We start from the raw sequence: 112,511 nt of genomic DNA, 5'->3' as shown, positions 1-112,511 counted from the left end.
CCGTGTGGGCGTCAGTGGAGCGCCGTGCCGTCGATGCGGGCATATCCTTCACCGGTGTCACGACGGAGGGAGAGCTCCAAGACGTGACCGTCGACGTCGACGGTCACGCGGTCGTGTTGCGCCGGGCCGTGAAACCGGGACAGGTCGTCCGTCCCGGTGATACGGCCGGTGAGGTCTCCGGCGTTGTCTACGTGTTCCTCGGCGCTCCCCTGGCTCTCTACCGCGACCTCACCGAAGGCGACCGAAGCGAGGATGTCGCATCCCTGCAGCGGGCGCTCACGCAGGCGGGACACGATGTACCGGTCGACGGCGTCCTCGGTGCCTCCACCGCCGATGCCCTGCGCACGCTCTTCTCAGACGCGGACGCTCCCCTCCCTGCAGAGCGCCCGGTCACCGTGGGCTGGCGCCAGTTCGTTCCCATCCCTCCGGAAGGGGCCGGCGTGGTGGACTCTGCAGCGTACGGAGCCACCCTGGATGAGGAAAATCCGCTGGTGCGGCTGCGGACTGCTCCTCCCACAGTCGAATTCATCGCCGACGTCACGCAGGTCGAGGACCTGAAGGCTGGGGACACCGCGCGCATCGACTCCAGCGCAGGCCAGATCGAAGGCACGATCTCCGCAATCGGCCAGTTCCAGGCGGGCACCGAGGGCGCACGCTCCGGGCACCCGGTGACTGTGGCCTTCGCATCCGACGATCCTGCCGCACCACCGGTCGGTCAGTCCGTGACTGTCTCCACCGCACCCGCGGACAGCACCGCCGAAACCCTGGCGGTCCCGCAGACCGCCGTGCGCGCCGATGTCACCGGCAGCTATGTGGTGGTTCGGGACTCCAGGCAGGACTCCGAGGCCGGGGCGTCGTCAGCCCCCTCTGCCGCAGTGTCTGAGCCCACCCCCGCAGAGCGTCGTGTACCCATCACAGTGATCCGCACCGGAGGTGGCTGGGCCTCCGTCACGGGCGACCTGGAGGCCGGCGACCAGGTGAAGGTCTCATGAGCCGCACAGTGCCGGGAGAGGCAGGCGTAGCCCCACTGCTTGAGCTACGCGGGGTGCACAAGGCGTTCCCGGGGGCCGTCCGCCCCGTCCTCGACCGCGTGAACCTCACCGTCCACGCAGGCGAGTTCGTGGCGATCATCGGCCCCTCCGGTTCCGGGAAGTCCACTCTGCTCAACGTCTTAGGACTGCTCGACCGTCCGGATTCCGGCGAATACCGAGTGCTAGGCCAGGACACCACCGCCATGAGTGAGGCCGAGCGGGATCGGCTGCGCTCTGAGATGTTCGGGTTCGTGTTCCAGTCCAGCCACGTCCTCGGCGAGGAGTCCGTGTCCGTCAACGCGGCTCTGGGGCTGCGTGTGCAGCGTGTTCCCGTCGCCGAGCGGGATGAGCGAGCCGGTGCCGCGCTGCAGATGCTCGGTCTCAGCCACCGGCTGGCGGCCCGCGCCAAGCACCTCTCCGGTGGTGAGCGGCAGCGCCTGGCGATCGCGCGCGCCGTGGCCGCCCGGCCACGCGTGGTGCTCGCCGACGAACCCACCGGCAACCTCGACTCGCAGAACAGCCGGCTCGTGGTGGACCATCTGCGCCGACTCCATGCCCACGGCACCACCATCCTGCTGATCACCCACGATCCCACCGTGGCTGCCGCGGCCGCCCGGCAGGTACAGATCACCGACGGCTCCCTCACGGAGTTCGCCACGGTGGCGGCTGCACCGAGCGTCGCGGACGACGCGGACTGTTCTCCTGCGCAATCGCCTCAGGCACCCGCTCGCCGAGCATCGGCCCTGGCCGACGACACGGTCGATGCCGTCTCCTCCCTCTCCACACGCTTTCTGCGCACTCTGCTGCTCATGGCGGCGTTCGCTGTCGGGATCGGCGGCCTGATCGCGGCACTCGGGCTCACACAGACCGCTGCTTCCCAGGTCACCGCACGGCTCACCGCAGCCGCACTGGACGAGGTGGTGGTGACCGTCCCGCAGTCCGAGGGGCTGCTGGACCCTTCGGACCGACGCCTGGCGGAGTGGACGGCGTCGCTGGCGGCCCTGCCGCACGTGCTCGAGGCCGGACATGTGGTGCAGGTGGCTCCTGCCGACGTCACGCTCACACGTTCGCCTGAACAGCCCGAGCCATCGGCGGCCATCACCCTGGTCGGAGCCTCGGCCTCCTACACGCGCCTGGCCGGCATCACCCCGCCCTCGGAGGCGTCCCGTGCCCTGCTGGACGACCCTGGTGCGCGACTGGCGTGGCTCACGCCCGAAGCTGCCCGCGCCTTGGAAATCCCCGTCCCGGCCGGCGGCGTGCTGTCACCGGGGTACCGCGTGCACATCACCGGACAGGCCGTGGACGTCGCCGGGATCGTCACCGTCTCCGAGCGCACCCCGCAGCTCCGCACCGCCGTGCTGGTCACCCCGGCCGTACTCAGCGGCATCGACCAGGCAGATCCGGAGATCGTGGTGCGAACCGAGACCGGATTCCCCTACCCCGTGGCCCAGGCCGCCCCGCTGGCGGTCGCTCCCCATGCCCCGGGCAGCGTCACCACACGCACCGTGGCAGATCTTCGGGATCTGCGTACCGGCGTCACCGACGACCTCTCCGCGTTCGTGGGCGTACTCTCAGCGGTGCTGCTGCTCTTGGCGGTGATCAGCGCGGCCACCGCGATGTACCTCTCCGTGCAGGCTCGCACCGCAGAGATCGCCCTTCGCCGAGCCATCGGATCGCCGCGGGGCCTGATCGCCCGGCTGTTCCTGCTCGAGGGAACGCTGATCGGTGCAGTCGGCGGAGCGGTGGGGGCCGCCGTCGGCTCGGCCGCTGTCCTGGCCGTGTCCGCCTCCCGCGGCTGGACCGCCGTGCTCCCGCCGACCGCTGTCCCCGCGGCGCTGGCGCTAGGGGTAGCCGCGGGCATCGTCAGCGCCCTGTACCCGGCGTGGGTGGCCAGCCGTCAGCGCCCGGCCGACGCCCTGCGCAGCTGAGCGGCACCGCCCCTCCTCCCGGTCCCGACGGCGGCCGCTCACGTCGGCCTGGCGGCCGCCCGATCCTCGTTAGACTTGCCTGCATGACCTCCACTGACGGCCACACCCCCGCCCGGTCGACCTATGCCATGCGGCGCGCCCCGCGCCTGGGCGTCTTCCTGGCCCTCGGTGTGCTGGTGGGTGCGATCGTCGGCGGCGTGGTGGCTGCCGTCGTGCACAGCGGGGACACCCCGCCGACCGACCCGTTCACCGGGGTGCCGCTGGAGTTCGGCTCCACCATGGGCATCGGCGTGATCGTGTTCGGTCTGGTCGGAGCACTGCTCGCATCCCTCGTCTGGCTCCTGATGGACCGCCGTTCCCGCAAGACGACCGCCACGTACGTGCTCGAGTCCACCGACGACCCCGCTGCCGCCGACGTGCGCCTGCACCGCGGAGAGGTCCAGGAGTACAACGAGCGGTGGGGCATCTCCTCCGCCACCGCCGACACCGAGTCCACCGCCCCCGAGGACGGCCTGCAGGCCGCGGCCCCGGACACCCGAAAGGACACCGTGCAGTGAGCATGACCTCCCTGCCCATCCCCCGTCCCCGCCGCGGAGACGGCCTGCTGACCGCCGCCCTCGACCCCCAGGACCAAGGCCCCCAGGACCACTGCGGCGTCTTCGGCGTGTGGGCTCCGGGCGAAGAGGTGGCCAAGCTGGCCTACTACGGCCTGTACGCGTTGCAGCACCGGGGCCAGGAGTCCGCGGGCATCGCGGTCTCCAACGGCCAGCGCCTGGCCGTCTACAAGGACATCGGCCTGGTCTCCCAGGTGTTCGACGAGTCCACCCTGAACTCCCTGACCGGCCACATGGCCGTGGGTCACTGCCGCTACTCCACCACCGGCGCCAACAAGTGGGCCAACGCGCAGCCCACCCTCGGCTCCACCGCGGATGGCGCCACGGTGGCCCTGGCCCACAACGGCAACCTCGTGAACTCCGCCGAGCTCTACCGCCGCGTGCAGCAAATGCCCGAACGCCTGCGCTCCGGCGAGCTGAAGCAGGGCAACACCACGGACACCGCCCTGGTGACCTCCCTGCTGCACGGCGAGGAGGGCCGCAGCGTCGAGGACACCGCCCTGGACCTGCTGCCCACCATCCGCGGCGCCTTCTGCTTCGTGTTCATGGACGAGCACACCCTCTACGCCGCCCGCGATCCGCAGGGGGTGCGCCCGCTCGTGCTCGGCCGTCTGCAGCGCGGCTGGGTGGTCGCCTCCGAGCAGTCCGCACTGGCGACCGTGGGCGCCTCCTTCATCCGCGAGGTCGAGCCCGGCGAGTTCATCGCCATCGACGAGGACGGCGTCCGCTCCCGCCGCTTCGCCGAGGCCCGGCCGGCCGGCTGCGTGTTCGAATACGTCTACCTCGCCCGCCCGGACGCCGCCATCAACGGCCGGTCCGTCTACGAGTCCCGTGTGGAGATGGGCCGCCAGCTCGCCAAGGAGCAGCCGGTGGAGGCGGACATCGTCATCCCCGTCCCCGAGTCCGGCACGCCCGCGGCCGTCGGCTACGCCGAAGGCTCCGGCATCCCCTTCGGCCAGGGCTTCGTGAAGAACGCCTACGTGGGCCGCACCTTCATCCAGCCCTCGGACACCCTCCGCCAGCTGGGCCTGCGCCTGAAGCTCAACGTGCAGCAGCACGTGGTGGCCGGCAAGCGCGTGGTCGTGGTGGACGACTCGATCGTCCGCGGCAACACCCAGCGCGCCATCGTCCGCATGCTCAAGGAGGCCGGCGCCGCCGAGGTGCATGTGAAGATCTCCTCCCCGCCCGTGAAGTGGCCGTGCTTCTACGGCATCGACTTCGCCACCCGCGCCGAGCTCATCGCCAACGGCGCCGTGGAGGAGGAGATCGCTGCCTCCATCGGTGCGGACTCGCTGGCCTACATCAGCGAGGACGGCATGATCGCCGCCACCGGGCAGCAGCGTGAGCGACTCTGCACCGCGTGCTTCACCGGGCAGTACCCCATCGAGCTTCCGGACGAGTCCGAGCGCGGCAAGTCCCTGTTGGAGGGCGGGAGCACGACCCCGGCGAGCGAGCCGACCGACGCGAGTGCCGTCGTCGGGAAGACCGGGTGCGAGCCCGGGCCGGACGCCGAGATGGAAGCCATGACCACCGAGACGGACAGGACCGCGCTGTGACCGAGCAGAACACCCCGCACACCGACGCCCCCATCACCTACGCCACCGCCGGCGTGGACGTGGAGGCCGGGGACCGCGCCGTGGAGCTGATGAAGGACGCCGTGAAGGCCACCCACACCCCCGAGGTCCTCGGCGGCATCGGCGGGTTCGCCGGCATGTGGGACGCTTCCGCGCTGCTGCAGTACCGCAAGCCGCTGCTGACCACCTCCACGGACGGCGTGGGCACCAAGGTGGCGATCGCGCAGACCCTGGACAAGCACGACACCATCGGCCAGGACCTGGTCGGCATGGTCGTGGACGACATCGTGGTGGTCGGCGCCAAGCCCCTGTTCATGACCGACTACATCGCCTGCGGCAAGGTGGTCCCGGAGCGCATCGCGGACATCGTGCGCGGTGTGGCCGAGGGCTGCCGCATGGCCGGCACCGCCCTGATCGGCGGAGAGACCGCCGAGCACCCGGGCCTGCTGGGCGTGGACGAGTACGACGTGGCCGGGGCGGCGACGGGGGTGGTCGAGGCGGACATGGTCCTCGGCGCCGAACGCGTGCGGCCCGGGGACGTGGTGATCGGCATGTCCTCCTCCGGCATCCACTCCAACGGCTACTCCCTGGTCCGCCGCGTGGTGAACGCCGCCGGCTGGAACCTGGACCGCCACGTGGACGAGCTCGGCCGCACCCTCGGCGAGGAGCTGCTCGAGCCCACCCGCATCTACACCGGCGCCTGCCTGGAGCTGGTGGAGTCCCTGAACGGGAAGGCCGGCGGCGAGGACCTGCCGGTCCGCGGCTTCTCCCACGTGACCGGCGGCGGCCTGGCCGCGAACCTGGCCCGTGTGCTGCCGCAGGGCCTGATGGCCACCGTGGACCGCGGCACCTGGTCCCTGCCCGCGATCTTCCGGCTGGTCGGGGACCTGGGCCGCGTGCCGCAGGCCGACCTGGAGCGCACCCTGAACCTCGGCGTCGGCATGGTGGCCGTGGTGGCCCCGGAGGCCGCGGAGACGGCGATCACCCAGCTCTCCGGTGCCGGCATGGACGCCTGGGCCATGGGCAGCGTCGGCGAGGTCACCGACGCCGCCGCCGGCGCCGGCGAGGACTTCGTCCAGGGCGCCAAGGGCGTGGACGGCGGGGCGGTGCTGCTGACCGGCGACTACGCCGACTGAGTCCCCGGATCACTTTCGTTCGGGAAACCGTCGAGTCCCGGGACGCTTTCGTTCGGGAAACGGTCGGGTCCCGGGACTCGTCGTGTCTGCGGCCGGAGCTGGGCCCGGCCGCGGGCCCGGGCACGTGGGGCCCGGGCGCATGGACCCGGGCACATGGGGCCCGGGCACGTGGGGCGGCCCCAGGCCGCCGACAGGCCGCCGTCCGCCCCCTGGAGGAGCCTCACTCCACGGCGAACTCGCGCCCGCGCAAGCCGTCCCGATGCGCCCTGATCTCGGCGACGACCCGCTGGTAGTCGTCCCGGCCGTCGTCGAGACCCGCCCAGATCTGAGCCCAGCCCGCACGGGCCCACCCCTCATTGCGCCACTGGTCCCGCTGCCGCTGGGCGGGGTCATCATGGTGGCCGCCGTCGTAGTGCAGCACCAGCCGCCAGCGCCGGTATCCCATGTCCGCGTCCGGGCTGACGGGCAGGCGCGGATCCAGGACCAGCTGCAACTCCGGCTCCGGCAGACCTGCGTGGACGATCGCCAGCCGCATCTGCGTCTCCGGCGGCGAATCCGCACCGACGCGGATCAGCTCCAGTGCCTCACGCGCCGCCCGCACACCCTTGAACCGTCCCGCCCGACGAAGGGCGTCCCGCAGCCGCGCCACCGTGGTCCGCGGCTCCGTCCTCCCCCCGGGCGACCACGGCCGCCTCACCGCCGCGTCCCCTGCCACCACCAGAGGATCGACCATCCCGGTCGGCAACAGCGACGCCAAGTCCGCCCACGTCCGCTCCAGGGACGTCACGGGGACGCCGTGGACCAGCACGACGTCCTCGGGCGGCACCGTGCGTGCGTGGGAGGCGACCCCGCGCCGCACCGCCGCACCCTTCCGATGGGGTCGGGACACGTGGAGCCGCCCGTCGTCCCGCAACCACGGCGGCACCGGCAGCCCGTGGAGTCGGAGTGCGCTCAGGTGCGAGGCCACCGCCCGCGCCCGCTTCACGACGACGGCTGCCTCCTCCGGCGGGTAGGGCACCGGCGGCTCTGGGTAGCCCAGGGCGGACCATGCGGTGACGGGATCGTGACGGCTCCGGTGGGCGCCGTGGGTGACGCTGCGCAGGTCTGATCGGCGCAGGCGCTGGTCGGAGAGGCCGTGGTCGCGCAGGTCCTGGGGTGTCAGGATGCGGCCCTGCAGCAGCGGCGGCAGCGGAGCGGGGTTCGGTCCGGGGCGGAGCAGCGAGTCCATGCATCGAGCCTGGGGTGTCCGCGGTGTTCACGGGGCGGATCCTGGTGAATGTGGGGGAAAGGACAGGCTGTGCAGGAGAGGACGGCACCGGGCGGAGACCTCGGACGGAGAGGGCGGACCGAGGACGCTGAGCGCGAGAAGAGACGGGATCGAGAGCCGGCCTGACTCGACCGTTTCCCGAACGAAAGCGTCCCGGGACCCGACGGTTTCCCGAACGAAAGCGTCAGGGGGTCAGAGGCGTTCGTCCAGCCACGTCAGCGCCTCGGCCACGGGAGCGCGCCAGCGCCACTGCGCCTTGGGGTCGGCGCGGGTGGGGCCGAGGTTCACCAGCCCCACGGGCAGACCGCGGCGCTCGGCCATCAGCACGAACTTGAAGCCGCTCATCACCGCCAGAGAGGAGCCGACCGCCAGCACGGAGCCGGCGTCCTCGAGCAGCGCCTCTGCCGCTTCGCGGCGCTCACGCGGGATGTTCTCGCCGAAGTAGACGACGTCCGGCTTCAACTTGTCCGAGCCGCAGGACAGGCAGCCGACCATGCGGAACCGCTCCACCCAGTGGTCGTCCAGGGTGACGTCGCCGTCCGGGTTCACGGCGTCAGGGTCGATGGCCACGGCCTCGAGGTAGCCGGGGTTGGCGGCCTCGAGCCGTGCATCCATGGCGCGGCGGTCCTCCAGGGCGCCGCAGCGCAGGCACACCACGCGCGCCAGGTCTCCGTGCAGCGTGATCAGCCGCTCCGGCGGCAGGCCGACCTCGGCCCCGGCGGCGGCATGGAGCCCGTCCACGTTCTGGGTGACGATCCCGGCGGTGAGCCCGCGGGCCGTCCACTCCCCCAGGATCCGATGCGCCGGGTTCGGCTTCGCGCCGTCCATCTCGCGCCACCCCACATAGGAGCGCGCCCAGTAGCGGTGACGGGCCACAGGATCGCCGGAGAACTCCTGGTAGGTCATCGGCCGGTGCCGGCGCAGGGAGCCTGCAGGGCCGCGGTAGTCCGGGATGCCGGAGTCCGTGGAGACGCCGGCACCGGTGATGATCAGCGGCCGGCGCTCCCGCAGCAACGCCAGAAGACCCCGGGAGGCTTCCCCAGGGTCTTGCAGCGGTGCGGTCTCATCGACCACGCGGGCGATCGAGCGCAGTGCGGCCCGGTGCCCGTCGAGTCCGGGATGCGCGGAGGACATCAGCGAGCGTCGTCGCCGTCCTCGTCATCCTCGTCGTCGTACAGGTCCGCGTACGGATCCTCGTACTCCATCTCATCCGTGTCAGCGTGATGACGCTTGCCGGTAAGCTCTCGCTCCAGTGCGGAGAGGTCTGTCCCAGGCGAGAAGTACTTCATCTCTCGCGCCTGCTTCGTGGCCTTTGCCTTCTGACGGCCGCGCCCCATGAGCGTGACCCCCTTCGCATCTCTCTGCCCTCGGGACTGATGGCACAACAGGGGCCCGCCGAGGTTCTCACTGGTCAAAATGGTTCGTGCGGACCAGGGTACCAGGAACAGCCCTGGCCTGCGGCCTGTCAGCCACGGGCGGACGGGCCGGACCGCCCGCCACGACGGGATGTCGAACATCGTCCGACCGTCCGCCGCCTCCCGCCGCCTTCCACTCTCCGCGCCCGGCTCCGCGCCCCGCCTTCCACGCCCCGGCTCCGCGCCCGGGCGCCGCCTCCCGCCCTCACGCCCCGGCTCCGCGCACCGAGCGTGAGGCACCCGTCCGGCGGGCCCTTCCGGCCCGGACGGCGAGCGGCCCCGCATCTTCCCTCGGAAGATGCGGGGCCGTCGTCGTGGTCCAGTGGCGCCGAGCCAGAAGATCCGGCCCTTTCAGATCACCCTGAAGGGGCCGAAGTCTCTGGCTCGGCGCAGCGTCGGCTGCCGTACCTCAGATCCAGCCCTCCTCCCAGGCGCGCTGCGAGGCCTCCTGGCGGGTGCGGACGCCGAGCTTGGCCATGGCGTTGGAGAGGTGGTTGCGCACCGTCCCGGGTGCCAGGTGCAGCGCCTGTGCGATCTCCTCCACCCGGTGGGCGGTCCGGCCGACGCGCAGCACGTCCAGCTCCCGCTCGGTCAGGGGCGACTGCTCACCGGTCAGGGCCGACGCTGCGATCTCCGGATCCACGTAGCGCCTTCCGGAGGCCACCTGCCGCAGCACGTCCGCGAGCTCCTCGGCGGGCGTGGACTTCGGCACGAACCCGGAGACCTTCTCCGCCAGCGCTCGGCGCAGCACACCGGGGCGGGCGTGCCGGGTGAAGATCACGACCTTCGTGGGGACAGACCGCAGGATCTGCTGGGCCGCCTCCACACCGTCCAGGCCGGGCATCTCCAGGTCCAGCAGGCAGACGTCTGGACGGTGCTCCTGCGCAGCGGCCACGGCCGCGGTGCCGTCGGAGACGCCCGGGAGCACCTCCACGTCCTCCTCCAGGGCCAGCAGCGCCTCGACGGCACCGCGGATGAGCACCTCGTCGTCGGCGACGAGCACACGGATCGGAGCGGTCGGGCCGGTCATGCGGTCTCCTCTTCGGCAGAGCGGGGAACGGTGAGTGTGAGGGTGAACATCTCACCCTCGTGGACGGCGGACAGGGTGCCGCCGGCGGCCTCGGCACGCTCGGCCAGGCCCGCCAGCCCGGTGCCCCACCCGCGGCGTCCGTCGGCCGCGGCGGACGACGACGGCCGCTCACCCGGCCGGGGCGACGTCGCCGGATCGATGGGGTCGCCGGCCCCGACGGCAGGAGCGCCGTCGTTGGTCACGACCAGGCGGAGGCGGAAGGCGTCCGTGGGGACGGCCGTGAGCTCGAGGCGGGCGTGCTCGGCGTGGGCGTGACGCAGGATGTTCGTGGTGGCTTCACGGGCGGCCAGGCCGACCAGGCGCCCGGCGGCCGGACCGAGCGGCCCGAGGGACGGGTCCACGTGGACGTCGGCGTGGGTGCCGGCGGCGGTGAGCACGTCCCGGGCGTTGGCGAGCTCGCGTTCGGCGGAGACCTCGCGCAGGTCACGGACGAGGGCGCGGGTCTCGGCCAGGGCTTCACGGGCCTGTTCGCGGACCTCGTGCAGCTGGGCGCCCGCGTCCTCCGTGCGCCCCTTGGCCAGCAGCCGCTCGGCGAGCTCGGCCTTGAGGGCGATGACCTGCAGGTGGTGGCCCTGCACGTCGTGGAGGTCGGAGGCGAAGCGCAGCCGCTCCCGGGTGACGGCGAGGTCCGCTGCCTGCAGGCGGGCATGCTCGAGGCGCTGCATGACGCGCCAGAACCAGACCGCGGGAACGATCATCACGCCGGTGAGCACAGCCCAGAGCAGGAAGCCGCCGGCCGTGTCGATCGGTCCCGCGGGGTCCTGGAGGACCGCCGCAGCGCCGAGGATGAGCGAGGCAGCAAGGCCGCCCCAGAAGACAGGGCGACGCCGGCGCGGGTGCACCAGCAGGGACAGCAGCAGGCAGGACAGCCACAGAGGCAGCGCCCACCACGTGCCCAACTCCCTGAGCCCGAGCGCCGGCAGGACCGCGCCGGCGAGCGCGAGCGGGACGGTGGGGCCGAACAGCCAGGCAAGATCCCGCTGACCGACCACCGGCCCCTCCGCGTCCCCGGGCGGCGGGGCCTGGAAGAGCCGGGCCACATGCAGCTGGCCGACCACCCCGAGGACGTGGAGCAGCAACAGGACCGCCAGCACGACCGCCTGCCCTGTGCGCCCGGCATCCATGTGCCCCTGCAGGCGGGTCAGCGGTCCGAACGCGGAATAGCCCGCGATCACCAGGACGCCGAACAGCAGGCCCGTCCAGGTGTACCACCACGCACCGGCGAGGTCCCCCGTGAGGGGGCCGAAGCCCGAGGCCCCGGGGCCCGCGGCGGACGCCGTGGGCACGGCGCCGGTGGGGCGGCGCCCCGGTGCGGCGGCAGGCGGGGCCGAGCGGCCGTCGTCGTGGTTCCCCTCGATCCTCATGGACCTCACCCTACGGGCGTGACAACTGTCATGACCCGCCGTGCGGAAGTGCCCGGCAGGAGGTGACCGCACCGCACTTCTGGGTTCCGACGGGGGCCGGAAGGCTGGAGTCAGAGCTCGGGAACCCGACCGGATCCCGAACGAAGACGCCGGGGAACTCGACGGTTTCCCGAACGAAAGCACTGGAGAGGAACGTGGTCACGATGGATCTGATGGGCACCGCACGCGAGTTCGTGATGGGACTGCCGGAGGCGCTGCAGGGCGTGGGGGTCTTCCTCGTCTCCTTCATCCCGTTCGTGGAGGGCGAGGGCGCGGCGATCATCGGCGTGCTCGCCGGAATCAGCCCGTGGCTCGCCGTCCCGGTGGGCATCGTCGGGAACTTCTTGGTGGTGGCGCTGCTCGTCTATGCGGCCCACGGAGCCCGCGGCGCGCTCATGGGCCGCCGTGCCGCCCGACGCGGCGACCGGGCCCCCGCCACGGCCGACGGCGGCTGGACGCCGGAGTCGGCCGGCCGCGACCGGGCCCCCGAGTCGGCCGGCCGCGCCCTGCTGCGTGAGCGTTTCGAGCGCTGGGGCGTGCCGGGGCTGTCCCTGATCGGCCCGTGGGTGTTCGTCCCCGGTCACGTCGCGGCTCCGGCCATGGTGTCCTTCGGCGCCAGCCGCGGCTACGTGATGGTCTGGCAGACCGTGGCGATCGTGCTCTACACCACGGTCGGCGGCCTGCTCACCCACGGGATCCTGACACGCATGGGCGTGGTGGGCTAACCCGGACCATCGCCGAGCCGGACCATCGCCGAACCAGAAGATCTGGCGAGCCGGACCATCGCCGAACCAGAAGAATCGGCCCCTTCAGACCACCCTGAAGGGGCCGAAGTCTCTGGTTCGGCGCACAGCGCCGGCCCGGGTCAGCCCTTCCGGGCCACGGTGAGGCCGTCCTCGCCGTCCACACGGTCCACGGACACGGTGTCCCCGTCCGCGATCTCCCCGGCGAGGATGCCGCGGGCCAGGCGGTCGCCGATCTCACGCTGCACCAGGCGGCGCAGCGGGCGGGCGCCGTAGGCCGGGTCGAAGCCGGTCTCTGCCAGCCACTGCTCGGCGGCCTCGGACACCTCGAGGGTGAGGCGGCGCTCGGCCAGCCGGGACTGCATCTCCGCCACCTGCAGGTCCACGATTCTCGTCAGCTCGTCCAGCGTCAGGGCCTCGAACTGGACCACCTCGTCCAGGCGGTTCAGGAACTCGGGCTTGAACGCCGCCCGCACCACGGACATCACGGACTCGTGCTTGGCGGCCTCGTCCAGGGTCGGGTCCACCAGGAACTGGCTGCCCAAGTTCGAGGTGAGGATGAGGATGACGTTGCGGAAGTCCACGGTGCGTCCCTGGCCGTCGGTGAGCCGGCCGTCGTCGAGCACCTGCAGCAGGATGTCGAAGACCTCCGGGTGGGCCTTCTCCACCTCGTCCAGCAGCACCACCGAGTACGGACGGCGTCGCACGGCCTCGGTCAGCTGACCGCCCTCGTCGTAGCCGACATAGCCCGGAGGGGCGCCGACCAGACGGGAGACGGAGTGCTTCTCCGCGTACTCGGACATGTCGATGCGGACCATGGCGCGGTCGTCGTCGAACAGGAAGTCCGCCAAGGACTTCGCCAGCTCGGTCTTGCCCACGCCCGTGGGGCCGAGGAACAGGAAGGAGCCGGTGGGCCGGTTCGGGTCGGACACCCCGGCACGGGCGCGGCGCACCGCGTCCGAGACGGCGGTGACCGCCGCAGACTGCCCGATCAGCCGCTGCCCGAGGTGGTCCTCCATGGTGAGCAGCTTCTCGGACTCGGAGGCCATCATGCGCCCGGCGGGGATACCGGTCCAGGCGGAGATGACCTCGGCGATGTCGTCCGCGGTGACGTTCTCGGAGACCATCAGGTGCTCGTCGTCCACGGCCTTCTCCGCCTCGTCCGCGGCGGCCAGCTCCTTCTCCAGGGCCGGGATCTCGCCGTAGAGCAGGCGGGAGGCCTCGGCGAGGTCGCCCTCGCGCTGGGCCTTCTCGGCCTGCGAGCGCAGCTCGTCGAGCTTCACGCGCAGGTCACCGGCCTCGTTCAGCGAGGCCTTCTCCTGCTCCCACCGCGCGGTGAGGGCGCGGAGCTCCTCCTCCTTGTCCGCCTTCTCGGCCCGCAGGCCGGCCAGGCGCTCCACCGAGGCGGGGTCGGTCTCACCCTCCAGGGCCAGCTCCTCCATGGTGATGCGGTCCACCTGGCGGCGCAGCACGTCGATCTCCTCCGGGGCGGAGTCGATCTCCATGCGCAGCCGCGAGGCGGCCTCGTCCACGAGGTCGATGGCCTTGTCCGGCAGCTGACGGCCGGTGATGTACCGGTCGGACAGCGCGGCGGCCGCCACCAGCGCCGAGTCCGCGATCTCCACCTTGTGGTGCGCCTCGTAGCGCTCCTTCAGGCCGCGGAGGATCGCAATGGTGTCGTCCACGGAGGGCTCGCCCACGTAGACCTGCTGGAAGCGGCGCTCCAGGGCCGGGTCCTTCTCGATGTTCTCGCGGTACTCGTCCAGGGTGGTCGCACCGATCAGGCGCAGCTCGCCGCGGGCCAGCATGGGCTTGAGCATGTTGCCTGCGTCCATGGCGCCCTCGGAGGCGCCGGCGCCGACCACGGTGTGGATCTCGTCGATGAACGTGACGATCTGCCCGTCGGCCGCCTTGATCTCCTCGAGCACGGCCTTCAGGCGCTCCTCGAACTCCCCGCGGTACTTCGCGCCGGCGATCATCGCCCCCAAATCCAGGCTGATCAGGGTCTTGCCGCGCAGGGACTCCGGAACGTCCCCGGCCACCATGCGCTGGGCCAGGCCCTCCACCACGGCGGTCTTGCCGACGCCCGGCTCGCCGATGAGCACCGGATTGTTCTTGGTGCGGCGAGACAGCACCTGGACCACGCGGCGGATCTCCGCATCGCGGCCGATGACCGGGTCCAGCTTGCCGGAGCGCGCCACGGCGGTGAGATCGGTGCCGAACTTCTCCAGGGACTGGAAGGTGGCCTCCGGGTCCGGGGTGGTCACCTTCGAGTCGCCGCGCACCTGGGTGAAGGCGGCGCGCAGGGCCTCCACGGTGGCGCCGGCGTTGCGCAGCGCGGCGCCGGCCTCGCCGGTGTCCGCAGCCAGTCCGAGGAGCAGGTGCTCGGTGGAGACGTAGGTGTCCCCGAAGCCGGAGGCCTGCTGCTGGGCGGCACGCACGACGTTGCCGGCGGCCGGGGACAGCTTCGCCTCGGCGACGGCCGCACCGGACACCTTGGGCAGCGCGTAGATGGCCGAGGACGCGGCGGAGGACACCACGTCCGGGTCCACGCCGGCAGCCTTCAGCACGCCGACCGCCACGGAGTCGCGCTGGTCCATCAGGGCCTTGAGCAGGTGGGCCGGCTCGATGGTCGGGTTGTTCGCCGTGGACGCGTTCATGGCCGCGGCCGAGAGCGCCTCCTGGCTCTTGGTGGTGAACTGCGGGGTCTGGTTCATGGGTGGCCTCCTCTGCCGACCGGGAAACTTGAGTCTGTTCAGCTCAACTCTGCGGGGTGCGGTTCTATTCCGGGTCCGGGGCTTGACGACGACGGCCGCCCGCCTCCGCCTCTCGGCGTCCCTGGCGCCGTGCTCGTGGGGGCTCGGCGGTCCCGAGCGAGGTCCGGCCGGGACGGCCTCAGGCGGCGAGGGCACCGTGGCAGGCGGTGCTCATCGGCGCCTGCATGCGACCAGCCTGCCACCGCAGGGCCGTGGTGGCACTACCGTGGAGACCGTGACCGGATCCCAGCGCCGCAGCCGTCGTGTGCGCCCGCGCCGCACCTACCAGCGGCCGCGGGTGAGCCTGCTGTACGTGCTGCGCCGGACCGGCTACAAGCTGCTGGAGATCCAGGTGTGGGACGTGGCCGCCGCGATGACGTTCTTCGCGGCGCTCGCCCTGCTCCCCACCATGGTGGCCCTGGTGTCCACCGTGTCCCTGCTCGGCCTGCAGGACGAGACCATCGCCACCGCCGCCGGGCTCATCACCGAGATCTGGCCCGCCCTGTCCGTCGGCGCCGTGGAGTCCACGATCCTCGCCCTCGGGGGCCAGGCCACGGGCACCACCGCCGTCGTGCTCGGCACGCTCGGCGCCCTGTTCTCCGCCTCGGGTGCGGTGGGCGCGTTCCACCGGGCGATGCACCGTATCCACGACACCCGCGAGGGACGCAGGTTCCCCGCCTTCCGCCTGGCCGTCTTCGTGGAGACCCTCGCGCTCACGGCCGGGACCGTCGTCGTGCTCCTGCTGGTGGTGCTGGGCGGCGACCTGTCCGCACGGATCGGGCGCAAGGTCGGCCTGACGCAGGAGGCCGTGGACCTGTGGAACCTGGCCAAGTGGCCGGTGATCCTGGCGATCATCATGGTCGTGGTGTCCGCGGCCTACCAGCTCGGCCCCAACGTGCGGCAGCCGCGCTACCGGGCCTTCTCGCACGGTGCCGTGGCCTCCGTGCTGCTGCTGTTCGGAGCCACGGCGCTGCTCGGCTGGGTGACGGCCAACCTGTCCCAGACGCAGCTGGTCGGATGGATCACCTCTGCCATCGGCATCCTCATGCTCGCCTGGGTCACGGTGATCGTCCTGCTCGCCGGCGCCGCCTTCGACGCGGAGATGCTGCGCGCCCGCCAACTCGCCGTGGGGTTGGATGCGGCGGACGAGATCCAGCTGGCCAGCCGCCACACCGCGGTCCTGAAGGACCTCGAGCAGATGGAGCAGCGTCAGCAGCGCGTCGGCCGGATCGTCTCCAAGTCCGCCCGCACCGGGGAGCCCGCCGTGGTGCCCCGCACCCGGCTGCTCACCGAGTCCGGTTCCCTCTTCGCCGTGGAGCCGCGGGCCGGCAGGACGGCCGCCGACCTGTCCACCGGCCGCCCCTTCCACGCTCAGCTCGATCCGGACGACGTCCCGGATCCGGAGACCCCGTCCTCCGACCCGGCCGGCACCCCGTCCTCCGACTCGGCCGGCGGAGAGGCCGTCGGCCCACGCCGGCCCTGACCCGGTGCACGAGGGCCCCGACACCGTCGTGGTGTCGGGGCCCTCGTTCTGAGACGGCACCGGGGATCAGTCGTCCAGGAGGTCCTTCGGCTTGACCTCGGCGTGACGCAGGGCGGCCTCGAGGGCGGGCAGGGCCTGTGCCTCGGCCTCGGCCTGGACCTGCCCGAGGCGACCGGCCAGCCAGCCGTAGGTGTACGAGGACTCCCCCGCCGCGACGGCGGCGTCACGGACGTGACGGAGGGCGGGCAGCACGACCTCGAGGTCCTGGACCGCCCCCAGGGCCTCGGTGACCTGCTCCCAGTCGGCGGCACGGGCGGCTGCGGTCTCACCGAACGCCGGAGCCGTCGCCTCGAACGCGTAGCGGACCGCCTTGGCCCGCTTGCGGGTCTCATGGAGCAGCGTCAGGCGCTCCTGCGCGGTCTCCGCGTCCCGCGCCTGCTGCGCGGTCTCGGCCGTCAGCGCGACGGCGTCGGCCACCATCTGCGGCAGGACCTTCTTGCCCTTGCGTCCGTGCTCGCCGACCAGCGGCGGGGCGGCCACGAACTCGGTGAGGGTGTCCATCAGGCGGGCGTAGCGCGGCGAGGCCTGCGCCTTCACCAGCTGGGCGTGCGCCTGAGCGTGGCGGCGGCCGAGCTCCTCGGCGGCCCGGGTCTTCACCGGGCCGTCGGAGTCGGCGCGGGGGACGGTGTCCAAGTCGGCCAGGATGCGGGCCGAGACCACCTCCGCGTCGCGCGGATCGCCCAGGCGGCGGGCGTACCAGCCGAGCTCCTTGCGCAGGGCCTCGGCCTGCTCGCCGTCGAAGAGGGCACCGAAGGTGCGCAGGGTGCTGCGCAGGCGGCGGATGGCCACACGGGACTTGTGCACGGCCTCCGGGGCGTCGGCGGCCACGCCGGCCTCGCGGGCGCGGATCACGGCGGCCTGCTCGGCCACATAGGCCATCACCAGGGTGCCTGCCGGGTCCTTCTTCTTCGGGCCCTTGCCCTTGGCCTGTCGCTTGAGCGACTTCTCCAGGGCACGGCCGAGCTTGGACGGCGAGCCCGCCGGCTCCACGCCCTGCGCGGCCAGGTGCATGACGGTCAGGTCCAGCAGCTCCGGGGCGGCGCCCGGCATCAGCTCCACCTCGAGCTCCCGCCAGGCACGGCCGGACGGGGACGCCTCCACGCGGTCGTCGCAGAGGGTCGCGACGACGGCGCCCGAGGCGTCCAGCAGGTCCACCTCAGTGCGCTGCGTGGACAGCACGGCCACCGGCATGAGACCGCGCTCGGCCTCCGGCACGGAGTGCCAGTCGGCACCGAGATGTTCGGCGAGCGCCTGCAGGTGCGTCTCCGGGACGGCCCAGCGGCCGGCGCCGGAACCGAGGCCGGTGCGGACCTCGAGACGGTCGGCGTCGGCCGGCAGCTTCAGGTGCCAGCCGTCGTCCGTGCCGCCCTCGCGGCGGCGCAGGGTGACCTGGTTGCGCAGCAGCAGCAGGTCGGCGGTGTCCAGGTAGACGGCGCGCAGGGCCTGCTCGCGGACCTCGCCCTGGTCGAACACGGCGGACAGGTCCGGCAGCTGCGCATCCGCAGCGAGCACGAAGGTCACCTCGGCCTCGAGCGCCACGGCGGCGTCCTCACCGCCGTCCTGACCGGCGGCGATCACGTCGCCGTCGTGGAACGAGGTCGCGGCCTCGCCCACCGGGCCGGTCGCGGCCGGGTCGGCCGGCCGGGTGCCCACATCCTCGACGACCTCGCCCTCGGGCTTCTTCACGTGCTTCCGGGACTTCTTCGCGTCCGACGTCGTGGAGGTCTTCTTCTTCGTCATACCGGCTCGTCTCCGCCTTCCTCAACGGGGTCGATGGTCGTGGATCCAGCCTAGTTCCGGCCCACCGCGGCCGGACAGTGCGCAGGAGCGAACCCACGGCGCCCCGTTCGGCTCACTCGGCCGCGCGGAACGCCTCCACCTGGGCTCGCAGCATCTGCGCGGCGGCCTCGGGCTCCACCTGCACGAACGTCGCGGACAGGTGCCGGTGGCCGGCCGAGGCACCGCCCAGGGTGACGACCGATTCGCCGCGGGGCCCGGAGGACCGGACGAGCACGGCGCCGGGTACGCCGTCCACGGCGGAGAACTCCACCTCAGTGCCATCGGAGCCGGTGAGAGTCCCGCAGGTCTGGGGCAGGGCTCCGTACGCTCCCACCAGATCCGTGGTGGAGGGCGTGTAGACGAGGAACGACGCCACGGAGGCCTCGGGCCCGAGCACCCCGGCCGCTCCCGGGTCCACCTCGTAGCCGGTGTGCAGCAGGACCGTGTGCGGCACCGTGGCCTCGTCGATGCGTCGGACGAGGTCCCCGCACTCGCCTGTCGGCTCCACACCCTCCAGCGGCAGCGGCTGGCTGAAGGGCACGTCCGGCATCTCCTGGATGCGCTCGGCGGTCACCAGCCCGCCCGGCAGGTCGGCGGCGGGCACCACGGCGGCACGCATGCCCGGCAGCACGCGCTCGGCCTCGCCAGGCGCCAGCGTGGTGGAGTCCGTGCCGCGGTAGTTGCCCGGCACCGTGGCCACGATGTCGTCCGGGGCCTGAGGCGTCTGCTGCTCCTCCGCAGTGCTGGCGTCTGCGCTGGCCTCCTTCTGCACCGGCGAGGGGCCCGCCCCCTCGGTGGCGTCCTCGGCGCCGCAGGCCGTCACCCCGAGCAGCACGGCGACCGCCAGGGCCGTCAGGGAGGACCGGGCGCGGAGACCTGCCGTGGCAGGTCCAGCGCTGCGGCCAGCCGCGGTGTGCGGTCCGGCGGTGATCATGGCAAGTCCTCCTCAGCGATACGGATGCGAGGCCAGACGGGACGGCGGCCTGCGGGGCGTCGTCACCGCTTCCGCTCCTCGAAGGCGGCGACCTGCTCGCGCAGCATCTGCTCGGCGAGCTCCGTCTCGATGTTGACATATCCGGTGTAGACGTGCTCGTCCCCGTCCGAGGCCCCGCCCATGAGCAGCTCGATGCGCTCACCACCGGACTCCATGACCAGCCGGCTGGCCCCGGGCAGGCCCTCGACCGGCTCGAACACCGCCGTGGCGTTCGGCCCGCTCAGCTCGCCGCAGACCTCCGGCAGCTGCCCGAACATACCCATGACGTCCTCCTCGTCCGGGGTGATCACGGCCGCGGCGAACGCCTCCGGCTCCCCGATCGCCCCTTCGGCGTCCGGGTCCACCTCGTACTGGGAGAACCCGACCGCAGAGCCCGGCCGGGAGAACGTGTCGATCCGGGTGATCAGCCGCCGGCACTCACCCTGGGCCTCCACGCCGCGCACGGTCATGTTCAGCTCGAACTGCGAGTCCACGGAGGCCCGGCGCTGCTCGCCCACGAGCACGTCTCCGGGAAGGTCCTCGGCCAGCAGGACGCTCGGGGCCATCTCCTCCAGGCGGGACTGCTGTTCGCGCCCCGCGGCGCTCAGCGTCGACGAGGACGACGGGGAGGAGGGCGTCCCGTCGAGGCTGGGACCGGCTTCCAGTGAGGGCCCGTCGTGACCGCCCGAAGGACTCGGCTCGTCCTCCTCGTCCGACGGCGAGGTCGCCGAAGCGTCCGTCCCTTCCGGCGAACGGTCCGCGGAGGTTTCCCCGCCCGACCCGGCCGACGTCGACGTCTCGGGCGACTCCCCTGCAGACTCGGACGTCGTCGCCCCCTCGGGGTCCCCCGTGCCTCCGCCGGCCTCCTCGTCCGGGTCGGGCATCCCAGAGGAGCAGGCGGCCAGGGTCACGGCGGCGGCCGCCAGAAGGCCGGCCAGGTGCACTGAGGTCTTCATGGTTCCTCTCCAGGACGTCTTCCCGTGTCCTGGCCCACTATCCTCGGCTCAGGGGCGCGAGTCCAGGGCATCGGGGCTCTGCCTCGAGGGCGAGACCTGCGCCGGCCGAGCCTGCCCGCGACCTCTACGTCCCCCTACGCGACATGTGACATGCGCAACATCTATGATGTGGCGATCAAGGGGCGTCGTCCTCCCTGCGGGGAGCCCGCGGCGCCCGGCACACCACGACCCGACGGACTCCGGTCCCGTCGCGATGAAGGCAGTCCCATGTCACGCACGCACCACCGTGTCGTCGCCGCCGCCTCCCTGTGCACCGGCGCGCTCGCCCTCTCGGGCTGCGCCGTCATCGGAGGCACGTCCTCCTCCAAGGCGGTCGGCTCCGATGAGCACCTGTCCTCCTCCTACCAGCTGGTGGAGCCCGGCACCCTCACCGTGTGCTCGGACATCCCGTACCCGCCGTTCGAGTTCGAACAGGACGGCAAGATCACCGGCTACGACATCGAGCTCGTGCACGCCGTCGCCGAGAAACTCGAGCTGGACGTCGACGTCATCGACTCGTCCTTCGAGGCGATCGAGTCCGGCGCCTCGCTCACCGGCTGCGACCTCAACGCCTCCTCGATCTCCATCACCGAGGCCCGTCAGCGCGTCATGGCCTTCACCAGCCCCTACCTCGACGACGACCTCGTGCTCATCGCCCGCAAGGACAGGGGCTTCACGTCCGTCGAGGACCTGGAGGACGCACGCGTCGGCGTGCAGACCGCCACCACCGGCGCCGAGTACGCCACGGAGCAGGGTCTGAACGTCGTCCAGTACGAGGACGGCGGCATGCAGGTGCAGGCCCTGAAGGCCGGCAACGTGGACGCCACCCTCGGGAACCAGTCCGTGCTCCTGTACGAGCTGAAGGACGACGACCGCTTCGAGATCGTCGAGGAGTTGCCCACCGGCGAACAGCTCGGGATGGCGGTCGGCGCCGAGAAGGCCCAGCTGCTCTCCGCCGTGGACCGCGCACTGCAGGAGCTGCGCACCGAGGGCAAGGTCGCTGAGCTGCAGGACAAGTGGTTCGGACACGTGCAGGAGGCCTACAGATGAGCACCGCAGAGCAGACCCCCACGCCCCAACGCGCCCAGGAGCAGACGCCGAAGCCGGGCGCGGCCCGCCGTCGCAAGACCATCTCGCTGGCGATCCAGGCCGGCGTGTTCGTCCTGGCGATCGTGCTCCTTGCCGTCCTGGTCGACTGGACGGCCCTCGGGGAGAACGTCTTCAACTTCGGCGCCGTGGGCGCGATGTTCCCGGACATCATCCTCGTCGGCCTCGGCAACACGCTCTTCTACACGGTCACGTCGTTCGTCCTGGGTCTTCTCGGCGGCATGGTCCTCGCGCTGATGCGCATGAGCGCCTTCCCCCCGTACCGCTGGATCGCCACCGCCTACGTGGAGTTCTTCCGCGGCGTCCCGGCGCTGCTCGTATTCCTGGCCCTCGGCTACGGCGTGCCCTTCGCCTTCGGCGTGAGCTGGCCCATCCCGCTGGTCGTCTGCCTCGCCCTGGGCCTGGTGGCGTCGGCCTACATCGCCGAGACCCTCCGTGCGGGCCTGCAGGCGGTGCCGAAGGGCCAGACGGAAGCCGCCCGCTCCCTCGGCATGCCTGCCTGGCGCGCCATGGTGACCATCGTGATCCCACAGGCGTTCCGCATCGTGCTGCCGCCGCTGACCAACGAGGTCATCCTGCTGACCAAGGACTCGTCTCTGGTCTACGTGCTCGGCCTCGCGGTCTTCCAGTACGACCTCACGAAGTTCGGCCGCGACGGCATCTCCTCGCTCGGCGCAGGCATGACCCCGATCGTGGTCGCCGGTGTGCTGTACCTGGTGATCACCGTGCCGCTGTCCCTGCTGGCCCGCCGCTTCGAGTCCACGTCCGCCCGGAAGAAGGTCTGAGATGTCCGAGAACACCGCACACACCCCGGGCACGGACCCGCACCCGCCCACCACCGGCTCCCTGCGTCAGGTCCAGGCCGCCCGCGTGACCATCAAGGACCTGAACAAGTCCTACGGATCGAACCACGTGCTCAAGGGCATCGACCTGGACGTCGCCCCCGGCGAGGTCGTCTGCCTCATCGGCCCTTCCGGCTCGGGCAAGTCCACGCTGCTGCGCTGCGTGAACCTGCTGGAGACCCCGAACAGCGGCACGGTGGAGGTCGGCGAGTTCACCGTGACCGACCCGGACGTGGACATCGACACCATGCGCCGCCACGTCGGCATGGTGTTCCAGCAGTTCAACCTGTTCCCTCATCTGACCGTGATGGAGAACTGCACGGTCGCCCAGATCAAGGTTCTCAAACGGGGGAAGGCCGAAGCACAGAAGGTGGCCCGGCGTCAGCTGCGGCGTGTGGGCCTCGGCGAGCTCGCGGACCGCTATCCGGACCAGCTCTCCGGCGGACAGCAGCAGCGTGTGGCGATCGCCCGCGCCCTGTCCATGGCCCCGCAGCTCATGCTCTTCGATGAGCCCACCTCCGCCCTCGACCCGGAGACGGTCGGCGAAGTGCTCGCCATCATGCGCCAGCTGGCCAGGGACGGCATGACCATGCTCGTGGTGACCCATGAAATGGGCTTCGCCCGCGAGGTGGCGGACCGCGTGGTCTTCATGGACGGCGGCATCGTGGTGGAGGAAGGCCGTGCCGCGGACGTCATCACCGACCCGCAGCAGCCGCGTACGCAGGACTTCCTGCGCCGCGTCCTCAACCCCACCGAGGTGGACATCTGACCGGCCGGGACGGCATGACGGCTGACGCAACGGGGCCCGCACCGGATGATCCGGTGCGGGCCCCGTCGTGCAGTGGCGTCAGGCTCAGGCGGCCTTGCGCAGCTTCTTCAGCTCCTCGCGGGCCTCGCGCAGGGCAGCGGTCTGCTCGTCGCGGGCGGCGTGGATGGCGTCCACCTTGTCGGCCTTGGCGGCGGCGATGGCCTCCACCTTGGCGTCACGGGCAGCGTCGATGCGGGCGGCGCGCTTCTTGGCGGCCTTGCGGCGCTTGCCCGGGCGGTTGGCCACGGAGTCGGCCATGATGCCCACGCCCGCGCCGACGAGGAACAGGTCCTTGGCCACCGCGGTGCCCTCCTGGGACGGGCGCACGCCGTCGGCCTGGGTCATCTCCGGGGTGTTCAGGTACATGGACATCAGGCCGCCGGAGAAGGCGGTCAGAGCGGCGCCGGCGAGCCATCCCGGGACCACCGGGAGCAGCAGGGCCGCGCCGGTGCCGATCTCGGAGGCGACGAGGAAGTTCTTGAACTGGGCCGGGGTCAGCTTCGACAGCTGCGGCACGCCCTTGACGGCCATCTGCTGGAGGCCGGCGGCCTGCTCGTCGGACAGCTTCCGCTTGTTGAGGCCCGAGTTGAGGATGAACGCGCCGGAGGTGAGGCGCAGGGGAATCTGGACGATGCTCATGGATCGCTTCCTTCCAGTCATTCCCGCGGCACACTCTGGTGCGCGAGAGGACGTCTGTAGTCGTCAGGGTCTACAGCAGGCCACACTACCGAAGTCCGCGCCCCGATGCGTCCTGGGCACCCCGGAAGTCGTCCCCTGACCGGCGTGGCCCCGACCCCGCCCGGGCCGAGGTGAGCAATCCCTCACGTCATGCCCTCTCTCCCCGCGTGCGCGCGTGCGCAAGAATGTCAGGCATGCACCTCACCCCTGGCGCCCTCTCCACGCTCGCGGCCGCCGAGTCCGCTGACTACGGCTGGCTCGGCAATGCGGTCGTCGCGATCATGGAGGCCGTCGGCCCCGTCGGCGTCGCCCTCGCCGTCTTCGCCGAGAACCTCTTCCCGCCGATCCCCTCCGAGCTGATCCTGCCGCTGGCCGGCTTCACCGCCGCGAACGGCGCCTTCTCCCCTCTCGCTGCCACCGCGTGGGCCACGGTCGGCTCCGTGGTCGGCGCACTCGCCCTGTACGGGGTCGGTGCAGCCCTCGGCCGTCGCCGCATGTACCGGATCGCGGACCGGCTCCCCCTGGTGGACATCGACGACGTCGAGGCCACCGAGCGCTGGTTCGCTCGCTACGGCACGTGGAGCGTGCTGCTGGGCCGCCTGATCCCGGTGTTCCGGTCCCTCATCTCCATCCCGGCAGGCATCGAGCGCATGCACCTGGGCCTGTTCGTCCTCTACTCCACGATCGGCTCGGCCGTGTGGAACACCGTCCTCGTCTACGGCGGCTACCTGCTGGGCGCGAACTTCCATCTCGTGTCGGACTATGCTGACCTGTTCTCCAACGTGGTCGTGGTCCTCGTCATCACGGTCCTGGCCGTCTGGGTGGTCCTGCGCGTGCTGCGGAACCGCCGACGCCGCCGAGACCCCGACTTCCGCCCCCGCACCGCGGACGAGGCGGCCGCCAAGATCGACGCCCTGCTCACCTCCCACGACCCGCGAAAGTGAACCCATGCCCTCCCCCGCTTCCCGACGTCGCTCCCGCGCTCTCCTCTCCGTCGTCGCCGTCGCGGTGTTCGCACTGACGGCCTGTGGTCCGAAGGACGACGCGGCCGATGATTCCTCCCCGTCGCCGTCGTCCTCCGCCACCGAGGCGACGACGCTGCCCCCGATGGACCTGGCCCCGTTCACCATGGACGTGCCGACGCACGACCTGGACATGCTGCCGGGAGCGACCCTGCGCGCGATCAAGGGCACCGACCCGGACTACGACGGCGCCTGGTTCGCCGTCCCGCACGCGGACACCTGGACGAAGGCCATGGAGGAGGCCGTGCTGGCCCGCGTGGACGCCTTCTCCCGTGACGCGACGGACCAGGATGTGCGCCTGGACGTGCAGCCGCTGCTCGCCGTGGTGGGTCCGACGGTCGCCGCGGCCCGCATCGTCTCCACCCAGAAGCGCGAGGACACCGCCGTCGCCGCATCGCGCGTGCTCTGGTACGACGCACAGCAGGGCAGGGTCCTCGACCCCGAGGACCTGTTCAGCGAGAGCGGCTGGAGCGCCCTGCGCCGCGAGATCGCCTCCCGCCTGCAGGAGGACCCGGACGTGAACGAAGACCGCCTCGACGCCGCCGTCCGCGAGCCGGACGCCGCGGAGAACCGACGGGTCTGGGACGGCATCGTGTTCCTGGAGGACGGCAGCCTGCTGCTCGAGGTGGACCAGGGCTCCCTGGCCCCGGAGGGCGCCGGCGTGCTCACCGCCCGCGTCTCCGCGGACATGCTCGGCCCCTGGCTCTCGGATGCCGGCCGTCGTGGACAGCAGGCGGCGCGCAACCCGCAGCCGCTGGTGCTGCAGCCGCCGCAGACCGCGGCACCGCGGACCTCCCAGGCACCCACCTCCGCTCCGCAGACGTCCCAGGCGCCGACCTCGAGCGGCGCCCCGTCCTCGTCCTCCCGTCCCACCGGCTCGGAGCCGGCCGAGCCGAGTGCGTCGGAGTCGTCCGCGACGCCGTCGCGCTCGACGTCCCCGACGCCCAGCACCTCGCCGACGCAGTCCGCATCGCCGACGTCCCCGAGCCCGTCGCGGACAGAGACCGAGTCGCCGACGCCCTCCCCGGACCCCTCGCCGACCGAGACCGACTCGCCGACCTCCCCGAGCCCCTCGCCGACCGAGTCCGAGTCGCCGACCCCGTCCTCGAGCGCATCGACGTCCCCGGACCCCTCGCCGACCGAATCCGAGTCGCCGAGCCCCTCGCCGACCGAATCCGAATCACCGACCTCCCCGAGCCCCTCGCCGACCGAGACCGAGTCGCCGACCCCGTCCGCGAGCGCATCGACGTCCCCGAAGCCCTCGGGGTCTCCGAGCCCGTCCGCGAGCGCATCGACGTCTCCGGGTTCCTCGAGGTCCCCGAACCCTTCCTCCACCGAGGGGACGCAGTCCGCAGAGCCCTCGCCCAGCGGGACCGTCGAGGCCTCCGCCACGGACACGGAGGCCACTGCGCCGCGTCTCGGGTGAGCAACCCCGGGTGGCCGCTGTCGGATGACCGGGCCAGGCGGGTCGGCATTCGGTCACGATGTGGCATCGTTCCGGCATCGATCCGGCCGGAGCCACGTCATCCGGCCGGTGAGGACCTCCGGCGAACGTACGCTGTGGTCCTTGGATGCCGCGCCTGTCCCCTGCCTATGGATCCATTCCGGACCCAGGACTGAGCGTGGCTCCCTCCCGTCCTACGTGCCCCGTCAGGGGCCTGTCGTCACGTGCTCCTGGAAGAGGTCCTCGTGTCCGCCCGTCCCCGCCCGCTCCGCCGTCTCACCGTCTCCGCCCTCCTGGCCGGCCTCGTGCTGACCGGCTGCGGGGCAGACCCCTCGGAGTCGGCAGTGCCCACCGGCGCCCGGGAGGCCTCCCGGACCTCCTCCCCTTCGGAGTCGTCCTCCTCTCCCTCCTCCACCGAAAGCGCGACGACGGCCCCCTCCTCCACTGCCTTGTCGTCCTCTTCCGCCCCGGCCACGGCGGCACCGAGCACGTCCGCGTCCGCCCCGGCGTCGCCGACGCGTTCCCCCTCGAGCACGGCCGCGCCCACCACGGACGCCCCGACTCCGACGCCCACGTGGTCCCCGTCGGCCCCACCGGTGCCTTCGACCACCGCTCCGGCGACACCAAGCCCCTCGCCGTCGCCGACCACCTCCGCACCGACGCCCACGCTGACGCCGGCGCCGACCCCCACTCCCACGCCGACCACCTCCTCTCCGGCTCCGACGCCGTCGCCGACCACCTCCGCACCGACGACCCCGCGCCCCACACCGACACCATCCGCCCCAGCCCCCACGCCGACCACCTCCGCACCGACCCCCACCCCCACACCCACGCCCACACCCACTCCGACGCCGACCTCGGGCCCGGTGGACTGCTCGGCCGTGCCCTGCGTGGCCCTGACCTTCGACGACGGCCCGGGCGCCCACACCTCGCGTCTGCTGGACATCCTGGCCGCCCACGACGTGAAGGCGACCTTCTACACGGTCGGCCGTCAGATCGAGCAGCGTCCCGGCGTCATCCGGAAGATGGCGGCCGCCGGCCACCAGATCGGCAACCACAGCTATGACCACCCGCAGCTGACTGCCGTCTCCGCGGACGCGGCGCGCCGGCAGATCGCCACCACAGACGCGCTGCTGCGCGCCCAGGGCGTCACCCCGTCCACGGTGCGGCCGCCGTACGGCTCCTACAACACCTCCGTCCTGCAGGTGCTGGGCTCGCTGGGCCACGGCGCCGTGAACTGGAACGTGGACCCCCGCGACTGGCAGGACAAGGACTCCCCGACCGTCGTCCAGCGCGTGACCTCCGCGGCCCGGCCGGGCGCGATCCTGCTGATGCACGACGTGCACTCCACCTCCGTGGACGCCGTGCCGCAGATCATCACGACTCTGAAGGCGCGCGGCTACCACTTCGTCACGGTGGACCAGATCACCGGGGGCGTCGCCCCGGGCTCCGCGGTGCACAGCGGCATGCACCCCTGAGGGGACTCCGGTTGGCGGCACCGTGCCCGCACCGGGGAGAATCGGCCCATGACCGAGCAGAACCCCGTGCCCGCCGAGGACCGCGCCCACGTCCATGACCACAACCGGGACAAGGACCCGGAGCTGTTCCGCCGCGAGCCGGTGTCCTTCGTACGTCGCGGCTCCCGCCTGAACCGCTCGCGGCAGGCGGTGTGGGAGCGCATGGCGGACGAGGTCCTCGTGGAGGTCCCCCGATTCCGCGCGGTCACCTCCGTGGCGCGGGACGCTCAGGTGGACTGGGACGCACAGTTCGGCCGCAGCGCCCCGCTGCTCGTGGACATCGGCTCCGGCCAGGGCGAGTCCACTGCGCAGGGGGCGAAGGACCGACCGGACTGGAACGTGCTGGCCGTGGAGGTGTATATTCCGGGCCTCGCCGGGCTGATGGGGCTCGTGGAGCGCGAGGGCCTGACCAACGTGCGCGCGGTGGAGGCCAACGCCCCGGAGCTGCTGGACCACACCATGGAGCCCGGTTCCGTGGACGAGGTCTGGATCTTCTTCCCGGACCCGTGGCACAAGGCCCGCCACCACAAGCGACGACTGGTCTCCACCGCCCTGGCCGAGCGTCTGGCGCGGGTGCTGCGCCCGGGCGGGGTGCTGCGCCTGGCCACGGACTGGTCCGGCTACGCCGTGCACATGCGGGCGGTCATGGACGCCGCCGCCGACTTCGAGAACCCCCATGCCGGCGAGCGCGCGGGCGAGGACTCGCCGCTCACACGCGTCCGGCGCGAGGGCCGTGAGCTCGAGGTGGGAGCGCAGCCCCTGCCCGCCGGCTGGGACGACGCCGAGGCCGGGCAGCGTCCGGCCCGCGCGGGCCTGGGCGAGGCCGTGGTCGCCTCCGAGGCGCAGGACCCGGTGGACCACGTCGGCGGCTGGGCTCCGCGCTTCGAGGGCCGCCCCCTCACACAGTTCGAGAACAAGGCCCTCAAGGCCGGCCGCCTCGTCTTCGACCTCACCTACGTGCGCCGCTGAGCCTTTCCCGACGCCGGCCGCCCGCCTCAGGCGCGCGGCAGCGGCAGGCCGGTGGTGACGCGGGCCGTGGCCGCAAGGGTGATGGTTCCCGGGTCGCGGTAGCCGCGCGGGGCGTCCTCCCCGGCCTGCGGGCTCCATCGGGAGGTGTCGTGCCCTCGCACGGCGACTCCGTCCAGGGTGCTGCCGTCGGCGGTCCGCTCCACGGCACCGCGGGCTCGGCCCTGCGCACCGGCCGCCGGAGGCTCCACGGGCAGGGTGTGCACGCCGGACCAGGGAAGGCGTCGGCCGCTGAACCGGCCGATCTGCGCCAGCCGGTCCTGCGGTGCCGACGCCTCGTAGACACGGAGCGGGTCCATCCCCATGAGCGCCGGTTCCCGGGCGAGCCGACGCGGCAGGCCGATGGCCCCGGCGAGCACCAGCACGTCCACCGAGGGCACGGCGTCCCCGGCCTGGCGGCGCTGCTGTAGCAGCTCGAGCGCATACGCGGCCACGACCGTCCCGTAGGAGTGTGCCTCCAGCCCGAGGTGCACCTGCGGCACAGCTCCGGGCTGGGCACGGCGCAGCTGGTCCTGGCAGCGCATCAGGTGGTCGGCCAGCGCGCGGGCACCGGTGCGGGCCGGCGAGTCGAACAGGGTGGCCAGGGCGTTCGGGGACCGGTAGCCCAACCAGGCGATCGTCGCCGGACGCGGCGCCCCGGCGGCCCGCTGGGCGGCCCAGAGGTTCCCGGCCTCGTTGACGGCGCCCCACATGGCGGTCTCGGGGCGGATGCCCATGCCGGAGACCATCCAGGTCACGTGCGTGGCGGTGAAGGGGTCGCCCACGGCCACCACCGCCACGGGGCCGGTCTTCGGGTCCAGGCTGTACTCGAGCAGCACCCGGTCCGGCAGACAGCGGTCCAGCCCGTCCGGCTTCAGGGCGTGCACCACGCCGTCCAGAGCTCGCCGGGCGCGGCGGCCCAGCTCGGGCCGGCGGCGCATGTCGGCGCGCAGCCGATCGCGGAGGGCCGCGAGCCGCTCCGGGGAGAACGGGCCCTGCTCCGGCGAGGCCGAGGCGGAGGCGACGGCCGCACCGGTGGTGCCGGCGCCGTCGTCGGGAAGGGACAGGGGCCCGGCCACGGTCAGTCCTGCGGCGGGGTCCAGGTGAGCACTCGGCGGGTGCGGGAGTAGCCGGTGGGCAGGGCGCGGACCACCGCACCGCGCTGGCGCGGGGTGCCCGTAGTGGGCGCGGGGACGGCGGTGCGGCCGGTGCGACGCTCTCGGGTGCGCGTCTCGGAGTCGCCGTAGCGGGTGGAGACGTCGCCGCCGGCGCCCACGGTGAAGACGCGGGCCAGACGGGAGGCCTGGTGCAGGCGGTCCACCTGTCCGGCCAGGTCTGCGACGGTGTCCTGGAGCTGCTCCACTTCCCGCTGCAGGTCCACGATCCGGCGGATCCCCTCGAGGGACACGCCTTCGCGGGACAGCGCCTGCACGGTGCGCAGCCGGTCCACATCGGCACGGGAGTAGCGGCGCTGGCGGCCGCCCTGGCGCTGCGGAACCACCAGGCCGAGGCGGTCGTACTGGCGCAGGGTCTGCGGGTGCATGTCCGTCATCTCCGCGGCGGCGGAGATCACGAACACCGGTGCGGTCCAGTCCGCGCCGCGGTGCGCCGCCGCCCGGGCCGCACTCGCGGTGCGGTCCCGGGCGTCGTCACGGTCGGCTGCGCTCACCAGGAGGCCCTCGTCGCCAGGTCGGCGCGCACGTCGGTGCCCTCGGTGGCCCGGGCGAAGGCCTCCACGGCCTCACGCGCCTCGTCCGAGAGGTCGGTGGGCACCGCCACCTGCAGCTCCACGAACAGGTCGCCGGTCCTCTTCTTCGCCGGCACGCCGCGGCCCTTCAGGCGCAGCACCTTGCCGGAGCCGGAGCCGGCGGGGACCTTCACACGGACCTCGCCGTCCAGGGTGGGCACGGCCACGGTCGCCCCCAGGGCCGCCTCCGCGAAGGTGACGGGCACGGTGATGCGCAGGTCGTCGCCGTCGCGGTGGAAGAACGGGTGCTCGCGCACCTGCACGGTGACCATCAGGTCGCCGCGGCCGGCGGCGCCGGGTGAGCCCTTGCCGCGGACACGGACCTTCTGGCCGTCCCGGATGCCTGCCGGGATGCGCACGTCCACGACCTCCCCGTCCGCGGCACGCAGGGACACGGTGGTGCCCTTCATGGCGCCGCGGAAGGAGATGGTGGTGGTGGCGGTGCGGTCCGCGCCCTTGGACGGGGACGGCTGGCCGAAGCCGCCGAACCCGCCGCCCGGGGAGCCGCCGAAGCCGCCCGCGCCGCCGCCGGTGAAGGCGCCGAACAGGTCGGACAGGTCCGGGCCGCCCCCGCCTCCGGTGGAGAAGCGGGTGCCGCCGCGGCCGGCGTTGAACAGGTCGCCGAACACGTCCTCGAAGCCGCCGGTCCCGCCGCCGCCCGGGGCGGTGAAGCGGGCACCGCCGCCCATGGCGCGCAGGGCGTCGTACTCCTGGCGCTGCTGGGGGTCGGAGAGCACCGTGTTCGCCTCGGTGATCTCCTTGAACTTGCGCTCGGCCTCCGCATCTCCGGGGTTCTGGTCCGGGTGGTGCTTGCGGGCGAGCTTGCGGTAGGCCTTCTTGATGTCCGACTCGGAGGCGTCCTTGGACACCCCGAGGATCGCGTAGAAGTCCTTGTCGATCCAGTCCTGCGAGGCCATCGCCGCCTCCTCTCTGTCAGGTGTGGTGGTTCATCTGCGCCACGCCCGCCGCCGGGCGTCGCCGGTGCCGTGGGCGTCACGGGTGCCGTGGGCGTCGCGGCCGGTGCTGCCGGCCGCGACGTCCACGGCGCAGGTCACTCCGCGCCGGCGGAGACCATGACCTGGGCGGCGCGCAGCACGCGGCCGTTGCGCACATAGCCGTTGCGGAAGACCTGGACGATGTGCTCGGCCGGGACCTCGTCGTTCGGTTGGCGCAGCACGGCCTCGTGCACGGCCGGGTCGAACTCGGTGCCGGCCAGGGACTCCTGGTCGTGGCGCTCGAGGCCGAGGCCGTTCAGCACGGTGTCCAGCTTCGCGGCGATCGCGGCCATCGGGCCGTCGGCGAGCTCGCCGGCGGCACGGGCGGCGTCCAGATCGTCCAGGACCGGAAGGAGGGACGTCACGGCCTTCAGGACGCCCTGGTCCTTGGCGACGTCGCGGTCGCGGTCCACGCGGCGCTTGTAGTTCACGTATTCGGCCTGCACACGGCGCAGGTCCTCCTCCAGCTCGGCCTCGCGGTCCGAGCCGGCGGGCGCGGCCTCGGCGCCGTCGGCGTCCGCGCCGGCTTCCCGGAGGATCTGCTCGGCCTGGGACAGGGCGTCGCCGTCGGCCTGCTCGCCGTCCACCTCCTGCGCTGCGGCGGCCTCCTGCTCGGCGGTCTGCTCTGCGGCGCGGTCGGCGGCCTCGGCGGCCTGTCCGTCCTGCCGGACGTCCTCGGGCTGGGTGTTCTCGTCGGGCTGCTTGTCCTGGCTCATGCCGGGCTCCTCTCATGCGGCCGCGTCCGGTGCGGCCGGAAGTCTGCGTGCCCCTGGTGGGGCGGGGACGACGACGGCGGGTCGGCTCCGCAGCGTCGGGCTGCGGTCTGCCGGCCCGCCGTCGTCGGATGAAGGTCACCGGTCCCGGCCGGCCGTCGGCATCAGGTGCCGCCGGCCGGCCCGCGCCGGATCAGTCCTTCTTCTCGTCGTCCTCGTCGACCACCTCGGCGTCGACGACGTCCTCGTCGGCGCCGTCGGCCTGGTCCGCGCCCGGCTGCTCGCCGGCGGCGGCGCCGTCGGCCTGCTGCTGGGCGTAGAGGGCCTCGCCGATCTTGACCTGGGACGCCTGGAGCTTCTCGAACGCGGCCTTGACCTCGTCGTCGTTGTCCTGCTTCTCCAGAGCGGCCTTGAGGGCGTCGACGTCGGCCTGGACCTCGGTCTTCACCTCATCCGAGAGCTTCTCGCCGTTCTCCTTGAGGAGCTTGTCCACGGCGTAGGCCGACTGCTCGGCCTGGTTGCGCTGCTCGGCGGCCTCGCGGCGCTTCTTGTCCTCCTCCGCGTGGGCCTCGGCGTCCTTGACCATGCGGTCGATGTCCTCCTGGGAGAGCGAGGAGCCGCCGGTGATGGTCATGGACTGCTCGGTGCCGGTGCCCTTGTCCTTGGCGGACACGTGGACGATGCCGTTGGCGTCGATGTCGAAGGTGACCTCGATCTGCGGCATGCCGCGCGGGGCCGGCGCGATGCCGGTCAGCTCGAACGTGCCGAGGTTCTTGTTGTCCCGGGTGAACTCGCGCTCGCCCTGGAACACCTGGATGGACACGGACGGCTGGTTGTCCTCGGCGGTGGTGAAGGTCTCCGAGCGCTTGGTCGGGATGGCGGTGTTGCGCTCGATGAGCTTGGCCATCACGCCGCCCTTGGTCTCGATGCCCAGCGACAGCGGGGTCACGTCGATCAGCAGGACGTCCTTGCGCTCACCGGCAAGCACGCCGGCCTGCAGGGAGGCGCCGATGGCGACGACCTCGTCCGGGTTCACGCCCTTGTTCGGCTCCTTGCCGCCGGTGAGCTCCTTGACGAGCTCGGTGACGGCCGGCATGCGGGTGGAGCCGCCCACCAGGACCACGTGGTCGATGTCGCCGACCTTCACGCCGGCCTCGGCGATCACGTCGTCGAACGGCTTGCGGGTGCGCTCCAGCAGGTCCGCGGTGAGGTCCTGGAACTTCGCACGGGAGAGGTGCTCGTCCAGGTGCACCGGGCCCTCCGGGGTCACGGAGAGGTACTGCAGGGAGATGTTGGTGCTGGTCGCGGAGGACAGCTCCTTCTTCGCCTGCTCGGCGGCCTCCTTGAGGCGCTGGAGGGCGATCTTGTCCTTGGACAGGTCGGCGCCCTTGGCCTTGGCCTGCTGCAGCAGCCAGTCCACCACCCGCTGGTCCCAGTCGTCGCCGCCGAGGCGGTTGTCGCCGGAGGTCGCGCGGACCTGGATGGTGGAGAAGTCGTCCTCGTCCTTGCCCACCTCGAGGAGGGACACGTCGAAGGTGCCGCCGCCGAGGTCGAAGACGAGGATGAGCTCGTCCTCCTTGCCCTTCTCGAGGCCGTAGGCCAGGGCGGCCGCGGTCGGCTCGTTGATGATGCGGGACACGTTCAGGCCCGCGATCTCGCCGGCCTCCTTGGTGGCCTGGCGCTCGGCGTCGTTGAAGTAGGCCGGGACGGTGATCACCGCGTCGGTGACCTTCTCGCCCAGGTACTCCTCGGCGTCGTGCTTCAGCTTCATCAGGGTGCGCGCGGAGATCTCCTGCGCCGTGTACTTCTTGCCGTCCACCTCGGTGGTCCAGTCGGTGCCCATGTGGCGCTTGACCGAGGCCAGGGTGCGGTCCGGGTTGTTGACGGCCTGGCGCTTGGCGACCTCGCCGACCAGCACCTCGCCGGACTTGGAGAAGGCGACCACCGACGGGGTGGTGCGTGCGCCCTCGGCGTTCGCGATGACGACCGGGTCGCCACCCTCGAGGACGGCGACCACGGAGTTGGTGGTGCCCAGGTCGATACCCACTGCTCGCGACATCATGTGTCCTTTCGTCGACTGCTGCTCGAGGTGACCGCGGCCGACCGGTGCCGGCCGCCCTTGAGCGTTCTGGACTCAACCTGCCACCGGAGCGGAAGGCCTGTCAAGAAACCTGAGTCACCTCGACTCATGTTCTGGTGTCGTGCAGTACAACCCCGCCCCCGGGGACTTCATTCCCGGCGCCTGGTGATCCTCGTCACATCCCTGCCGGACCCGCTCTCGGGCATCTCGCGGGCGCCCTCCCGGGCTTCCCGCGGAAGCGCTCGCGGCGCCCGCGCGGAGCCCTGCCGCGCCCATCGCAGTGCCGGCGCACAGGTGCTGACTAGACTTCTGAAGATCGGACCCGCAACCCAGGAGTGACACGTGCTCATCCTCTCGAGTCGCATGCGACCCACAGAGCAGTTCGAGGGATACGCCTTCGTCGGCACGGACTACGTGCACGGGCCCGCGGGCATGGCCGCGTATCGCGCACGCACCGGCCGCACCGTCGGCCCCGGCGAGGACGGCTGCTACGTGGTCGCACGCCGGGCGGGCAGGCTCTTCGGCCGCCGCTTCGAGGTGGGCACGGACGCCAGCGGTCTGGGCCGTCTCTTCCTCTACCGCAGCGGCGACGAATGGGCGCTCGGCTCCTCCTACAGCGGGCTGGTGGAGCACCTGCGCGCCGAGGGCATGACGCTCACGCCCCGGCTCGGCAGGCTCCGTCCGTTCGCCCTCCGCCAGACGCTGACCATGCAGCTGTCCACCTTCCAGACGCCGTTCGACGAGATCCGACTCCTGCCGGTCGGCACCGTCGCGGTGATCCGCGGGGGCGTCCTCGTGCTCGAGCGCGCCCCCGAGCTCGAGCCGCTCGAGTACGAGGCGGCGCTCCAGCAGTACCTCGACGTCTGGCGCGGGCGCACCCGCGCCCTGCTCGCGGACCCGCGGGTCACCTTCACCGCGGACCTCAGCGGCGGCGTGGACTCCCGCACGGTGTTCGCGTTCCTCCTCGAGTCCGGCCTGTTCCGCACGGACTCGGACCGGTTCTGGCTGCACTCGGGCGTCAACCAGAAGGAGGACCTGGCCGTCGCGAAGGGGATCGCCGAGGCCCACGGCCTGACGGTGAACGGCCCCAAGCCGCCCTCCCGCACCCTGATCTCCGGGTCCCGCGCCTACCGCCACTGGCGGGAGAACAGCCTCGGCGTGTACACCCCGGTCTACATGTCCTCGACGTTCCAGAACCCGTTCGAGGTGCATGCACACGGCGGCGGTGGCGGCACCATCAAGCAGTACTACCGGCATGCCGAGCCGCTGCGCCTGCTGGAGCCGCTCGAGGGGAAGATGCCCGCCGCCGACTTCGCCCTCTGGCAGGAGGAGATGGCCACCACGCAGGAGCAGCTGAAGCAGATCGCCCCGGGCGTCGTGCCGAGCATCCAGCACTACCTCGAGTTCCGGAACCGCTTCCACTTCGGCCACATCCCGAAGGCCCGCCCGCTGTTCATGCCGCTCAACTCGAAGTACGCCATCCGGGCGCTGACCGCCCTCCCGCAGGACGTGCGCCGCCGCTTCTACTTCGACGTCATGGAGTCCCTGGTCCCCGGGCTCAAGGACGTGGACTACGACAGCGCCCGCAAGGCACCCACCGCGCAGGAGCTCGAGAGCCTGGTCGTCCTGCCCGCCTCGGACCGGCTCGCCGCCGGCACGGCCTACGGCGACGACACGGTCGAGGCAGCCGACCCGGACGATCCCCTGTCCGCCGGCTTCCAGCGCTGGCTGCAGGACATCGACCGGGCCGCCGCCCGCCCGGAGGTGCGTCGCTTCATCATGGGCCGTGCCATGGCGCGCACAGACCGCACAGTGGAGGCCCTGCGCGCGCTGGGCAAGCCCTTCCACTCCCACTCCGGTCACTCCGTGGCGCTGTCCCACCTGCTGATGGTGGACTTCACCCTCGGCGACTGACCGACGCCCCACGCCCGCCGTGGCGGGACGACGACGGCCCGCACCCTCTCCGCGGTGGGCGCGGGCCGTCGTCGGAAAGGGCCCGGCAGGACCCGGGTCAGGCGGCCTCGGCCGGCCACCAGACCTTCGGGCCGATGTCACGCACGAGCGCGGGGATCAGCAGGGTGCGGACCACGAGGGTGTCCAGCAGCACGCCGAAGGCCACGATGAACCCGAGCTGCACCATGAACATCAGCGGGATCACGGCCAGCGCCGCGAACGTCGCCGCGAGCACCACGCCGGCGGAGGTGATGACGCCACCGGTGACCGTGAGCGCCTTGAGGACTCCGGCCCGGGTGCCGACCACGCCCGCCTCCTCGCGCGTGCGAGTCATGAGGAAGATCGTGTAGTCCACGCCGAGCGCCACGAGGAACACGAAGCCGTACAGCGGCACGGTCGGGTCCGCCCCCGGATACTCGAAGACGTGGTTGAACACGAGCGCCGAGACTCCCATCGCGGTGCCGAAGCTGATGACGGTGGCCGCCACCAGCAGGACGGCTGCCAGCACGGAGCGGAGCAGCACCATCAGGATGAGCAGCACCACCACCAGTACCAGCGGGATGATGACCACGAGGTCGCGCTGGGCGGTGTCGTTGGTGTCCAGCGCCTCAGCCGCGGTGCCGCCCACGAGGGTGTCGCCCGGGATGCCCTGCAGCTCGGTGCGGATCGTCTCGATGGTCTGCTGCGCGTCGAGGGACTCGGCCGGGTCGGCCAGGGTCACGGAGAACAGCACGTGGCCGTCCACCTCGAGCGGCGGCAGGTCCCTCGGCGGGGTCTCCGCCGGGGCGCCGCCCTCAGCCTCGAGCTGGACCTCGGCGACGCCGTCGGTGCCCTCGAGGATCTCCTGTACGCGGTCGCGCTCGTCCACCGGCACCACGATGTTCGCCGGGGAACCGGAGCCGGCGGCGAAGTGCTCCGAGAGCACGGCCTGGCCGGCCTTCGCGTCGGACTCGCCGAGGATCACGTCGGTCTGGGAGACGCCCGAGGCGTTGAGCTGGGTGATGCCGGCGGCCACGGCGAGCAGCACGGCGGCGGTGACGATCCAGACCGCGCGGGCATGGCGGGCCACGAAGGCGGCCGAGCGCGTCCAGATCCCATGGTCGTTCTCGAGGCCGGCGATCGGACGGCCCTCGGCGTCCTCCGGCTGGCGGTAGGACCTGGCCTCGGCGGCCAGCCTCTCCCTGCGGGCGCGGGCGTTCGCCGGTGACGGGATGTTCGGCCAGAAGGCGACACGGCCGAGCAGCTGGAGGATCCCCGGAAGCATGGTGAGCGCGGCGAGCCAGGCGAAGAGGATGCCGGAGGCGGCGATCGGGCCGAGCGAGCGGTTCGAGTTCAGGTCGGAGAACAGCAGGCAGAGCAGGGCGATCGCCACGGTGGACGCCGAGGCGGTGATGGCGCCGAAGGTGCCGCGGACCGCCGCCACGAGGGCGTCGAACACGTGCTCGCGGACCAGCAGCTCCTCGCGGTGGCGGGCCACCAGGAGCAGGCAGTAGTCCGTGGAGGCGCCGATCACGAGGATCGAGAGGATGCCCTGGGACTGGCCGTTGAGCTGGATCCAGTCCCAGCGGGCCATCCAGTACACGGCCACGATCGCGGCGCACAACGCACCCATGGCGGTCAGCAGCACGACGATCGGCAGCAGCACCGAGCGGTACACGACCACGAGGATCACGAACACCACCGTCAGTGCGACGGCGAGCAGGATGCCGTCGATGCCGGCGAACGCGCCGCCCAGGTCCGAGGCCAGGCCGGCCGGGCCGGTCACGTGCCACTGCGTGTCCGCCAGCGAGGAGTCCTGCACGGCGGGGTCGTCCGCGGTGGTCTGGGCCAGCACGGCGCGCAGCTGATCCACCACGGAGTCGAGCTCGGGGGCCCCGTCCGAGGTGTCCACGAGGGCGATGAGCTGGAGCGCCCCGCCGTCCTCGCTCGGGAACGGGCCCACGACCTCCTGCACACCCTCGACGTCCTTCAGGGCGCCGGTGGGCGCTTCGACGGCGGGGGCGTCCACTTGGGGATCGACATCCGCCTCGCCCGCGACGACTGCCGGCACGGCCTCGCCCTGACGGAACTTCGCGGCCTCCTCGGAGGCGAGCGTGGACTCGGCGCTCGCCGGCAGGAAGGTCGCCTGGTCGTTGGAGGAGACCTCGGAGATCGCGCCGAACGTCGGGCCGCCGAAGCCCATCGCCGCGAACCACAGGACGGACAGGATCACGGCCAGGCCGGTGCGCAGGCCTGCTGACGGGCGCTTCGCACCTGTCAGCGGGGCGGGCGCGCCGGGCTCGGCGCCCGCGTGCCGGCCGTCCGCGGCCGGGTCGTCTGCGGGGGCTGTCCCCCGGCGTCCGGCACGGGCCGGCGGAGAACGGTACTCGTCGAGAGGTGAGGCAGCGGAGGCGTCCGAACCGGGCGCGCGTGAAGGCATGGGACAACCCTACGGTGGTTCGACCGTCAAACCAACTGGATGTGGGCGAGTAGACTCCAGGACTGTGAACTCCGCGCCCGACCCTCACGGCCCCCTGCATGCGGTGACGACCGCCCTGCGGGACTTCGGGGAGAGCGCGGACCGGATGGTGGACCTGGCCGGACGCGCCGTCGGGCTCTACCGCACGGACCTGCGCGCCCTGAGCATCCTCATGCGCCGCGCCTCTGCCGGTCTAGAGACCAGCGCCTCGGACCTCGGCGGCCACCTGCGCCTCACCAAGCCCGCGACGACCGCTGTGGTGGACCGGCTCGTCGAGTCCGGCCACGCCACCCGCGCACGTTCCCAGCAGGACCGCCGCCGCGTGCTGGTCCACCACACCGATTCCGCCGTCCGCGACGGCATGGCGGCCTTCGCCCCCATGGGCGGCGCGCTGCGCGCCGCCCTCGCGGACTTCACCGACGAGGAGCTGCGGACGGCCCTGCAGGTCATCCGCACCGCGACCGCCTCGCTCACCGAGCTCGAGTCGACCCTCCCCGCACAGGACTCCGCCGCGGAGCCCCGGGAAGACGCCCGAGAGGCCTCGTGAACGTGAGCAGGACACCTGACTCGGACGGCCGCGCCGCCTTGTCCCACGGCCCCGTCCTGGTCGGCGTGGACGGCCGCTCCGGCTCCGGGAAGACCACCCTCGCGGCCGCACTCGTCGACCGGCTCTCGCCGTTCGCCGAGGTCCGCCTGCTCGCCCTCGAGCAGATGTACCCCGGCTGGGACGGCCTGGCGGCCGTCACCGACGACGACGGGCCCTACGTGGCTGCGCTGCGTCGCCTGGCGGCGGGGGCGCCTGCCGACGTGCCCACCTGGGACTGGCACGAGGGCCGACCCGGCCCACGGCGGACCGTGGCGCCGGCCGACGTGGTGGTCTGCGAGGGGGTCGGCGCGCTCTGCCGCGGCGCCCGCAGCCTGCTGACCCTCGGCGTCTGGGTGGATGCCGACGACGCCGACCGGCGCACCCTCGCCCTCGCCCGCGACGGCGAGGTCTATGCCCCGCACTGGGACCGCTGGGCGGCGCAGGAGGAGCGTTACCTGACGGACCACTCCCCCGCGCACGCCGCCGGCCTGCGGGTGCGCCTGCACTGAGCCGAGACCATCCCTGGACGGGATCTGATCTGGGACGATGTGGGCGAAGTCACCTGATGCGCCACACCATTAGCGGAGCACAGCGCTCCGCTTACGGATATAGTGTCAGCGGCGAATTGTCCGCCGCCTCGCGCCTGACACACGTCTCGTCACGGAAGGCCTCCCCTCCTCATGGCAAAGCTCCTGTACCGCCTCGGCATCGCCTCGGCGCGGCGCCCGTTCGTCGCGATCGTCGCCTGGCTCGTGGCCCTCGCCCTCGCCGTCGGCTCCTTCCTCGCCTTCGGCGGCACCCTGTCCTCCTCCGTGGACATCCCGAACACGCGCACAGCGCAGCTGACGGACCGCCTCGAGCGCGAGTTCCCGGACGCGGCGAAGGGCTCGGGCAGCGTCGTCTTCGCCACCGAGGACGGCTCTGCGTTCACCCGGTCCCAGCGCCAGGAGATCGCCAAGCTGATGAAGGAGGTCGAGGGCGTCGACGTCGTGGACGAGACGCAGAACCCGTTCGCCCTCCAGAAGGAGCTGGACGACGCGAAGACCCAGGTCACCGACGGCAGGCAGGAGCTGGAGAAGGGCGAGAAGCGGGTCTCCGACGGCAAGGAGCAGATCGCCGACGGCAAGACCCAGCTGGCCGAGGGCGAGAAGCAGATCGAGGACAACCAGGCCCAGCTCGACGACGCGAAGACCCAGCTCGACGAGGCCGAGCCGCAGATCACCTCCGGCAAGGCCGAGCTGGACGCCGCCAAGGAGCAGCTGGACGCCGGCAAGGCCGAGCTCGACGCCGCCAAGGAGCAGCTGGACGCCGGCCGTGCCGACCTCGACTCCTCCAAGCAGCAGCTCGACGCCGGCCAGGCCGAGCTCGACTCCAAGGCGCAAGAGCTCGAGCAGGCCGAACAGCAGCTGGAGGCCGGGCAGGCCGAGCTCGAGGCCCGGCAGGCCGAGCTCGACTCCTCCAAGCAGCAGCTGGACGCTGCGAAGGCCGAGCTCGACTCCTCGAAGCAGCAGCTCGACGCCGGCCAGGCCGAGCTGGACGCCGCCAAGGAACAGGCGATCGCCCAGGGCATGACCGAGAAGCAGGCCGAGCAGCAGTTCGCTGACCAGCAGGCCGAGCTGGACGCCGGCCGGCAGCAGTACGAGCAGGGCCTCGCCCGGTGGGAGGCCGGCCAGGCCGAGTACGAGCAGGGTGCCCGGCGCATCGAGGCCGGCCGCGCCGAGCTCGAGCAGTCCCGCACCCAGCTCGAGCAGGGCAGCGCCCAGCTGGAGCAGGGCCGTGCCGAGCTCGAGGCCGGCCGCCAGCAGTACGAGCAGGGCGAGGCCGAGTGGCAGGCCGGCAAGGCCGAGTACGACTCCGGCCGCGCCCAGTGGCAGCAGGGGCAGGAGCAGCTCGACGCCGGCAAGGCCGAGCTCAAGTCCAAGAAGGAGCAGCTCGCCCAGGCCGAGCAGGACCTCGCCGAGGGCGAGCGCCGGATCGAACAGAACCGCCCGCAGCTCGAGCGCGGCGAACGCACCCTCGCCCTCACCGAGGACTTCCGTGCGGTCTCCGAGAAGGGCGACGTGGCCATGGGCCGCGTGGTCTTCGGCATGCCGACCATGGACCTGGAGACCGAGCAGAAGGAGGAGGTCACCTCCCTGCTGACCGACGCGGACATCGAGGGCGTGGACATCTACCCGGACCAGCAGCTCAACGCCCTTCCGCAGGTGATGGGCCCGGCCGAGGTGGTCGGCCTGATCGTCGCCGCCATCGTGCTGGTGATCATGCTCGGCACGCTGGCCGCGGCCGGCCTGCCCCTGCTCAACGCCCTGATCGGCGTGGGTGTGGGCGTCGCCGGCGCCCTGGCCTTCTCCGGCGTCGTGGAGATGATGTCCGTGACCCCGGTGCTGGGCATCATGCTCGGTCTTGCCGTGGGCATCGACTACGCGCTGTTCATCGTCAACCGTCACCGGCAGCAGCTGAAGGCCGGCATGCCCGTGCACGAGTCCATCGGCCTGGCCAACGGCACCTCCGGCAACGCGGTGGTGTTCGCGGGCCTGACCGTGATCATCGCCCTGGCCGCGCTGAACGTCACCGGCATCCCGTTCCTGGGCCTGATGGGCACGGTGGCCGCGGCCTGCGTGGCGATCGCCGTGCTGGTCGCCGTGACCCTGACCCCGGCTCTGCTGGCCCTGATCGGGCCGAAGGCGCTGAGCAAGAAGGAGCGCGCCCGCGTGGAGGCCGGGGAGCTGCAGCCGCTGCACGGTGACAAGCCGACCCGCGGCGGAGCCAAGCGCACCCGGATGTCCACCGGATCCGCGGTCGTGACCTCGCTCGCGGCGATCGTGGCCCTGGTGGTGATCGCCCTTCCGTTCGGCTCCATGCGCCTGGGCCTGCCCGACGGCGGCTCCGAGCCGGTCGGTTCCAGCTCCGAGCGCGCCTACACGCTCACCGGCGAGGCCTTCGGCGACGGCTACAACGGCCCGCTCGTGGTGACCGCGGACCTGCCGAAGGGCCTGTCCGGGGACGAGGCCACGGATCTGCAGCTCACGGTCGCCGAGCAGGTGGCGCAGATGGACCACGTGAAGGCGGCGGTGCCCGCGGCCCTGAACGGGGACCGCTCGCTGGCCATGATCCAGGTCATCCCGGAGGAGGGTCCGAACGCGATCTCCACCGAGGAGCTCGTGCAGACCCTGCGCTCCACCGAGGCGGCGGGCGAGGCCACCGGCCTCGACGTGGCCGGCGTGACCAGCGGATTCATCGACGTCTCTGCGAAGCTCTCCGAGGCCCTGCCGCTGTACCTCACCCTGGTGCTGGGCCTGTCCCTGGTCATCATGGTGCTGGTGTTCCGGTCCCTGCTGGTCCCGCTGATCGCCACCGGCGGCTTCATCCTCTCGGTGTTCGCCGCGATGGGCGCGGTCGTGGCCATCTACCAGTGGGGCTGGCTCAGCTCGATCTTCGGCGTGCACTCCCCGGGCCCGGTGCTCAGCTTCCTGCCGACCATCATGATCGGCGTGCTGTTCGGCCTGGCCATGGACTACCAGCTGTTCATCGCCTCCGGCATGCGCGAGGCCTACGCCCACGGCAAGCCCGCCCGCGAGGCCGTGCTCTCCGGTCTGCGCGCCGGCCGCTCCGTGGTGATCGCCGCCGCGATCATCATGGTCTCGGTGTTCGGCGGCTTCATCTTCGCCCACGACGCGATGATCCGCCCGATCGGCTTCGGCCTCACCGTGGGCGTGCTCTTCGACGCCTTCGTGGTGCGCCTGCTGCTGATGCCGGCGGTCATGCACCTGCTGGGACCGGCGGCCTGGTGGCTGCCGGGCTGGCTGGACCGCATCCTGCCGGACGTGGACGTCGAGGGTGCCAAGCTCGAGGGCGACCACGAGGCCCCGGCCGGGGACCGCACGGTCACCGGTGAGATCCCGCAGGTCCAGACCCCGCCCACGCACTGATCCTCCCGCCGCCGCCCGGCCCCGCAACAGGCCGCCGGGCACGCGGCACCGACCGACGCCGTCGGACACGTCGCCGCCTGGCCCGGGCACTACCCTGGGGGCCATGAGCACCGTGTCCGGCGGCGTCGCCGCCTCCCGTGAAGTCCTCGTCCTGCTGCGTCCCTCCGGGGTCGCCGGGCTCGTCCCCGAGCTCGCGGACCCCTCGGCCCCGCACCTCACCGTGAAGGACCAGGGCGTGTCCCGCGGCGACGGCCTGTTCGAGACCGCCCTCGCGGTCCCGGGCGATCACGGTGCGCTGACTGTCCGCAAGCTCGGCGCGCACCTGGGCCGCCTGGGAGGCTCCGCGGAGATCCTCGACCTGCCGGTGCCCTCCCCCGCCCAGTGGCGCCAGGCGATCGACATGGGCCTCGCGGAGTTCGCCCGCTCCTGCCCTGGCACCGCCGCCACCGTGAAGCTCACCGTGACCCGCGGCCCGGAGACGGCCGCAGGCCTCGCCCCGCAGCCCACCGCCTGGGTGCTGCTCACCGCCACGGCCCTGCCGGACCCGTCCGTGCGTCCGGCCGGCCTGCGCGTGCTCCTGCTGAACCGCGGCCTGGACTCACGGGTGGCAGACAAGGCCCCGTGGCTGCTTGCCGGCGCCAAGACGCTGTCCTACGCGGTGAACATGGCCGCTCTGCGTCACGCCAAGGCCAACGGCGCGGACGACGTCCTGTTCGTGTCCTCGGACGGCCAGCTCCTCGAGGGGCCGACGTCCACAGCGCTGCTCGTCCGCCGCGACGCCGAGGGCCGCCGCGAGCTCGTCACCCCGCTGCGTCAGCAGGGCATCCTCGCCGGCACCTCCCAGGCCGTGGTGTTCGCCGCCGCCGAGCGGGAGGGCTGGCCGCTGGGCTACGGACCGCTGACTCCGGCCGACCTGGAGGGCATCGAGGGCCTGTGGCTGGCCTCCTCCGTGCGCGGGGTGGCCCCGGTGCTCAGCGTGGACGGTGAGCCGATCCCTGTGGACGACGAGCTGACCGACCGGCTGAACGCGTGGCTCCGCGAGGACCGGGACCCGGGCGCGCACGCCGTCACCGTGGACTGAGCGGCGTCCGCCGGAGCCCTGCGGCCCGCCGCGGCCGACGGGGCGCGTCGCGTGCCGTGCCTGCGCGCGGGCCCCGCCGGTAGGCTGGGGCGCAGACATCCGCCGAACCGACCGTTCCGGCCCCTCGCCCCGAAGGAGAACCCCCTCCATGAACACCGTCCTGCAGAAGCTCATCGCCACCGGCATCACCATCGCCGGAGGCATGGTCGGCTCGCAGCTGGTCACGACCGGCTGGCGCCTCGCCACCGGCCACGAAGCCCCGCGCGACGCCACCGACGACGAGCTGCCCCTGGTGGAGGCCCTGTCCTTCGCCTTCATCTCGGCCGGCATCTCGGCCCTGATCAAGGTCGCCGGCCAGCGCGGCGCCGGCACCGCCATGCGGCGCTTCGAGGCGAAGACCGCCAAGAGCATCGACAACGAGGTCTGACCCTCACCGAGCCGCTCCTCGGCTCCCGCAGGGAGCCGGAGTGCTCCCACCCGCTGCACGATGACGGCGCGGCACCCTGACCGGGTGCCGCGCCGTCCTCGTGGTGTCAGGAGGCGGCGGAGGACGTCAGCGGGTCCCGCCGTCCTTCCGGCTCACCGGGGTGTCGACAGGCTTCGGGGCGGAGCCGTCCGGGGAGACCACCGGCTGGGGCGCGGTGTCCGCGGGATGCTCGCTGTGCCGTCCCCGGCGGACGACGTCGGCGAGCTCGTCCCGGTCCAGCAGGTCGCGCTTGACGTGACGGGTGCGGTAGCCGGCACGTGCCACCAGATGGGCGGCCACGGGCGCGGTGATCATCTGCAGCAGCCACGCGAAGAACAGGATGGGCAGCCAGACCCACGACCGCCACACGACGGCCAGGCCGGCGAGCATGAGCAGCAGGCCGAGGACCTGGGGCTTGGCGGCGGCGTGGATGCGGGTGAGCAGGTCCGGGAGCACCGTCAGGCCCACGCCGGCCACGAGCGAGAGGGACGCACCGAGGATCAGCAGCACGGCGGCGACCGTGTCCCAGAGCAGTGCAGTGTCAGCCACGGGACTCCTCCTTCACAGCCGAGGGCGTGCGCGGCGCGTGGTCCGCGGTGGAGGGGTCCGGGCGCATCTGTGCGCCGGCCTCCTGGGCATGGTCCGGACGGTTGTCCTCCACGAAGCGGGCCAGGGTCACCGAGCCCACGAATCCGACCATCGAGGCGAGCACGACCAGCACGATGGTGTTGGTGTGCCGGTTGACGGCCATCTCCAGGACCAGGGCGCCGGACAGGACCACGAGCAGCACGTCGGACCCGATGGCCCGGTCCAGCAGGGAGGGGCCACGGACGATGCGGAAGATCGCGCCGACCGCGCCGACCGCCAGCAGCAGGCCGGCCACGACGGCGGCGACGAACAGGGGCGTGCTCATCGGCGCTCTGCCTCCTCGGCGTCGGCGAAGGGACGGTGGATGTGCGGCGGATGGCGGCGGTACTCGTCCATGTCCTCGTACGGCGGGGCACTGTCCGGGTACCGGCGCACCAGCTCGAGGTCCGCGGCGGAGCCGACGGCCCGGATGATGCGGGCCTCCACGCGCAGGGCGTTGCGCCGGATGCGGTCGATGCGCTCCTCGCCGGCGGCGTCCAGGCAGTGCAGGTACAGGGTGGCGGTGGCGCGGTCCACGTCCGGGACGATCGAGCCGGGCACGAGGGCCAGAGCGTGGCTGGTCAGTGTGATGATCAGGTCGTCGTGGCTGCGCAGGCGGACCTCCACGACGGAGTGCCGGGAGCTGCGGGGCCGGAGGAGGACCACCATGGAGACGGCGATGGACGCCGCCACCACGTCCTTGAGGAAGGTCAGCGTGAACACCAGGATCCCCCAGGGATGGAAGCGCCCGGGGAACTGCACCGGCGGCAGCGGCAGCAGCCGCTTCAGCAGCAGGGCGAACAGCAGGCCCACGAGCATGACGCCCGGGGTGAAGTCCTGCCACAGGGCGCACCAGAGCAGGACCATGACAACCACCACCGGCCACTGCGTGAGCTGGGCGCGCAGACCGGTGGGGCGGGTCCGTGCGGTCGTGTCAGCGTCCGTCATGGCCCTCCTCCGTCGGGTCGTCCGCCAGGTCCTCCGCGGCCTCCTCGGCGGCGGCCTCCCCCAGCACGGCGGTGATGTACGGGGTGCGGTCCATCATGTCCTGGGCCGCCTGGTCCGAAAGGTCGTAGAGCGGGCCGGCGAAGACGGTGAACGCCACGCTCAGCGCGACCAGGCCGGCGGTCGGCAGGACCAGGCCCATGCTCAGCGGCTTGGGTCGGCGGCCAGAGGCCTTGGCCCGTTGGTAGGCGGAGACCAGCTGCGCCGGCGGGTGCTCGACGTCGTCGATGCGGCGCCAGAAGGCACGCGCCCAGGCGCGGACCACCACGAGCAGCGTCAAGAGGGACACGATCACGGAGACCGCGACGAGCACCCAGGCCAGCGGGGTGGCCTGCTCGACGCCGCCCGCCAGCAGGCCGATCTTGCCGAAGAAGCCGGAGAACGGCGGGATGCCGGCCAGGTTCATGGCGGGGATGAAGAACAGGACGGCCACCAGGGGCGAGACGAAGGCCAGCGAGCCGAGCCGGTCGATGTTCGCCGTGCCCGCCCGGTTCTCGATGAGGCCGGTGACCAGGAACATGCCGGTCTGCACGGTGATGTGGTGGGCCACGTAGAAGACCGTGGCCGCCAGGCCGAGCTCGGAGGCCAGGCCCAGGCCGAAGATCATGTAGCCGATGTGCGAGACGAGCGTGAAGGACAGGATTCGCTTCAGGTCCGACTGGGCGAGGGCGCCCAGGATGCCCACCACCATGGTCAGCGCCGCCACGACCATCAGGAGTGTGTTGACGTGCTCTCCCGGGAACAGCAGCGTCTCGGTCCGGATCAGCGCGTAGACGCCGACCTTCGTCAGCAGGCCCGCGAAGACCGCGGTGACGGGGGCGGGGGCGGTCGGGTAGGAGTCGGGCAGCCAGAAGGACAGCGGGAACACCGCCGCCTTGATCGCGAAGCCCACGAGCAGCATCACGTGCAGGACCATCTGGACGTCCGTGGGCAGGTCGCCGAGCTTGCCTGCCAGGTCCGCCATGTTCACGGTGCCGGTGGCCGCGTAGATCATGGCGATCGCCACGAGGAACACCATGGAGGAGATCACGGACACCACCACATAGGTGATGCCGGCGCGGATGCGCTGGCCGGTGCCGCCCAGGGTGAGCAGCACATAGGAGGCGGTCAGCAGGATCTCGAAGCCCACGTAGAGGTTGAAGAGGTCACCGGCGAGGAAGGCGTTGGACACGCCCGCCACGAGGATCAGGTAGGTGGGGTGGAAGATCGAGACGGGCCCGCCCTCGTCTTCGTCCACCACGCCCTGCGCAGTGGCGTAGAGCAGCACCGCAAGGGTGATGAGCGAGGAGATCACGAGCATCAGCGCGGACAGGCGGTCCACCACGAGGGAGATGCCGATCGGGGGGACCCAGCCGCCGATGTTCACCGCGGCGGCACCCGTCTCCCAGACGACGGCCAGCAGGCCGACGTTGAGCACGAGCGTCAGAGCGAGGGTCAGGATCGTGAGGGTGATCTGCGCGCGCGGACGGCGCACGAGCGTGAAGGTCAGAGCCGCGCCGAGCACGGGCAGCAGGACGGCCAGCGGGGCCAGGTCCGTCAGCGGAGTCGAGCCGAGCATGATCACGGGCGCTCACGCTCCTCACGGGCGGTGCCGGCCGGGCGGGACCCGCCGGTGACTGTGTGGTCCGCGGACGTGTCCCGGGACCTGCCTGCGGGGTGGCCGCGGCGGGCGGACACCTCGCGGACGGCCTTGCGCTCCTCGGAGGTGTGCTCGTAGTCCGCGTTGGGATCGCAGGAGTCGTCCAGGAACTCTGAGGTCTCCTCCTCGAGCTCGGAGTCCTCCTCCGCGTCGAAGGCCTCCTGGGAGGCCACCTTGACGTCCTCGGGGTCCACGGCCACGACGTCCTCGCGGCTGAGCAGCCAGGAGCGGTAGATCATGGCGACCAGGAACGCGGTGACGGCGAAGCCGATGACGATGGCGGTCAGCATGAGCGCCTGCGGCAGCGGGTCGGAGTAGGTCGTGGGGTCCTTGCCCTCGATGCGGATCGGGGCGTCGCCGGACCGGCCCCCGGTGATCAGCAGCAGCATGATCGTGGCGTTGGTGATCAGCATGATCCCGAACAGGATGCGGGTCAGGGTGCGCTCGAGCAGCATGTAGATGCCACCGGCGTACATCACGCCCATGGCGACCAGCAGGGCGAGGTCGATGCTCATCATCGTCCGGCCTCCTCGGCGGTCGTCGGGGCGGTGGTCGGGGTGCCGTTGCCGGCGGGGCCCTGCACAGGGGGGCGGCTGCGACCGGCCACGGCACCGGAGGCGCCGGCGCGGTGGTGGCGGCGCCGCCGGTGCATCCGGGCCTTCTCGCGAGCCATGCGGGCCTCGTCGCCGCGACGGTCGATCTCGGAGCCCAGGGAGCGGAGCACGTCCAGGACGAGGCCGATCACCACGAGGTACACGCCGATGTCGAACACGGTGGCGGTGACGAGCTTGACGTCCCCGAGCAGGAACAGGTCGTGGAACTCGACGTGCGCGGACTGCAGGACCTGCCCGCCGAAGAACAGCGGGAACAGGCCGGTCAGGGAGGCCAGGGCCAGGCCCGCGCCGAGGAGTACACCCGAGGGGACCCGGATCGCGTTCTGCAGCTCGTAGCGGCCACCGGCAAGGTAGCGCAGGGTGAGCGCCAGGCCGGCCAGCAGGCCGCCGGCGAAGCCGCCGCCGGGGGTGTTGTGCCCGGCCAGGAGCAGGTACAGGGAGAACAGCACCATCGGGTGGAACATCAGTCGGGTGATGACCTCGAACACGATGGACCGGCGCTCCGGAGCCAGGGTGCGGCCTCCCTCGAGCCAGAAGGAGGAGTCGTTCACCGCGAAGCGGCGCACGGTGGAGAGCACGGCGGTGCCCATGGCGGACTCGGAGGTGATGCGGCCGACCGAGCCGGTCTTCACGTCGGCGAGGGCACGGCCACGACGGTCGCGGTGCTGGAGGAACACCAGGGAGACCACGCCGGTGGCGGCCGCCGCCAGCACCGTGATCTCGCCCCAGGTGTCCCAGGCACGGATGTCCACGAGGGTCACGTTGACCACGTTGCTTCCGTAGCCGTCCGCGTAGGCCAGCTCCGGCATGTCCACGGAGATCGGGGCGGCGGTGCGGGCGGCCAGCGCGGTCGCGGCCACCCACATCATCACCAGGGCGAAGGACACGGCGATCAACACCCGGGGCCAGCGGCGGCCGTGGCCCGAGGCGCGCCGGTCCCAGCTGGCCGGCAGGGAGCGCAGGCCGAGCACGAGGGTGACGAGGACGATCGTCTCCACGAGCACCTGGGTGATGGCGAGGTCCGGGGCGCCGCGGAAGGCGAAGATGGCGGCGGCGCCGTAGCCGGTGATGGCCACCAGCAGCGCGGCCATGAAGCGCCGGTGCGCTTTCACCGCGGCCACGGTGCCGACCACGATGGCCAGGACGACGAAGGCCTGCGCCGCGTCCTCGGCCACGACGATCTCCGCCTGCCTCCAGAGGGTCGCCAGAGGCCTCTCATGGCCGCCCGCGGGGAAGACCATGAAGTACAGCGGCAGCCCCAGGGCCACGGTGAGGATGATGCCCAGGTAGGTGCTCAGCGAGCCGGTCTGCGTGCGGCCGGTGACCCACACGGCGAGCGCGTCCAGCTGGTAGATGATCCACTGGTAGGCCTTGGACGCGTCCCAGGGGAACTGGACATGCTCCTGGGCCTGCTCCACGCGGGTGCGCTGCCACGCCAGCAGCAGGCCGAGCCCGATGATCGCGGCGGACAGCGCGAGGATCGGCGTCAGTCCGTGCCAGAGGGCGAGGTGGGCCGGTTCCTCGGCGCCGTCGAGCGGGTCCAGGGCACCGGTGTGGGCGGTGATGACCTTCTCGATCGGCCCCGGAACGAACGCCATCGCCACGCAGAGTGCGGTGAGCACCATGGACGGGCTGATCTCCAGGGCGGTGACCGAGGTGCGGAACGCGGTGGCAGGCACGGGGCGGAGCGTGCCGGCGTCGTCCTTCTCGTGCTTGGTGGCGAAGGCACCCCAGAGGAAGCGGCAGGTGTAGGCCACGGTGAGCACGGAGCCGAGCGAGAGGACCACGAGGGGCACCCAGGCCCACACGGTCCCGTGGTGCTCGGCGGTGTGCTGGGCCGCTTCCAGCACGGACTCCTTGGCCACGAAGCCGAACAGCGGGGGCAGACCGGCCATGGAGGCGGCGGCCACGGCGCTCATGCCGGCCAGCACCGGGTGGCCGCGGCCGATCCCGGAGAGCGTCCGGACGTCACGGGTGCCGGTCTCATGGTCGATGATGCCGACCACCATGAACAGCGGCGCCTTGAACAGGGTGTGGGCGATCAGCATCGCCAGGCCGGCCATGGCGGCGTCCCTGGTGCCGAAGCCGTTGGCGACCATCAGGAAGCCGAGCTGGGAGACGGTGCCGTAGGCCAGGACGAGCTTGATGTCCGTCTGACGCAGGGCCCGGTAGCCGCCGACCAGCAGGGTGGCCAGGCCGACGCCGGTCACGAGCACCTGCCAGCTCATCAGACCGGCGTACGCCGGCGCGAGGCGCGCGACGAGGAAGACGCCGGCCTTCACCATCGCCGCGGCGTGCAGGTAGGCGGAGACCGGGGTGGGCGCGGCCATCGCCGCCGGCAGCCAGAAGTGGAACGGGATCTGCGCGGACTTGGTCAGCGCGCCGATGAGCACGAGCGCCACCGCCCATTCGGCGTAGCCGCGCAGGGCCGGGTCCGCCAGAAGCTCCGGGGCCGCGGCGAGCACACCGGAGACCTTCCAGGAGCCGGCCTGGACGCCGAGCATCAGCAGGCCGACGAGCATGGCCAGGCCGCCGAAGGTGGTGACGATCAGCGCCTGGATGGCGGAGCGACGGGCGAAGATGCGCTGCCCTGCGTAGCCGATGAGCAGGAAGGACAGGACCGAGGTGATCTCCCAGAAGGTGTAGAGCACCATCAGGTCGTCCGTGGTGACCAGGCCGAACATCGCTCCGGCGAAGGCCAGCAGCTGGCCGCCGAACACGGCGTCCTTCGCCTCGTGCTCCCGGAAGTAGCGGGCGCAGTAGGCCAGTACGATCGCGCCGACGCCCAGCACGATCAGGGACATGAAGGCGGAGAGCGCGTCCATGCGGAAGCTGAGGGAGATGTCCAGGAACGGAACCCAGGGAATCTCCCGGACGAGGCCGTCCGCCTGCGCCGAGGCGTCCGCTCCCGCGTCGATCGCCGACTGGAGCGCGAAGACGTCCGGCATGCGCGTCAGCAGCCAGACGAAACCGGCGGCCGGGACGGCGGCGAGGACATAGAACCCCTCACGTCCGGTGAAGCGGAAGATCCAGGGCGCCACCATGGCGACCGCAAACAGGGCGATCAGGGTGACGAGCATGGGGTCCCTTCGGCATCAGCGGGCGAGGGTACCGTCCATACTACCGGCGCGGTTCCACCTCTTTGACCGGACGGTGGGGGGTGTTCACACTGAGCAACAAGACTCCGCCGGCCAGGATGACCAGCACGATGGTCGGGATGATCCAGCGCTGGTCACCGGTGATCGCCAGGGCCACAGAGGACAGAGCCGGGGTGATGAAGCCGACCGCACGGCCGGTGGTGGCGTAGAGGCCGAACAGCTCGCCCGCGGTCTGCGGGGTGGTGAGCCGGCCGAGGAACGCGCGGGAGGCCGACTGCACCGGCCCCACGAACAGGCAGAGGATCAGACCTCCGATCCAGAACGCGCGCGGCCCCTCGGAGAAGAACAGGCCCACGGCCGTGGCGCACATGGCCGCGATCGATCCGAGGATCACTGCGCGCGGACCGAACCGGTCATCCAGCCAGCCGCCGGCGAAGGCGCCCGCGGCGGCCACCACGTTCGCCACGATCGCGAAGACGATCACGTCGCCGTCGGCGATCCCGAAGACCGTGGTGCCGAGGGCCCCGCCGTAGAGGAAGACCGCGCCGACGCCGTCGCGGAAGACGGCGGAGGCGATGAGGAACTTCAGGGTGTTGCGGTCCTCCCGCCACAGGCGGCACAGTCGCTCCCAGAGCGCCCGGTAGGAGCCCAGCACGGTCTCGGCCGGCGCGCCGGTGCCCTCCTGTTGGGCCGCCGTCGGGCTGGGCACGGCGAACAGGACCGGGAGGGAGAAGACCAGGAACCAGACGGCGGCCACCACGGCCACGGCGCGGATGTTGAGGGACTGCTCGTGCGGGATGCCGAACCAGGCGGCGTCGCCGGAGACGAAGCCGACGTAGACGATAAGCAGCAGCACGATGCCGCCGAGGTAGCCGGCGCCCCAGCCGATGCCGGAGATCCGTCCGACGGTCTGCGGGGTGGAGATCTGCACGAGGATCGCGTTGATCTGCACCTCGGCGAATTCGAAGAAGACGGTGCCGATGCTCAGCAGCACCACGCCGAGCAGCAGGTGCTGCTCGTGCGGGGCCACGAAGAAGCTCAGGCCCGTCACCGCGATCACCACCGCCGTGTTCAGTGCCAGCCACAGCTTGCGGCGCCCGCCCTGGTCCGCGCGGCGGCCCAGCACCGGCGCGGTGAGCGCGACGACGATCCCGGCCACCGCCATGCCGGCGGAGAGCCACTCGGTGCCGCGGGCGTCCGCCCCGAAGGCCTCGGAGGACAGGTAGGTGCCGAAGACGAAGGTGACCATCACCGCGTTGAACGAGGCCGAGCCCCAGTCCCACGCGGCCCAGGCGGCCACCTGGCGCTTGCTCACCGCGGCCACGGTCTCAGCCCTCGATGACGGTGCGGTGGAAGTTCAGGTGCGCGCGCGAGGCCGTCGGGCCGCGCTGGCCCTGGTAGCGGTTGAGGTACGGGCCGGAGCCGTACGGGTGCTCGGCCGCCGAGGAGAGCCGGAAGAAGCAGAGCTGGCCGACCTTCATGCCCGGCCACAGCTTGATCGGCAGCGTCGCGGTGTTGGACAGCTCCAGGGTCACGTGGCCAGAGAACCCGGGGTCGATGAAGCCGGCGGTCGAATGCGTCAGCAGGCCGAGCCGGCCGAGGGAGGACTTGCCCTCCAGGCGCGCGGCGATGTCGTCCGGGAGGGTGACCTTCTCGTAGGTGGCGCCGAGGACGAACTCGCCTGGGTGCAGCACGAAGGCCTCCTCCGGGTCCACCTCCACGAGGCGGGTCAGCTCCGGCTGCTCCACCGAGGGGTCGATGTGTGCGTACCGGTGGTTGTCGAAGAGCCGGAAGAAGCGGTCCAGGCGCACGTCGATGGACGCAGGCTGGACGAACGCCGGGTCGTAGGGCTCGAGGGCCACGCGGCCGGCGTCGATCTCGGCACGGAAGTCACGGTCGGAGAGCAGCACGGGTTCACCGTAGCGCAGGAACAGCGCGGATGTGATCCCCATCATGGGACGTGCCCGGGCAGAGGCGCACCGGCCGACCGGCCGCGCGGTGTACAGTGGGGAGGCGTCTGCGGGCGTAGCTCAATGGTAGAGCGCTTGCTTCCCAAGCAAGATACGCGGGTTCGATTCCCGTCGCCCGCTCTCCGAACCGTTCGGCCCCGGAACCCCACGTGGGTCCGGGGCCGAACGCATGTCCGCCTCTGACGTCGAGGAGGTCCCCATGGCCGAGGTGCTCTCCGGGTTCACCGTCATCTGGGTGATCATCGGCGTCGGATTCCTCACCGGACGCACCGGCGTGCTGGGCGCCGAGGGGCGGACGGTGCTGTCCCGCACCTCGTTCTTCATCGGCTCCCCCGCCCTGCTGTTCACGACCCTGTCCCAGGCGGACGTGACCGCGGTGCTGGGGCCGCAGCTGTGGGTGGCCGCCGCCTCGGCGCTGGTGTGTGCCGCGGTGTTCATGCTCGTGGCGCGGTTCGTGCTGCCGTCCCGGACCGGCTCGGAGCGGGTGATCGCGGCCCTGGGCTCGTCCATGGTGAACTCGGCGAACCTGGGCCTGCCGATCGCCGCCTACGTCCTGGGGGACGCCGCCCTGGCCGCCCCGGTGATCCTCTTCCAGCTGGCGATCTACACGCCGCTGTACATCACCGTCCTGGAGGCCGCGCTGGCCGCGGAGTCCCGCCGTTCCGCGCTTGCCGACGACGGCCGCTCACCGTCTGTACGCCGCTCCCCCTCCGCCTACGGCCGGTTCCGCCGGGTGGTGAGCCAGCTGGGGCAGACCGCGCGCAACCCGATGATCATCGGCTCGGCCCTCGGCCTGCTGTTCTCCGCCACGGGCTGGTCCCTGCCGGCACCGCTGTGGGACTCGGTGGAACTGATCGGCGGGTTGTCCATCCCCGCGATGCTCATCGCGTTCGGCATGTCCCTGGCCGACTCCCGGCCGTTGCGGAAGGCGGACGGCCGCATCGGGGACGCCGTGCTGGCCTCGGCCATGAAGCTGGTGGCGCATCCGGTGATCGCGTGGCTGATCGGCGCGTTCGCGGTGGGCCTGGGCAGCCGGGAGCTGATGATCGCGGTGGTGCTGGCGTCCCTGCCCACCGCCCAGAACGTGTTCGTGGCGGCCGTGCGCTACGAGACCGGCGTGGTGGTCGCGAAGGACACCGTCCTGGTGACCACGGTGCTGGCGATCCCGGCCATGATGGTCGTCGCCCTGCTCTTCGCCTGAGGCCGGCGCCGGCGGGCATGCTGCACCGGGCCCCACACCGCGTGCTGAACCGCGGCTTGGGGGCAGGACACGGGGTTCAGATGCGATCTCAACACCGTGTTTGCCCCTCACTTTCCTGGGGCGGCCGCGGAGAACGCCCTCGGCGCCTCACGCGAGCCGGCTCCGGTCAGCGGGCCCCGTGCTGGACCAGTGCGGAGGCGTGGGCCTCGATGGCCTTCCAGTCGCGGAAGTCGCCGTACTCACCCTTGGCCAGCTTGATCTTCAGCTTGTCCAGGAAGCCGAGGCGCTCCTCGGTGACCGCGCCGCGGAAGTACTCCACCGACCGCGGGCGGTAGGCCTCCAGCTGGATGCGCAGCGCGTCGTCCAGCTGGGGAGATCCGCCGGAGACCACGATGTTCAACGGCTTGTCGGCCAACTCCGCGCGGCGCGAGTCCAGGAAGCGCTTGGCGTCGGCGGCCAGCTTGCCGGCATACACCGGGGCGCAGACCACGACGGCATATGCGGTGTCCAGCCACGCCGCGGCGCCGGCGACGTCCTCGACGACGGTCTCCACGGCCTGCTTGGTGCGCAGGACCTGAGCCATGCGCTCGGCGATCTCCCGGGTGGACCCGTGCAAGGACGAGGTGACGAAGAGAGTGGTCATGGGTTCAGGAAGCCTTCGGTGTCAGGGGGCGTTTCTCCGGCGGCCCTGCGCGCAGGACTCGGCCTTCCCGCTCAGTGTATCCCGCGCAGGTCCAGGTCCAGGCGGGTTTCCGCCCCCTCCGGCGCGGCCTCGGCCGCATGGACGGTCACCGGGATGCCCCAGTCCTGCTGATACAGGTGGCAGGCGGCATGGTCCGGGATCGGCTGCCCCTTCTCCCCGTCGCAGGCGGCGGCGCGGGCCGTGATGTGCAGGACGCCCTCGGCCACGTCCGGGTTCAGGCGCAGCGTGCGGGTCAGACCGGTGGAGGTGCCGGCGCCGTCCAGCAGCAGCTCCTCCGGAGAGGAGGACACCTTCAGCTGAGTCGGATCGCCCCAGCGATCGTCGAGCTTCTGCCCGGACGGGGCCTCGAAGCCGACGGCCAGGCCGAACTCGCCGGCCACCACGGGGGTGCGCGGGCGCTGGGTCTGGCGGGCGCCCTCGTCCACGGTGAGGTACTCGTCCGGCACGGCGATCCGCTCCAGGCGGTGGGCGTTGGTCTCCACCACCACGATCGACGCCGCCTTGCCCTCGGCGTCCACCTCCACGAGCACATCGGAGGGCTCGGCCAGGCCGCGGGCCACGGTGGACAGCGCCGCCTGGGTCTCGCGCCCGGCGGCGTCCGTGCCGGCCGGGGTGAAGCGTCGGACGGCGCCGTTGTAGGTGTCCGCGACCAGCACGGAGCCGTCCGGCAGCGCGGTCACGCCGAGCGGGTGCTGCAGGCGCGCCTGCTCCGCCGGGCCGTCCACGTAGCCGAAGTCGAACAGGCCGGTGCCCACCGCCGTGGACACGGTCCGCTCCCCCGTCCCGCCGGTGACCGTGCGCAGCGCTGAGGTCTCGGAGTCGGCCGCCCAGAGGGTGCCGGCGGCGTCCACGGCCAGGCCGGAGGTCTGGGCGAACCAGGAGCGCTCGGCCGGGCCGTCGGTCAGTCCCTCCAGGCCGGTGCCGGCGAACAGGGACAGCTCGTCGGCCACCGGGTCGTAGGCGTGCAGCTGATGGGTGCCCGCCATCGCGATCACCACGTGGCCGGCCGCCTCGTCCCACACCACGTCCCACGGGGAGGAGAGGGACACCCCGGTCGGCTTGCCCTCCAGCGGGCCCAGCACGACGACGGCACCCTCCTCGTCCGCGGGCACCGCACCCTGCTGCTGGGCCGGGTCGGCCGCCTCGGCGGCCTTCGCCGCCGCGGCGACGCGCTCGCCGTCGATGAGGGCCTGCACGCCGTTGCCGGCGAGCGTCCGGACCTCGCCGGTGGCCAGGCTGAGGCCGCGGAGGCGGTGGTTCACGGTGTCGGCCACGACCACGTCGTAGCCGACCTGCGCGGCCACCTCGGCCGGCAGCAGGGCCAGGCCGTTGGGCTCGTTGAACAGTGCCTGCTCCGGGCCGCCGTCGGTGTGGCCGCGGGTGGCAGGGGTCGGGAAGGCCAGGTGCGCGGCCTCGTCGGGGGCGTCGGCGGGGTCGCCGCCGCCGATGGCGCGGATCGGGGTGCTGAGGTCCGCGTCCAGCTCGACGAGGCGGTGGTGGCCGGTGTCCGCCACGAGGAAGGTGCCGGGGCGGGAGCCGCGGTCGGCCAGGGAGATCGCCTTGCCCGGGAAGCGCAGGTCGCGGGCGACCGGCTCCGGGGCGACATAGGGGCCGTCCCCGCGGTGCAGGGTGCCCTTGGCCTCGTGCTCGGCGACGAGCTCGGCCACCAGGGAGCGCAGGCCGGCCACGTGGCCCTCGCCGGAGAGGTGGGCGGCGATGTAGCCCTCCGGGTCGACCACCACGAGGGTCGGCCAGGCGCGGGCCGAGTAGGCCTGCCAGGTGGTCAGCTCCGGGTCGTCCAGCACCGGGTGGGCGATCTCGTAGCGCTCCACGGCGGCGGCCAGGGCGTCCGGGTCGGCCTCGTGCTCGAACTTCGGGGAGTGCACGCCGACCGTCACGAGGACGTCGTGGTAGTCCTCCTCCAGCGGGCGCAGCTCGTCCAGCACGTGCAGGCAGTTGATGCAGCAGAACGTCCAGAAGTCGAGGATCGTGATCTTGCCGCGCAGGTCCTCGAGCGTGAGCTCCTTGCCGCCGGTGTTCAGCCAGCCGCGGCCGACGAGCTCGGAGGCGCGGACGCGGGGGCCGGGACGAGAGATGCCAGTCATGCCCCCATTGTCCCGCGCGCTCGGGCCCGAGCCGCAAGTTCGCGGACACATTCGGACGGCCGGGCCCCCGCCACAGCACGGCGGGAGCCGACGGGACGCCGGTCCGCCCCTCGGTCCGCCGGCTCAGCCCGCGCGCTCGGCGGCGGCCACGATCTCCTCGGCCATGATGGTGAACTCCTTGTCTCCGGCGGCCTGCTGGCCCACGAAGGACACCATGACCACCGAGTCGGCGGTGGTGGCGGTGAGCACCTGCGCGGTGAGCGTGTTCTCCTCGTCGCTCGCGGGGTGACGGGTCCAGGTGATCGCGGACTGCGCCGGGGTGCCGTCGGACAGGTCGGGCTTCTCGGTGGTCAGCACGTAGTCCACGGTGCTGTCCCCCTCGGTGACCGTCATGGTCATCTCGGAGCAGTCGGTCAGCAGGGTGTTCACGGTCTGCAGGTGCTTCTCCACACGCTGGCGGGCGGGGCCGTCCAGCCTCGCCACCTCCACGGTGCCGGTGCCGGTGAACGAACCGGCGCCCACGTCCACGCGGGAGACCTCCTCCTGGTCCAGCAGGATCGGCGAGAAGTCCAGAGCGTTCAGCGGTGCCTTGCACTCGCTCGGCTCCACGGTGGTGCGGGAGGCGTCGCGCAGGCGCGCGGCGTTGTCCTCGCGGGTCGTGGAGATCTCCTCGTCCGTGGCGGCACGCTGGCGGACGAAGCCGAAGGATGCGGCGCGCTCGGCCGCCGCGGCGGCCATCCGCTGGTCCTGGCGGTCGCCCAGGTCCAGCTGGTCCACCACGTCCGCGGCCTCCTGCTCGGAGGCCGGCTCCGGCTTCGCGTCGTCTGCCGAGGCGTCCCCGTCCTGGCCGGCCGAGGCGGAGGCGCCGTCCGGGGCGGAGGTGCCGGCGCCGTCGTCGTCCCCTGGGGCGCAGCCGGTGAGGGCGAGCAGCGCCGCCAGGGCCAGGCCGGCGCAGCGGCGGGCGGCGCGGCGGGCGGGCAGGCGGTCGGCGGTGTCAGCGGCGGCCATGGCGGTCCTCCTGGTCGGCGAGGTTCGAGTACATCTGGTTCCAGGCGGCGAGCTCGGCGTCTCCGTCGCGCTCGGCCTTGCGGTCGTAGCGCTCGGCGACCTTGCGGTCGTCGAGCGCCCACAGGACGGCCACGGTCACGGCCATCGCCACGGTCGGGAACTCGCCGATGCCCCACATCACCGCACCGCCGATCTGCTGGTCGGCCAGCGCGTCCGGACCCCAGGGACGGCCCATGTTGCCGAACCAGTCGGCCTGCATCAGTCCCGTGGAGGAGGTCATGGCCACGCCGATGAACGCGTGGAACACCATGGTGGCCAGCAGCACGACCAGGCGGATCGGATACGGCGGGCGGTTCGGCAGCGGATCCGCGCCCACCATCACCAGCGCGAACACGAAGCCCGTGAGCAGGAAGTGCACGTTCATGAACTCGTGGCCCACGTGGTATTCCAGCGCGAACCGGAAGAAGTCCGTGTAGTAGAAGACCAGGATCGAGCCGGCGAAGTTGGCGCCCGCCACGATCGGGTGGGTGATGAACGCCCCCCACCGGGAGTGCACGATCCACAGGATCCATTCGCGCGGGCCGCGCGTGTCGTCCGTGCGCACCGGCAACGAGCGCAGGGCCAGCGTGATCGGTGCGCCGAGCGCCAGGAACAGCGGCGCGATCATCGTCAACGTCATGTGCCCGACCATGTGGGCGGAGAACAGCACACGGCCGTAGACGGCCGGGGCGCCGGAGGTGGCCCAGGTCAGCACCACCAGCCCGAGGATCCAGCAGATCGTGCGCAGCACGGGCCAGGAGTCCCCGCGGCGGTGCAGCTGCACCGTGGACCGCACGTACCAGATCGCCAGGAACACGCACACGGCCACCCACAGCCAGTCCCAGCGCCACAGGTCGAACCAGCGGGCGCCGGTGAGCTCCGGGGGCAGCTCGTAGCCGGTGAGGATGCGGGCCGGGCTGGCGCCGTCCGGCAGCTCCTCCGGCTTCGGCGGCGCAGTGCGGCTGAGGACGGCGGAGACGCCCATGACGGCGGACATCACCACGGCCTCCACGGCGATCAGCTGCCACAGCAGACGGCGGGCCGGACGCGGGGCCTCGGCTGCGGCGTCCTCGCCGGCGCCGCCACGCAGCTGCGGAATGATCCAACGGCGGTGGGCCAGGCCGATCAGGCCCAGGAGCACCACCGCCAGGAACTTCACGGCCACCAGGCCTCCGTACGGGGCGAGAAGCTGATGCAGGTGCTCCACCCGCAGGGCGGCGTTGACCACGCCGGACAGGGCCACGGTGAACAGGCCGAGTCCGGCGAGCACCGAGTAGCGGGACAGCACGGTGTGCACGAGCGGGGCGGCTCCCTGCCGGCGGTAGGTGGTGCGGCCGGTGCCGCCGTCCGGGCCGACCAGCGTGGGGGCGATCAGGGCGAGCACCAGCAGGCCGCCGACCCACACCACCACGCCGAGCAGGTGCAGACCGATGGAGTTCACGGCCGCCATGTGGTCGTCGCCGCCGGCGGCGTGGCCGATCAGTGCGAGCGGCACGAGGGCGATCATCGCGAGGATGCCCACCCAGAACAGGCCGCTGTGGGAGCGCACGGCCACCGCCAGTGAGGTCACCACGGCGGCGATGACGGTCACCCAGAACCAGGCCTGCCCCACCGAGATGGACACGAAGTAGGCGACGAGCCCGTCCGAGAAGGCAGCGCCGGCGCCGAGCGGGATGCCGGCCAGGTCCGAGTAGGACAGGATGCCCACGGCCAGCGCGCACAGGGTCCACACGCCGGCGGCCACGGAGGCCACCAGCATGGTCCGGGTGAACGCGGGGTGCTCCGGCAGGCGCTCGGCCGGCGGGTCGTCCTTGCGGCGGCGCGGGGCCCGGCCGCCGGTGTGCGGCGGCAGGATGGCGGCGGCGAAGATCAGGGCGCCGATGGTCACGGACATCGCCATGTTGGAGCCGTACTCGACGATCGGCACGCCCCAGCGGGTCAGGGCGCCGGGGTCGGACAGCTCGCGAGCGGCGGAGACGCCGGTGAACCAGGCGGCCAACACCAGGGCCAGGGCACCGGCGGCGGCCACCGCCGGCCAGGTCCAGACCGGGAGGGCGCGCTCGGCGCCGCCGGGGACGGTGGTGTTCCCGGCGGGCCGGGAGCCGTCGCGGGCGGCGCGGTCCCCGTGGCGGGGTGCGGTCTCGGTGGAGGGCATGGGTCCTGTCTTCTCGCGGTGGTGGTCGATCGGTGGCCGGGCCGGCGGCGCCGCACGGAGCGGCGGCCGACCCGGCGTGTGGGGCCGGCGGTCAGGAGAACAGCACGTCTCCCACGAATCCGCCCTCGGCGCAGCCGGGAGGCACGGCGAACACGGCGGAGCCCACGGGGGTGGTCCACATGTTCAGGTGGTCGGACTCGGCCAGGCTCTGCTGGACGGGGACGAACTGCCGTTCCAGGTCGGTCTGGAACGCCACGAAGATCAGCCCGGACTCGCCGTCCGCGCCGTCATAGTTGTAGCCGCGGCGGAGCATGCCGTGCTCGGGCCCGTCGCCGATCCGGGCGCGGCGCACATGGGCGGTGTCGGAGATGACGGGGAAGCCGGCGGGTCCGGTGGCCTCGAAGTCGATCGGGTCGTTCTCCTGCTCACCGGTGAGCGGGGCGCCGGTGCCGAGGCGACGGCCGATCACGTCCTCCTTGGCGGGGCGGTCCAGCTCGTCCCAGGTGTCCAGCTCCATGCGGATGCGGCGGATGACCATGGTGGTGCCGTGCTCGATCCACGGCTGCAGGTCGGCGCCGAGCCCGTCGTCCACACCCCACACGAGGCGCTCGATCGCCGGGGAGCCGGTCTGCGGGTTGGCCGTGCCGTCCACCTGGCCGAAGAGGTTGCGCATGGTGGTGCCGGTCGGATGGGAGCCGCGGGCCTCGCGGAAGCCGATCTGAGTCCAGCGCGGCGTGGCGAACGCCCGGGTCCCCTTGGTGAGCATGCGGCGGGCGTGGGCCACGGACATCTGGTCGTCGCCGCAGATCTGCAGCAGCAGGTCGCCGTCGGAATACTCCTCGGACAGCTCGCCGTCGATCTGCTCGAAGCGCGGCAGCGGGCCGAGCCACTCCGGGACCGCGTCCGGGTCGATCCGGTCCACGAGCCCGCGGCCGAAGCCGAAGGTCACCGTCAGGCGGGCCGGCGCCGCGGCCAGCTCGGGCTCGGTGTCCGCGAGGGTCGCCCTGCCCTGGGTGAGGCGGGCGGCGTCCTGGCTGAGGATGCGGAGCATACGGCGGACGCCGTCCCGGTCCAGGTCCTCGTCCAGGTCGAACGCGAGGAACACGGCGTGCGTCTGGCTGGGGGTGTCCACACCGGCCTGGCGGTCACCGTGGAAGGGCACGGCGTCCGTGCCGATCGGCGAGCTCACCGCCACCCGGGAGGCCTCGCCGCCGGGCTCGGCCCAGCCGGAGGTGCCGATCTCGCCGGAGGCGGACATCGCCCCGCTTCCCGACGACGGCCCCGCCCCCTGGCCTGCCCCCGCGCCGCCGGTGCCGGCAGACGGGGCGGCCGTGGCCGAGTGGCCTGCCGCGTAGCCGACGGCCGTGCCCAGCAGGCCGCCGCCGAGCACGCCGGCGCCCAGCAGGAGGCCACGGCGCGAGGCGGAGGGGCCGGCACCGGACCGGTGTGCCGGGCCGGTGTGGTCCTCGGGGCGAGGATCAGTGGTCATGGCCCTCGTGGTCCCCGTGGTCGTCGCCCTCGTGGTCCCCGTGGTCATGGCCGTCGTGGTCCATGTCCGCGTCCTCGGAGCCGGAGGCCTCGCCGCCGTGGTAGCTCTCGTTGGCGCCGGCGAAGTCGCGGACCTCGCCGGCGACGGGCACCTCGGTGCCGTCCTCGAGCTCCAGCACGTAGTCCACAGTGTCGCCCGGCAGGAGCGGCTCCTGCAGGTCCATGAACATCACGTGGTCACCGCCGGGGGCGAGCTCGTGGGTCTCGCCGGCCTTGACGGTGAAGCCGTCCGGGGCCTCCTGCATGACCATCTGACCGGAGCCGTCGTCCACCATCGTGTGCAGCTCCACCACGGCGCTCAGCTCCGAGTGCACACCGGTGATGTGCACGTCCTCGTCCGTGGTGTTCTCGAGGGTGGCGAAGGAGCCGGTCATGCCGGACTCGGTGGCCTTGGTCCAGGCGTCGACGACCGTCAGCGGGCCCTCGCCCGCGGACTCGTCCTCGCCCTGAGCATCGTCCTGGCCGTCTCCGGTCTCCTCGGCGTCCGTGCCCTGCTCCGTCTGGCCGGCCTCCTCGGAGGCGGCCGCCGGCGACGCCGAGTCGTCCTGCTCGGCCGGGGCGTCCTGGCCGCCGCCGCAGGCGGTGAGCAGCAGCAGGGCGGCGGAGAGGGCGCCCAGGGAGGCTGTGGTGCGGGTGGTCTTCTTCTTCATGTTCGTGTCCTTCTTCTCCGGTGTCCCCGCGGCATCGTCCTCGACGCCGCGGTCACCGGTCCTCAGGGGTGTCGGTGTGGCCGAGCGCGGAGGCCTTGCGGAACATCAGCACGGCGGCGAGGCCGATCACGGCCACGCCGCCGAGGCCGAGCCCCCAGACCCAGCCGGGCAGTCCCGGTTCCTGGGCCTGGTCGTCCTGCGCCTCGGTGGTGGCCGCGGGGTCGCCCGAGGCCTGGGCGGCCTGGCCGTTCTCCTCCGCGGCCTGGGACGCGTCGGTCGCCTCCTCCGCGGCGGACCCGCCGGCGGACTCTGCGGCCACGCCGCAGTCCTCCGGGACGGTGCCGGCCTCGGGGGCGCCCTCGGCGTCCAGGGTGAAGTCGAGTCGTCGCTCCTCGGAGTGTCCGTCGGAGTAGACCACGCGGTACGCCAGCTCGTAGTCGCCGTTCGGCAGGTCCGGGCAGACCCCGGCGGAGAAGGTGTCCCCCTCCACGGTGCCGGAGTCCGCCTGCCACTGGTTGCCGTCCGCGTCCCGGACCCGGATGAGGTTCTGGATCCCCTGGCCGTCGATCAGGTTTCCGGAGAAGGTCAGGGAGACCTCGTCGGGCGCCTCGGTCAGGGTCTGGCCGGCCTCCGGGGTGGAGGACAGCAGCTCATCGTGGGCCTGGGCCGGTGCGGCCAGGGCGACCCCCGCCACGGGGGCCGCGGCCAGGGCCAGGGCCGCCGTCAGGGCGGCGGTGCGCCGGCGGCGCGGGATGACGTCCTCGCGGACGCGCTCGGTGCAGGTGTGCATCGCGTTCAGGTGCATGGCACGGTGCCTTTCGCCTCCGATGCCTCGTCTCCGGCCCGCTGGTGTGGCGGCCGGGGCATCGGCTGGTCTGTCTCGTTCAGGGAACGGTGAGCCCTGTGACGTCCTCGCCGACGGCGGGGAGGGCAGGGCCCGGGCCCGTCCGGCGCGCACGCGGACACGGTGCCGCGCGGTCTGCCGATCAGGCCGCGACGAGGGCGGCGGGCGGCCCGCGCAGGCCGGTGGAGCCGACGAGCTCGCGGCCGGCGGGGACCAGGGGCGCGGAGGTGCCCCAGACCAGACGCACCCGGCCGACGGCCGGGCGCAGGGCGGGAACGCGGCGGCGCAGCACGGCGCCCACCACGAGTCCGGCGGCACGGACGAGCAGCCGCTCGCCGTGGCGGATGAGCAGGACGGTCAGCAGGGCCGCCACCACGTGGGCGGCCAGCATCCCGAGACCGAGGTGGTCATGGCCGCCGACTCCCCCATGCGCGGCAGTGTGCGCGGAGGAGTGCGCCGCGGCGAAGGAGGCGAGCTCCCCGGAGGCCGGGACGGCGTGGCCGAGGTGACCGGCCGTCGTCGGGAAGGCGGCGGAGGCTCCGGGGGCCGGGGAGGCCAGGCTGTAGAGGCCGTGGAGGATGGCCTGGCTGCCGAGCACGGCCGCGAGCACGCGCGGCAGGGACAGGCGGCGGCCGGCGAGCACGGTGCAGACCGGGGCGGCCAGGGCGACCGCGAGCAGCAGCACCATCGGGTGCGGGGCGTGCGCGGCGCCGAGGACGGTGTGGGAGGCGGCGGCGAGGACGACGGCCAGCACGGCCCCGGCCCACCCGCGGGCCAGGCGGGCGCCGCCGTGCACCGGCAGCGCAGGGGCGGGGGCAGGCGCGGCGGGGCGTGCGGGCATCAGGTGCTGCATGCCGGCCCCCTTCGCGTCGTCGCCTCGGGCAGTGTGCTGGGCACACGCCCCGGACATCCCATTCTACGCCCGGACCGGGGACGATGCCCCCTCGACTGCGTCACAGCCCAGGACCGACGGCAGGACCGTCACGCACGGCCTCGACGTACGACAGGGCGCCCCACCGCGACGGTGGGGCGCCCTGTGTGCGCTGTGCAGATCATGCCCTCATCGGCAGATCCGCTCGGCGGCTCACTCGGAGGCGGCGGCCTTGAGCTTGGAGCCGGCGGTCACCTTCACGGAGTAGCCGGCCGGGATTGTGATCTCCTCGCCGGTGCGCGGGTTGCGACCGGTGCGCTCCTTGCGCTCGGTGCGTTCCACGGCCATCCAGCCCGGGATGGAGACCTTCTCGCCCTTCTTCACCTGAGCGGTGAAGACCTCGAAGACGGCGTCCAGCACATCGCTGACGGCGGCCTGGGTGTTGCCGGAGCGCTCGGCGACGGCGGCGACGAGCTCCTTGCGGTTCATAGCCATTGGGAAGTCCTCCTGAGTGTTGGGACATCGTAGGGGTGATCCCGGGACGTTCCCCGGGCTTCCACTGCCGAACGTACCATCGACCGCCCCGCCGCGCCGCCCTCCAGCGGCCTGATTCTGCCATTTTCAGGCGATTCCAAGGCTCCCGGGAACCCGTGCGGCCCCGCCGGGACGCTGCCCCGTGGCCGTCTCCGTCCCTGGTCAGGGCCTGATCCGGCGGCGTCTGCGGCTCCGCCGCCCTGCCTTCGGGCGCCGTTCGTGCGGTTCCGCAGGAATCCGCGGCTCCGGGCCGGGACGACGACGGGGCGGCCCACCGTGGGGGTGGACCGCCCCGGACAGGTCGAGGACCTGCAGGTCGGTGGCCGTCGTCAGGGACGGCGCGTCCGGCCGGACCGTTCCGGTCAGGCCGTGGACGAGGTCACCAGGACGACTTGGTCACGCCCGGCAGCTCGCCGCGGTGCGCCATCTCGCGGAAGCGCACGCGGGAGATGCCGAAGCGCTGGAAGGTGCCGCGCGGGCGGCCGTCGATGGCGTCGCGGTTGCGCACGCGCACCGGGGAGGCGTCGCGCGGGAGCTTCTGCAGGCCCACGCGGGCGGCCTCGCGGGCCTCGTCCGAGGCGTTCGGGTCGACCAGGGTCTTGCGCAGCTCGAGGCGCTTCTCGGCATTGCGGGCCACGATGGCCTTGCGCTGCTCGTTCTTGGCGATCTTGGACTTCTTGGCCATGCCTCAGCGCTCCTCTCGGAAGTCGACGTGCTTGCGGACCACCGGGTCGTACTTCTTCAGGGTGATGCGGTCCGGGGTGTTGCGGCGGTTCTTGCGGGTCACGTAGGTGAACCCGGTGCCGGCGGTGCTCTTCAGCTTGATGATCGGACGGACGTCCTTCTCCTTCGCCATGTCAGAGCTTCACTCCCTTCGCGATCAGGTCGGCGACCACGGCGTCGATGCCGCGGACGTCGATGGTCTTGATGCCCTTGGCGGACAGCGTCAGGGTGACGTTGCGGCGCAGGGACGGGACCCAGTAGGTCTTCTTCTGGATGTTCGGGTTGAACCGGCGCTTGGTGCGACGGTGCGAGTGGGAGATGCTGTGGCCGAAACCCGGCCCAGCCCCGGTTACCTGGCAGTGAGCTGCCATGATCACTCCTCGTGCAAGTTGTAGTAAAAGGACGGGCGGAACCCGCATGCCGGAGCCCTTCCGACGCACGAGGCGCCGTCGGACTCCTTGAGAGTCCCGCTCGGGTGTGGACACCGCACTCTTACTGCGACTCATCTGAAGGTGAACCAGGCTGGGTGAGAGCCAACCGAAGTCGCCTTGGATCGCTGGTGTGAACGGCGAGTCCCGGCCTGCCCCACAGGAGCGTTCCGGGAGTCCAGTCCGCGGGATCACGCTGCTTTTCCGACCCCTTCCGGGCATGCCCGGGAAGGAGAACAGCGCGGCTTGCGCCGTCCCATCTTACGGGAGCACCCGCGCCGGCTTCAACCGGGGAGCGGGAGAACCGACTCACACCCGCCGCTTGCCTGATTGTTGAACAAGACATAGGCTCCCTCCATCGAGGCGTTCTGTGACCACGGTCACGCGCCCCCTGTCCCGCACCCTCCGGAGGAGCCCATGGCCCACACCCCCACCGACCCGCACCGCCAGGACGCGGCCGCGCGCGCCCAGCGGGCCGACGCCACCGACGCGCCCGCCCCGGACGCCGCCCGCCACCGGCGCACGGCCCTGCTGGGCGCGATGTTCCTGATGGCCACCAGTGCCATCGGCCCGGGCTTCATCACCCAGACCTCCACCTTCACGGTGCAGGTCGGCGCGGCCTTCGCGTTCGCCATCCTGGTCTCGATCATCATCGACATCGCCGTGCAGATGAACGTGTGGCGCGTCATCGGTGTCTCCGGTCTGCGCGCCCAGGAGCTCGCCAACCGGGTCCTGCCCGGCCTCGGCTGGCTGCTCTCCGCCCTCGTGTTCATCGGCGGCATGGTCTTCAACATCGGCAACATCGCCGGCACCGGCCTCGGAGCCGACGCGATGCTCGGCGTGGACCCGCTGATCGGCGGCGGCGTCTCCGCCGTGATCGCGATCTACATCTTCCTGTCCAAGCGTGCCGGCCTGGCCCTGGACCGCATCGTGGTGGGCCTCGGCGTCGTCATGATCGTCCTGATGGCCTACGTCGCGATCGTCTCCGACCCGCCCGTGGGCGACGCCCTGCGCCAGTCCGTCCTGCCGGACACCGTGGACATGCTGATCGTCGTCACCCTGGTCGGCGGCACCGTGGGCGGCTACATCACCTACGCCGGCGCCCACCGCATGATCGACTCCGGCGTCTCCGGAGTGGAAGACGTCACGTCCATCACCCGCTCCTCGGTCCTGTCGATCATCGTCACCGGCGTGATGCGCGTGCTGCTGTTCCTGGCCATCCTCGGCGTGGTGGTCGGCGGCGCGACCCTGGATCCGGACAACCTGGCCGCCTCGGCCTTCCAGCACGCCGCCGGCGACGTCGGCATGCGCGTCTTCGGCGTGATCCTGTGGGCCGCCGCCATCACCTCGGTGATCGGCGCCTCCTACACCTCGGTCTCCTTCATCACGAAGTCCACCACCTCGGCACGCACCCGCAACCTGCTGACGGTCGCGTTCATCGTGGTCTGCGCCGCCCTCTACCTGACCCTGCGCCAGGCCCCGCAGACCCTGCTGGTCTTCGCCGGCGCCTTCAACGGCATGATCCTGCCGGTCGGCTTCGCCGTGCTGCTGTTCGTGGCCTGGCGTCGCCGAGACCTGATGAACGGCTACCGCTACCCGGCGTGGCTCTTGGTGGTCGGTGTGCTGGCCTGGCTGGTCTCCGTGTACATCGCGGTCAACGCCTTCACGCCGATGGTGGCCCTGTTCTCCGGAGCCTGATCCGATCCCCGGGTCCACGACGGCGGCCGTCCACCTCGCGAGGCGGGCGGCCGTCGTCGTGGTGTCTGCGAAGCGCCCCGGACGGCCGAGGCACGCCGTGCGGGAGGGCTCAGGCGTCCTGACGCTCGGAGAGGTGGTCGAGGACGAACTGCTCGGCCTGGTCCAGATAGGAGGCCATCGTCTCCTGCAGGTCCTCGGGGCGCCGGTCCAGGAGCGTCTGCGCGATCTGCAGGTTGCGCTCGGCGAAGAGCGGGTGCAGGGCGGTCTCGCGGTCCATGGGCTGGAAGGCCAGGCGCACGCGAGCCATCGCCTGGCGGAGGGTGCGCTGCAGGTCCGAGGCTCCGGCCATGGCGGCGATGGCGCCGTGGAGGCGCTGGTTGGCGTCGCCCATCAGGCGTGGGTCCACGGCGCTCGGATCCGGGGAGAGCATGGCCACCACCTGGTGCAGCTCGGCCTCGACCTCCGGGGTGACCTCGCCGAACCGCAGGGCGCCGAGCTCGATGATGCGGCGGGTGCGGGAGATCTCCCGGACCTGCTGCACGTCCGGGGACGCCACGATAACGCCGCGGTGGGGACGGCGGACCAACAGCCGCTCGGCGGCGAGCTCGGCGAATGCCTCGCGGAGGCTGTTGCGGCTCACGTCCAACTCGGCGGCGAGGGCGACCTCGCCCAGACGGGTGCCGGGGGCCAGCTCGGCGTTCTCGATGCGGCGGCGCAGCTCCTCCGCGGCACCGCCGACGGCACCGCGGCGCTGGGCTTCCGACGGGCGGGTACGACGGCTCTGAACCATGTGGGGGGCGTCTCCTTCTGCCGGTGATCATTCCGCGCCGCTGCCACGCGGGCGGGCGCACATCCCCTCTCCCGCGGGCGGGGTGCCGGCGTTCAGTCCGTGATCGTGGCGAGGACCTGGCCGCGCTGCACCGTGGCCCCCTCGTCGATCTGCTGTCGGGTGATCGTACCGGAGCGGTGCGCCCGCACCACGGTCTCCATCTTCATGACCTCCAGGACGGCCACCGGCTCGCCCTTGCCGACGACGACGCCCTCCTCCGCCTTCCAGGCCACCAGAGTGCCGGCCACGGAGGCGGTGACGGCGTCCTCGCCCGGGCCCTCGGGCTCACCGGCCGCCGCGGCGCCCGCCGCCCCGCCGCCGTGCATCAGCGCAGCGTAGAGGGCGTCCGGCAGGCCGAGGCGGACGGCGCGGCCGTCCAGGTCCACGGTGATCTGGGTGCGGGAGCCGGCGGGGCCGGCCGCGGCCAGGTGCTCGGAGGCCTCGAACTCGGCGGCGAACTCGGACTCGATCCAGGTGGTGTACACCCCGAGGCCGTCCTCGGAGGTGAAGGCGTCCTGCTCGAGCACGGCCCGGTGGAAGGGCACCACGGTGGGCACGCCCTCGATGCGCAGCTCGGCCAGCGCGTCCTGGGCCCGGCGCAGGGCCTGCGGGCGGTCCTCGCCCCAGACGATGAGCTTGGCCATGAGCGAGTCGTACTCGCCGGGCACCACGGAGCCGGAGCGGACGCCGGCGTCCATGCGGAGGCCGGGGCCGGTGGGGGCTTCGAAGTGCTCCACCGGACCAGGCGAGGGCAGGAAGCCGACGGCCGGGTCCTCGGCGTTGAGCCGGAACTCAAAGGCATGGCCGTGCGGGGCCGGGTCCTCGGCGAGGCTCATCGGCTCGCCGGCGGCGATGCGGAACTGCTCGCGCACCAGGTCCACACCGGTGGTCTCCTCGGTGACCGGGTGCTCCACCTGCAGGCGGGTGTTGACCTCGAGGAAGCTGATCAGCCCGTCCGGGGCCACCAGGTACTCCACCGTGCCGGCGCCGGTGTACCCGGCCTCCGCGCAGATGGTGCGGGCGGAGTCGTGGATGCGGGTGCGCTGCTCGTCCGTGAGGAACGGAGCGGGGGCCTCCTCCACGAGCTTCTGGTTGCGGCGCTGCAGGGAGCAGTCGCGGGTGCCGACCACCACCACGGTGCCGTGTCCGTCCGCCAGGACCTGGGCCTCCACATGGCGGGGGCGGTCCAGGAAGCGCTCCACGAAGCACTCGCCGCGGCCGAAGGCGGCCACGGCCTCGCGGGTGGCGGAGGCGAAGGCGTCCTCGACCTCCTCGAGGTCCCGGACCACCTTGATGCCGCGGCCGCCGCCGCCGAACGCCGCCTTGACGGCGATCGGCAGACCGTGCTCCTCGGCGAAGGCGCGGGCCTCGGCCGGGGAGGCCACCGGGCCGTCCGAGCCGGGGACCAGCGGGGCGCCGGCGCGTTGGGCGATCGAGCGGGCGGTGATCTTGTCCCCGAGGTCCCGGATGACCTGCGGGGCGGGGCCGATCCAGGTCAGGCCGGCGTCGATGACCCGCTGTGCGAAGTCCGCGTTCTCGGAGAGGAAGCCGTAGCCGGGGTGCACGGCGTCCGCGCCGGAGCGCTCGGCCACGGACAGCAGGGCGTCCATGTCCAGATAGGTGTCGCCGGAGGCGGAGCCGGGCAGGTGGTAGGCCTCGTCCGCCACGGCCACGTGCATCGCATCCGCGTCCGGGTCCGCGTAGACGGCCACGGAGCCGATGCCGTGGTCACGGCAGGCGCGGGCCACACGGACGGCGATCTCGCCGCGGTTGGCGATCAGGACCTTGGTCAGGGGGCGTGCGGTCACGGGATCAGTCCTCGGTGGTCTGGGCGGCGGCAGCCGCGGGGGCGGGGTCGTGGCAGGTCGTTGCGGCCGGCGTCGTCGGCGCCACGAGGGGCAGGGCGGATGTGGTGGGTTCCGGGGCGTCCGCGTCCAGCGGCTCGAGTGTCTCCGGGTCCACGGGGATCAGGCGGAGCCGGGCGCCGGGCGGCAGCTGGGCGGCGGCGCCGAGGTCCTCGCGGACCACCACGGCGATCACCGGGTAGCCGCCGGTGACGGGGTGGTCGGCCAGGAAGAGCACGGGCAGCCCGGACGGCGGGACCTGCAGGGCCCCGGAGACCACGCCCTCGGAGGCCAGCTCTCCCTCGCGGACACGGGTGAGGGCCTTCCCCTCCTTCGGGGCGGCCAGGCGGACGCCGATGCGGTTGGACTCGGCGGTCACTTCCCACTCCTGGGAGGTGAGCAGGTCGACGCCGTCCCGGTCGAACCAGTCGTCCCTGGGGCCGAGGGTGATGCGCAGGACGGCGGTGTGCCCGGCACGCGGGGTGCGGCGCAGCGGTGGCTCGGCGTCCCCGACGAGCCGGTTCCCCGGATCCTCGCGGCGGACGAGCTCGTCCCCGGCGGCCAGCGGGGCCGGGCCGATCCCGGACATCACGTCCGTGGAGCGGCTGCCCAGGTCCGCTCGGGCGTGGATGCCGCCGCGCAGGGCGAGATACGTGCGCAGTCCGGCGGGCGGCTCCTCGACGGTCAGGGTCTCGCCGTCCCGCAGGGCGAACGGGGCGCGCGGCACGGGTCGGCGCAGCACCGTGCCGGCGGCGTCCGTGACCACGGCGCGGGCCTCGGCCCCGGTCAGGGCGAGCACCTGCAGGCCGTGGGCGGTGACGGACAGGCCTGACAGGAGCGTCTCCACCACGGCCTCGTCCGGCGCGTTGCCCACGAGCCGATTGGCCTGGCGGGCGGCGTCCTTGTCCGCGGCGCCGGAGAAGGCGACGCCGAGGTCGCCGTGACCGGCCCGGCCCAAATCCTGCAGCAGGGACTGCATCCCGGGGTCGACGACGGACAGCCCCGGCCGTGCCGTCGGCTCGCCTGCGGCGGTGGCCGGCTCGGAGGAGCCTGTGGTCGGCGCGGAGTGCTCGGAGCCCTCCCCCGGCGACGCCGCACCGGAGGAGGGCTGCGAGGCGGAGGCGCGGGCGTCGTCGTCGGGAAGGGGGCCTGCGGAGACGGAGGCGAGGGCGCGCACCGGGCGGTAGCGGACGCGGTCGCCGGGGCGGATGAGCGCGGGGCGCTCGCGGTCCAGGTCCCAGAGGACGGCGTCGGTGCGGCCGAGCAGCTGCCAGCCGCCGGGCGAGGTGCGCGGGTAGACGGCGGAGAAGGTGCCGGCCACGGCCACGGAGCCGGCCGGCACGGCGGTGCGCGGGCTCTCGCGGCGGGGCACGTCGAAGGGGGCGGCGGAGGCATCCGCGGCCGTGCAGTAGGTGAAGCCTGGGGCGAAGCCGCCGAAGGCGCCCACCCAGAGCGTGTCCGCGTGGGCGGCCACCACGGCCTCCTCGGACAGGCCGGTCAGCTCGGCGACGGCGGCGAGGTCCTCGCCGTCGTAGACGACGTCCACCTCCACCGTGCGGGCGTCCTGGCCCGCGTCCCCGGCGGCCACGAGGCTCGGGGCGAGTTCGGCGGCCGCCACCGCCTCGGCGCGGGTGCGGAAGGCGAGCATGAGGGTCTCGGCGGCGGCGAGCGCCTCGGTCTGGCCCGGCAGCGGCTCGGCGGTGAGGCGGGCGTGCAGGGCGACGACGTCCGCGAGACTCGGGCACTCGAGCAGGAAGGCGCGGGTGCCGGCCCAGCGCAGGGGGCGGGGCGTCGGCGAGCCGGCGGCGCAGCGGTCTGCGGCCGAGGCGCCGGGGACCGGCCCGGGGGCGTGCGATCCGCTCATGCGAAGGAGACGATCTCGACGCCCGCGTCCTCGAGGGCGGCACGGACGGAGGCGGCCATGGACACCGAACCCGGGGTGTCCCCGTGCACGCAGATGCTGGCGGCCTCGATGCGGATGTCCGAGCCGTCCACGGCGGTGAGCACACCCTCGGTGGCCAGGCGGACCATGCGGGCGGAGACCTCGGCCGGGTCGTGGAGGACGGCGCCCGGGTCCCGGCGGGAGACGAGCGTGCCCTCCGGGGTGTAGCCGCGATCCGCGAAGGCCTCGGCCACGCCGCGCAGGCCGGCCCTCTCCGCCTTCTCCAGGGCGATGGAGCCCGGCAGCAGCAGCAGCGGAAGATCGCCGCCGAAGGCCTTGACGGCGTCCACCACGGCCTGGGCGTGCTCCTCGTGGTGGACGATCGTGTTGTAGAGGGCGCCATGCGGCTTCACGTAGCGCACGTCCGTGCCGGCGGCGCGGGCCAGGGCCTGCAGGGCGCCGATCTGGTAGAGCACGTCGTCCGCCAGCTCGGTGGCCGTGCAGTTGAGGAAGCGGCGTCCGAAGCCGGCCAGGTCCCGGTAGCCCACGTGGGCGCCGACGGTCACCCCCGCGGCCACGGCGTCCCGGCAGGTCTGCGCGATGCCGGAGGGATCGCCGGCGTGGAACCCGCAGGCCACGTTGGCGGAGGAGACGGAGCGGAAGATCGCGGCGTCGTCGCCCATCGTCCAGCTGCCGAAGGACTCCCCGACGTCGCTGTTCATGTCGATGCGCATGGCTCTCCCCCTGGGTCGTTCGGTGTGCCGCACATCACGCGGCACATTCCATGATGGGCCATGGCGACCAATTGTTCAACAAGTGCCGGGGAATGTGACCTCACCTGGGGGTTCTGTGAACACAGAGGCGGGGAATCCGCCCCGGCGGCGGGCCGGAGGGCTCACCCCTGCAGCCAGGGCGCGCGCACCGAGTCCGGGGTGAGGTCCTTCGTGGTGGCGGCGCCCATGAGCGTCATCGCCACCGTCACCTCCTGGGCGAGCAGCTCGATCACGCGGGCCACGCCCTCCTGGCCGCCGGCCATGAGGCCGTAGAGGTACGCGCGGCCGATCAGGGTGAAGTCGGCGCCGAGGGCCAGGGCCGCCACGATGTCCTCGCCGGTGGTGATGCCGGAGTCCAGGATGATCGGCACGTCCGGGCCGGCCTCGGCGCGCACACCCGGCAGCGCCTGCAGGGACACCGGCGCGCGATCGAGCTGGCGGCCGCCGTGGTTGGAGACCACCAGTCCGTCCGCGCCGGTGTCCAGCGCGCGGCGGGTGTCCTCTGCGGTGAGGATGCCCTTGACGAACAGCTGCCCCTTCCACGCCAAGCGGATCCACTCCAGGTCCTTCAGGGACAGGGTGGGGTCGAACATGCCGTTGATGATGGACGGCAGGTCCCCGGCGGAGTCGGAGAGCGAGGCGAAGGTCAGCGGGTCCGTGGTGAGGAAGTTGAACCACCACTCCGGGCGCCAGGCGGCGTCCACCACGGTCTTCGGCGTCAGCTGCGGCGGGATGGTCATGCCGTTGCGCACGTCCCGCAGACGCTGGCCGGCCACCGGGGTGTCCACCGTGACCACGAGCGCCCCGTAGCCGGAGGCGGCCGCTCGCTCGATCAGGTCCCGGGCGCGGTCCCGGTCCCGCCACAGGTACAGCTGGAACCAGCGGTCGCCGTCCCCGGAGGACGCGGCAGTCTCCTCGATGGAGCGGGTGCCCATGGTGGACAGGGTGAACGGGATGCCCGCGGCCGCCGCGGCGGCGGCGCCGGCGTTCTCGCCCTCGGCGTGCATGAAGCGGGTGAAGCCGGTGGGCGCGATGCCGAAGGGCAGCGCCGAGTGGGCCCCGGCGATGTCCACGGACAGGTCCGGCTCCGCGATCCCGTGCAGGATCCGCGGCAGCAGCTCCACCGAGTCGAACACCTCGCGGGCCCGGGTGTGGGTGAGCTCGCGCTTGGCGGCGCCGTCCACGTAGTCGAACGCCGGGGTGGGCGTGCGGCGCTTCGCGATGCGGCGCAGGTCCGCCACGTCCGCGGCCTTGGACAGGCGGGCGGCACGGCGGTCCGCCCGCGGGGCACCGAAGCGCATCAGCGAGGCCAGCTCCTTCACGTCCGGGAGACGGCGGACCAGCGGGGTGAGTCGGGTCGGGAGCACTGCCATGCCCCGATCATGCTCCCGGCCCGCCGCGCGGGGCCAGCCGGGTCCGCAGTGTGACGCCGGCGGCAGACGGACGAGGAGCGGCACCGTCCGGGACGGCGCGGCCCCCCCCATCCAGGCGAGCGGCCGTCGTCGGGACGCGGGCCCTGCAGCTCCGGAGGCGGCCCGGCTACGGCTCAGCGCAGCGGCGTGTGCGCCGGGTCCACCCTCTCGCCCTCGCGCACGGGCCCGGGCGGGGTGCCGTCCCCGAACGGCCGGCCGCCGAGCTCCTCCCGCCGGTGGGCGCTCATCCACCCGGACAGGTCCGGGCCCTGCGGGATGATGCCGGTGGGGTTGATGTCCTCGTGCACCACGTAGTAGTGCGCCTTGATCTGCGCGAAGTCCACGGTGTCCCCGAAGCCGGGGGTCTGGAACAGGTCCCGCGCATACGCCCACAGCGCAGGCATCTCGACGAGCCGGTTCCGGTTGCACTTGAAGTGGCCGTGGTAGACGGGGTCGAAGCGCACCAGCGTGGTGAACAGGCGCACGTCCGCCTCCGTGATGCGCTCCCCCATCAGGTAGCGACGGCCGCTCAGGCGTTCCTCCAGCCAGTCCATGGCGGTCCAGAGGCGGGCGTAGGCGGAGTCGTAGGCCTCCTGGCTGCCGGCGAACCCGCACCGGTAGACGCCGTTGTTGACCTCGGTGAAGATCCGTTCGATGACCTCGAACATCTCGTCCCGCTCCGGGCCGGCGTCCGGGATCAGCTCCGGGGCGCCCTCGCGGTGGAAGGCGGTCCACTCGGTGGAGAGGTCCAGGGTCAGCTGCGGGTAGTCGTTGGTGACCACGCCGCCGCTGGGCACGTCCACCATGGCCGGGACGGTGATGCCGCGCGGGTAGTCCGGGAACCGGGCGAGGTAGTTCTCCTGCAGCCGCTGCGTGCCGAGCACCGGGTCCCGGCCGTCCGGGTCCAGGTCGAAGGTCCAGGAGCGGGCGTCGTGCGTGGGCCCGGGCAGGCCGAGGGAGACGGCGTCCTCCAGGCCCAGCAGCCGGCGCACGATGATCGCCCGGTTCGCCCACGGGCACGCCCTCGCGGCTACCAGCCGGTAGCGTCCGGGCTCCACGGGCCAGGCCTGCGCGCCCTCCCGCAGCCCGGCGCCGATCTGCCCCACCTTCGTGGGCGGCAGCGCCGGGGCGCGGCGGGCGGCGTCCACGTCCGCCACGATCCTGTCCTCGATGTACTGCGTGTCCCGGGTGAACTCCCGGCCGCCGGTCACGTACGCGCCACGGGTGCTGTGTTCCATAGAATCCACCCTATGCCTGCACGCCACACCGTCCCCGGACCGAACCCGGCCCCCTTCGTCCAGTGCGTCACCGCGGACAACCCGTCGGACATGACCCTGTCCGGCACGAACACCTACCTGATCGGCGCCCCGTGCTCCGAGACGGTCGTGGTGGTGGACCCGGGCCCGGCCTTCACCGCCGAGGAGCACGTGCGCAACGTCCTCGAGGCCGCGGACGGCCGCCGGGTGGAGCTGATCCTCGCCACCCATCGGCACGAGGACCACACCGGCGCGATCGACGTGTTCCACGAGGTCACCGGAGCGCCGGTGCGCGCGCATCTGGAGGAGCACTGCCGCGGCGGCGGGCACCCGCTCGAGGACGGGGACCGGATCGTCAAGGCGGACACCGTGATCGAGGCGATGCACACGCCGGGCCACACCTCCGACTCCTTCTGCTTCATGGTCCCCTCCGCCGGCCCGGACGGTTCGGTCCTCACCGGGGACACCATCCTCGGCGTCGGCACCACCATGCTCGACTTCCCGGACGGCACCCTCGCCGACTATCTGGCCTCCCTGGAGCGCCTCCGCGAGCTCGGCGACACCTCCGTCCTGCCCGCCCACGGCCCGGTCCTGCCGTCCGTGGCGCAGATCGCCCAGGAGTACACGGACCACCGCATGGAGCGTGTGGCGCAGGTCCGCGAGGCCCTCGCACAGCTGCCCGAGGACCAGGCCGCGCAGGCCACCCCGGAGCAGCTCGCCGACCGCATCTACCCCGGCCTGGACGGGAAGGTGAAGCAGGTGGCCGCGCTGGTCACGGCCGCCACCCTGGACTACGTCCGCGCCACCGCCTGAGCGCACGGTCCCGGGCCTCCGGCTCGCCCTAGACTGGAGGCATGGCCTCCTCTTCCCCACGCCGTCGCCGTGCGCCGGGGCGCGCCGCGGACCTTCCCGACGGCGGCTCCCTCACCTCCTCCTCCCCCTCGCCCACGCCTGGTCTCGCCGAGGGCGGGGACCCCGGGGACGCCACGGACCTGACGCCTGAGGAGCAGGCGTCCAAGAAGGCCGCTGAGAAGCAGGCACGCCGCGAGTCCCGGGCCGCCCTGAAGCAGGACGCCAAGGACGCCCGCCTGGCCAAGCGCACCGCCAAGGCCGAACGCAGGCTGGCGCGCGCACAGAAGAAACAGGCCCAGCGCGTCGCCCGCCGCGTCCGACCGATCGGCGAGGTGCCGACGGAGGACTCCCCTGTGACGGACCTGCCCGGCGGCGTTCCGACCATGCGGTACCTCGTCACCGGAGCCACCTCCGGCATCGGTGAGGAGATCGCCCGCCAGCTGGCGGCGCAGGGTCACCGGCTCGTGGTGGTGGGCAGGGACGCAGACCGCCTGGAACGGACCGCCCGGTCCCTGCGCGCCGCCTACCGCGTGCCGGTGGAGGCCCTGCAGGCCGACCTGCTCACCGAGGCCGGCCTGGACGCCGTCGCCGAACGCCTCGAGTCCCCGGCCGAGCCCATCACCGGACTGGTGCACTCCGCCGGGACCGGCGTGGGCCCGGACCTCCACGAGACCACCCGCCGTCAGGAGTTCGACCAGGCCTTCCTCCACGTCCAGGCCCCGCTGGCCCTGTCCCAGGCGGCGCTGCGCGCGTTCCTGGCGCGCGGCGGCGGACGCATCCTGCTGGTGGCCTCGGTGGCCGGCCTCATCCCGGACGGCACCTACGGGGCCGCGAAGTCCTGGGCCGTGGCCTTCGCCCGCTGGGCGAACATCCGCTACCGCTCCGAGGGCGTGCACGTCACCGCCCTCTGCCCCGGACCGGTGTACACCGGCTTCCACGAGCGCGCCGGCATCGACGCCGCCTCCTACCCGTCCTGGGCCTGGATGCCCGTGGACGAGGTCGCCCGCGAGGGTCTGGCCGCCCTGGCCCAGGGGCAGTCCACCTGCGTGCCGTCCCGCCGCTTCCGTTCCCTGATCCAGGCCGCGAAGATGGCCCCGGACACGCTGGTCGAGCGTTTCTCCCGCCACCGGGTGGCCGCGGAGGTCTCCGCAGCCACCCGCTCCACCCGCGACTCCGACTCCGACTCCGACTCCGACTCCGAGAGGACCGAAGCATGACCATCCTGGTGGGCTATGCCCCGCGCGCGGAGTCCCGCGCCGCACTGAACAAGGCGATCGACATCGCCCGCACGACCGGCGAGCGCATTGTGGTCGTCAACGCCGGCCCCGGCGGCGAGCATCGCTCGTCGAACCTGCTCAACGAGGCCCAGCAGCGTGATCTGCAGCAGGTCCTGGACGGCTGCGGCGTGGACGCCGAGTTCCGCCAGTACGCCCGCGGCCGCTCCACCGCTGCGGAGATGAAGGAGGTCGCCGCCGAGCTCGAGCCGTCGATCGTGGTGATCGGCCTGCGCCGCCGCGGCGCCGTGGGCCGGTTCATGATGGGCTCGGTCTCGGACGAGCTGCTCCGCGAGCTGGACCAGCCGGTGCTGTGCGTGAAGCAGTACGCAGACCACACGCCGGACGCCGTCTCCTCCAAGGCGGACACCGTCCCGGTCTCCGGCTCTCGCCGCGCCCGGGCCGTGGAGCAGCACCCTGTGGAGCGCGAGGACGCTGCCGGGCACCAGGACGCCGTCGGGCAGGACACGGCTGAGCCGCCTCACGCCCTCGGGTCCGAGCCGGTGGGCGAGCCCGAGCCGGTGGCCGAGGAGCTCCCCCGCCCCGAGGACCGCTGAGGCACACCTCCCCCTACCGTTTCGGGGATACAACACGGTGTTGAGATCGCGAAATGTGACCGTGTCTTATCCCCAAGACGCGCGGTAATACCCCCAAGACGCGTGGGGGCACGGGGCAGGGCGGGTGTTGGTCGGGGTGATGCGTCGGCGCGTCCGGCCTGCGCTCAGTCGTCGGCCTCGGGCTTGGCGCGCTGCACGCCCTCGTCGTCCCGCCCAGCCTCCTCACGCCCGGCGGCGCGGCGCTCCTGTTCCCGCCCGGCACTGCAGCGCTCCTGTTCCCGCTCAGCGCCGCGGCTCTCCTCCTCACGCTCGGCGCGGACCTTGGCCTTGCGCTCGGCGTAGGCGTCCTCGCCGGGGCCGGCGAACTCGCGGTTGCGCTCCACCGCAGTGATGGAGCCGGTGTACATGGAGGTGTCCTCGCCCACGCGGGCCAGCGGTGCGGTCGGTTGCGCGCCGATCTGCGGGCGCGTGTCCCCGTCCACGCGCGGCAGGCGCGCCGTCGGCGGGTGGGCCCCCTCACGGTCGCCCGGTGCCGCCGCGACGTCGCCTCCGGCGTCCTTCGCACCGGCCTTCCTCTGCCCGGCGCCCCTCTCAACCGCACCGGCCTCCTCTGCGCCGGTGCCAGCCCTGCCTGCACCGGCCCTGCCTGCGCCTCCCCGCCCCTCGGAAGCAGGCAAGCCGCCCTCCGGAGCCGCTCCGGACGAGGCCGGAGCCGACCCCGCACACGAGGGGAGGCCCGAGGCGGAGGCGGTGCCGCCGTCGTCGGGCAGACCGCCCGGGCGGAACGGGGTCTCGAGCACACCGAGGCGCTGGGCGTGGATGGCCTCCGGGTGGTCGTGGCGGATGAAGTTCACCAGGTCCTCGCGGACCAGGCAGCGCAGGTCCCAGAGGTCGCCGGAGGTGCGGGCGGAGACCACGGCACGGATGCGGACCATGCCGCCGACGGCATCCGTGACCTGCATGGAGGCCTCGCGGCCGTCCCAGAGGTCGGTGGAGGCGAGCAGCTCCTTGAGGCGCTCGCGCAGGTCCTCCATGGGCACCCGCCAGTCCACGTCCATCTCCACGGTGCCGGAGACGGCCGAGCCCACGCGGGTCCAGTTCTCGAACGGCTGGGTGGTGAACTGGCTGGAGGGATAGACCATGCGTCGGCCGTCCCAGAGCTTGAGGACCACGTTGGACAGGGTGATGTCCTCCACGGTGCCGAAGGTGGTGTCCATGGTGACCACGTCCCCCACGCGGACCGAGTCGGTGAAGGCCAGCTGCACGCCGGCGAACACGTTCGTCAGGGTGGACTGCACCGCCAGGGCTGCGATCACGGAGATGAGGCCGGCCGAGGCCAGCAGGCCGGCGCCGAGCGAGCGGACCGCCGGGATGGTCAGCAGGACGACTGCCACGGCCACCACCACGATCACCGCCTGCAGGATGCGCCGGATCAGCACGGTCTGGGTGCGGACCTTGCGCTCGCGGCGGTCGTTGACGCCGGCCTCGCGGTAGCGGTCCAGGACCTGCTCCTCCACCACGTTCACCGCGCGGACGGCGGCCCAGGCCAGGCAGCCGACGAAGGCGGCGAGCAGCAGGAAGGACACGAAGGGGAACCACGCCGCCTCCCGTGCCGGGGCCTTCGCCATGGTCACCAGGGCCACGCGGGACATGCTGAAGCCGAGCGCCAGCCCCAGCGGGTGCCGCAGCCGGCGCAGACGCCCGGCCAGCGCCCGCCTCTTGAACAGCACGGCCTGGACCACCAGGAAGCCGAGGAAGACGAGCGCCCAGCCGAGCACGAAGGCCCCGCACACACCGAGCAGCGTGGCCAGCTCCAGCCCGAGGACGCGGACGGTGGCGTCGGCACCCTGCTGCACCTCCTCCGGCACGCCGTCCTGCTGTGTCGCGGAGAACAGGCCGGAGAGGAACAGGGGCATCGGCGCGGCGGCTACAGGCATGTCACCAGTCTGACACCTGGCCCCGGACGGTTCACGGGAGAGCGCAGAATGGAGGCTGGACACCGGTGGCCGGCACTGCGGGGAGCGAGGGCTTCCAGCCGATCGGCCGGCCGGACGAGACCGACCATCCTGGAGGTTCACCGATGCTCTCCGTCACCGACCTGCGCGACGCCGCCGCAGACACTGATCTGGACGCCGTGGTGCCCCGCGCCGAGGTGGACGTGTCCTCGACCGTCTCCGCGGTCCTGCCGATCATCGAGCAGGTCCGGACCGGCGGAGCCTCGGCCGTGCTGGAGCTCGGCGAGCGCTTCGACGGCGTGCGTGCCCCAGCCCTGCGCGTGCCGGCCGAGGCGATCGAGCAGGCCCTCCAGACACTGGCCCCGGAGGTCCGCGCCGCACTGGAGGAGTCCATCCGCCGCGCCCGGAAGGTCCACGCCGCGCAGGTGCCCTCCGGCACGGAGGTCGAGCTGGCCGACGGCGCGATCGTGGAGAACCGCTGGGTGCCGGTGGACCGCGTGGGGCTCTACGTGCCCGGAGGCCGGGCCGTCTACCCGTCGTCGGTGGTGATGAACGTGGTGCCGGCCCAGGCCGCCGGTGTGCAGGGCCTGGCCGTGGCCTCCCCGCCGCAGCGCGAGCACGGCGGCCTGCCGCACCCCACCGTCCTGGCCGCCTGCGCCCTGCTGGGCGTGGACGAGGTCTACGCCGCCGGCGGGGCCCAGGCCGTCGCGATGCTCGCCCTGGGTGTGAAGGACGACGACGGCACGCAGGTCTGCGCGCCCGTCGCCATGGTCACGGGGCCGGGCAACGTCTATGTGGCCGCGGCCAAGCGTGCGCTGCTGGGCAGGATCGGCGTGGATGCCGAGGCCGGCCCGTCCGAGATCGCGGTGATCGCCGACGGCACGGCGCAGGCCGCATGGGTGGCCGCGGACCTGATCAGCCAGTCCGAGCATGACCCGCTGGCCGCCTCGGTGCTCATCACGGACTCCGAGGAGCTCGTCCGGGACGTGCTGGCGGAGGTGGAGCGCCAGGCCCCGCGGCTACCGCTGGCCGAGCAGATCCGCACCGCCCTGACCGGCCCGCAGTCCGGCGTCCTGCTGGTGCGGGACATGGACCATGCGGTGCAGGTGGCGGACGCCTACGCCGCCGAGCACCTGGAGGTGCACACCCGCAACCCGGAGCAGGTGGCCCGCCGGGTCACCCATGCCGGCGCGATCTTCGTGGGCCCGCACACCCCGGTGCCGCTGGGCGACTACTCCGCCGGGTCCAACCACGTGCTGCCGACCTCCGGCACCGCTCGTTTCTCCTCCGGTCTGAACACCGTGACGTTCCTGCGTCTGCAGCAGCTCATCCGCTACGACGCGCAGGGCCTGGAGGAGCTGATCGACGGTGTCAGCGCCCTGGCCCATGACGAGGGCCTGGAGGGCCACGGCGCCGCCATGCGGATCCGCCGGAGCTGACTGGTGAGCGCCGTCCGTCTGGACGCCTGGCTGTGGGCGGTCCGCATGTACAAGACCCGCTCGGCCGCCACCGCTGCGGTGCGGGGCGGACACGTGCGCGTCAATGGGGAGCCCGTCAAGGCGGCGCACACCCTGGCGGTCGGGGACACGGTGCGCCTGCGCAAAGACCACCGCGAGCGCATCCTGCAGGTCACCGGGCTGATCTCCAAGCGCGTGGGCGCCCCGGTGGCGCAGCGGCAGTACATCGACCACTCGCCACCGCCGATCCCCCGCGAGCTGCTCGCCGTGCCCGTGCGCGAGCGCGGCGCCGGGCGGCCCACCAAGAAGGAGCGCCGCGAGATCGACCGGCTGCGGGGCCGGCGCTGAGGGCGAGTCAGTCCTCACCGACCCGGACGGCCCGGTCCACCGTAGCGTGGACGAGCGGGTCGTGGCTGGCCACGAGGATCGCGGACCCAGCCTGCGCGTGCTCGCGCAGCAGGGCGATGACCTCGCGGGCCGTGGTGGCGTCGAGGTGCCCGGTGGGTTCATCGGCCACGACCAGGTGCGGGTGCTTGGCCAGTGCCCGAACGATCGCCACCCGCTGGGCTTCGCCGCCGGAGAGCCGGGAGGCGGGTGCGCCGAGCCGGTGCCCCAGGCCAAGGCGTTCCAGCTGGGTCCGGACCGTGTCCAGTGCGTCCCGGGGCGAGCCGGCGACAGGCCCGCCGTGGACCCAGATGGCCGCGTTGTCCAGCGCGGACAACTCCCCGATCAGCTCGCAGGACTGGTCCACGTACCCCAGGTGTTCACGCCGGTACCGTGCCAGGGCCTCCGCGGCGAACCCGCCGAGGTCCCCGTCCAGCCCGCCGTCGGGACTGCGGTAGCGGATCCGGCCCGCCAACGGGATCGTCAGCCCGGCAAGATGGCGGATGAGGGAGGACTTCCCGGTGCCCGAACGCCCCCACAGCCCCACGATCTCCCCGGGGTGGAGCGAGAGATCCAACCCCTCGATGAGCACGCGGGTGCCGCCGTCCGGACTGCGGTACCCGACCTGCACGCGGTCGAGGGTGAGAACGGGCGCGATCGCGGTCATGCGGGCTGCCCCTTCCAGGCACGGGCGAGCTGGGCTCGCCGGGTGAACAGGGTGATCAGGAGGGTGAGGAGCAGTCCGAGACCGGCCGCTCCCACCACCGGCGGCAGGTCCACCGCCGGGGTGAGCAGAACCAGCACGAGCCCTGCCACCAGGCCTGCCACGGCCGCCTCGACGGCCAGAGTGGGCAGGTGCCTGACCATCAGCTTGGCCCGGGACCAGCCCGCCAGCAGCAGCACGATAGCCTCAGCACGGACGGTGTCCCCCTCCACGCGATGCAGCTGCACCAGCAGGATCATCCCCACGACGGCGGCCAGCGCCCCCAACGCCAGCCGGAACGGCAGGTCCTGCGCCACGGCGGCCCCGGCCAGCAGGGAGGTGCCAGCCTCGCGGCGGGCCTGCAGGACGACGGCGACCAGCAGCCCCGCCCCCACCGCGACGGCCGCCCGGTAGGCGGCGCCGGTGAGCAGGCGCGGCCATGTGCGGGCTGTCCACCGGGTCAGCAGCGCGGCTGCCGTGCGGGCCGGCCGGGCCGGACCCGTCGACCGGGTGGCGTGCTCCCGGGTGTCGGCGGTCGTGGGACGGGCGGCGGTCACCGCCGTGGTCACGATGGCGGCGGCGAGCACCGCCGTCGCCCCGAGGCCCACGGCCACCAGCGGGGGTTCGACCCCGATGCGTGCGGTCGTGGCCCCGGCCGCGGTGAGCGCGGCGAGGGTGAGGGCGAGCACCATGAGCGTAGGAGCATCCTCCTTCAGGTGGCGTCTCACCGTGGCCCCGCGCGTCCAGCCCTGGAGAGCCAGCACACCGGCCCGACGGCGTCGCGGCCGGGCCGCCGCCAGGATGCACAGGCCTGCCAGGCCGGTCAGCAGCGCGGTCACCGTCATGGCCTGCGCGGTCCCCGCGGACCCGACCGCCGCCGAGACCCGCTGGGAGGCGGCCAGCTCCGGGCCGAGCTGGCGCACGGTGCCCAGCGGGCCGGTGTGGGCTTCGCCGTCGGTGGAGTCGAACCGGTAGGACACCACCTGGAATTGCCGGGGCGAGAGGCTGGAGGCGGCCACGGTGGTCACCGCGAATCCGGCGTCCTTCAGCTGCTGGGCCACTGCGTCGATCGTGGCGAGGTTCTCCGGTGTGAGGTCCTCCCCCACATCGGCCACCCGGACCCGCACGGTGCTGAAGGGCCGTTCCAGCCCGAGGGTGGCGGCCGAGGCCGCGTCGACATAGGCGGCGGGCATCTGGTTGGCCAGGCCGAAGCCGGTGGAGGCAGGCTGCAGACGCACCTCGCGCGGGGTGCCGTCCGGGTCCGCGACGAGGGTCGTGGGCAGCTCCACATCCGTGAGCAGCGGGGCGATCCCCGCCAGGTCCGTGTCCGGTTCGGGGACGAGGGTGCCCACGCTGACCAGCAGCGGGGCGTCGCCCGTGCCGAAGCGACGCCCGTCGTCGGTGGCCGCGTAGTAGGCGGACTCGCGGGACGTGGACGCCGGCAGGGCCCGGGCGACGGCGACCTCGGGCCGGCCGGGGAGCGTCCCAGAGGCGGTCTCCACGCCGGCGGCCTCGGCCAGGTTCCCGTCCGCCGTCGTCGGCCGGGTGAGGGTGCGCGTCTCCTGTACCAGAGACAGACGAGGTGAGTCATAGCTCAGGACCGGGTCCTGGACCGTGGTCAGCCCGGGCACGGGGATGACGGTGACCCCGAGGCCGAGGCCGCCGAACCGCCCCGAGACGTCGGAGGTGGAGACGTCCTCCTGCGTCGCCAGACCGCCCGTGGGCAGCTCCCAGGTGGGCAGGCCGAGCATGCCGCGCGGACCGGTGGGGTCCCGTGGGTCCACCGGAGCCTGCTCGATGCGCAGGCGGGTGGCCGGTTCGCGGTAGGGCTTGGCGCGCACCTCCAGGGACAAGGGCGCCGAGCCGACGCTCGTGGCGAGCACGGGGACCGCGCTCAGGGACTCCGCGGAGCGACCGGTGGTGTCCGCGAGGATCTGCAGGTGGGCGGGGAGCCGGTCCTTCGCCTCGACGAGCGCACGTGCCTCCTCGGTTGCTGCGCCCGAGAGACGGTCGACCACTGCGGAGAGCGACCCGGCAGGCGAGGACTGGGCGAGCACACGGAACGCGTCCGCGGCGGCCGTGTTGCCGCCGAGGTCCAGCAACGTCGCCTCCGCCGCGGCGTCCACCACCACCATCCGGTTGCCCTGCGGGTCGGGTTCCGCCCACGGGGCGGCCCAGTAGGTGCCGGCGGGGACCTCACGCTGCGCAGGCTCGGGTGTGCGTCCGCGGGGTCCGAGGGCGAGCGTGGGGAGTTCGACGTCCGTGCAGGGGCCGGGCTCAGGAGGAGCTGGATCGCAGACAGCCTGGTCCTCCAGCAGCGGCCGGGCGTCCTCGATCGGGCCATCGTCGGAGAAATAACCGATGAGCGTGGTGTCCATACCGAGCACGGGACGGTGGCCGAGGCCGTCGTCGGTGTGGACACGGGCCTCCAGGTCGAACGCGCGGGGACCCTCCACGCTGCCGTCCGCCGGGTACCCGATCATCACGGCATCCTGGTTGGCCACGCTGCGCACGCCGAGGTCGCCGAGCGGGGCGGCGACCTCGACGCCGGACACCGCGCGGATGCGGTCGAGGTCGGCGGTGCTGAGGCGGTCGGCCGAGCTCGTCCACGCGGCCGTGTCCAGCGGAGCGGAGAGCGCTTCAGAGCTCGGGGCGGCACCGGGGGCGGAGACGACGAGGTCGTAGGTACCGCGCCAGCTGCGATCGACAAGGTCCCGGAGCCGCTGTGTGGCCTGCGCCTGGACGGTGAGGCCCACGACAAGTGTCAGGGCAAGGGCACCGGCCACCAGCCGGAGCATGCGAACGCTCGGCAGAGCCGGCCAGGCGGGAGCGGTGCGGCGAGACGCTTCTCCCGGGGATTCACGTCCCGCCGCGCCCCTTCTCCGAGGCTGCGTCATTCGGAGAGTGCAGTCAGGACGACCCGGAACGGGGAATCGTTGTCCACCGTGACCGTGAAGGTCATGGGTCCGGCCTCTGGCACGGGAGCCGTCGCCGCAGACCAGTCACCGCACGCACCCTCCGAGCCGGCCATCCACGTCTTCTCGTCCTCGCCTTCCCGAGAGGTGTGAATATCCGTCTTACCCGTCGCGTCCGAGGGGCAGAGCAGGATGACCCGCAGAACCGCACCCTTCTGTGCATCCACGGTGATCTCCTGCGAACCGGTCCCGACCGCTTCCTCGAGCACAGACTCCGTCGCCGGGTCGAGGTAGCCGGCATCCGGATGCTGGCGTGAGTACTCGACCAACGTCATCCCGTCCTTCTCGAAGAGAGCGGCCGGAAGCGCCTCCTCAGCGTCCGAGCCTGACGAGCCCGCGCCGGAAGCGGCCGTGGACTCCGCAGAAGATGCGGACGCGTGTGCCGGGTCACTCGATGACGCTGCAACACTGGATTCCCCCGAACTGGACGTCTTGTTGTCCGAGGCGGAGGAGCATCCTGTCATGGCTGTACCGAAGAGAATCGCCGCGACGATAACCGAGGCGCAACGAGTAGATCGCAGGAGGGGGAAGGAGGACATGATTGACCTTCTTGTCATGAGTGAACGAAACGGGAGTGCTCTGGCGCCGAACCTTTCGAGTTCGACGCCGGAGCACTTCCCCTGGGTCAGAGACGGTAGTGCTGAAAGTGGAACTGCTGCCATGGAGTGGTGAACGACCCGCTACGCACGGTCACTACCTTGCAGTTCCTGGTCAGCATCTGGCGCTTCCAAGTTCCCTTAGCCCGCTTGGCACCAATCACGAGCTTGCCACCGTTCTTATAGCTAGCCGGCACCTTCCACGCTCCACTGATCGTATTGGTGGAGGAATAGGTGACACCCACTCGGGTGCCTACCTTGGCCGAAACACCCGCGAGGATTGCACGAACATCACCTGACACCTCGCCCGTAATGTCCCCGCTGACGGCAAACGTTCGTCCAGTCGCGATGGAGAGGGTCACGCCGGGCGCCCCAGACACAGAGGAATAAGCCGAATGGGACTTCTTGAAGGTATTCGAGGTCACATTGACAGTCGTCCAACTCTCCTCTGCACAGTCGGCGTTCGGCGAGATGACACCCCCCTCCGGGGATGAGGTCACCGCCCCCGCTCCCGGGGCTGCCGTCAGCGCAGCTGCCACAACGACCCCTGCCGATACCGCCGACAGCTTCTTCTTGATGTCCATCCACATGATCCGACCCCTTTCAGGTGAACCGGCCGTGGGGCCGCGGGTTGCGGTCTCGAGCTCCCCCCCCTCTCTCGAGTAGCGTCATCCTGACCCAGCCGCCCTAGATGTGTCAAGCATCACATTCTGGCAGTGCTCCGCCGAGACTACGGCGCAGGAAAACCGTCGTTTCGCCGCTGCTCGGCACGGCGACGGCATCGGTGTGACCTCGCGTGTCGTTCACAGGGTCGACACCTTTGACGCCCCGGCGTGCCCGCTCCTACCGTGGAGCCCAGAATCACGAGTTCCCGCCATTCACGGCCCTGGCCGGCGGGACGGCAACCCTCTCAACGCTGCAGTGGGGTGCTCCAGGTGAGGATTCGGCCCTCCGGCACCCCGGTTGGGCAAGTACAGCGTCTCTGCGGACACGTCGGTCCGCCCGCCTGCACCGCAGGGCCGCGTCCGTTCCGAAGGGATCCGACGCATGACCACCACCGCACTGCTCTCCCCCGCCACCGCCGCGCATCCGCGGTGGGACGAGGACATCACACCCCTGAACCTGCGCCGAGGACTCGGCGCGTTCCCCACCGGCGCGGTGGCCGTCACCGGCCGGTCGGACGGTGTGGACGAGGTGATGGTGTCCTCCTCCTTCGCCGTGGGGATCTCCTGGGAGCCTGCGCTGGTGTCCTTCTCCGCGCAGAAGTCCTCCCGCACGTGGACGCGTCTGCGGAACGCGGACACCCTCGGCGTCTCCCTGCTCGCCGAGGAGCAGCACCACTTGTGCCGTCAGCTGGCCTCCCGCACCGGAGACCGCCTCGCCGGGCTGGAGCTGCACCGCACCGGCCGGGGCACCCCGTTGCTCGAGGGCTCCTCGCTGTGGTTGGAGACCCGCCTGCACGCCGAGGTGGACGCCGGCGACCACACAGTGGTCCTGATGGAGGTCCTGGGCTTCGCCGACCACACGGACGTCCACGCCCCGGCAGCCCTGCACCACAACGCCTTCACCGGGTTGCGCCCGCTCGCCTGATCCGCCCGGATCGCCTCCGCCCGCCGGCGGCGGGAGGCACGACGACGGCCGCCCCGCGTCATCCGCCCGTCCCCCTCCCTGCGACAGGGCCGGGAGGACAGCGGCCGGTGTACCGCCGTCGTCGGGAAACGTGAGACGATGGGCAAGAAGCAGTTCTCCCTGTTTACCCGTCTTCTTGCAGTACCCGGGCCTGACGGCCAGGGGGCGTTGGTCTTCGCGGTGCAGTGTCACCGCTTCACCCGTGCCGCGAGCCCGCTGCACGGCACCGACGCCGACAGCCTGCGCACCGCAGGCGGGCACAGCGAAAGGACACCCCCATGACCGTGGGCACCGTCAAGTGGTTCAACACCGAGAAGGGCTTCGGCTTCATCGCTCCGGAGGACGGCTCCGCCGACGTCTTCGTGCACTACTCCGCCATCCAGGCGCAGGGCTTCAAGGAGCTCCAGGAGAACGACCGCGTGGAGTTCGAGACCGTCCAGGGCGACAAGGGCCTGCAGGCCGCCAACGTCACCCGCCTCTGAGGCCGTGACGCCCCGCCCGGCGGGGCGCTGACCTGGGCATGAGACCACGCCCAGGGCATGGACACAGGAGTGTCACAAGGGCCGGTGAGCCGCTAGAATCGTCCTTGCAGGCGTTCGACATGCGGCCGACCGGCCCTCGTGCATCCAGACCTGACTGCACCCGGCACCGGCCATGAGCCCGGAGGGGACCCACTGATGACCGCACGCAGCACCACCGGCTCCGCACACGCGCGCGCCCTCGGCGTGACCGGCGTGCTGCTCTCTGCCGCCGTGCTCGCCGGCCCGGCCCACGCTGTGGAGACCGCCGAGCCGAGCACCGCGCCGTCGTCGAGTGCGGAGACCACCACCCCGGAGCCGACCGAGGAGCCGACCGCTTCCCCCACGGAGGACCCCACCGAGGAGCCGACGCCGTCCGAGGATCCGTCGCAGAGCCCGTCGGGTGACCCGGCCGAGCCCGCTGAGGACCCCACCGAGGATCCGTCGCCGAGCCCGTCCGACGACCCGTCCGAGGAACCCACGCCGTCACAGGAGCCGTATGCCTCGCCGTCGGGCACCCCGACCGAGCCCACTGAGGACCCCACCCCCTCCGAGGACCCGACGCCGTCCGAGGACCCCACCGAAGACCCCTCCCCGTCACGCGAGCCCTCCCCCTCGCCGTCTGACGACCCCACTGAGGACCCCTCCCCCTCCGAGGACCCCTCGCCGAGCCCGTCGGACGACCCCACCGAAGGCCCCTCCCCGTCACGCGAGCCGTCCCCCTCGCCCTCCGACGACCCGACTCCGAGCCCGTCGGACGACCCGACCGAGGACCCCACCCCGTCCGAGGAACCGACGCCGAGCCCGACCGAGGACCCGACGCCCAGCCCGTCCGACGACCCGACCAAGGACCCGACGCCCAGCCCGTCCGACACCCCGAGGTCGCCCAGCCCGTCCGACACCCCGCGGTCGCCGAGTCCGACCCCGCCGCTGTCCACCCCGTGGACCCCGCACGCCTCCTCGGCCCCTGACGGCCCCGGCAGCCCATCCTCGACCGCGCCCGGCACCCGGACGCCGGCCCCGTCCTCCGAGGTGCCCGGTTCTTGGACCCCGTCGCCGTCCGCCGACGGCCAGGACGACTCCTGGACTCCGGCCCCGAGCCCCGGCACGGACGACGCCCCGAGCCCCGAGGCCTCCGGGACCCCCGGAGACGGCGCGATGTCCCCGTCCGGCGAGCCGCTGGACCTGGACTTCTACCCTGCGCCGACCCCCGGTGGGGCCACCGAGGCCCAGGGCGCCGCGTCCCTCGGCTCGAACGACGGTTCCAGCCGCAACAGCACCCTGCGCGACGCCTCGGACAGCGCCCTGTCCGGCCTGCAGAACTCCGGCCGTCTCCTCGAGGACGACGCCCTCGCCGCCCTCGAGCACGCGCAGAAGGAGAAGCTGGTGAAGCCGCAGGCCTCCGGCGACCAGACCGAGGACCTGCGCAGCATCCTCTCCGAGGGCGAGACGGACGATTCCTCCATGGACTGGGCGGAGCGAGGCCCGCTCCTGGCCCGCGTCGGGCAGGCGCCCGGGTGGCTGATCGCCGTGCTGCTCGTCAGCGTCGCCACCCTCGGCGCGCTCGGCTACCGGTCCTTCGCCGCCTTCCAGCGCCGCCGCGAGGAGCGCCAGGGCGGCTGACGGTCCCACCCGCACACGGAAGAGCCGGCCCCGGCAGACCGTCTGGTCTGCCGGGGCCGGCTCGTGTCAGGACCGCGGCGGGTCCGCGGGGTCAGGCGCGGCCCTCGGGGTCACGCGCCGACCTCGGGGTCAGGCGCGGCCCTCGGGGCGGTCGCCGCCCTCCACGGTCTCGGTGGTGCCACGGCTCGTGTCCTCGTCGCCTTCCTCGATGCGGCGGTTGCCGTGATCGTCCTGGGACGGGCCGGCGGCGTACGGCTCCGTGTGCTCGTCGTCGTGCGGATGCTCGGCGGTCTCATCGCGGACGGGGGCCTGCTGTGCAGCAGTGGAGCCGCCGGCAGCCGAGGTGCTGCGGCTGTCCTCCACTGCGCGCTGGCCGGTGACTCCGTTGCCGTAGTAGTCGTACAGCGACTGGCCCTCGGCCAGCTGGGTCACGCGCGGCATCGGGGAGGTCGACGGGTGCGCCTCCTCCGCGGCGGCCGACGCGCGGCGCTCGGCCGCATTCGCCTGGGCGCGCTGGGTCGGGGTGACGAGCAGCTCCGAACGCCACTCCGGGTTGTGGTCGTTCAGGTACTGGATCGGGGCATGTTCGCCGAAGTGGTCGGCATCCGCCTCCTCCCAGTCGATGTCCCAGCCGCCCGGAGGGGCGTTCAGGAGCTCGTTCTGGCGGATCCAGCGGTAGATGGACGCGTAGGAGCGGGTGCTCAGGTGGTCCACACGGCGGCGCAGCATGCGCGTGTTCAGCTGGGACGGGTCGGTGACGCCCATGGACGCCATGATCTGCACGGCCTCGCGCACGGTGAGGCGGTGGTAGTTGTACACGCGGGCGGACTTGTCCTCCACGTCCAGGGCGCGCATGAGGCGCGGGTCCTGGGTGGCCACGCCCACCGGGCACTCGTTGGTGTGGCATTTCTGCGCCTGGATGCAGCCGGTGGCCATCATCATGGCGCGGGCGGACATGGTGAAGTCCGCTCCCTGGATGAGGCGCTTGACGATGTCCGAGCCGGTGGCGATCTTGCCCGCGGCGCCGATCTTCACCATGTGGCGCAGGCCGGTGCCGACCAGCGCGTTGTGGACGAGCATGAGGCCCTCGGTGAGCGGGGTGCCGATGTGGTCGGAGTACTCGAGCGGGGCGGCGCCGGTGCCGCCCTCCGAGCCGTCCACGATGATGAAGTCCGGAGCGATGCGCTCCTCCCACATGGCCTTGCACATGGCGAGCACGTCCACGCGGGAGCCCACGCAGAACTTGATGCCGATCGGCTTGCCGTCGGCGAGCTCACGGAGCTGCCCGATGAACTGCACCATCTCACGCGGGGTGGAGAACGCCGAGTGCGAGGCCGGGGACAGGCAGTCCTTGTCCTCCGGGATCTCACGGGCCTCGGCGATCTCCGGGGTGATCTTGGAGGCCGGGAGCATGCCGCCCAGGCCGGGCTTGGCGCCCTGGGACATCTTGATGGTGATGCCCTTGACCTCGGGGAGGACGGCCTTCTCGCGGAACTTGTCCGCGTTGAAGGTGCCGTCCTCGTTGCGGCAGCCGAAGTAGCCGGAGCCGATCTCCCAGAACAGGTCGGCGCCGTTGCCGCGGTGGTACTTGGTGAGGCCGCCCTCGCCGGTCTCGTGGACGAAGCCGCCCATGCCGGCGCCCTTGTTCATGGCCAGCACCGCGTTGGCGGAGAGCGAGCCGAAGGACATCGAGGAGATGTTCATCAGGGACATGTCGTACGGCTGGCTGCAGTCCGGCCCGCCGATGCGGACCGTCGGCGGCTCGGCCGGCGGGTTCACCGGGGCGGACGAGTGCAGGAGGAACTCGTAGCCGATCTCACCGGTGTCGCGCTCGGTGCCGAACGCCTTGTGGTTGTCGAGGCCCTTGGAGCGCGCGTAGACCAGCGATCGGGTGTCGCGGTCGAACGGCTTGCCGTCGAAGTTGCGCTCGATGAAGTACTGCTGGATCTCCGGGCGGATGGACTCCAACAGGTACCGGAAGTGGCCGAGGATGGGGTAGTTGCGGAGGATCGCGTGCCGACGCTGGGTGAAGTCCCAGATGCCCAGGATGGCCAGGGCGACCAGGATGACGGCCAGGAACCACCAGGCTTCGTTGCCCAGCGAGGCCACCAGAACCACGATCAGAGCCCCGAGCGACAGCGCGGCGATGACGAGAAATCTGTTGTTCACCCGAACATCGTGCCGTATCAGGATGTGGAATGACAGTACCGACGGACGTTCCCCTCACATTCCGTGTCCGCCGTGGACACTTCGTCCACGGGACGGGCGCGGAAAGGCCCCGCATAGCCGCATGCGGGGCCTCGCCGGTGGCGTTTCGTTCACGACGACGGCCGCCTCCTGGGCGTGTCGGGAATCACCGTGCCGGCGGGCCGGCCGCAGCGGCCGGCGAGCCGGCCCCGACAGGCGGCGGGGCCGTCGTCGGGAAGGCTCACCAGGTGTGGGGCACGGGGGTGCGGGAGGAGGGCAGGGCGATGTTCCGACGCCATTCGTGGAGCCACTCCGGGATGCCGGGGCCGCCTTCCGGGTCGTGGCCGAGGGAGCGCACGGCGTCCGCGATCTCCTCATTGCTCACCGGGCGGCCGTCCTTGGCGCGCAGGCGGCCGCAGATGTAGCCGCGGACGTAGACCTCCCCGTCCACCACGATCCGCTGCTCGAGCCACATGGAGCGCTCGTCGAACCCGAGGAAACGGGTCTCCACGGAGAACTTCTGGCCGAACTCCACGGAACGGCGGAAGGCGATCTGTTCGGCCTGCACCACCGGCAGCCAGCCGCGCTTGCGGGACTCCTTCCACAGGCCGCAGCGGTCCATGAGGTCGAAGCGGCCGAGGTCGAACAGGCCGAAGTACTGCCCATTGTTGATGTGCCAGGCGATGTCCACGTCCGTGAGCAGAGCACGCAACGGGACCGACGTGGGCTCCCACAGGGAGACGCGGCTGCGACGGCGGGACTTCAGCAGGGTGGCGACGGTGCGGAAGATCAGGTGCATGGACGCCACCCTACCGGGGAGTAACCCCCGGGTGGAGGGGGCGTCGCCGGCAGTCCCCCGGACGCGGCACGGGCGGCACCGCAGGCGCCCCGAGCCGCGAGCTCATCCCGGCCCGCCGCAGGGCGGAGAGCAGGCAGCACCGCAGGCGCCCCGAGACCCGCCGCGGGCCGCCTCCCGGGAGGGAGACGGCCCGCGGCCGGCCGGATCATCCGTGCGGATCAGAGGATCCCGTCCGTGAGGTGGTCCGGGGTGCCGAAGCGGTGGGCGGTGATGGAGATCGCCTGCTCGTGCACGAACGGCAGCAGCTCCACCTCGCCGGCGGAGACCACCGGGCCGGCGTAGACGGCCACGTCCGGGGTGCCGCCCAGCGCGTGCTGGAGGGCACGCTTGGCCGCCAGCGCGCCGGCACGGTCGCCGACCCAGTCCGAGATGAGGCGGATGCGGGCGTCGCCGCCGCCCTCGGCGGTCGGCGGGACCCCCGCGAGCTGCTGTGCCCGGCGGTGGAACTCGCCCGTGGGCTCCACGTGGATGTCCACCGGGGCCCCGAGCTCGGTGCCCTGGAACTCGCGGCGCAGCTGCTCCACCTGGCCGCGGACTCCCTCGGAGGAGATGTTCGAGGCGTCGCCCTCCTCGGTGGACGGGACCGGGTTGATGGAGACGGTCATCGGGGCGCCGGCGCGCAGGCCGGCGGAGACCACGCGCAGCAGGTGCTCGGCGGGGCCGTGCTCCCAGCGCACCAGCACCGGGGTCGGCACGTGGCGCAGCACGTTGCGCTCGGCACGCAGCGCGGAGATGTCCTGGTCCGGGCCGAAGACGGTGGTCCAGGTCTGCTCGTCCAGCTTCTGGGCGGTGTGCAGCCAGGACGGGTCCACGTTCGGCTCGCCGTCGGCGCCGGAGGAGGACTCCGGGTTGGTCAGCCAGGTCGGGGCGTCCTCCCAGTGCACGAGGCCGTGGAGGTAGTGCGGGCCGCCGGCCTTGGTGGTGGCGCCCACCACGGAGCGCTTCCAGCCGCCGAACGGCTGGCGGCGCACGATGGCGCCGGTGATGCCGCGGTTGACGTAGAGGTTGCCGGCGCGGACGTGCCGCAGCCAGTAGTCGATCTCGTCCGGGTCCAGCGAGTGCAGGCCCGAGGTGAGGCCGAAGTCCACGGCGTTGACGATCTCCACGGCCTCCTCCAGGTCCTTGGCCGTCATCACGGACAGGTGCGGGCCGAAGAACTCGGTGAGGTGGGAGTGGCTGCCCGGCTTCACGCCGTAGCGGATGCCCGGGCTCCACAGCCGGCCGGACTCGTCCAGCTGCTTCGGCTGCAGGGCCCAGGACTCGCCGGGCTCGAGCCGGGTGAGGCCGCGGCGCAGCTTCTCCCCCGGCTCCTCGATGACCGGGCCCATCTGGGCGCGGGCGTCGTCCGGGTAGGCCACGTGCAGGGAGCGCGCCGCGTCCAGGAGCTGGCGGTGGAAGCGCTCGGAGGTGGCCACCGAGCCGACGAGCACCACCAGGGAGGAGGCGGAGCACTTCTGGCCGGCGTGGCCGAACGCGGAGTTCACCACGTCATCGGTGGCCAGGTCGAGGTCCGCGGACGGGGTGACGATCAGGGCGTTCTTGCCGGAGGTCTCGGCCAGCAGGTCCAGGTCCGGGCGCATGGACTTGAACAGCTGGGCGGTCTCGTAGCCGCCGGTGAGGATGAGGCGCTCCACGGACGGGTGGGTGACCAGCGCGGTGCCGACCTCCTTCTCGTCCTCGTCGGCCATGGTGACCAGGCGGACGAGGTCCTCGGGGTCGATGCCGGCCATGGGGCCGTCGACCGCGAACGCCTCGGAGGCGCGCAGGCCCTCGATGATGTGCTCCCAGGCCACGGCGCCGGTGCGCTCGGACTGCGGGGCGGGCTTGAAGACCACCGGGGAGCCGGCGCCCAGGGCGGCCATGACGCCGCCGACCGGGATGGCCACCGGGAAGTTCCACGGCGGGATGACCAGCGTGAGCTTCACGGGGATCGCGCGGGCGCCCTCGACCTGGTCCAGGCCGCGGGCGAGGCGGGCGTAGTAGTGGGCGAAGTCCACGGCCTCGGAAACCTCGGGGTCGCCCTGGTCCAGGGCCTTGCCGGTCTCAGAGCCGGCGACCTCGAGCAAGCGGGCGCGGGCGGCGTGCAGGGCACGGCCCACGGAGTCGAGGGCCTCGGCGCGCTGCTCGCCGGTCAGCTTCCGCCAGGCGTTGCCCGCCTTCTCCGCGCGGGCGATGGCGTCCTCGGCGCCGGAGGCGGTGGTGACGCGGTGGGCGTCCACGGCCTCGGTGCCGAGGGTGGAGTGCGGGATGGCCTCGAGGATCCGGCGGGCCCAGGCGCGGTTGCCCGGCAGGGACGGGTCCGTGTCCGGGGTGTTGGCGAAGCCGTCCACGGGGGCGGGGGTGTCCCCATCGATGTGGCGGGAGCGGTCCTGGCCGCGGGAGGGCACCGGGACCTCGGTGTCCATCTGTTCGAGGGAGGCGAGGAAACGGTGCTTCTCGCGCTCGAACAGCTCCGGGTCCGAGTCCAGGTCGAACACGGCGGACATGAAGTTCTCGGAGGAGGCGCCCTCCTCCAGGCGGCGGACCAGGTAGGAGATGGCCACGTCGAACTCGCCGGGCTTCACCACCGGGGTGTAGAGCAGCAGAGAGCCGACGTCCTTCTTGACCGCCTCGGCCTGGCCGGTGGCCATGCCCAGGAGCATCTCGAACTCGACCTCCGGCGGGATGCCGCCGGCCTCCGCCACACCGCTGGGCTGTTCGGTGGACAGGCCGCGGCGCTTGACCAGCTGGTGGGCCAGGGCCACGTCGAAGAGGTTGTGCCCGGCCACGCCGATGCGCACGTTCTCCACGTGCTCCTTGGTGAGGGCGTAGTTCAGGACGCGCTTGTAGTTGGTGTCCGCCTCCTGCTTGGAGGGCACCGTGGCGAGGGACCAGCCCATCAGGGACGCCTGCATCTGCTCCATCGGCAGGTTCGCACCCTTGACCACGCGGACCTTGACCGGGGCGCCGCCGTCGGCGACGCGGCGGGCGGACCACTCCTGCAGGCGGATCATCGCGGCGAGGGCGTCCGGCAGGTAGGCCTGCAGCACGATGCCGGCCGGGTAGTCCTTCAGCTCGGGCTGGGAGAGCAGCTCGGTGAAGACGTTCAGCGTGAGGTCGAGGTCGCGGTACTCCTCCATGTCCAGGTTGATGAAGGTCTTCTTCTCCTTCGCCAACAGGTACAGCGGGGTGAGCCGCTCGGTGATCTCCTGCACGGCCTCGTCGAACGCGTAGGGGGCGTGCGGGGCGGTGGCGGCGGAGACCTTCACGGACACGTAGTCCACGTCGTCACGGCGGACGAGGTCGGCGATGCCCTCGAGGCGGCGGTCGGCCTCGCCCTTGCCGAGGATGGCCTCGCCGAGCAGGTTGATGTTCAGGTGGGTCTTCTCGTCCCGCAGGGAGGCGATGGCCTTGGTGAGCTGCTTGTCCCGGGCGTCCACGATCAGGTGGGAGACCATCTGGCGCAGCACGCGGCGGGCGGTGGGCACCGCGACGTGCGGGACCAGCGGGGCCACGCGTCCGCCGACGCCGAACACCGCCTTGAGGGCCGGCGGCAGGAACTGCGGCGACTCCTGGGCGAGCTCGCGCAGGGCGCGGGCGGCGATGGCCGGGTCCTCCGGGCGGACCACGTGGTCCACGAAGCGCACGATGAAGTCCAGGCCGCCCGGCTCCTTGAGCGCGCCGGCGAGCTGGGTAGCCGCGAAGTCGGCCTTGTGACCGCGGGCCTCGGTCAGCCAGGTGCGGACCTGCTCGATGGCGGCGTCCGCGGCGTCGTGCAGGTCGGCGGGGTCCGGGATGCCTCCGGTGGCGTTGAGGAGGCGGTCGAGGTCGTCGTGGTCCTGGGCGGAGAAGGTCTCGGTCATGCTCCCACTGTGTCCGGAACCGGCGGCACGGGGCAATTCGGTGGGCACCGGGACCCGTACCGCCGAGCCAGAGACTTCGGCTACTTGCGGGCGGGTTCAAGGGGCCGTTCCTTCTGGTTCGCCGAGCCAGAGACTTCGGCCACTTCACGGGGTGCTGAAGGGGCCATTTCTTCTGGCTCGCTGTCAGAGGAGCGAGCCCCGTGCGCCGAGCCAGAGGAATCGGTCACTTGCAGGCAGGCCCAAGGGGCCACACTCTCTGGTTCGCCGAGCCAGAGACATTGGCCCAGGGCAATGAGGCACCGTCACAGAGCGTGGGGCCTGCCGTCACAGCGCGGCGAGCCATGCCGTCTCAGCGTTCGCAGCGCGCCACCGGCACACGCAGCACGCGCACGCCGTCCTCGCCCTCATCACGGTCCACGACTCGCCCTCATCACGGACCACGAACCGTTTCCTCTCCTCCACAGCGGACCGACCTACCGGTTCCCTCCACAGAATGTCCCTGCGACGCCCACAGCACAGCGGCCTCGAACCACGCTGGCCACATGCCGATGCTCTCCACCCCTTTGCCTGCCTCGCTGCCGTCCCTGTTCACCGTCGCCGAGGCCACCTCGCTCGACATCCGCCGCAACCGGCTCCGCGCCGGCGACCTCGTCAGCCCCTACTGGGGTGTTCGCTCCCGCACAGACTCCCCGCCGAGCTTCGCAGACCAGGTCCGGCTCCTGCAGCGGCTCTCCCCCGGATCGATCGCCACCCACTGGACAGCGGCCGCCCTCTGGGGCATGTGGCTGCCAGGCACGTTGGAGCCGCGCAATGACGACATCCATCTCTCTCGGCACCGCGACGACGGCGGGACCCCGCGCCGCATCGGGGTGAAGGGTCACGAGTTGAAGAGCACTGCCGGCATCACCGAGGTCGACGGCATACGGCTGACTTCGCCGGCGCACACCTGGGTCGACCTGGCAGGACAGACCCGGCTCCTCGACGACCTGGTGGCCTGTGGCGACAGCCTGCGCCAGCGCGCAGACGGCCCCGGCGCCGAGAAGTCCCGCTTCGAGTTCCCACTCGCCGAACCCTCCGACGTCCTTCAGGCGATGACCGATCGCCGCGGCCGACGCGGCGTCCGTCTCGCGAGAGAAGCATGGGAGTCGGTGCGCTCCGGCGTCGACTCGATCCCCGAGACCCGCGTCCGTCTCATGGCCGTGGACCACGGGTTCCCCGAGCCTGCGGTGAACCCGGTGATTCGTCTCACGGACGGACGCCTGGTGCGTCCTGACCTCGCCTGGGAAGAACTCAAGATCTGCATCCAGTACGACGGTGACCACCACCGGGGCCAAGAGCAGTTCCGCAAGGACATCGACCGCGACCGCCGGATGCAGGCGGAGGGATGGATCGTCATCCGCGTCGCCGGCTCGGCACTGACCAAGGACGGAAGTCTGGCGCTCATGGCGGACCTGGCCGCGGCGTTCGCCAGTCGAGGCGCCTGAGCCTCGCCGCCCGGCACCGTTCGCCGACCGCTCCGGTCGTCGGCCGCTCCGACCGCAGGCCGCTCCGGTCATCGCCCCTGAGCGTGCTGGGGATGCCACGACGACCCAGAGAGTCCGCCACGGCGAACCAGAACAAACGGCCACTTCAGGCCGCCGCCAACCAACCATTTCTTCTGGCTCGGCACACCAAACCATGTCCTCCGGTTCGGCGAACCAGAACAAACGGCCAGTTTGACGGCTCGTGAAGTAGCCAGACCTTCTGGTTCGGCGAATCGGCGTGCGCCGGGTGAGCGTTCACCGGGTCAACGTTCACCGGATCGGCGTTCACCGGGTCAGCGTTCGGCCGGCAGCAGGCCCCGGACGGCAGTCACGGCCAGGGCGATCAGCAGGACGATGAGGGCCCCGTCCGCGGCGATGTAGAACAGATGCGTCATGGACCCACCTGCGGACTGGCCGGCGAGGACGGCGTCGGTCCGCACGTTGAGGATCGGCCGGATGACGAGCACCTTCACGGCATAGACCGTCAGGATCCCGGCGGTCCAACCCCAGAGCGGGCGGCGCGCCGGGCGCCCTGCGGTCTTCAGCAGGGCCACCACCAGGAGCACGGCGAGCACGAACTCCACGATGTTCATGGCGAGGAACACGCGGCGGCCGATGCCCAGGCCCAGTGGGATGGTGATGCCCGGTGCGGTGAACTTCAGCGGCGCCTCGATCAGAGAGATGCCGGTGAGCAGGCCCAGCCACAGGCCCGGGACCAGCAGCAGAACCGCACGTCCGCCGCGCGGTCCGCCGGCCGTGTCCTCGAACAGGCGGCGGACACCGGGCCGGGTGAGGGACTCTGCGCTCATGCCCGGAATCCTACGCCTGCCACACAGGCCCCCGGGTCTCAGGCCGGCCGCCCACGCAGGCCCGCAGCACCAGCACCACGAGGATCCCGCACGCGTAGAGCCCGCCCATGACCCACCAGCCGACCGTGAAGTGTCCGGTGGCCCCGAGCACGGCGCCCATGACGATCGGCCCGAGCGAGAACCCGGCGAACATGCCCATGGAGTTCACGCCGGAGGCGGCGCCGATCCGCTCCCGCGGCACGAGGGTCAGCAGGAAGGCGTTGAGCACCACGTTCGTGCCGAGCGCGGAGATGCCGTGCATGGCCGCGGCCGCCCACACGAGGGCCGGCTGGTGCAGCGTGCCGGCCAGCACGAGCAGCACGGTGGAGCCGATCGCCCCGAGCCCGATGATCATCAGCAGCGTGGTCGGCCGGCCCCCGGCGTCCATGCGCCGTCCCCACATCACGCGGGACACCACCCCGACCACGCCCGCCACGGCCACCGCCATGCCTGCGGCGGTCACGCCGAAGCCGACCTCGCGCACCGCGAACAGCGCCAGGTACACGTTGGTGCTCTGCGTGCCGAGGCCGTTCAGGAACGCGATCGCCGCCGTCAGCCACACTTCGGCCGGCAGCCGCTCCGCGGCGCGCGTCGTTCCCCGGCCCGCCGCCGACGTCGTCGCCTTCACCGCGTCTTGTGCCCTCGCCTTCTCCGCGGCGTCCGGACGCCCTTGGCGACGGCGGCCCCTCACCTTCCTCCCGGAGGCCACGCCTTCCGACGGGGCGGCATCCGCGGCGCGGCCGAGGACGACCTCGGCGATGACCCACAGCAGCAGCGCCACGCAGGCCGCGCCAAGGGCGGCACCGGTCCAGCCGAAGGCCAGGGCCACGGCCGGGAAGAACAGTCCGGCGAACAGCTGGGAGGCCTGCACGCCGGACTGCTTCACTCCGATCCAGCTGGTCTTCCGCCCCGGTGGGGCCTCGGCCAGGATGATGCGGTTGGTGGTCGGGTTGGCGATCGCCTGGGTCGGGCCCACGAGGGCGGCGGCCACGAGGAGCAGGGCGTACTGCTGGGCGAAGGCAGCCACCACGAGGGCCAGGGCGGAGCCGCCGTAGACGATCGCCACCTGGGCGCGGACGGACAGCCGGTCTGCCAGGCGGCCGAGCCAGAGCGAGGTGACGGCGGCCGAGACGAACACGACTGAGACGATGGTGCCGAGCAGGCCGTCGTCGATGCCGAGGCGCTCGACCACCAGGGCGGAGGAGGCGGAGACGCCGTAGTTCAGCAGCGGTCCGGCCGCCATGATGCTGACCAGGACGAACAGCAGTCCCCCACCGCGGCGCCGTCCGGCGGCACCGGCACCGGACTGCCGAGCATCCTCCCGGCCGGCATCCGCCCGCCGGGCATCCTCCCGGCAGACCACCTCCCGGCCAGCATCCGCCTGCCGAGCATCCTCCCGACGAGGCTCCGTTCGAGGGGCCGCAGGCTTCTGGCTCTCCGCCCGGTTCCGTTCAGCGCGCACGGAGCGGTTCAGCCTTTGCGGGCACCGGGGTCGTCGTCCACGTCCCGGATGACGTGGTCCTCGAGCTCGGTGCCCCGGCGCAGATCGGCGTGGGTGGCGGCGTCGGTCTCGGCGGGAGCCACACCCTCGGCGACCGGCTGCACGGGGGTGTCGGGCGAGGAGGCCACGGCCTCCTGCTCGGCGGCCATCCAGTCCTTCTGCGCGTCCACGCGGTGCTCCTCCGCCTGCGCGGCCACGCGCTCCTTCTCCGGGTGCGCCTGCCCCTCGGCACCGTCGGTGGCGGCCACGCGCTCCTTCTCCGCGGCCTCCGCCACGGCCTTGTCCTTCGCCTTCTGCTCCTTCTGCCGCCGCTGCAGCAGCTTCGGCAGGTGGAACCGCTCCATGCCCTTCAGGTCCGCGGCGATGAACACGTTGAGCCACCTGGCGTGCGGGTCCGCGTCGATGAGGATCGCCTTGACCAGGAGGGTGGCGGGCAGGGCGAGGATCGCGCCGAGCGGGCCCAGGACCCAGGCCCAGAAGAGCAGGGAGATGAAGGAGACGGTGGGGATGACGCCCACGGCGTCTCCGGCGACCTTCGGCTGGATGATGGACTGCAGCACGAAGTTCAGCACGGAGTAGCTGATGACCACGGCGAAGAAGGCGGGCCAGCCGCCCTCCACCAGGCCGAGCAGGGCCGGCGGGATCAGGCCGATCACGAAGCCGATGTTCGGGATGTAGTTGGTGAGGAAGCTGAACACACCCCACACCAGGGCCAGCGGGACGCCGATGATCACGAGGGCCACCACGTCCAGGATGGCCACGATGAGGCCGAACACGGTGGTCACCAGCCAGTAGCGGCGCACGCCCTGAGCGAAGGCGATCAGCGCGTCGCCGAGTTCGTCCCGGGCGGTGTTGAGCAGGTGCACGCGGCGCTCGACGCCCATGGAGTCCATGGCCAGGAAGAACATGGACATCACCACGGTCAGCAGCAGGCCGAACACGGCCCACGTGTTCGTGGCGATGGCGGTCAGCGTGGACACCGCGGCGCCGGAGACGTCTTTCCAGTCGATCCCGTTCACCTGCTGCTGGACGGCCTCCGGGGACAGGCCCCATGCGATCAGCTGGTCGCTGACGTCCACGACCAGCGCCTGCACCTCGCCGGTGTACTGCGGCAGGGCGTCCACGAGCTCGAGGATGGACCAGAACAGCAGGCCCACGAACGCGCAGAACACCGCCGCCACCAGCAGCACGGACACGGTGGCCCCGAACACCGGGTGGAGGCCGCGGCGGGTCAGCCACGCCTGCACCGGGTAGACCACCACCACGAAGTTCAGGCCGAGGAAGACCGGGGCGATGATCTGGGACAGGCCCTGCACGAACTCCACCGTGATGACCAGGCCGGCGGCGATGAGCACCAGCACCAGCATCCGCGGCCAGAGCCGGTGGGGGCGGGAGGTGTTCCACTCGGACTCGATGGATCGGATCCTCTGCCGACGCGCACGGTCGCCCGCCGGGTGGGATGCGCCCGGCACGCGGTGGTTATGCGCCGCGTCGTCGCGCGCGCTGAAAGTGGCCTCGTTCACGTCAGGCAGTGTACGGGGCGAGGCAGACGCGCCAGGCGAGGGAGCCGTCGTCGTGCCTCAGGATGGCGGGCGCACCGCGCCCGGTCTCCTTCCCGACGACGGCCCGTGACCGGCATTTCCCGCCGCACCGCCGGTGCCGGTAGGGTGGGGCGCACATCGACAGGGGAGCGCCCGCACGGGGCGCTGAGAGTGCGCCCGATGCGCAGACCCTCGAACCTGCTCCGGCTCGCACCGGCGAAGGAAGTCGAGAACCTCTCAACCCGGATGCTCCGCGCCCCGTCCGGGTGTGGGCGTCCGGGCCCCTCCGCACCACAGGAGGCCGAGACAGACGATGTCCCACACCACTGCCCGTTCCCGCACGGCCGCCTTCGGCCTGTCCGCCCTGGCCGTCCTGGCCCTGTCCGCCTGCTCCGTGGCGGACCAGACCGGCGGGGGATCCTCCGAGGAGCAGGGCTCGGACGCCCCGAAGAAGACGGTCACCATCATGACCCACGACTCCTTCGAGCCCCCGAAGGAGCTGCTGGAGAAGTTCACCGAGGAGACCGGCTACGAGCTGAAGACCACCGCCCCCGGCGACGCCGGCACCGTGGTCAACCAGCTGCTGCTGGCGAAGGACTCCCCCACCGTGGACGGCGTCTACGGCGTGGAGGACCACTCCACCCACACCCTCGTGGACGGCGGCGTCCTGGCGGATGTGACGCCGGAGGGCCTGCCGGAGTCGGCGAAGGACCGCGTGGTGGAGGGCAAGATGATCCCGATCGACCAGGGCCAGGTCTGCGTCAACGTGGACCACGAGTGGTTCGAGGACAAGGGCATGGACGAGCCGCAGGGACTCGACGACCTCACGAAGCCGGAGTACGCCGAGCTGCTCGTGGTCACCGACCCGGTCACCTCCTCCCCCGGCCTGGCCTTCCTGGCCGCCACCGTGGAGGCCGAGGGCGAGGACGGCTGGCAGGACTGGTGGACGAAGGCCCTGGACGGCGGCACCAAGGTGGCCTCCTCCTGGTCCGACGCCTACTACACCGACTTCTCCGGCGGTGACGGCGAGGGCGACTTCCCGCTCGTGCTCTCCTACTCCTCCTCCCCCGCCTACGCGCCGACCACCGGCAACGTGGAGGGCACCTGCACCCCGCAGACCGAGTTCGCCGGTGTGGTCGAGGGCGCGCAGAACCCGGAGGGCGCCCAGGCGTTCATCGAGTTCATGCTGTCCGAGGAGTTCCAGGAGGCGTTCCCGGAGTCCATGTACATGTACCCGATCGACGAGTCCGTCGAACTGCCCGAGGAGTGGGCGGAGAACGCGCAGATGGCGGAGGACCCCATCACCCCGGACCCGAAGGCCGTGGCAGAGCACCGCGAGCAGTGGCTGAAGGACTTCACCGCCCTGCGCGAGGACCGCTGAGCACGTGAGCCTGCCGTCCGTCCTTCAGCGGCGGCCGCGCGCCCGGCCGTCCGGCGACGGGCTGGGCGCCTGGTGGCTGCTGGCCGCCGTCCTGCCGCTGACCTTCCTCGCGGTCTTCTTCCTGTGGCCGGTCGGCGCGATGTTCCTGCGGGGCGTCACCGCGGACGGCGCCCTGGACCTCACCGCCTTCGGCGAGGTCCTCGGCCGCGAGCGCACCTGGCGGATCCTCGGCCACACCCTGGGCATGGCGGCGGCCGGCGCGGCCCTGTCCCTGGCCGTGGGCCTGCCGGCGGCCTTCGTGCTCTACCGGCGCACGTTCCCGGGCAGGGACGCGCTGCGCGCCGTGGTGACGGTGCCGTTCGTGCTGCCCACCGTGGTGGTGGGCGTGGCCTTCCGCGCCCTGCTGGCCCCGGGCGGGCCGCTCGGGTTCCTCGGCCTGGACCAGACCACCACGGCGGTGGTGCTGGCCATGGTGTTCTTCAACGTGTCCGTGGTGGTGCGCCAGGTCGGTGGGCTGTGGTCCGTGCTGGACCCGCGGCAGGCGGAGGCGGCGGCCTCGCTCGGGGCGTCCCCGTGGCGGGTGTTCCGCACGGTCACGCTGCCGCAGCTGGGCCCGGCGATCGCCTCGGCGGGCTCGCTGGTGTTCCTGTTCTGCTGCTCGGCGTTCGGGATCGTCCAGACGCTCGGCCGCCCCGGGGTGGGCACCCTGGAGACGGAGATCTGGGTGCAGACCTCGGTCTACCTGGACCTGCGGGTGGCCGCCGTGTTCTCCGTGCTGCAGCTGCTGGTGGTGCTGGCGGCCATCGGGCTGTCCTCCGCCGCCTCCGCCAGGACCGTGCGTGCGCTGCGCATCCGGGACGCGTACGCGGTGCCGCTGGGACGGCGTGACTGGGCGCCGGCGCTGGTCACCGCCCTGGCGGCCACGCTGATCCTGCTGCCGCTGGGTTCGCTGCTGGTCCGCTCGTTCCACTCGAGCGAGGGCTGGGGGCTGCGGAACTACCGGCTGCTCGCGGAGAGCTCGGGCGCCGGGTTCGCCGGCGGCACCACGGTGCTGCAGGCGCTGGAGCACTCGGTGAAGATCGCCGGGGACGCCACCGTGTTCACCCTGCTGGCCGGCATTCCGCTGGCCCTGCTACTGACCCGCCCGTTCCACTCCGCCGCGGCACGGCGGGCCCAGCGCTGGCTGGACGGCGCGGTGATGCTGCCGCTGGGCGTCTCCGCGGTGACGGTGGGCTTCGGATTCGTGGTGTCCCTGCAGCTGGAGTTCCGGGAGCTCGCCCAGTCCGGGGCGCTGGTGCCGCTGGCCCAGGCCGTGGTGGCGCTGCCGCTGGTGGTGCGCACGCTCGTGCCGGTGCTCGGCGCGGTGGACCATCGGCTGCGCGAGGCCGCCGGCACGCTCGGCGCCGGCCCCTGGCGAGTGCTGCTCACGGTGGACGGGCCGGTGCTGCTGCGGGCAGTGGGCCTGGCCGCGGGCTTCGCGTTCGCGGTGTCCCTGGGCGAGTTCGGGGCCACCAGCTTCCTGGCGAGCCCGGACTACCAGACACTGCCGATCGTGGTGGTGAAGCTGCTGGGCCGTCCGGGGGCGGAGAACTACGGGATGGCCCTGGCCGGTGCGGTGGTGCTGGCCCTGGTCACCGCCACCGTGATGGTGGTGTGCGAGAGGCTGCGCCCGCGCGGCGCCGCCGGGACGGGAGGAGCATGGTGAGCATGGGCGTGGGCATGGGCATGGGCATGGGCGTGGGCATGGGCATGGAGCACGGTGCGGCCCTGACGCTGGAGGACGTGACGGTCTCCTACCCGGACGGCACCGCGCCGGTGTCCGGGGTGGACCTGACGCTGGCCCCGGGCGAGATCGTGGCGCTGCTGGGCGCCTCGGGCTCCGGCAAGTCCACTCTGCTGCGCGGCATCGCCGGCCTGGAGCGCGTCAGTGCCGGGCGGATCCTGCTGGACGGCCAGGACGTCACCGGTGTGCCCACCCACCGGCGCGGGGTGGGCATGGTCTTCCAGGACGGCCAGCTGTTCCCGCACCGCTCGGTGGCACGGAACGTGGCCTACGGCCTGGAGTCCGCGAAGGTGCCGCGGGCCGCACGCCAGGACCGGGTGGCGCAGATGCTGGAGCTGGTGGACCTCGCCGCCTTCGGCGACCGCCCCGTGCAGAACCTCTCCGGCGGTCAGGCCCAGCGGGTGGCCCTGGCCCGATCGCTGGCCCCGTCCCCGCGGGTGCTGCTGCTGGACGAGCCGCTCTCCGCCCTGGACCGTGACCTGCGCGAGCGCCTCGCCGCGGACATCCGGCAGATCCTCAAGGCCACCGGCACCACCGCCGTGCACGTCACCCATGACCGCGAGGAGGCCGCCGCCCTCGCGGACCGGGTGGTCCGCCTGCACGACGACGGCTCCCTCACCGTGGTCTGAGCCGTCGCCGGCAGCGGCCGTCGGCGGGGGTGGCTGCGGTGCGGCGCCGGCGGGCTGCGGCGCCGCGGTGTCGCCTGCGTCCTGGCGGTGTCGCCTGCGTCCCGTTACGCATCCAGCGAAGGTTCAGCCGCCGAACCTCCCGGTCCTCGGGTGGCTCGGATATGTTCACAGGGTGACCTCTGCTGCTGATGCTCCTCGCCCCCGCGGTCGGCTGACCGTGGACGAGGTCGTGGACGCGGCCGTCACGATCCTGCAGGACTTCGGCATGGGGGACCTGTCCATGCGCCGCGTGGCCGGGGTGCTCGGGGTGCAGGCCTCGGCGCTGTACTGGCATGTCCCCAACAAGCAGACGCTGCTGGCCCGCGTGGCGGACAGGATCGTCGCGGACGTGGAGCGCACGGTCCGCGCCCATCGGCTCGAGGACCTCGAGGAACTGACCTCGGCGGCCGAGGCCGTCCTGCTGCGCCACCGGGACGGCGCGGACGTGGTGCTCTCCTCCCTGGCCCTGGGGCTGGGAGGCTCGGCCCTGCATCGGATGTTCGTGGAGACGGCCCCGGATCCGGGCTCCGGCGAGCGCGCGCTGGCCGGCATGCTCGGCGCCGCGGCCCTGCGGCAGCAGCGGGAGCAGGCCGCGGCCCTCGGTGTGGAGCTCGGTCCGGACTGTCAGGCGCACGCTCGGCGCGGCAGGTCAGATCAGGCGGAGAGAGCGGCTCCGGGCTAGCACCCCGCGAAGGGCCGCAGCGGACGCACAGCAGGTGTCTTCTTGTGGGGTCTCCGCTCCGGCGGCTCTAGGATTGACCATTTGTGCGGCACAGGGGGTTCCGCCGCACCGCACGGCGGGAACGGACGCGGAGAAGGACGCAGGACCGACGGGCAGGGAAAGGAACCATGGAGCAGCGCAGCACTCACCCCGCACGCGAGTCCGTGCGGGGTCTGCACAGCGAGGCGGACGCCGTCTCGCAGGGTGCGCTGCTCGACCCCGCGCTCGCGTTCCTCGGCCCCGCCGCCCGGTCTGTCCCGCCGCGCCCCCGCCGGCTCGAGGTGGATCACCGGGGCATGCCGGTGCGCCTGACCACCCCGGCGCCGGTCCGCCCCTCGGCCGTCCGTCCCCGGCCGCCGGTGATGCGGACCCGCAGGGACGGCGTGAAGGTGATGCAGACGCCCGCCCTGCTCCAGGGCGTCCGGTTCGGCCCGTGTTGCCGGCTGGACCTGTTCTCGGTGCGCGGAGGCATCGTGTACATCACGCGGGCCCTGGTGCTGGACGAGCTCGGGGACGACGAGCGCGGCGAGGTGTACGTCGGCATGGTCCCGGTCACCGAGCTGCACCGCTTCTGGGAGCACGCGCTGGCGGACCAGGATCCGCAAGACCCGGTGATCGTGCACAAGCGGTCGGACGAGGACGCCGAGACCCTCCGGCTGCTGGAGGCCGTCGGGCCGCCGGGGCTGAACGTGGTGGGCTACCGCCTGGACGAGTCCGCTGACGGCACCCAGCGCTCGTCCTATCTGCTGCCGGAGATCGTCCCGGACGCGGTGATGGAGCTCGGTTCCCTGCGCATCCGTCTCGACGACGCCCCGAGCACGGTGACCCCCACGGGGACTGCCGCGGACCGTGCCGAGTGGCGGCGGGTGCAGCGCTATCTGCAGCGCGTGGCCCCGGAGCTGCTGCACAACATGGACCGCCGCACCCCCGCGGAGGTGACGGACGTCTTCGTGGACGGCGCCACCCTGCGCGGGGCCCGCATCGGCGGCGCGGCGGCGACGGCCGAGCCCGGAGTGTGGGCGGCCCGCACCGTGCCCGGCGCCACCCGGCCCGTGGAGTCCGAACTGGACGCGCTGCTGCTGGGCTATGTAGTGGCCGCATGGGCGGGGCGGCAGGACGGACCCGTGGTGATGCACTCTGATTCCCGGGCGGCACTGGCCCTGCTGCGGGACGCCGTGAACGAGCCGCTGACGCTGGGCGGTGCCCGCGGCGACCGGGTACGCAAGTCCCTTCGCCACCTGCTGGAGATCCGGGAGTACATCTGTTCGCTGGGCAAGTCCGTGAAGGTGCGCTGGATCAAGGGGCACGTGGGCCATCATGGCAACGAGCTGGCGGACGCCCTGGCCCGGTCGATCGCCCGCAACACTCTCGCCGGCACCGGCCACGACGAGCAGGTCCAGCGCCTGGACCGCATCGCCCGCGCATGGGAGGGCGGGCCGATCGGCCACGAGGGCTGCCACGAGGTCGACCTGCCCGACTGACCCCCTTGTCACTTTCGTTCGGGAAACCGTCGCGTCCCGCCGCGCTTTCGTTCGGAAAACCGTCGCGTCCCGATGCGCTTTCGTTCGGGAAAACGTCGTGTGCACTGCACCGGAGACGCTGCTCAAAGCCGGGATTGACCTTGCCGTCGCGTCAATGTTTACGGTCGAGTGCATGACAGTCTCGATGATCGACAGCCTCGTCGGCATGCAGCGCCTGGCCCACGCCCAGCCTGACGAGTGGAACGAGGCGGCCCGTGATCTGTGGGCGCCGATGGCAGGAATGTACTTCTTCATCCCGGGTGGGCCGGACCTGGCCCAGGTGCATGCCCAGAACTTCGGTTTCGGACCGGAAACCTCACTTGACCAGGTCGTCGAAGGCCTGAGGGCCTTGGAGGAAGCCGATGCGTGGGGCCGGGTCGAGCGTGCTGTACGGGACGGGTTGGAGCGTCTGTCAGCAGCCAATCCGACCATGCGCATGCCTGACCTTCGGGTGCTGCTCGTCCTGGGCGACCCTGACAACAAGCACTTCATGGACGAGGTCCGCGGGTTGTCGGCCTCAGGCGGGATCAGCGGCTTCATCGCGATCACCGTCTGGCCGTCGTCGGAGGTGCTGGACCGCCTGGAGGCCATCGCCCTGCACGAGCTCCACCACAACGTGCGCTACTCGCCCGGTGGTGTGGTGTGGGATCCGAGGACCGTCACCGTCGGTGAGCACGTGGTGGCCGAGGGGCTGGCGGACCTGTTCGCCGCCGAGGCCTACGGCACGCGGGGACTCACTCACTTCGTCAGCGACCAGACCCGCACCAGCGACGCGGTCCTCGCGCGCGTCGTGGAGGGGCTGGAGGTGACCGGGATGCAGGACTTCGGCGCTTGGGTGCTGGGGGATGCCAGCGCACGTTTGTTCGGCGGAACCCCGGTCGGCCTGCCCACCGGAGCGGGCTATGCGGCGGGCGCCCGTATCGCCGAGGCCTACCTGTCCGCGACGGGTCGCAGTGCGGCCGAGTGCGTGACGGTCCCCGCAGCCGACGTCGTGGCCGTGGCCCTGCCACAGTTGGGGCTGACAACGAATGGACAGTGAGGGAAGGCGGGTCGTGGTGGAGTGGACCGTCCAGCAGCTGGCGCAGCGTGCCGGGATCAGCGGCCGAACCCTGCGGCATTACCATCAGATCGGCCTGCTGCACCCTGACCGGATCGGCGCCAACGGCTATCGCTACTACGGTCAGACTGCCGTGGCCCGCCTCCAACGCATCCTGCTGCTGCGCGATGCCGGGCTGCCGCTCAACGAGATCGCCGCCGTTCTCGACTCCGAACACGATCAGGCCGACGAGGTGGCAGCCCTGGAGACGCACCTCGTCCAGCTCCGCCGGGATCGTGAGGCGCTGGACCGGCGCATCGCATCGGTCGAGCACACCATCGCGATGCGTCGCCAGGGGCGCCGACCCCGCATGGATATGCTGCTCGAGGGTTTCAACGACCGTTATGAGGCTGAGGTGGTCTCCCGCTGGGGCCAGGAGGCTTTCGACGTCTCCCACCGGTGGTGGCACGCCAAGACGCTGACCCAGCAGCAGCAGTTCGAGGCCGATGCTGAGCAGCTGCTTGCTCGCTGGGGCGAGCTGCACGCAGCCGGCCTGGGGCCGTCGAGCCCCGAGGCGCAGGCCCACGCCGCCGCGCATGTCGCATGGTTCGCCCAGGTCCCCGGCACTCCCACCTGCGCCGACGACCCGACCAACGCGACTGCCATGGTGCTCGGCGTGGCGGACCTCTACGTCACCGATCCGGACTTCCATCCCGCCTTCGGAGGCCCCGAAGCCGCCGAGTTCGCGGCCCGAGCACTGCGGATCCACGTCAGCCCAGCCTGACGCTCGTCCAGGATCCGACGTCACGCCGCCCGGCCTGACACGGCCCGTTCGAACCGGCAGCCCCTCCGTGCTTCCTCCCGCCCGACGGCCGCCCACGGGTGGCCAGTCGGGACGGCCTGCCCGTAGCGTGGGCGACTCGAAGGCATTCTTCGAACGAAAGGACCCAAGCATGTTCCGCATCGGCAAGCGCATCGGCAAGAACACCACCGCCTCCGTCGGCCGTGGAGGCCCGCGCGTCGGCCGCCGCTTCGGCATCTTCAACGTCTCCAACCGCGGCGTCGGCATCAGCTGGCGCCGGCTGTTGGGTGGCCGCGGCCGCTGAACTCTCCGGGCGCGGCGGCGCAGCGTCTCCTGGCGCTGGCCTCCCCGCCGGTGATGCCCGACGACGGCACTCGCCCCCGTCGGTCAGCCCACCGTGGTGGGTGTGGCCGGCGGGGGCGTGTTGTGTCCGGAACCGCCGAGCGCGCACGGCTCGGGATCGGCTGACGGCCGGGCGCGGCGAAGTACGGACTCAGAACCCGGAGCGGCTCCACCGCCGGAACGCAGCGAGCGCGCACCACAGCCCCACGGCGATGGCCGCACCGCTGATCGCGTAGCTGCCGGCGTCCGAGGAGACGAGCCCCTTGCCGTTCAGGGTGTTGGAGATGGTGGCGGCGCCGAAGAGGATCACCACGATGCCGAGGATGCCGAGCCCCCAGCCGCAGATCCAGTCCCAGAGGTCCCGTCCGAGGCTCCGGGGCCGGGTGCCCGCGCCGCGGTTCTTCCTCCGGCCGGCGTCCTGGCGGGCCTGCTCGGCTTTGAGCCGCTCCCACTCCTCGGCCGTGGTGTGGTGGTCGTCCTGCGTCATGGGTTCCCCTCCTGCGTTTCCCGACGGCGGCCGCTCGCCGCCGCCGGTGAGGTCACCGGGTTCGACCGGCTGCGGTCAGGCGATGGGCTGGGTGACGGCGTGGCGCTGCTGTCCCTGCCCGAGGTGCCGTTCGGCGGCCGGCAGGAAGCACAGGACGCCTCCGGCGATCATGGCCAGGCCGAGCAGACCGATCATGTACAGACCGGTGCCGGGGCTGACCCACGGGGTGTTGCTGAAGTGGTTGATGTTGGCGAAGCCGTCCACGGTCGCGAAGATGCCGACGAGCACGGCGAGGCCGCCGGTGGTCATGCGCACCCAGGTGACGCGCTTGAACCAGAGCAGGACCCCGGCGCCGATGAGCAGGAGGAAGGACACCAGCAGCAGGTATCCCTCTTCCTTCAAGCCGGTGGAGAACCAGTTGGCGCTCTCCCCCAGCGCGGTGAGGACGGGCAGGAACAGGCTGAGGAGGGCGAAGAAGCCGAGGCCGGCGAGGATGAGCGGGAGGTACGCGTAGACGGCCGGCATGCCTCGGAGGCGGTTGGGGAAGGCCGTGCCTGGTGCGGCCGTCGCTGCGGGCTCGCTGAACTCGCCGGCGGACTTCGCGGCCCGGTACTCGGACAGGGTGGGCTCGCGGCCGTGGTCCGCGGTGAACTTGTCGGTCCACTGCTGTTCGGTCATCGGGCTCGTCATGGCAGGCCTCCTCGGGGCACACAGCGGGCGTCCAGGGCTCGGACACCTCGATCCTAGATGTAGGAGGGCATGACGTTGTTGACACATGCAGGGGCCAGTGAGGCCGGAGGAGCGTCTCCGCAG

The 112,511-nt window shown here is 72.3% G+C and carries 96 protein-coding genes, 1 tRNA gene and 2 riboswitches (1 of these 99 running past the window's edge); of the genes, 41 read left to right on the top strand and 56 right to left on the bottom strand.

The window, feature by feature from the left end; translation table 11 throughout:
- From HMPREF2863_RS11080 to purM, 5 genes are all read left to right on the top strand, one after another.
- On the top strand, positions 1 to 992 hold the 3' portion of the coding sequence (locus HMPREF2863_RS11080) for an efflux RND transporter periplasmic adaptor subunit (RefSeq protein ID WP_141756429.1). 88 nt of this gene lie to the left of the window's left edge; 992 of the gene's 1,080 nt are visible here — the last part of the coding sequence; its start codon lies off the left edge, out of view; the stop codon is at positions 990 to 992.
- A complete protein-coding gene (locus tag HMPREF2863_RS11075; protein ID WP_070640195.1) occupies positions 989 to 2,959 on the top strand; it encodes an ABC transporter ATP-binding protein/permease in 1,971 nt (656 codons plus the stop codon). The genes HMPREF2863_RS11080 and HMPREF2863_RS11075 overlap by 4 nt, the downstream gene beginning before the upstream one ends.
- 83 nt (positions 2,960 to 3,042) lie before the next feature.
- On the top strand, positions 3,043 to 3,516 hold the full coding sequence (locus tag HMPREF2863_RS11070) for a hypothetical protein (RefSeq protein WP_070640192.1): 474 nt from the start codon (positions 3,043 to 3,045) through the stop codon (positions 3,514 to 3,516).
- 2 nt (positions 3,517 to 3,518) lie between these two features.
- A complete protein-coding gene (gene purF, locus HMPREF2863_RS11065) occupies positions 3,519 to 5,129 on the top strand; it encodes an amidophosphoribosyltransferase (protein ID WP_067189596.1) in 1,611 nt (536 codons plus the stop codon).
- A complete protein-coding gene (gene purM, locus HMPREF2863_RS11060) occupies positions 5,126 to 6,283 on the top strand; it encodes a phosphoribosylformylglycinamidine cyclo-ligase (protein ID WP_070640187.1) in 1,158 nt (385 codons plus the stop codon). Before purF ends, purM begins: the two co-directional genes overlap by 4 nt.
- Positions 6,284 to 6,503: 220 nt before the next feature.
- On the opposite strand, the gene HMPREF2863_RS11055 is transcribed toward purM, so the two are convergent.
- The 5 genes from HMPREF2863_RS11055 to HMPREF2863_RS11035 form a co-directional block, all read right to left on the bottom strand.
- On the bottom strand, positions 6,504 to 7,511 hold the full coding sequence (locus tag HMPREF2863_RS11055; protein WP_070640184.1) for a hypothetical protein: 1,008 nt from the start codon (positions 7,509 to 7,511) through the stop codon (positions 6,504 to 6,506).
- A gap of 231 nt (positions 7,512 to 7,742) precedes the next feature.
- The gene (locus HMPREF2863_RS11050; protein WP_070640180.1) at positions 7,743 to 8,684 is read right to left on the bottom strand and encodes a Sir2 family NAD-dependent protein deacetylase; all 942 of its coding nucleotides are present in this window, start codon (positions 8,682 to 8,684) and stop codon (positions 7,743 to 7,745) included.
- Complete coding sequence (locus tag HMPREF2863_RS11045; RefSeq protein ID WP_067189655.1) at positions 8,684 to 8,887, bottom strand: DUF3073 domain-containing protein; 204 nt, start codon at positions 8,885 to 8,887, stop codon at positions 8,684 to 8,686. Before HMPREF2863_RS11045 ends, HMPREF2863_RS11050 begins: the two co-directional genes overlap by 1 nt.
- Before the next feature lie 487 nt (positions 8,888 to 9,374).
- The gene (locus HMPREF2863_RS11040; RefSeq protein ID WP_067189604.1) at positions 9,375 to 9,995 is read right to left on the bottom strand and encodes a response regulator transcription factor; all 621 of its coding nucleotides are present in this window, start codon (positions 9,993 to 9,995) and stop codon (positions 9,375 to 9,377) included.
- The gene (locus HMPREF2863_RS11035; protein ID WP_070640177.1) at positions 9,992 to 11,419 is read right to left on the bottom strand and encodes a histidine kinase; all 1,428 of its coding nucleotides are present in this window, start codon (positions 11,417 to 11,419) and stop codon (positions 9,992 to 9,994) included. The genes HMPREF2863_RS11040 and HMPREF2863_RS11035 overlap by 4 nt, the downstream gene beginning before the upstream one ends.
- A 212-nt stretch (positions 11,420 to 11,631) precedes the next feature.
- On the opposite strand from HMPREF2863_RS11035, the gene HMPREF2863_RS11030 reads away from it, so the two are divergent.
- A complete protein-coding gene (locus HMPREF2863_RS11030; protein WP_246828894.1) occupies positions 11,632 to 12,183 on the top strand; it encodes a hypothetical protein in 552 nt (183 codons plus the stop codon).
- 140 nt (positions 12,184 to 12,323) lie between these two features.
- Here the strand turns inward: HMPREF2863_RS11030 and clpB are convergent, their stop codons facing one another.
- A complete protein-coding gene (gene clpB, locus HMPREF2863_RS11025) occupies positions 12,324 to 14,918 on the bottom strand; it encodes an ATP-dependent chaperone ClpB (protein ID WP_070640171.1) in 2,595 nt (864 codons plus the stop codon).
- Between the two features lie 274 nt (positions 14,919 to 15,192).
- Between clpB and HMPREF2863_RS11020 the strand changes: the two genes are divergently transcribed.
- Positions 15,193 to 16,440, top strand: coding sequence for a YihY/virulence factor BrkB family protein (locus HMPREF2863_RS11020; protein WP_070640320.1), 1,248 nt, complete (start codon positions 15,193 to 15,195; stop codon positions 16,438 to 16,440).
- Positions 16,441 to 16,506: 66 nt separating this feature from the next.
- Here the strand turns inward: HMPREF2863_RS11020 and HMPREF2863_RS11015 are convergent, their stop codons facing one another.
- The 3 genes from HMPREF2863_RS11015 to HMPREF2863_RS11005 all read right to left on the bottom strand — a co-directional run bounded on the left by HMPREF2863_RS11015 (position 16,507) and on the right by HMPREF2863_RS11005 (position 20,208).
- Entirely contained in the window at positions 16,507 to 18,240 is a 1,734-nt protein-coding gene (locus HMPREF2863_RS11015; RefSeq protein WP_070640168.1) for a CYTH and CHAD domain-containing protein, read from the bottom strand.
- 112 nt (positions 18,241 to 18,352) lie between these two features.
- On the bottom strand, positions 18,353 to 19,213 hold the full coding sequence (locus HMPREF2863_RS11010) for a hypothetical protein (RefSeq protein WP_070640165.1): 861 nt from the start codon (positions 19,211 to 19,213) through the stop codon (positions 18,353 to 18,355).
- A gap of 62 nt (positions 19,214 to 19,275) precedes the next feature.
- Positions 19,276 to 20,208, bottom strand: coding sequence for a hypothetical protein (locus tag HMPREF2863_RS11005; RefSeq protein ID WP_070640162.1), 933 nt, complete (start codon positions 20,206 to 20,208; stop codon positions 19,276 to 19,278).
- A gap of 267 nt (positions 20,209 to 20,475) precedes the next feature.
- Between HMPREF2863_RS11005 and HMPREF2863_RS11000 the strand changes: the two genes are divergently transcribed.
- From HMPREF2863_RS11000 to HMPREF2863_RS10990, 3 genes are read left to right on the top strand one after another with little or no spacing between them, the layout of a single operon-like run.
- Positions 20,476 to 21,297, top strand: coding sequence for an ABC transporter substrate-binding protein (locus HMPREF2863_RS11000; RefSeq protein WP_070640159.1), 822 nt, complete (start codon positions 20,476 to 20,478; stop codon positions 21,295 to 21,297).
- Positions 21,294 to 22,139 carry an amino acid ABC transporter permease gene (locus HMPREF2863_RS10995; protein ID WP_083315392.1) on the top strand — a complete coding sequence of 282 codons (846 nt, stop codon included), beginning with the start codon at positions 21,294 to 21,296 and terminating at the stop codon, positions 22,137 to 22,139. The genes HMPREF2863_RS11000 and HMPREF2863_RS10995 overlap by 4 nt, the downstream gene beginning before the upstream one ends.
- 1 nt (position 22,140) lies before the next feature.
- Positions 22,141 to 22,965, top strand: a complete 825-nt coding sequence (locus HMPREF2863_RS10990) for an amino acid ABC transporter ATP-binding protein (protein ID WP_067189620.1) — start codon at positions 22,141 to 22,143, stop codon at positions 22,963 to 22,965.
- 84 nt (positions 22,966 to 23,049) lie between these two features.
- Here the strand turns inward: HMPREF2863_RS10990 and HMPREF2863_RS10985 are convergent, their stop codons facing one another.
- Positions 23,050 to 23,643 (bottom strand): hypothetical protein, encoded by a 594-nt coding sequence (locus HMPREF2863_RS10985; protein ID WP_070640156.1) that lies wholly within the window; start codon positions 23,641 to 23,643, stop codon positions 23,050 to 23,052.
- A gap of 233 nt (positions 23,644 to 23,876) precedes the next feature.
- On the opposite strand from HMPREF2863_RS10985, the gene HMPREF2863_RS10980 reads away from it, so the two are divergent.
- Both HMPREF2863_RS10980 and HMPREF2863_RS11940 read left to right on the top strand, forming a co-directional pair.
- The gene (locus HMPREF2863_RS10980; RefSeq protein WP_227718860.1) at positions 23,877 to 24,626 is read left to right on the top strand and encodes a DedA family protein; all 750 of its coding nucleotides are present in this window, start codon (positions 23,877 to 23,879) and stop codon (positions 24,624 to 24,626) included.
- Between the two features lie 4 nt (positions 24,627 to 24,630).
- Entirely contained in the window at positions 24,631 to 26,130 is a 1,500-nt protein-coding gene (locus tag HMPREF2863_RS11940; RefSeq protein WP_070640153.1) for a hypothetical protein, read from the top strand.
- Between the two features lie 238 nt (positions 26,131 to 26,368).
- Here HMPREF2863_RS11940 and HMPREF2863_RS12235 read toward each other — a convergent pair whose 3' ends face one another.
- A complete protein-coding gene (locus HMPREF2863_RS12235; RefSeq protein ID WP_127913492.1) occupies positions 26,369 to 26,980 on the bottom strand; it encodes a hypothetical protein in 612 nt (203 codons plus the stop codon).
- Positions 26,981 to 27,029: 49 nt separating this feature from the next.
- On the opposite strand from HMPREF2863_RS12235, the gene HMPREF2863_RS11930 reads away from it, so the two are divergent.
- Together HMPREF2863_RS11930 and trmB are read left to right on the top strand one after the other, a co-directional pair.
- Positions 27,030 to 27,626: a polysaccharide deacetylase family protein gene (locus HMPREF2863_RS11930; protein ID WP_210386731.1), complete on the top strand. Its 597-nt coding sequence runs from the start codon at positions 27,030 to 27,032 to the stop codon at positions 27,624 to 27,626.
- Positions 27,627 to 27,674: 48 nt separating this feature from the next.
- A complete protein-coding gene (gene trmB, locus HMPREF2863_RS10960; RefSeq protein WP_067189629.1) occupies positions 27,675 to 28,634 on the top strand; it encodes a tRNA (guanosine(46)-N7)-methyltransferase TrmB in 960 nt (319 codons plus the stop codon).
- Positions 28,635 to 28,660: 26 nt separating this feature from the next.
- Here trmB and HMPREF2863_RS10955 read toward each other — a convergent pair whose 3' ends face one another.
- The 5 genes from HMPREF2863_RS10955 to dnaK all read right to left on the bottom strand — a co-directional run bounded on the left by HMPREF2863_RS10955 (position 28,661) and on the right by dnaK (position 34,184).
- On the bottom strand, positions 28,661 to 29,749 hold the full coding sequence (locus tag HMPREF2863_RS10955; protein ID WP_246828893.1) for an alpha/beta hydrolase: 1,089 nt from the start codon (positions 29,747 to 29,749) through the stop codon (positions 28,661 to 28,663).
- 2 nt (positions 29,750 to 29,751) lie between these two features.
- Positions 29,752 to 30,339, bottom strand: coding sequence for a heat shock protein transcriptional repressor HspR (locus HMPREF2863_RS10950; RefSeq protein WP_067189631.1), 588 nt, complete (start codon positions 30,337 to 30,339; stop codon positions 29,752 to 29,754).
- On the bottom strand, positions 30,336 to 31,334 hold the full coding sequence (locus HMPREF2863_RS10945; protein ID WP_070640145.1) for a DnaJ C-terminal domain-containing protein: 999 nt from the start codon (positions 31,332 to 31,334) through the stop codon (positions 30,336 to 30,338). Before HMPREF2863_RS10945 ends, HMPREF2863_RS10950 begins: the two co-directional genes overlap by 4 nt.
- 134 nt (positions 31,335 to 31,468) lie before the next feature.
- Positions 31,469 to 32,128 (bottom strand): nucleotide exchange factor GrpE, encoded by a 660-nt coding sequence (locus tag HMPREF2863_RS10940; RefSeq protein ID WP_083315390.1) that lies wholly within the window; start codon positions 32,126 to 32,128, stop codon positions 31,469 to 31,471.
- Between the two features lie 190 nt (positions 32,129 to 32,318).
- On the bottom strand, positions 32,319 to 34,184 hold the full coding sequence (gene dnaK, locus HMPREF2863_RS10935) for a molecular chaperone DnaK (protein WP_067189665.1): 1,866 nt from the start codon (positions 34,182 to 34,184) through the stop codon (positions 32,319 to 32,321).
- A gap of 384 nt (positions 34,185 to 34,568) precedes the next feature.
- Between dnaK and HMPREF2863_RS10930 the strand changes: the two genes are divergently transcribed.
- Positions 34,569 to 36,119 (top strand): asparagine synthetase B family protein, encoded by a 1,551-nt coding sequence (locus HMPREF2863_RS10930; protein ID WP_141756426.1) that lies wholly within the window; start codon positions 34,569 to 34,571, stop codon positions 36,117 to 36,119.
- A gap of 97 nt (positions 36,120 to 36,216) precedes the next feature.
- Here the strand turns inward: HMPREF2863_RS10930 and HMPREF2863_RS10925 are convergent, their stop codons facing one another.
- Positions 36,217 to 38,577, bottom strand: a complete 2,361-nt coding sequence (locus HMPREF2863_RS10925; RefSeq protein WP_083315389.1) for an MMPL family transporter — start codon at positions 38,575 to 38,577, stop codon at positions 36,217 to 36,219.
- A 64-nt stretch (positions 38,578 to 38,641) separates the two neighbouring features.
- Between HMPREF2863_RS10925 and HMPREF2863_RS10920 the strand changes: the two genes are divergently transcribed.
- From HMPREF2863_RS10920 to HMPREF2863_RS10900, 5 genes are all read left to right on the top strand, one after another.
- A complete protein-coding gene (locus HMPREF2863_RS10920) occupies positions 38,642 to 39,163 on the top strand; it encodes a MarR family winged helix-turn-helix transcriptional regulator (RefSeq protein ID WP_246828892.1) in 522 nt (173 codons plus the stop codon).
- 2 nt (positions 39,164 to 39,165) lie between these two features.
- Positions 39,166 to 39,711, top strand: coding sequence for a nucleoside/nucleotide kinase family protein (locus HMPREF2863_RS10915; protein ID WP_246828891.1), 546 nt, complete (start codon positions 39,166 to 39,168; stop codon positions 39,709 to 39,711).
- Between the two features lie 171 nt (positions 39,712 to 39,882).
- Positions 39,883 to 43,131: an MMPL family transporter gene (locus HMPREF2863_RS10910; protein WP_070640133.1), complete on the top strand. Its 3,249-nt coding sequence runs from the start codon at positions 39,883 to 39,885 to the stop codon at positions 43,129 to 43,131.
- Positions 43,132 to 43,234: 103 nt separating this feature from the next.
- Complete coding sequence (locus HMPREF2863_RS10905; RefSeq protein ID WP_083315388.1) at positions 43,235 to 44,212, top strand: aminotransferase class IV; 978 nt, start codon at positions 43,235 to 43,237, stop codon at positions 44,210 to 44,212.
- A gap of 148 nt (positions 44,213 to 44,360) precedes the next feature.
- On the top strand, positions 44,361 to 44,639 hold the full coding sequence (locus HMPREF2863_RS10900; protein ID WP_070640130.1) for a DUF4235 domain-containing protein: 279 nt from the start codon (positions 44,361 to 44,363) through the stop codon (positions 44,637 to 44,639).
- 126 nt (positions 44,640 to 44,765) lie between these two features.
- On the opposite strand, the gene mnhG is transcribed toward HMPREF2863_RS10900, so the two are convergent.
- Genes mnhG through dcd form a run of 8 tightly spaced genes read right to left on the bottom strand, consistent with a single transcriptional unit; the run spans position 44,766 to position 53,571 of the window.
- The gene (gene mnhG, locus HMPREF2863_RS10895; RefSeq protein WP_082739682.1) at positions 44,766 to 45,227 is read right to left on the bottom strand and encodes a monovalent cation/H(+) antiporter subunit G; all 462 of its coding nucleotides are present in this window, start codon (positions 45,225 to 45,227) and stop codon (positions 44,766 to 44,768) included.
- On the bottom strand, positions 45,220 to 45,591 hold the full coding sequence (locus tag HMPREF2863_RS10890) for an MrpF/PhaF family protein (protein ID WP_070640127.1): 372 nt from the start codon (positions 45,589 to 45,591) through the stop codon (positions 45,220 to 45,222). The genes mnhG and HMPREF2863_RS10890 overlap by 8 nt, the downstream gene beginning before the upstream one ends.
- Positions 45,588 to 46,253 (bottom strand): Na+/H+ antiporter subunit E, encoded by a 666-nt coding sequence (locus HMPREF2863_RS10885; RefSeq protein WP_070640123.1) that lies wholly within the window; start codon positions 46,251 to 46,253, stop codon positions 45,588 to 45,590. Before HMPREF2863_RS10885 ends, HMPREF2863_RS10890 begins: the two co-directional genes overlap by 4 nt.
- Positions 46,240 to 47,868 (bottom strand): Na+/H+ antiporter subunit D, encoded by a 1,629-nt coding sequence (locus HMPREF2863_RS10880; protein WP_193763051.1) that lies wholly within the window; start codon positions 47,866 to 47,868, stop codon positions 46,240 to 46,242. Before HMPREF2863_RS10880 ends, HMPREF2863_RS10885 begins: the two co-directional genes overlap by 14 nt.
- 2 nt (positions 47,869 to 47,870) lie before the next feature.
- A complete protein-coding gene (locus tag HMPREF2863_RS10875; protein ID WP_067189645.1) occupies positions 47,871 to 48,467 on the bottom strand; it encodes a Na(+)/H(+) antiporter subunit C in 597 nt (198 codons plus the stop codon).
- The gene (locus HMPREF2863_RS10870; RefSeq protein ID WP_070640119.1) at positions 48,464 to 51,643 is read right to left on the bottom strand and encodes a Na+/H+ antiporter subunit A; all 3,180 of its coding nucleotides are present in this window, start codon (positions 51,641 to 51,643) and stop codon (positions 48,464 to 48,466) included. Before HMPREF2863_RS10870 ends, HMPREF2863_RS10875 begins: the two co-directional genes overlap by 4 nt.
- Before the next feature lie 40 nt (positions 51,644 to 51,683).
- The gene (locus HMPREF2863_RS10865) at positions 51,684 to 52,985 is read right to left on the bottom strand and encodes an MFS transporter (protein ID WP_070640116.1); all 1,302 of its coding nucleotides are present in this window, start codon (positions 52,983 to 52,985) and stop codon (positions 51,684 to 51,686) included.
- Positions 52,986 to 52,989: 4 nt separating this feature from the next.
- Complete coding sequence (dcd, locus tag HMPREF2863_RS10860) at positions 52,990 to 53,571, bottom strand: dCTP deaminase (RefSeq protein WP_067189675.1); 582 nt, start codon at positions 53,569 to 53,571, stop codon at positions 52,990 to 52,992.
- 109 nt (positions 53,572 to 53,680) lie between these two features.
- Between dcd and HMPREF2863_RS10855 the strand changes: the two genes are divergently transcribed.
- Together HMPREF2863_RS10855 and HMPREF2863_RS10850 are read left to right on the top strand one after the other, a co-directional pair.
- Positions 53,681 to 53,751: transfer RNA gene (locus HMPREF2863_RS10855), tRNA-Gly, on the top strand.
- Between the two features lie 79 nt (positions 53,752 to 53,830).
- Positions 53,831 to 54,832: an AEC family transporter gene (locus HMPREF2863_RS10850; protein WP_070640300.1), complete on the top strand. Its 1,002-nt coding sequence runs from the start codon at positions 53,831 to 53,833 to the stop codon at positions 54,830 to 54,832.
- 166 nt (positions 54,833 to 54,998) lie between these two features.
- On the opposite strand, the gene HMPREF2863_RS10845 is transcribed toward HMPREF2863_RS10850, so the two are convergent.
- The 12 genes from HMPREF2863_RS10845 to rpmB all read right to left on the bottom strand — a co-directional run bounded on the left by HMPREF2863_RS10845 (position 54,999) and on the right by rpmB (position 66,383).
- Positions 54,999 to 55,475: a flavodoxin domain-containing protein gene (locus HMPREF2863_RS10845; protein WP_070640113.1), complete on the bottom strand. Its 477-nt coding sequence runs from the start codon at positions 55,473 to 55,475 to the stop codon at positions 54,999 to 55,001.
- Between the two features lie 71 nt (positions 55,476 to 55,546).
- The gene (locus HMPREF2863_RS10840) at positions 55,547 to 57,640 is read right to left on the bottom strand and encodes an NHL domain-containing thioredoxin family protein (RefSeq protein ID WP_070640110.1); all 2,094 of its coding nucleotides are present in this window, start codon (positions 57,638 to 57,640) and stop codon (positions 55,547 to 55,549) included.
- Positions 57,641 to 57,763: 123 nt separating this feature from the next.
- A complete protein-coding gene (locus HMPREF2863_RS10835) occupies positions 57,764 to 58,648 on the bottom strand; it encodes a hypothetical protein (protein ID WP_245232137.1) in 885 nt (294 codons plus the stop codon).
- A complete protein-coding gene (locus HMPREF2863_RS10830) occupies positions 58,635 to 60,842 on the bottom strand; it encodes a bifunctional copper resistance protein CopD/cytochrome c oxidase assembly protein (RefSeq protein ID WP_070640108.1) in 2,208 nt (735 codons plus the stop codon). Before HMPREF2863_RS10830 ends, HMPREF2863_RS10835 begins: the two co-directional genes overlap by 14 nt.
- A gap of 91 nt (positions 60,843 to 60,933) precedes the next feature.
- Positions 60,934 to 62,331 carry a Dyp-type peroxidase gene (locus tag HMPREF2863_RS10825; protein ID WP_070640105.1) on the bottom strand — a complete coding sequence of 466 codons (1,398 nt, stop codon included), beginning with the start codon at positions 62,329 to 62,331 and terminating at the stop codon, positions 60,934 to 60,936.
- Positions 62,321 to 63,040 (bottom strand): copper chaperone PCu(A)C, encoded by a 720-nt coding sequence (locus HMPREF2863_RS10820; RefSeq protein WP_083315387.1) that lies wholly within the window; start codon positions 63,038 to 63,040, stop codon positions 62,321 to 62,323. Before HMPREF2863_RS10820 ends, HMPREF2863_RS10825 begins: the two co-directional genes overlap by 11 nt.
- Before the next feature lie 52 nt (positions 63,041 to 63,092).
- Positions 63,093 to 63,845, bottom strand: a complete 753-nt coding sequence (locus HMPREF2863_RS12230) for a copper resistance CopC family protein (protein ID WP_070640102.1) — start codon at positions 63,843 to 63,845, stop codon at positions 63,093 to 63,095.
- A 181-nt stretch (positions 63,846 to 64,026) separates the two neighbouring features.
- A complete protein-coding gene (locus tag HMPREF2863_RS10810; RefSeq protein WP_070640099.1) occupies positions 64,027 to 64,737 on the bottom strand; it encodes a hypothetical protein in 711 nt (236 codons plus the stop codon).
- Between the two features lie 231 nt (positions 64,738 to 64,968).
- A complete protein-coding gene (locus HMPREF2863_RS10805) occupies positions 64,969 to 65,250 on the bottom strand; it encodes an HU family DNA-binding protein (RefSeq protein ID WP_067189733.1) in 282 nt (93 codons plus the stop codon).
- 418 nt (positions 65,251 to 65,668) lie between these two features.
- Positions 65,669 to 65,974, bottom strand: coding sequence for a 30S ribosomal protein S14 (gene rpsN, locus HMPREF2863_RS10800; protein ID WP_067189732.1), 306 nt, complete (start codon positions 65,972 to 65,974; stop codon positions 65,669 to 65,671).
- A 3-nt stretch (positions 65,975 to 65,977) separates the two neighbouring features.
- Complete coding sequence (rpmG, locus tag HMPREF2863_RS10795; protein WP_067189730.1) at positions 65,978 to 66,145, bottom strand: 50S ribosomal protein L33; 168 nt, start codon at positions 66,143 to 66,145, stop codon at positions 65,978 to 65,980.
- Position 66,146: 1 nt separating this feature from the next.
- The gene (gene rpmB / locus HMPREF2863_RS10790) at positions 66,147 to 66,383 is read right to left on the bottom strand and encodes a 50S ribosomal protein L28 (RefSeq protein ID WP_067189728.1); all 237 of its coding nucleotides are present in this window, start codon (positions 66,381 to 66,383) and stop codon (positions 66,147 to 66,149) included.
- 474 nt (positions 66,384 to 66,857) lie between these two features.
- On the opposite strand from rpmB, the gene HMPREF2863_RS10785 reads away from it, so the two are divergent.
- The gene (locus HMPREF2863_RS10785) at positions 66,858 to 68,138 is read left to right on the top strand and encodes an NRAMP family divalent metal transporter (RefSeq protein WP_083315386.1); all 1,281 of its coding nucleotides are present in this window, start codon (positions 66,858 to 66,860) and stop codon (positions 68,136 to 68,138) included.
- 109 nt (positions 68,139 to 68,247) lie between these two features.
- On the opposite strand, the gene HMPREF2863_RS10780 is transcribed toward HMPREF2863_RS10785, so the two are convergent.
- The 6 genes from HMPREF2863_RS10780 to HMPREF2863_RS10755 form a co-directional block, all read right to left on the bottom strand.
- The gene (locus HMPREF2863_RS10780) at positions 68,248 to 68,928 is read right to left on the bottom strand and encodes a GntR family transcriptional regulator (protein ID WP_083315385.1); all 681 of its coding nucleotides are present in this window, start codon (positions 68,926 to 68,928) and stop codon (positions 68,248 to 68,250) included.
- A 92-nt stretch (positions 68,929 to 69,020) separates the two neighbouring features.
- Entirely contained in the window at positions 69,021 to 70,760 is a 1,740-nt protein-coding gene (locus HMPREF2863_RS10775; protein ID WP_070640283.1) for an acetyl/propionyl/methylcrotonyl-CoA carboxylase subunit alpha, read from the bottom strand.
- A gap of 19 nt (positions 70,761 to 70,779) precedes the next feature.
- On the bottom strand, positions 70,780 to 72,675 hold the full coding sequence (locus tag HMPREF2863_RS10770; RefSeq protein WP_070640096.1) for a 5-oxoprolinase subunit B/C family protein: 1,896 nt from the start codon (positions 72,673 to 72,675) through the stop codon (positions 70,780 to 70,782).
- Positions 72,672 to 73,427, bottom strand: a complete 756-nt coding sequence (locus tag HMPREF2863_RS10765) for a LamB/YcsF family protein (RefSeq protein ID WP_070640093.1) — start codon at positions 73,425 to 73,427, stop codon at positions 72,672 to 72,674. The genes HMPREF2863_RS10770 and HMPREF2863_RS10765 overlap by 4 nt, the downstream gene beginning before the upstream one ends.
- Positions 73,428 to 73,588: 161 nt before the next feature.
- Entirely contained in the window at positions 73,589 to 74,839 is a 1,251-nt protein-coding gene (locus tag HMPREF2863_RS10760) for an alpha-hydroxy acid oxidase (RefSeq protein WP_070640090.1), read from the bottom strand.
- 173 nt (positions 74,840 to 75,012) lie between these two features.
- Positions 75,013 to 76,116 (bottom strand): glutathione S-transferase family protein, encoded by a 1,104-nt coding sequence (locus tag HMPREF2863_RS10755; protein ID WP_070640087.1) that lies wholly within the window; start codon positions 76,114 to 76,116, stop codon positions 75,013 to 75,015.
- 12 nt (positions 76,117 to 76,128) lie between these two features.
- Here HMPREF2863_RS10755 and HMPREF2863_RS10750 point away from each other — a divergent pair, with 12 nt between their 5' ends.
- From HMPREF2863_RS10750 to HMPREF2863_RS10740, 3 genes are read left to right on the top strand one after another with little or no spacing between them, the layout of a single operon-like run.
- Positions 76,129 to 76,947, top strand: coding sequence for an MBL fold metallo-hydrolase (locus HMPREF2863_RS10750; RefSeq protein WP_067189719.1), 819 nt, complete (start codon positions 76,129 to 76,131; stop codon positions 76,945 to 76,947).
- A gap of 41 nt (positions 76,948 to 76,988) precedes the next feature.
- The gene (locus tag HMPREF2863_RS10745) at positions 76,989 to 78,203 is read left to right on the top strand and encodes an SDR family NAD(P)-dependent oxidoreductase (protein WP_070640084.1); all 1,215 of its coding nucleotides are present in this window, start codon (positions 76,989 to 76,991) and stop codon (positions 78,201 to 78,203) included.
- Positions 78,200 to 78,817, top strand: a complete 618-nt coding sequence (locus HMPREF2863_RS10740; protein ID WP_083315384.1) for a universal stress protein — start codon at positions 78,200 to 78,202, stop codon at positions 78,815 to 78,817. The genes HMPREF2863_RS10745 and HMPREF2863_RS10740 overlap by 4 nt, the downstream gene beginning before the upstream one ends.
- 164 nt (positions 78,818 to 78,981) lie before the next feature.
- On the opposite strand, the gene HMPREF2863_RS12225 is transcribed toward HMPREF2863_RS10740, so the two are convergent.
- Positions 78,982 to 80,754, bottom strand: a complete 1,773-nt coding sequence (locus HMPREF2863_RS12225; RefSeq protein WP_246828889.1) for a mechanosensitive ion channel domain-containing protein — start codon at positions 80,752 to 80,754, stop codon at positions 78,982 to 78,984.
- Positions 80,755 to 80,897: 143 nt separating this feature from the next.
- Here HMPREF2863_RS12225 and hisD point away from each other — a divergent pair, with 143 nt between their 5' ends.
- Together hisD and HMPREF2863_RS10725 are read left to right on the top strand one after the other, a co-directional pair.
- Entirely contained in the window at positions 80,898 to 82,211 is a 1,314-nt protein-coding gene (gene hisD, locus HMPREF2863_RS10730; protein ID WP_070640078.1) for a histidinol dehydrogenase, read from the top strand.
- 3 nt (positions 82,212 to 82,214) lie between these two features.
- Positions 82,215 to 82,577 (top strand): RNA-binding S4 domain-containing protein, encoded by a 363-nt coding sequence (locus tag HMPREF2863_RS10725; protein ID WP_067189711.1) that lies wholly within the window; start codon positions 82,215 to 82,217, stop codon positions 82,575 to 82,577.
- A gap of 7 nt (positions 82,578 to 82,584) precedes the next feature.
- On the opposite strand, the gene HMPREF2863_RS10720 is transcribed toward HMPREF2863_RS10725, so the two are convergent.
- The 4 genes from HMPREF2863_RS10720 to HMPREF2863_RS11630 form a co-directional block, all read right to left on the bottom strand.
- Positions 82,585 to 83,280, bottom strand: coding sequence for an ABC transporter ATP-binding protein (locus HMPREF2863_RS10720; protein ID WP_067189709.1), 696 nt, complete (start codon positions 83,278 to 83,280; stop codon positions 82,585 to 82,587).
- Positions 83,277 to 86,114, bottom strand: a complete 2,838-nt coding sequence (locus tag HMPREF2863_RS10715; protein WP_070640074.1) for a hypothetical protein — start codon at positions 86,112 to 86,114, stop codon at positions 83,277 to 83,279. Before HMPREF2863_RS10715 ends, HMPREF2863_RS10720 begins: the two co-directional genes overlap by 4 nt.
- 95 nt (positions 86,115 to 86,209) lie before the next feature.
- On the bottom strand, positions 86,210 to 86,566 hold the full coding sequence (locus HMPREF2863_RS10710) for a hypothetical protein (protein ID WP_067189705.1): 357 nt from the start codon (positions 86,564 to 86,566) through the stop codon (positions 86,210 to 86,212).
- Between the two features lie 350 nt (positions 86,567 to 86,916).
- Positions 86,917 to 87,471 carry a hypothetical protein gene (locus HMPREF2863_RS11630; protein WP_227718866.1) on the bottom strand — a complete coding sequence of 185 codons (555 nt, stop codon included), beginning with the start codon at positions 87,469 to 87,471 and terminating at the stop codon, positions 86,917 to 86,919.
- Positions 87,472 to 87,746: 275 nt separating this feature from the next.
- Positions 87,747 to 87,867: riboswitch (SAM riboswitch) on the top strand.
- 67 nt (positions 87,868 to 87,934) lie between these two features.
- Here HMPREF2863_RS11630 and HMPREF2863_RS10705 point away from each other — a divergent pair.
- The 4 genes from HMPREF2863_RS10705 (at position 87,935) to HMPREF2863_RS10695 (ending at position 90,657) form a co-directional block, all read left to right on the top strand.
- The gene (locus tag HMPREF2863_RS10705; protein ID WP_070640071.1) at positions 87,935 to 88,477 is read left to right on the top strand and encodes a flavin reductase family protein; all 543 of its coding nucleotides are present in this window, start codon (positions 87,935 to 87,937) and stop codon (positions 88,475 to 88,477) included.
- A gap of 138 nt (positions 88,478 to 88,615) precedes the next feature.
- A complete protein-coding gene (locus tag HMPREF2863_RS11920; RefSeq protein ID WP_127913495.1) occupies positions 88,616 to 88,798 on the top strand; it encodes a hypothetical protein in 183 nt (60 codons plus the stop codon).
- On the top strand, positions 88,795 to 88,998 hold the full coding sequence (locus HMPREF2863_RS10700) for a cold-shock protein (protein WP_067189701.1): 204 nt from the start codon (positions 88,795 to 88,797) through the stop codon (positions 88,996 to 88,998). Before HMPREF2863_RS11920 ends, HMPREF2863_RS10700 begins: the two co-directional genes overlap by 4 nt.
- Before the next feature lie 195 nt (positions 88,999 to 89,193).
- Entirely contained in the window at positions 89,194 to 90,657 is a 1,464-nt protein-coding gene (locus HMPREF2863_RS10695; RefSeq protein ID WP_070640068.1) for a hypothetical protein, read from the top strand.
- Positions 90,658 to 90,786: 129 nt separating this feature from the next.
- Here the strand turns inward: HMPREF2863_RS10695 and HMPREF2863_RS10690 are convergent, their stop codons facing one another.
- The 3 genes from HMPREF2863_RS10690 to HMPREF2863_RS10680 form a co-directional block, all read right to left on the bottom strand.
- Positions 90,787 to 92,826 (bottom strand): FMN-binding glutamate synthase family protein, encoded by a 2,040-nt coding sequence (locus tag HMPREF2863_RS10690; RefSeq protein WP_070640066.1) that lies wholly within the window; start codon positions 92,824 to 92,826, stop codon positions 90,787 to 90,789.
- A gap of 259 nt (positions 92,827 to 93,085) precedes the next feature.
- A complete protein-coding gene (locus tag HMPREF2863_RS10685) occupies positions 93,086 to 93,643 on the bottom strand; it encodes an acyl-CoA thioesterase (RefSeq protein ID WP_070640063.1) in 558 nt (185 codons plus the stop codon).
- 218 nt (positions 93,644 to 93,861) lie between these two features.
- Entirely contained in the window at positions 93,862 to 97,545 is a 3,684-nt protein-coding gene (locus HMPREF2863_RS10680; protein ID WP_070640061.1) for a bifunctional proline dehydrogenase/L-glutamate gamma-semialdehyde dehydrogenase, read from the bottom strand.
- A gap of 542 nt (positions 97,546 to 98,087) precedes the next feature.
- Between HMPREF2863_RS10680 and HMPREF2863_RS10675 the strand changes: the two genes are divergently transcribed.
- Positions 98,088 to 99,029 carry a PDDEXK family nuclease gene (locus tag HMPREF2863_RS10675; protein ID WP_070640058.1) on the top strand — a complete coding sequence of 314 codons (942 nt, stop codon included), beginning with the start codon at positions 98,088 to 98,090 and terminating at the stop codon, positions 99,027 to 99,029.
- 332 nt (positions 99,030 to 99,361) lie between these two features.
- On the opposite strand, the gene HMPREF2863_RS10670 is transcribed toward HMPREF2863_RS10675, so the two are convergent.
- The 3 genes from HMPREF2863_RS10670 to HMPREF2863_RS10660 form a co-directional block, all read right to left on the bottom strand.
- Positions 99,362 to 99,877, bottom strand: a complete 516-nt coding sequence (locus HMPREF2863_RS10670) for a hypothetical protein (RefSeq protein ID WP_083315383.1) — start codon at positions 99,875 to 99,877, stop codon at positions 99,362 to 99,364.
- A 10-nt stretch (positions 99,878 to 99,887) separates the two neighbouring features.
- The gene (locus tag HMPREF2863_RS10665; protein WP_246828888.1) at positions 99,888 to 101,279 is read right to left on the bottom strand and encodes an MFS transporter; all 1,392 of its coding nucleotides are present in this window, start codon (positions 101,277 to 101,279) and stop codon (positions 99,888 to 99,890) included.
- Between the two features lie 107 nt (positions 101,280 to 101,386).
- Entirely contained in the window at positions 101,387 to 102,940 is a 1,554-nt protein-coding gene (locus HMPREF2863_RS10660; protein WP_246828887.1) for an AI-2E family transporter, read from the bottom strand.
- A 151-nt stretch (positions 102,941 to 103,091) separates the two neighbouring features.
- Positions 103,092 to 103,200, top strand: a riboswitch (TPP riboswitch).
- A gap of 71 nt (positions 103,201 to 103,271) precedes the next feature.
- Between HMPREF2863_RS10660 and HMPREF2863_RS10655 the strand changes: the two genes are divergently transcribed.
- The 8 genes from HMPREF2863_RS10655 (at position 103,272) to HMPREF2863_RS12105 (ending at position 111,173) form a co-directional block, all read left to right on the top strand.
- On the top strand, positions 103,272 to 104,339 hold the full coding sequence (locus tag HMPREF2863_RS10655) for a thiamine ABC transporter substrate-binding protein (protein WP_067189688.1): 1,068 nt from the start codon (positions 103,272 to 103,274) through the stop codon (positions 104,337 to 104,339).
- 10 nt (positions 104,340 to 104,349) lie between these two features.
- On the top strand, positions 104,350 to 106,044 hold the full coding sequence (locus HMPREF2863_RS10650) for an ABC transporter permease (protein WP_067189748.1): 1,695 nt from the start codon (positions 104,350 to 104,352) through the stop codon (positions 106,042 to 106,044).
- Positions 106,038 to 106,751 carry an ABC transporter ATP-binding protein gene (locus HMPREF2863_RS10645; RefSeq protein WP_246828886.1) on the top strand — a complete coding sequence of 238 codons (714 nt, stop codon included), beginning with the start codon at positions 106,038 to 106,040 and terminating at the stop codon, positions 106,749 to 106,751. Before HMPREF2863_RS10650 ends, HMPREF2863_RS10645 begins: the two co-directional genes overlap by 7 nt.
- Positions 106,752 to 106,923: 172 nt before the next feature.
- Positions 106,924 to 107,472 carry a TetR family transcriptional regulator gene (locus HMPREF2863_RS10640; protein WP_070640053.1) on the top strand — a complete coding sequence of 183 codons (549 nt, stop codon included), beginning with the start codon at positions 106,924 to 106,926 and terminating at the stop codon, positions 107,470 to 107,472.
- Positions 107,473 to 107,639: 167 nt separating this feature from the next.
- Complete coding sequence (locus HMPREF2863_RS10635; RefSeq protein ID WP_070640045.1) at positions 107,640 to 108,992, top strand: RNase H family protein; 1,353 nt, start codon at positions 107,640 to 107,642, stop codon at positions 108,990 to 108,992.
- A 172-nt stretch (positions 108,993 to 109,164) separates the two neighbouring features.
- The gene (locus HMPREF2863_RS10630; protein ID WP_070640268.1) at positions 109,165 to 110,070 is read left to right on the top strand and encodes a DUF2268 domain-containing putative Zn-dependent protease; all 906 of its coding nucleotides are present in this window, start codon (positions 109,165 to 109,167) and stop codon (positions 110,068 to 110,070) included.
- 16 nt (positions 110,071 to 110,086) lie between these two features.
- A complete protein-coding gene (locus HMPREF2863_RS10625) occupies positions 110,087 to 110,851 on the top strand; it encodes a MerR family transcriptional regulator (protein ID WP_209279945.1) in 765 nt (254 codons plus the stop codon).
- Between the two features lie 169 nt (positions 110,852 to 111,020).
- Positions 111,021 to 111,173 carry a hypothetical protein gene (locus tag HMPREF2863_RS12105; RefSeq protein ID WP_157531272.1) on the top strand — a complete coding sequence of 51 codons (153 nt, stop codon included), beginning with the start codon at positions 111,021 to 111,023 and terminating at the stop codon, positions 111,171 to 111,173.
- Positions 111,174 to 111,362: 189 nt separating this feature from the next.
- Here the strand turns inward: HMPREF2863_RS12105 and HMPREF2863_RS10620 are convergent, their stop codons facing one another.
- Both HMPREF2863_RS10620 and HMPREF2863_RS10615 read right to left on the bottom strand, forming a co-directional pair.
- Positions 111,363 to 111,698: a hypothetical protein gene (locus HMPREF2863_RS10620; RefSeq protein ID WP_070640038.1), complete on the bottom strand. Its 336-nt coding sequence runs from the start codon at positions 111,696 to 111,698 to the stop codon at positions 111,363 to 111,365.
- 75 nt (positions 111,699 to 111,773) lie between these two features.
- Positions 111,774 to 112,388 (bottom strand): hypothetical protein, encoded by a 615-nt coding sequence (locus HMPREF2863_RS10615; RefSeq protein ID WP_070640035.1) that lies wholly within the window; start codon positions 112,386 to 112,388, stop codon positions 111,774 to 111,776.
- Between the last annotated feature and the right edge of the window lie 123 nt (positions 112,389 to 112,511).

It is taken from the genome of Micrococcus sp. HMSC067E09, from assembly GCF_001812555.1.
Classification (GTDB): domain Bacteria; phylum Actinomycetota; class Actinomycetes; order Actinomycetales; family Micrococcaceae; genus Micrococcus; species Micrococcus lylae.
Note: the sequence above shows the minus strand (reverse complement) of the source record. Positions and strands in the feature narration are given on the sequence as shown.

What these genes read in the sequence shown, in the direction of transcription:
- HMPREF2863_RS10995 (WP_083315392.1), top strand. Translation starts at nt 21,294, where the DNA reads ATGAGCACCGCAGAGCAGACCCCCACGCCCCAACGCGCCCAGGAGCAG.
- HMPREF2863_RS10655 (WP_067189688.1), top strand. Translation starts at nt 103,272, where the DNA reads ATGTCCCACACCACTGCCCGTTCCCGCACGGCCGCCTTCGGCCTGTCC.
- HMPREF2863_RS10900 (WP_070640130.1), top strand. Translation starts at nt 44,361, where the DNA reads ATGAACACCGTCCTGCAGAAGCTCATCGCCACCGGCATCACCATCGCC.
- HMPREF2863_RS11045 (WP_067189655.1), bottom strand. Translation starts at nt 8,887, where the DNA reads ATGGGGCGCGGCCGTCAGAAGGCAAAGGCCACGAAGCAGGCGCGAGAG.
- HMPREF2863_RS11010 (WP_070640165.1), bottom strand. Translation starts at nt 19,213, where the DNA reads ATGATCACCGCCGGACCGCACACCGCGGCTGGCCGCAGCGCTGGACCT.
- HMPREF2863_RS10695 (WP_070640068.1), top strand. Translation starts at nt 89,194, where the DNA reads ATGACCGCACGCAGCACCACCGGCTCCGCACACGCGCGCGCCCTCGGC.
- HMPREF2863_RS11055 (WP_070640184.1), bottom strand. Translation starts at nt 7,511, where the DNA reads ATGGACTCGCTGCTCCGCCCCGGACCGAACCCCGCTCCGCTGCCGCCG.
- purF (WP_067189596.1), top strand. Translation starts at nt 3,519, where the DNA reads ATGACCTCCCTGCCCATCCCCCGTCCCCGCCGCGGAGACGGCCTGCTG.
- HMPREF2863_RS12225 (WP_246828889.1), bottom strand. Translation starts at nt 80,754, where the DNA reads ATGCCTGTAGCCGCCGCGCCGATGCCCCTGTTCCTCTCCGGCCTGTTC.
- HMPREF2863_RS12230 (WP_070640102.1), bottom strand. Translation starts at nt 63,845, where the DNA reads ATGCACCTGAACGCGATGCACACCTGCACCGAGCGCGTCCGCGAGGAC.
- HMPREF2863_RS10635 (WP_070640045.1), top strand. Translation starts at nt 107,640, where the DNA reads ATGGAGCAGCGCAGCACTCACCCCGCACGCGAGTCCGTGCGGGGTCTG.
- HMPREF2863_RS10940 (WP_083315390.1), bottom strand. Translation starts at nt 32,128, where the DNA reads ATGAGCCAGGACAAGCAGCCCGACGAGAACACCCAGCCCGAGGACGTC.
- HMPREF2863_RS11050 (WP_070640180.1), bottom strand. Translation starts at nt 8,684, where the DNA reads ATGTCCTCCGCGCATCCCGGACTCGACGGGCACCGGGCCGCACTGCGC.
- HMPREF2863_RS10645 (WP_246828886.1), top strand. Translation starts at nt 106,038, where the DNA reads ATGGTGAGCATGGGCGTGGGCATGGGCATGGGCATGGGCGTGGGCATG.
- HMPREF2863_RS10630 (WP_070640268.1), top strand. Translation starts at nt 109,165, where the DNA reads ATGACAGTCTCGATGATCGACAGCCTCGTCGGCATGCAGCGCCTGGCC.
- HMPREF2863_RS10985 (WP_070640156.1), bottom strand. Translation starts at nt 23,643, where the DNA reads ATGAGCATCGTCCAGATTCCCCTGCGCCTCACCTCCGGCGCGTTCATC.
- HMPREF2863_RS10845 (WP_070640113.1), bottom strand. Translation starts at nt 55,475, where the DNA reads ATGACCACTCTCTTCGTCACCTCGTCCTTGCACGGGTCCACCCGGGAG.
- dnaK (WP_067189665.1), bottom strand. Translation starts at nt 34,184, where the DNA reads ATGTCGCGAGCAGTGGGTATCGACCTGGGCACCACCAACTCCGTGGTC.
- hisD (WP_070640078.1), top strand. Translation starts at nt 80,898, where the DNA reads ATGCTCTCCGTCACCGACCTGCGCGACGCCGCCGCAGACACTGATCTG.
- HMPREF2863_RS10930 (WP_141756426.1), top strand. Translation starts at nt 34,569, where the DNA reads ATGCGACCCACAGAGCAGTTCGAGGGATACGCCTTCGTCGGCACGGAC.
- HMPREF2863_RS10835 (WP_245232137.1), bottom strand. Translation starts at nt 58,648, where the DNA reads ATGGCCGCCGCTGACACCGCCGACCGCCTGCCCGCCCGCCGCGCCGCC.
- HMPREF2863_RS11035 (WP_070640177.1), bottom strand. Translation starts at nt 11,419, where the DNA reads ATGAGGATCGAGGGGAACCACGACGACGGCCGCTCGGCCCCGCCTGCC.
- HMPREF2863_RS10805 (WP_067189733.1), bottom strand. Translation starts at nt 65,250, where the DNA reads ATGGCTATGAACCGCAAGGAGCTCGTCGCCGCCGTCGCCGAGCGCTCC.
- HMPREF2863_RS10720 (WP_067189709.1), bottom strand. Translation starts at nt 83,280, where the DNA reads ATGACCGCGATCGCGCCCGTTCTCACCCTCGACCGCGTGCAGGTCGGG.
- HMPREF2863_RS10850 (WP_070640300.1), top strand. Translation starts at nt 53,831, where the DNA reads ATGGCCGAGGTGCTCTCCGGGTTCACCGTCATCTGGGTGATCATCGGC.
- HMPREF2863_RS10680 (WP_070640061.1), bottom strand. Translation starts at nt 97,545, where the DNA reads ATGACCGAGACCTTCTCCGCCCAGGACCACGACGACCTCGACCGCCTC.
- HMPREF2863_RS10620 (WP_070640038.1), bottom strand. Translation starts at nt 111,698, where the DNA reads ATGACGCAGGACGACCACCACACCACGGCCGAGGAGTGGGAGCGGCTC.
- HMPREF2863_RS11015 (WP_070640168.1), bottom strand. Translation starts at nt 18,240, where the DNA reads ATGACGAAGAAGAAGACCTCCACGACGTCGGACGCGAAGAAGTCCCGG.
- HMPREF2863_RS10785 (WP_083315386.1), top strand. Translation starts at nt 66,858, where the DNA reads ATGGCCCACACCCCCACCGACCCGCACCGCCAGGACGCGGCCGCGCGC.
- HMPREF2863_RS11070 (WP_070640192.1), top strand. Translation starts at nt 3,043, where the DNA reads ATGACCTCCACTGACGGCCACACCCCCGCCCGGTCGACCTATGCCATG.
- rpmG (WP_067189730.1), bottom strand. Translation starts at nt 66,145, where the DNA reads ATGGCGAAGGAGAAGGACGTCCGTCCGATCATCAAGCTGAAGAGCACC.
- HMPREF2863_RS10675 (WP_070640058.1), top strand. Translation starts at nt 98,088, where the DNA reads ATGCCGATGCTCTCCACCCCTTTGCCTGCCTCGCTGCCGTCCCTGTTC.
- HMPREF2863_RS10710 (WP_067189705.1), bottom strand. Translation starts at nt 86,566, where the DNA reads ATGACGTTGGTCGAGTACTCACGCCAGCATCCGGATGCCGGCTACCTC.
- rpsN (WP_067189732.1), bottom strand. Translation starts at nt 65,974, where the DNA reads ATGGCCAAGAAGTCCAAGATCGCCAAGAACGAGCAGCGCAAGGCCATC.
- HMPREF2863_RS11075 (WP_070640195.1), top strand. Translation starts at nt 989, where the DNA reads ATGAGCCGCACAGTGCCGGGAGAGGCAGGCGTAGCCCCACTGCTTGAG.
- HMPREF2863_RS10750 (WP_067189719.1), top strand. Translation starts at nt 76,129, where the DNA reads ATGCCTGCACGCCACACCGTCCCCGGACCGAACCCGGCCCCCTTCGTC.
- HMPREF2863_RS11040 (WP_067189604.1), bottom strand. Translation starts at nt 9,995, where the DNA reads ATGACCGGCCCGACCGCTCCGATCCGTGTGCTCGTCGCCGACGACGAG.
- trmB (WP_067189629.1), top strand. Translation starts at nt 27,675, where the DNA reads ATGACCGAGCAGAACCCCGTGCCCGCCGAGGACCGCGCCCACGTCCAT.
- HMPREF2863_RS10905 (WP_083315388.1), top strand. Translation starts at nt 43,235, where the DNA reads ATGAGCACCGTGTCCGGCGGCGTCGCCGCCTCCCGTGAAGTCCTCGTC.
- HMPREF2863_RS10670 (WP_083315383.1), bottom strand. Translation starts at nt 99,877, where the DNA reads ATGAGCGCAGAGTCCCTCACCCGGCCCGGTGTCCGCCGCCTGTTCGAG.
- HMPREF2863_RS10745 (WP_070640084.1), top strand. Translation starts at nt 76,989, where the DNA reads ATGGCCTCCTCTTCCCCACGCCGTCGCCGTGCGCCGGGGCGCGCCGCG.
- HMPREF2863_RS10780 (WP_083315385.1), bottom strand. Translation starts at nt 68,928, where the DNA reads ATGGTTCAGAGCCGTCGTACCCGCCCGTCGGAAGCCCAGCGCCGCGGT.
- HMPREF2863_RS10755 (WP_070640087.1), bottom strand. Translation starts at nt 76,116, where the DNA reads ATGGAACACAGCACCCGTGGCGCGTACGTGACCGGCGGCCGGGAGTTC.
- HMPREF2863_RS10980 (WP_227718860.1), top strand. Translation starts at nt 23,877, where the DNA reads ATGCACCTCACCCCTGGCGCCCTCTCCACGCTCGCGGCCGCCGAGTCC.
- HMPREF2863_RS10685 (WP_070640063.1), bottom strand. Translation starts at nt 93,643, where the DNA reads ATGCACCTGATCTTCCGCACCGTCGCCACCCTGCTGAAGTCCCGCCGT.
- HMPREF2863_RS10700 (WP_067189701.1), top strand. Translation starts at nt 88,795, where the DNA reads ATGACCGTGGGCACCGTCAAGTGGTTCAACACCGAGAAGGGCTTCGGC.
- HMPREF2863_RS10705 (WP_070640071.1), top strand. Translation starts at nt 87,935, where the DNA reads ATGACCACCACCGCACTGCTCTCCCCCGCCACCGCCGCGCATCCGCGG.
- HMPREF2863_RS10990 (WP_067189620.1), top strand. Translation starts at nt 22,141, where the DNA reads ATGTCCGAGAACACCGCACACACCCCGGGCACGGACCCGCACCCGCCC.
- HMPREF2863_RS10875 (WP_067189645.1), bottom strand. Translation starts at nt 48,467, where the DNA reads ATGATGAGCATCGACCTCGCCCTGCTGGTCGCCATGGGCGTGATGTAC.
- HMPREF2863_RS10820 (WP_083315387.1), bottom strand. Translation starts at nt 63,040, where the DNA reads ATGAAGAAGAAGACCACCCGCACCACAGCCTCCCTGGGCGCCCTCTCC.
- HMPREF2863_RS11030 (WP_246828894.1), top strand. Translation starts at nt 11,632, where the DNA reads ATGGGCACCGCACGCGAGTTCGTGATGGGACTGCCGGAGGCGCTGCAG.
- HMPREF2863_RS10765 (WP_070640093.1), bottom strand. Translation starts at nt 73,427, where the DNA reads ATGCGCATCGACATGAACAGCGACGTCGGGGAGTCCTTCGGCAGCTGG.
- HMPREF2863_RS10825 (WP_070640105.1), bottom strand. Translation starts at nt 62,331, where the DNA reads ATGACCACTGATCCTCGCCCCGAGGACCACACCGGCCCGGCACACCGG.
- HMPREF2863_RS10740 (WP_083315384.1), top strand. Translation starts at nt 78,200, where the DNA reads ATGACCATCCTGGTGGGCTATGCCCCGCGCGCGGAGTCCCGCGCCGCA.
- rpmB (WP_067189728.1), bottom strand. Translation starts at nt 66,383, where the DNA reads ATGGCAGCTCACTGCCAGGTAACCGGGGCTGGGCCGGGTTTCGGCCAC.
- HMPREF2863_RS12105 (WP_157531272.1), top strand. Translation starts at nt 111,021, where the DNA reads ATGTTCCGCATCGGCAAGCGCATCGGCAAGAACACCACCGCCTCCGTC.
- clpB (WP_070640171.1), bottom strand. Translation starts at nt 14,918, where the DNA reads ATGAACCAGACCCCGCAGTTCACCACCAAGAGCCAGGAGGCGCTCTCG.
- HMPREF2863_RS10945 (WP_070640145.1), bottom strand. Translation starts at nt 31,334, where the DNA reads ATGGCCTCGCAGGACTGGATCGACAAGGACTTCTACGCGATCCTCGGG.
- HMPREF2863_RS10925 (WP_083315389.1), bottom strand. Translation starts at nt 38,577, where the DNA reads ATGCCTTCACGCGCGCCCGGTTCGGACGCCTCCGCTGCCTCACCTCTC.
- HMPREF2863_RS11630 (WP_227718866.1), bottom strand. Translation starts at nt 87,471, where the DNA reads ATGGACATCAAGAAGAAGCTGTCGGCGGTATCGGCAGGGGTCGTTGTG.
- HMPREF2863_RS10890 (WP_070640127.1), bottom strand. Translation starts at nt 45,591, where the DNA reads ATGAGCACGCCCCTGTTCGTCGCCGCCGTCGTGGCCGGCCTGCTGCTG.
- HMPREF2863_RS10880 (WP_193763051.1), bottom strand. Translation starts at nt 47,868, where the DNA reads ATGCTCGGCTCGACTCCGCTGACGGACCTGGCCCCGCTGGCCGTCCTG.
- HMPREF2863_RS10910 (WP_070640133.1), top strand. Translation starts at nt 39,883, where the DNA reads ATGGCAAAGCTCCTGTACCGCCTCGGCATCGCCTCGGCGCGGCGCCCG.
- HMPREF2863_RS11000 (WP_070640159.1), top strand. Translation starts at nt 20,476, where the DNA reads ATGTCACGCACGCACCACCGTGTCGTCGCCGCCGCCTCCCTGTGCACC.
- HMPREF2863_RS10715 (WP_070640074.1), bottom strand. Translation starts at nt 86,114, where the DNA reads ATGCTCCGGCTGGTGGCCGGTGCCCTTGCCCTGACACTTGTCGTGGGC.
- HMPREF2863_RS10870 (WP_070640119.1), bottom strand. Translation starts at nt 51,643, where the DNA reads ATGCTCGTCACCCTGATCGCCCTGTTTGCGGTCGCCATGGTGGCGCCC.
- HMPREF2863_RS10770 (WP_070640096.1), bottom strand. Translation starts at nt 72,675, where the DNA reads ATGAGCGGATCGCACGCCCCCGGGCCGGTCCCCGGCGCCTCGGCCGCA.
- HMPREF2863_RS10840 (WP_070640110.1), bottom strand. Translation starts at nt 57,640, where the DNA reads ATGACTGGCATCTCTCGTCCCGGCCCCCGCGTCCGCGCCTCCGAGCTC.
- HMPREF2863_RS10810 (WP_070640099.1), bottom strand. Translation starts at nt 64,737, where the DNA reads ATGCAGCACCTGATGCCCGCACGCCCCGCCGCGCCTGCCCCCGCCCCT.
- HMPREF2863_RS11920 (WP_127913495.1), top strand. Translation starts at nt 88,616, where the DNA reads ATGGGCAAGAAGCAGTTCTCCCTGTTTACCCGTCTTCTTGCAGTACCC.
- HMPREF2863_RS11005 (WP_070640162.1), bottom strand. Translation starts at nt 20,208, where the DNA reads ATGAAGACCTCAGTGCACCTGGCCGGCCTTCTGGCGGCCGCCGCCGTG.
- HMPREF2863_RS10615 (WP_070640035.1), bottom strand. Translation starts at nt 112,388, where the DNA reads ATGACGAGCCCGATGACCGAACAGCAGTGGACCGACAAGTTCACCGCG.
- HMPREF2863_RS10885 (WP_070640123.1), bottom strand. Translation starts at nt 46,253, where the DNA reads ATGACGGACGCTGACACGACCGCACGGACCCGCCCCACCGGTCTGCGC.
- HMPREF2863_RS10830 (WP_070640108.1), bottom strand. Translation starts at nt 60,842, where the DNA reads ATGCCCTCCACCGAGACCGCACCCCGCCACGGGGACCGCGCCGCCCGC.
- HMPREF2863_RS10760 (WP_070640090.1), bottom strand. Translation starts at nt 74,839, where the DNA reads ATGGCAGTGCTCCCGACCCGACTCACCCCGCTGGTCCGCCGTCTCCCG.
- HMPREF2863_RS11940 (WP_070640153.1), top strand. Translation starts at nt 24,631, where the DNA reads ATGCCCTCCCCCGCTTCCCGACGTCGCTCCCGCGCTCTCCTCTCCGTC.